The sequence below is a fragment of the Arthrobacter sp. ISL-85 genome, from assembly GCF_018613675.1.
Lineage (GTDB): Bacteria > Actinomycetota > Actinomycetes > Actinomycetales > Micrococcaceae > Arthrobacter.
Genome location: NZ_JAGGPQ010000007.1, coordinates 114,162 through 210,901, shown reverse-complemented (window position 1 = coordinate 210,901; position 96,740 = coordinate 114,162). Strand labels below are relative to the sequence as shown.

87 protein-coding genes and 2 pseudogenes (1 of these 89 only partly in view) are annotated in these 96,740 nt (G+C 65.4%); 36 read left to right on the top strand and 53 right to left on the bottom strand.

Going from position 1 to position 96,740, the window contains the following annotated elements; genetic code table 11:
• Window positions 1-638 precede the first annotated feature (638 nt).
• Window positions 639-1,109 (top strand): hypothetical protein, encoded by a 471-nt coding sequence (locus tag J7I84_RS06680; protein WP_214942324.1) that lies wholly within the window; start codon window positions 639-641, stop codon window positions 1,107-1,109.
• Between the two features lie 89 nt (window positions 1,110-1,198).
• Here J7I84_RS06680 and J7I84_RS06675 read toward each other — a convergent pair whose 3' ends face one another.
• Both J7I84_RS06675 and J7I84_RS06670 read right to left on the bottom strand, forming a co-directional pair.
• Window positions 1,199-1,942: an excalibur calcium-binding domain-containing protein gene (locus tag J7I84_RS06675; protein ID WP_251046200.1), complete on the bottom strand. Its 744-nt coding sequence runs from the start codon at window positions 1,940-1,942 to the stop codon at window positions 1,199-1,201.
• A 66-nt stretch (window positions 1,943-2,008) separates the two neighbouring features.
• Window positions 2,009-3,385, bottom strand: a complete 1,377-nt coding sequence (locus tag J7I84_RS06670; protein WP_214942321.1) for a DUF1524 domain-containing protein — start codon at window positions 3,383-3,385, stop codon at window positions 2,009-2,011.
• A gap of 284 nt (window positions 3,386-3,669) precedes the next feature.
• Between J7I84_RS06670 and J7I84_RS06665 the strand changes: the two genes are divergently transcribed.
• Entirely contained in the window at window positions 3,670-4,062 is a 393-nt protein-coding gene (locus tag J7I84_RS06665; protein WP_214942318.1) for a VOC family protein, read from the top strand.
• Here the strand turns inward: J7I84_RS06665 and J7I84_RS22000 are convergent.
• A pseudogene (locus tag J7I84_RS22000) lies at window positions 4,030-4,440 on the bottom strand (DUF3592 domain-containing protein); the annotation flags it as partial. The gene J7I84_RS06665 and the pseudogene J7I84_RS22000 sit on opposite strands and share 33 nt — an antisense overlap.
• Window positions 4,441-4,584: 144 nt before the next feature.
• Between J7I84_RS22000 and J7I84_RS06660 the strand changes: the two are divergent.
• Complete coding sequence (locus tag J7I84_RS06660; protein WP_214942315.1) at window positions 4,585-5,070, top strand: MarR family winged helix-turn-helix transcriptional regulator; 486 nt, start codon at window positions 4,585-4,587, stop codon at window positions 5,068-5,070.
• Window positions 5,067-6,323, top strand: coding sequence for an MFS transporter (locus J7I84_RS06655; RefSeq protein WP_214942312.1), 1,257 nt, complete (start codon window positions 5,067-5,069; stop codon window positions 6,321-6,323). The genes J7I84_RS06660 and J7I84_RS06655 overlap by 4 nt, the downstream gene beginning before the upstream one ends.
• A gap of 53 nt (window positions 6,324-6,376) precedes the next feature.
• Here the strand turns inward: J7I84_RS06655 and J7I84_RS06650 are convergent, their stop codons facing one another.
• From J7I84_RS06650 to J7I84_RS06625, 6 genes are all read right to left on the bottom strand, one after another.
• Entirely contained in the window at window positions 6,377-6,730 is a 354-nt protein-coding gene (locus tag J7I84_RS06650) for a cupin domain-containing protein (protein WP_214942309.1), read from the bottom strand.
• Between the two features lie 153 nt (window positions 6,731-6,883).
• Entirely contained in the window at window positions 6,884-7,270 is a 387-nt protein-coding gene (locus tag J7I84_RS06645) for a VOC family protein (RefSeq protein WP_214942306.1), read from the bottom strand.
• A 244-nt stretch (window positions 7,271-7,514) separates the two neighbouring features.
• Window positions 7,515-7,838 carry a hypothetical protein gene (locus tag J7I84_RS06640; protein ID WP_214942303.1) on the bottom strand — a complete coding sequence of 108 codons (324 nt, stop codon included), beginning with the start codon at window positions 7,836-7,838 and terminating at the stop codon, window positions 7,515-7,517.
• 65 nt (window positions 7,839-7,903) lie between these two features.
• On the bottom strand, window positions 7,904-8,248 hold the full coding sequence (locus J7I84_RS06635) for an iron chaperone (protein ID WP_214942300.1): 345 nt from the start codon (window positions 8,246-8,248) through the stop codon (window positions 7,904-7,906).
• Between the two features lie 7 nt (window positions 8,249-8,255).
• Complete coding sequence (locus J7I84_RS06630) at window positions 8,256-8,723, bottom strand: SRPBCC family protein (protein WP_214942297.1); 468 nt, start codon at window positions 8,721-8,723, stop codon at window positions 8,256-8,258.
• 44 nt (window positions 8,724-8,767) lie between these two features.
• Window positions 8,768-9,685 (bottom strand): 2-hydroxyacid dehydrogenase, encoded by a 918-nt coding sequence (locus J7I84_RS06625; RefSeq protein WP_214942294.1) that lies wholly within the window; start codon window positions 9,683-9,685, stop codon window positions 8,768-8,770.
• A 269-nt stretch (window positions 9,686-9,954) separates the two neighbouring features.
• Between J7I84_RS06625 and J7I84_RS06620 the strand changes: the two genes are divergently transcribed.
• Window positions 9,955-11,190: an MFS transporter gene (locus tag J7I84_RS06620; RefSeq protein ID WP_214942291.1), complete on the top strand. Its 1,236-nt coding sequence runs from the start codon at window positions 9,955-9,957 to the stop codon at window positions 11,188-11,190.
• A gap of 19 nt (window positions 11,191-11,209) precedes the next feature.
• Here J7I84_RS06620 and J7I84_RS06615 read toward each other — a convergent pair whose 3' ends face one another.
• A complete protein-coding gene (locus J7I84_RS06615; protein WP_214942288.1) occupies window positions 11,210-11,545 on the bottom strand; it encodes a cupin domain-containing protein in 336 nt (111 codons plus the stop codon).
• Window positions 11,546-11,662: 117 nt separating this feature from the next.
• On the opposite strand from J7I84_RS06615, the gene J7I84_RS06610 reads away from it, so the two are divergent.
• On the top strand, window positions 11,663-12,895 hold the full coding sequence (locus J7I84_RS06610; protein ID WP_251046199.1) for a mechanosensitive ion channel family protein: 1,233 nt from the start codon (window positions 11,663-11,665) through the stop codon (window positions 12,893-12,895).
• 46 nt (window positions 12,896-12,941) lie between these two features.
• Complete coding sequence (locus tag J7I84_RS06605; RefSeq protein ID WP_214942285.1) at window positions 12,942-13,694, top strand: metalloregulator ArsR/SmtB family transcription factor; 753 nt, start codon at window positions 12,942-12,944, stop codon at window positions 13,692-13,694.
• Between the two features lie 68 nt (window positions 13,695-13,762).
• Here the strand turns inward: J7I84_RS06605 and J7I84_RS06600 are convergent, their stop codons facing one another.
• The 5 genes from J7I84_RS06600 to J7I84_RS06580 form a co-directional block, all read right to left on the bottom strand.
• On the bottom strand, window positions 13,763-15,109 hold the full coding sequence (locus J7I84_RS06600; protein WP_214942282.1) for an alpha-L-fucosidase: 1,347 nt from the start codon (window positions 15,107-15,109) through the stop codon (window positions 13,763-13,765).
• A gap of 83 nt (window positions 15,110-15,192) precedes the next feature.
• A complete protein-coding gene (locus J7I84_RS06595) occupies window positions 15,193-16,092 on the bottom strand; it encodes a carbohydrate ABC transporter permease (protein WP_214942279.1) in 900 nt (299 codons plus the stop codon).
• Window positions 16,082-17,002, bottom strand: coding sequence for a carbohydrate ABC transporter permease (locus tag J7I84_RS06590; RefSeq protein ID WP_251046198.1), 921 nt, complete (start codon window positions 17,000-17,002; stop codon window positions 16,082-16,084). Before J7I84_RS06590 ends, J7I84_RS06595 begins: the two co-directional genes overlap by 11 nt.
• A 56-nt stretch (window positions 17,003-17,058) precedes the next feature.
• Window positions 17,059-18,312, bottom strand: coding sequence for an extracellular solute-binding protein (locus J7I84_RS06585; protein WP_311381084.1), 1,254 nt, complete (start codon window positions 18,310-18,312; stop codon window positions 17,059-17,061).
• 214 nt (window positions 18,313-18,526) lie between these two features.
• Complete coding sequence (locus tag J7I84_RS06580) at window positions 18,527-19,279, bottom strand: FadR/GntR family transcriptional regulator (protein ID WP_251046197.1); 753 nt, start codon at window positions 19,277-19,279, stop codon at window positions 18,527-18,529.
• 210 nt (window positions 19,280-19,489) lie between these two features.
• On the opposite strand from J7I84_RS06580, the gene J7I84_RS06575 reads away from it, so the two are divergent.
• From J7I84_RS06575 to J7I84_RS06545, 7 genes are read left to right on the top strand one after another with little or no spacing between them, the layout of a single operon-like run.
• Window positions 19,490-20,875: an L-fuconate dehydratase gene (locus J7I84_RS06575; protein WP_214942273.1), complete on the top strand. Its 1,386-nt coding sequence runs from the start codon at window positions 19,490-19,492 to the stop codon at window positions 20,873-20,875.
• Window positions 20,872-21,300, top strand: a complete 429-nt coding sequence (locus J7I84_RS06570) for an RbsD/FucU family protein (RefSeq protein ID WP_214942270.1) — start codon at window positions 20,872-20,874, stop codon at window positions 21,298-21,300. The genes J7I84_RS06575 and J7I84_RS06570 overlap by 4 nt, the downstream gene beginning before the upstream one ends.
• Before the next feature lie 14 nt (window positions 21,301-21,314).
• The gene (locus tag J7I84_RS06565) at window positions 21,315-22,193 is read left to right on the top strand and encodes an amidohydrolase (protein ID WP_214942267.1); all 879 of its coding nucleotides are present in this window, start codon (window positions 21,315-21,317) and stop codon (window positions 22,191-22,193) included.
• A 2-nt stretch (window positions 22,194-22,195) separates the two neighbouring features.
• Window positions 22,196-23,167 carry an aldo/keto reductase gene (locus J7I84_RS06560; RefSeq protein WP_214942264.1) on the top strand — a complete coding sequence of 324 codons (972 nt, stop codon included), beginning with the start codon at window positions 22,196-22,198 and terminating at the stop codon, window positions 23,165-23,167.
• Window positions 23,168-23,204: 37 nt separating this feature from the next.
• Entirely contained in the window at window positions 23,205-24,050 is an 846-nt protein-coding gene (locus J7I84_RS06555) for a fumarylacetoacetate hydrolase family protein (protein ID WP_214942261.1), read from the top strand.
• Between the two features lie 18 nt (window positions 24,051-24,068).
• Window positions 24,069-24,827 (top strand): SDR family NAD(P)-dependent oxidoreductase, encoded by a 759-nt coding sequence (locus J7I84_RS06550; RefSeq protein WP_214942258.1) that lies wholly within the window; start codon window positions 24,069-24,071, stop codon window positions 24,825-24,827.
• A gap of 49 nt (window positions 24,828-24,876) precedes the next feature.
• Entirely contained in the window at window positions 24,877-26,172 is a 1,296-nt protein-coding gene (locus tag J7I84_RS06545) for a hemolysin family protein (RefSeq protein ID WP_214942255.1), read from the top strand.
• Between the two features lie 21 nt (window positions 26,173-26,193).
• Here the strand turns inward: J7I84_RS06545 and J7I84_RS06540 are convergent, their stop codons facing one another.
• The 6 genes from J7I84_RS06540 to fdhA all read right to left on the bottom strand — a co-directional run bounded on the left by J7I84_RS06540 (window position 26,194) and on the right by fdhA (window position 32,157).
• Window positions 26,194-27,021, bottom strand: coding sequence for a sulfurtransferase (locus tag J7I84_RS06540; protein WP_214942252.1), 828 nt, complete (start codon window positions 27,019-27,021; stop codon window positions 26,194-26,196).
• Between the two features lie 25 nt (window positions 27,022-27,046).
• A complete protein-coding gene (locus J7I84_RS06535; protein ID WP_214942249.1) occupies window positions 27,047-27,823 on the bottom strand; it encodes a dienelactone hydrolase family protein in 777 nt (258 codons plus the stop codon).
• 44 nt (window positions 27,824-27,867) lie between these two features.
• Window positions 27,868-29,229: an MFS transporter gene (locus tag J7I84_RS06530; RefSeq protein WP_214942246.1), complete on the bottom strand. Its 1,362-nt coding sequence runs from the start codon at window positions 29,227-29,229 to the stop codon at window positions 27,868-27,870.
• Window positions 29,230-29,297: 68 nt separating this feature from the next.
• Window positions 29,298-30,233 carry a serine hydrolase gene (locus J7I84_RS06525; RefSeq protein WP_214942243.1) on the bottom strand — a complete coding sequence of 312 codons (936 nt, stop codon included), beginning with the start codon at window positions 30,231-30,233 and terminating at the stop codon, window positions 29,298-29,300.
• Window positions 30,234-30,479: 246 nt separating this feature from the next.
• A complete protein-coding gene (locus tag J7I84_RS06520; protein WP_214942240.1) occupies window positions 30,480-30,833 on the bottom strand; it encodes a GNAT family N-acetyltransferase in 354 nt (117 codons plus the stop codon).
• A 112-nt stretch (window positions 30,834-30,945) separates the two neighbouring features.
• Window positions 30,946-32,157, bottom strand: coding sequence for a formaldehyde dehydrogenase, glutathione-independent (gene fdhA / locus J7I84_RS06515; protein WP_214942237.1), 1,212 nt, complete (start codon window positions 32,155-32,157; stop codon window positions 30,946-30,948).
• A gap of 305 nt (window positions 32,158-32,462) precedes the next feature.
• Here fdhA and J7I84_RS06510 point away from each other — a divergent pair, with 305 nt between their 5' ends.
• The 3 genes from J7I84_RS06510 (at window position 32,463) to J7I84_RS06500 (ending at window position 36,556) form a co-directional block, all read left to right on the top strand.
• The gene (locus J7I84_RS06510; protein ID WP_214942235.1) at window positions 32,463-33,437 is read left to right on the top strand and encodes an aldo/keto reductase; all 975 of its coding nucleotides are present in this window, start codon (window positions 32,463-32,465) and stop codon (window positions 33,435-33,437) included.
• Between the two features lie 163 nt (window positions 33,438-33,600).
• On the top strand, window positions 33,601-35,316 hold the full coding sequence (locus tag J7I84_RS06505) for an ATP-dependent DNA helicase RecQ (RefSeq protein WP_214942232.1): 1,716 nt from the start codon (window positions 33,601-33,603) through the stop codon (window positions 35,314-35,316).
• A gap of 37 nt (window positions 35,317-35,353) precedes the next feature.
• Window positions 35,354-36,556, top strand: a complete 1,203-nt coding sequence (locus tag J7I84_RS06500; protein WP_214942230.1) for a TerC family protein — start codon at window positions 35,354-35,356, stop codon at window positions 36,554-36,556.
• Between the two features lie 18 nt (window positions 36,557-36,574).
• On the opposite strand, the gene eda is transcribed toward J7I84_RS06500, so the two are convergent.
• The 6 genes from eda to J7I84_RS06470 all read right to left on the bottom strand — a co-directional run bounded on the left by eda (window position 36,575) and on the right by J7I84_RS06470 (window position 43,317).
• On the bottom strand, window positions 36,575-37,201 hold the full coding sequence (eda, locus tag J7I84_RS06495; RefSeq protein WP_214942226.1) for a bifunctional 4-hydroxy-2-oxoglutarate aldolase/2-dehydro-3-deoxy-phosphogluconate aldolase: 627 nt from the start codon (window positions 37,199-37,201) through the stop codon (window positions 36,575-36,577).
• Window positions 37,194-38,588 carry a mannitol dehydrogenase family protein gene (locus tag J7I84_RS06490; protein ID WP_251046227.1) on the bottom strand — a complete coding sequence of 465 codons (1,395 nt, stop codon included), beginning with the start codon at window positions 38,586-38,588 and terminating at the stop codon, window positions 37,194-37,196. Before J7I84_RS06490 ends, eda begins: the two co-directional genes overlap by 8 nt.
• A gap of 74 nt (window positions 38,589-38,662) precedes the next feature.
• Window positions 38,663-39,601 carry a PfkB family carbohydrate kinase gene (locus tag J7I84_RS06485; RefSeq protein WP_214942372.1) on the bottom strand — a complete coding sequence of 313 codons (939 nt, stop codon included), beginning with the start codon at window positions 39,599-39,601 and terminating at the stop codon, window positions 38,663-38,665.
• Window positions 39,602-39,633: 32 nt separating this feature from the next.
• Window positions 39,634-40,845 (bottom strand): D-mannonate dehydratase ManD, encoded by a 1,212-nt coding sequence (gene manD, locus J7I84_RS06480; protein ID WP_214942223.1) that lies wholly within the window; start codon window positions 40,843-40,845, stop codon window positions 39,634-39,636.
• A 49-nt stretch (window positions 40,846-40,894) separates the two neighbouring features.
• Window positions 40,895-41,923: an L-idonate 5-dehydrogenase gene (locus J7I84_RS06475; RefSeq protein WP_214942220.1), complete on the bottom strand. Its 1,029-nt coding sequence runs from the start codon at window positions 41,921-41,923 to the stop codon at window positions 40,895-40,897.
• Window positions 41,920-43,317, bottom strand: a complete 1,398-nt coding sequence (locus J7I84_RS06470; protein ID WP_214942218.1) for an MFS transporter — start codon at window positions 43,315-43,317, stop codon at window positions 41,920-41,922. The genes J7I84_RS06475 and J7I84_RS06470 overlap by 4 nt, the downstream gene beginning before the upstream one ends.
• Before the next feature lie 175 nt (window positions 43,318-43,492).
• Here J7I84_RS06470 and J7I84_RS06465 point away from each other — a divergent pair, with 175 nt between their 5' ends.
• The gene (locus tag J7I84_RS06465; protein WP_214942215.1) at window positions 43,493-44,218 is read left to right on the top strand and encodes a GntR family transcriptional regulator; all 726 of its coding nucleotides are present in this window, start codon (window positions 43,493-43,495) and stop codon (window positions 44,216-44,218) included.
• 146 nt (window positions 44,219-44,364) lie between these two features.
• Window positions 44,365-48,033 carry a TM0106 family RecB-like putative nuclease gene (locus J7I84_RS06460; RefSeq protein WP_214942212.1) on the top strand — a complete coding sequence of 1,223 codons (3,669 nt, stop codon included), beginning with the start codon at window positions 44,365-44,367 and terminating at the stop codon, window positions 48,031-48,033.
• Window positions 48,034-48,054: 21 nt separating this feature from the next.
• Here J7I84_RS06460 and J7I84_RS06455 read toward each other — a convergent pair whose 3' ends face one another.
• The 3 genes from J7I84_RS06455 to J7I84_RS06445 form a co-directional block, all read right to left on the bottom strand.
• Window positions 48,055-48,366 (bottom strand): acylphosphatase, encoded by a 312-nt coding sequence (locus J7I84_RS06455; protein WP_214942209.1) that lies wholly within the window; start codon window positions 48,364-48,366, stop codon window positions 48,055-48,057.
• Window positions 48,367-48,471: 105 nt separating this feature from the next.
• Entirely contained in the window at window positions 48,472-49,410 is a 939-nt protein-coding gene (locus J7I84_RS06450; protein WP_214942206.1) for a glycosidase, read from the bottom strand.
• A gap of 261 nt (window positions 49,411-49,671) precedes the next feature.
• Complete coding sequence (locus J7I84_RS06445; RefSeq protein WP_251046225.1) at window positions 49,672-50,706, bottom strand: adenosine deaminase; 1,035 nt, start codon at window positions 50,704-50,706, stop codon at window positions 49,672-49,674.
• A gap of 337 nt (window positions 50,707-51,043) precedes the next feature.
• On the opposite strand from J7I84_RS06445, the gene J7I84_RS06440 reads away from it, so the two are divergent.
• The gene (locus J7I84_RS06440; RefSeq protein WP_214942200.1) at window positions 51,044-51,700 is read left to right on the top strand and encodes a transglycosylase family protein; all 657 of its coding nucleotides are present in this window, start codon (window positions 51,044-51,046) and stop codon (window positions 51,698-51,700) included.
• A gap of 182 nt (window positions 51,701-51,882) precedes the next feature.
• Here J7I84_RS06440 and J7I84_RS06435 read toward each other — a convergent pair whose 3' ends face one another.
• Window positions 51,883-52,470 (bottom strand): hypothetical protein, encoded by a 588-nt coding sequence (locus J7I84_RS06435; RefSeq protein ID WP_214942197.1) that lies wholly within the window; start codon window positions 52,468-52,470, stop codon window positions 51,883-51,885.
• Window positions 52,471-52,626: 156 nt separating this feature from the next.
• Between J7I84_RS06435 and J7I84_RS06430 the strand changes: the two genes are divergently transcribed.
• From J7I84_RS06430 to J7I84_RS06410, 5 genes are all read left to right on the top strand, one after another.
• Window positions 52,627-53,547 carry an MSMEG_6728 family protein gene (locus tag J7I84_RS06430; RefSeq protein WP_214942195.1) on the top strand — a complete coding sequence of 307 codons (921 nt, stop codon included), beginning with the start codon at window positions 52,627-52,629 and terminating at the stop codon, window positions 53,545-53,547.
• A 3-nt stretch (window positions 53,548-53,550) separates the two neighbouring features.
• Window positions 53,551-54,411 (top strand): SDR family oxidoreductase, encoded by an 861-nt coding sequence (locus J7I84_RS06425; RefSeq protein ID WP_214942192.1) that lies wholly within the window; start codon window positions 53,551-53,553, stop codon window positions 54,409-54,411.
• Between the two features lie 87 nt (window positions 54,412-54,498).
• Window positions 54,499-54,894, top strand: a complete 396-nt coding sequence (locus J7I84_RS06420) for a DUF1622 domain-containing protein (protein ID WP_214942189.1) — start codon at window positions 54,499-54,501, stop codon at window positions 54,892-54,894.
• A gap of 74 nt (window positions 54,895-54,968) precedes the next feature.
• Window positions 54,969-56,741, top strand: a complete 1,773-nt coding sequence (locus J7I84_RS06415; RefSeq protein WP_214942186.1) for a DUF222 domain-containing protein — start codon at window positions 54,969-54,971, stop codon at window positions 56,739-56,741.
• 353 nt (window positions 56,742-57,094) lie between these two features.
• Window positions 57,095-57,901: a YqjF family protein gene (locus J7I84_RS06410; RefSeq protein WP_214942184.1), complete on the top strand. Its 807-nt coding sequence runs from the start codon at window positions 57,095-57,097 to the stop codon at window positions 57,899-57,901.
• Here the strand turns inward: J7I84_RS06410 and J7I84_RS06405 are convergent.
• On the bottom strand, window positions 57,898-58,251 hold the full coding sequence (locus tag J7I84_RS06405; RefSeq protein ID WP_214942181.1) for a hypothetical protein: 354 nt from the start codon (window positions 58,249-58,251) through the stop codon (window positions 57,898-57,900). The genes J7I84_RS06410 and J7I84_RS06405 overlap by 4 nt on opposite strands.
• A gap of 46 nt (window positions 58,252-58,297) precedes the next feature.
• Window positions 58,298-60,709 (bottom strand): Tex family protein, encoded by a 2,412-nt coding sequence (locus tag J7I84_RS06400; RefSeq protein WP_214942178.1) that lies wholly within the window; start codon window positions 60,707-60,709, stop codon window positions 58,298-58,300.
• Between the two features lie 129 nt (window positions 60,710-60,838).
• Here J7I84_RS06400 and J7I84_RS06395 point away from each other — a divergent pair, with 129 nt between their 5' ends.
• Window positions 60,839-61,156, top strand: a complete 318-nt coding sequence (locus J7I84_RS06395) for a hypothetical protein (RefSeq protein WP_214942370.1) — start codon at window positions 60,839-60,841, stop codon at window positions 61,154-61,156.
• 230 nt (window positions 61,157-61,386) lie between these two features.
• On the opposite strand, the gene J7I84_RS06390 is transcribed toward J7I84_RS06395, so the two are convergent.
• The 4 genes and pseudogenes from J7I84_RS06390 to J7I84_RS06375 form a co-directional block, all read right to left on the bottom strand.
• Window positions 61,387-62,457 carry an alkene reductase gene (locus J7I84_RS06390; RefSeq protein ID WP_214942175.1) on the bottom strand — a complete coding sequence of 357 codons (1,071 nt, stop codon included), beginning with the start codon at window positions 62,455-62,457 and terminating at the stop codon, window positions 61,387-61,389.
• Window positions 62,458-62,576: 119 nt separating this feature from the next.
• Window positions 62,577-63,332 carry a PKD domain-containing protein gene (locus tag J7I84_RS21450; protein ID WP_311381083.1) on the bottom strand — a complete coding sequence of 252 codons (756 nt, stop codon included), beginning with the start codon at window positions 63,330-63,332 and terminating at the stop codon, window positions 62,577-62,579.
• A gap of 188 nt (window positions 63,333-63,520) precedes the next feature.
• A complete protein-coding gene (locus J7I84_RS06380) occupies window positions 63,521-64,195 on the bottom strand; it encodes a DUF6318 family protein (protein WP_214942172.1) in 675 nt (224 codons plus the stop codon).
• A gap of 194 nt (window positions 64,196-64,389) precedes the next feature.
• Window positions 64,390-66,118 (bottom strand): annotated as a pseudogene (locus J7I84_RS06375) (purine-cytosine permease family protein).
• Window positions 66,119-66,304: 186 nt separating this feature from the next.
• On the opposite strand from J7I84_RS06375, the gene J7I84_RS06370 reads away from it, so the two are divergent.
• Both J7I84_RS06370 and J7I84_RS06365 read left to right on the top strand, forming a co-directional pair.
• The gene (locus tag J7I84_RS06370) at window positions 66,305-66,739 is read left to right on the top strand and encodes a pyridoxamine 5'-phosphate oxidase family protein (RefSeq protein ID WP_214942169.1); all 435 of its coding nucleotides are present in this window, start codon (window positions 66,305-66,307) and stop codon (window positions 66,737-66,739) included.
• Window positions 66,740-66,758: 19 nt separating this feature from the next.
• Window positions 66,759-67,238, top strand: coding sequence for a very short patch repair endonuclease (locus J7I84_RS06365; RefSeq protein ID WP_214942166.1), 480 nt, complete (start codon window positions 66,759-66,761; stop codon window positions 67,236-67,238).
• Window positions 67,239-67,368: 130 nt separating this feature from the next.
• Here the strand turns inward: J7I84_RS06365 and J7I84_RS06360 are convergent, their stop codons facing one another.
• Entirely contained in the window at window positions 67,369-68,538 is a 1,170-nt protein-coding gene (locus tag J7I84_RS06360) for a glycosyl hydrolase (RefSeq protein WP_311381082.1), read from the bottom strand.
• 288 nt (window positions 68,539-68,826) lie between these two features.
• Here J7I84_RS06360 and J7I84_RS06355 point away from each other — a divergent pair, with 288 nt between their 5' ends.
• Entirely contained in the window at window positions 68,827-69,237 is a 411-nt protein-coding gene (locus tag J7I84_RS06355) for an Hpt domain-containing protein (protein WP_214942161.1), read from the top strand.
• Here the strand turns inward: J7I84_RS06355 and J7I84_RS06350 are convergent.
• On the bottom strand, window positions 69,210-69,974 hold the full coding sequence (locus J7I84_RS06350) for a response regulator transcription factor (RefSeq protein ID WP_214942158.1): 765 nt from the start codon (window positions 69,972-69,974) through the stop codon (window positions 69,210-69,212). The two genes, J7I84_RS06355 and J7I84_RS06350, sit on opposite strands and share 28 nt — an antisense overlap.
• A gap of 94 nt (window positions 69,975-70,068) precedes the next feature.
• Between J7I84_RS06350 and J7I84_RS06345 the strand changes: the two genes are divergently transcribed.
• A complete protein-coding gene (locus J7I84_RS06345; protein ID WP_214942155.1) occupies window positions 70,069-71,724 on the top strand; it encodes a cell wall metabolism sensor histidine kinase WalK in 1,656 nt (551 codons plus the stop codon).
• Between the two features lie 33 nt (window positions 71,725-71,757).
• Here J7I84_RS06345 and J7I84_RS06340 read toward each other — a convergent pair whose 3' ends face one another.
• From J7I84_RS06340 to speB, 10 genes are all read right to left on the bottom strand, one after another.
• Window positions 71,758-72,993 carry an McrC family protein gene (locus J7I84_RS06340; protein ID WP_214942153.1) on the bottom strand — a complete coding sequence of 412 codons (1,236 nt, stop codon included), beginning with the start codon at window positions 72,991-72,993 and terminating at the stop codon, window positions 71,758-71,760.
• The gene (locus J7I84_RS06335; protein WP_214942151.1) at window positions 72,980-75,211 is read right to left on the bottom strand and encodes an McrB family protein; all 2,232 of its coding nucleotides are present in this window, start codon (window positions 75,209-75,211) and stop codon (window positions 72,980-72,982) included. Before J7I84_RS06335 ends, J7I84_RS06340 begins: the two co-directional genes overlap by 14 nt.
• 70 nt (window positions 75,212-75,281) lie before the next feature.
• Window positions 75,282-75,539 (bottom strand): hypothetical protein, encoded by a 258-nt coding sequence (locus J7I84_RS06330; protein ID WP_214942149.1) that lies wholly within the window; start codon window positions 75,537-75,539, stop codon window positions 75,282-75,284.
• A gap of 85 nt (window positions 75,540-75,624) precedes the next feature.
• Window positions 75,625-76,041 (bottom strand): thioesterase family protein, encoded by a 417-nt coding sequence (locus J7I84_RS06325; RefSeq protein WP_214942147.1) that lies wholly within the window; start codon window positions 76,039-76,041, stop codon window positions 75,625-75,627.
• Window positions 76,042-76,079: 38 nt separating this feature from the next.
• On the bottom strand, window positions 76,080-78,146 hold the full coding sequence (locus J7I84_RS06320) for an ABC transporter ATP-binding protein (protein ID WP_285291185.1): 2,067 nt from the start codon (window positions 78,144-78,146) through the stop codon (window positions 76,080-76,082).
• Window positions 78,143-79,876 (bottom strand): ABC transporter ATP-binding protein, encoded by a 1,734-nt coding sequence (locus tag J7I84_RS06315; protein WP_214942145.1) that lies wholly within the window; start codon window positions 79,874-79,876, stop codon window positions 78,143-78,145. Before J7I84_RS06315 ends, J7I84_RS06320 begins: the two co-directional genes overlap by 4 nt.
• Window positions 79,877-80,097: 221 nt before the next feature.
• Window positions 80,098-82,317: an MDR family MFS transporter gene (locus J7I84_RS06310; RefSeq protein ID WP_214942143.1), complete on the bottom strand. Its 2,220-nt coding sequence runs from the start codon at window positions 82,315-82,317 to the stop codon at window positions 80,098-80,100.
• Entirely contained in the window at window positions 82,310-82,804 is a 495-nt protein-coding gene (locus J7I84_RS06305; RefSeq protein ID WP_214942140.1) for a MarR family winged helix-turn-helix transcriptional regulator, read from the bottom strand. The genes J7I84_RS06310 and J7I84_RS06305 overlap by 8 nt, the downstream gene beginning before the upstream one ends.
• A gap of 157 nt (window positions 82,805-82,961) precedes the next feature.
• Window positions 82,962-84,650 carry a thiamine pyrophosphate-binding protein gene (locus J7I84_RS06300; protein ID WP_214942137.1) on the bottom strand — a complete coding sequence of 563 codons (1,689 nt, stop codon included), beginning with the start codon at window positions 84,648-84,650 and terminating at the stop codon, window positions 82,962-82,964.
• A 4-nt stretch (window positions 84,651-84,654) separates the two neighbouring features.
• Window positions 84,655-85,719, bottom strand: a complete 1,065-nt coding sequence (gene speB / locus J7I84_RS06295) for an agmatinase (protein ID WP_214942135.1) — start codon at window positions 85,717-85,719, stop codon at window positions 84,655-84,657.
• 181 nt (window positions 85,720-85,900) lie between these two features.
• Here speB and J7I84_RS06290 point away from each other — a divergent pair, with 181 nt between their 5' ends.
• Window positions 85,901-86,842, top strand: coding sequence for a DUF559 domain-containing protein (locus J7I84_RS06290; protein ID WP_311381081.1), 942 nt, complete (start codon window positions 85,901-85,903; stop codon window positions 86,840-86,842).
• A gap of 123 nt (window positions 86,843-86,965) precedes the next feature.
• Here J7I84_RS06290 and J7I84_RS06285 read toward each other — a convergent pair whose 3' ends face one another.
• Window positions 86,966-87,541: a cupin domain-containing protein gene (locus tag J7I84_RS06285; protein WP_214942133.1), complete on the bottom strand. Its 576-nt coding sequence runs from the start codon at window positions 87,539-87,541 to the stop codon at window positions 86,966-86,968.
• 260 nt (window positions 87,542-87,801) lie between these two features.
• On the opposite strand from J7I84_RS06285, the gene J7I84_RS06280 reads away from it, so the two are divergent.
• A complete protein-coding gene (locus tag J7I84_RS06280) occupies window positions 87,802-89,322 on the top strand; it encodes a sodium:solute symporter (RefSeq protein WP_214942131.1) in 1,521 nt (506 codons plus the stop codon).
• Between the two features lie 87 nt (window positions 89,323-89,409).
• Here the strand turns inward: J7I84_RS06280 and J7I84_RS06275 are convergent, their stop codons facing one another.
• The gene (locus J7I84_RS06275) at window positions 89,410-89,634 is read right to left on the bottom strand and encodes a hypothetical protein (RefSeq protein ID WP_214942128.1); all 225 of its coding nucleotides are present in this window, start codon (window positions 89,632-89,634) and stop codon (window positions 89,410-89,412) included.
• Window positions 89,635-89,900: 266 nt separating this feature from the next.
• On the opposite strand from J7I84_RS06275, the gene J7I84_RS06270 reads away from it, so the two are divergent.
• Window positions 89,901-91,040 (top strand): VIT1/CCC1 family protein, encoded by a 1,140-nt coding sequence (locus J7I84_RS06270; RefSeq protein ID WP_214942126.1) that lies wholly within the window; start codon window positions 89,901-89,903, stop codon window positions 91,038-91,040.
• Between the two features lie 13 nt (window positions 91,041-91,053).
• Here the strand turns inward: J7I84_RS06270 and J7I84_RS06265 are convergent, their stop codons facing one another.
• Together J7I84_RS06265 and J7I84_RS06260 are read right to left on the bottom strand one after the other, a co-directional pair.
• The gene (locus tag J7I84_RS06265; protein WP_214942123.1) at window positions 91,054-92,187 is read right to left on the bottom strand and encodes an LOG family protein; all 1,134 of its coding nucleotides are present in this window, start codon (window positions 92,185-92,187) and stop codon (window positions 91,054-91,056) included.
• A gap of 155 nt (window positions 92,188-92,342) precedes the next feature.
• Window positions 92,343-93,740 carry a sugar porter family MFS transporter gene (locus J7I84_RS06260; RefSeq protein WP_214942120.1) on the bottom strand — a complete coding sequence of 466 codons (1,398 nt, stop codon included), beginning with the start codon at window positions 93,738-93,740 and terminating at the stop codon, window positions 92,343-92,345.
• A 319-nt stretch (window positions 93,741-94,059) separates the two neighbouring features.
• On the opposite strand from J7I84_RS06260, the gene J7I84_RS06255 reads away from it, so the two are divergent.
• The 3 genes in view from J7I84_RS06255 to J7I84_RS06245 are tightly spaced (at most 50 nt apart) and all read left to right on the top strand, a layout consistent with a single transcriptional unit that may run on beyond the window.
• The gene (locus tag J7I84_RS06255) at window positions 94,060-94,800 is read left to right on the top strand and encodes a GntR family transcriptional regulator (RefSeq protein ID WP_214942116.1); all 741 of its coding nucleotides are present in this window, start codon (window positions 94,060-94,062) and stop codon (window positions 94,798-94,800) included.
• A gap of 17 nt (window positions 94,801-94,817) precedes the next feature.
• Entirely contained in the window at window positions 94,818-95,711 is an 894-nt protein-coding gene (gene iolB / locus J7I84_RS06250; protein WP_214942114.1) for a 5-deoxy-glucuronate isomerase, read from the top strand.
• 50 nt (window positions 95,712-95,761) lie between these two features.
• Window positions 95,762-96,740, top strand: partial view of a LacI family DNA-binding transcriptional regulator gene (locus tag J7I84_RS06245; RefSeq protein ID WP_214942112.1) — the 5' portion only. The gene runs 38 nt beyond the window's last position; only the first 979 of its 1,017 coding nucleotides appear in the window; the start codon lies at window positions 95,762-95,764; the stop codon falls past the right edge of the window.

Below are 96,740 nucleotides of genomic sequence, written 5' to 3'. Positions count from 1 at the left end.
ACACACCCGGCACCACCCAAACCAACGTTCAGGATCGCTCCGGAGCAACTTTTCAAACTTACCCGACCCCGCCCAGCTTTGCAAACCACGTCTCCGCAATCCAAAACCCACCAGAATCAGCCCCCACCCAACAACAACACACGAAACCGCGCGCCATATTCCAGGCCGTTCAAAAAAAGGGGGGTTGGCCGCTATCTTTCCGCATCAGCGGCGGCGACTCAGAAAACAATACCCGCACACCACCCCCACCGCAAATCGGGTCTTCCAGCTGGAGGATCCGCAGGATGTAGGGCCAGGAATGGCCATCCCGCGCTCCGGGCACCACCCGCCGTCGTAATTGGCATGTGTGGTCTCCGGCACAGGCGAACTGCTCAGTTGCCAGCTCGTTGTCCTGCGCACGATGCCAGGAGGCTCGGGACGAAACCGTCCTACACACCCCTGGAGATGGTCACAGCCGCTACCGGTGTCGCAGCCACCGCAAAGTAGCCTGCGCGAACACCTCCACCAACCGCCGCCAGCTCTGTCGGAAGGTGGACGTGACCCTCCCGAAGGTCCGGACGTCCCGATTCCAAAGACCCTTTTTCCGCACCTGGTCCGGCGCTAGTCTGGGCGTCATCCATTACGTCCAGGAGGCAACCATGCGCGCAGCAGAACCAATGACTGAAACCGAGCGGATCCATCGTGTCTCGGAAAACCTCCTAAGCCAGCTGTCGAGAGGCAGGGAATGGGCTACGCCGGGTGTTCAGGTTGCGCTCGAGCGGGCGGTGGCCGGGCTGGATGCAGGCATTGAGACAGCCTCCCCACGCCTCCAGGCCCTTCTTCGGCGGTTGTCTGCTGAACTTGCCGGCGGTGTAGAGACGCTCACGCCCCGGATCCAGGATCAGCTGAAGCGCGTCGCGCCGAAAGCGGCTGCACCTGCCCCGGTCCAGGCTCGCTGGCGCGCACCCAGGGTGTGGTTGTGGATCCTCGGCCTCACGGGCCTCGCGGCCGGGGCCGCAGTTTGGCGCTCCATGAAGACGTCCAAGGAAAAGCCGGCCCCGTCAAGTGAACAAGAGACGGGCCGCACTGATCCCAACGTCGATGCAGACCTCACCGCTGGACGAATGTAGGAGCGTTGAATCTGAAATGAGACGAGCCGCGGAGCCCTCCCCAAGAACGGGGAAGTTTCCGCGGCTCGCCTTAGTATCGCCTCAGTTGGCTACTTTTCGCAGGCAACTCCATCGCCATCACGGTCAAGAGCGGAGCTGTATCCTGCCTGTCCCCTGTACAGGGGCGCGGCGCCGGCATTCTTCGCAGCGGTGCAGTTGGCGTAGTACGCCGCCGCCGGCGCCTTGACGGGCGCTTGGACAGGCGCCTGCGCCGGAGCTTGAGCGGCCTGCCGGGCTGCCGCGTCGCGGGCAGCTTGATCAGCGGCAGCCTGATCAGCGGCAGCCTTTGCAGCCGCCGCCTGGTCTGCGACGGCCTTATCGGCGGCGGCTTTGTCCGCAGCAGCCTTCGCTGCGGCGGCCTGATCGGCCGCCACCTTGGCCGCCGCCGCCTTATCCGCGGCGGCCTTCTCCGCCGCCACGTCATCGAGGCTCTTGACGCCAAGATGCACTGTGGAGCCCTTCGCTGCCTTTGCACCGGCGGCAGGGTCCTGCGAGGTCACCTGCCAGTTCTTCTTGGCCATGATCGTTTTGCCGTGGTCCGTGTCCGCGGCCTCAACGTCGAATCCCAGGCCCTCCAACTGGTCTGTGGCCTTGTCGAGGGCCAGGCCCGTCACACCGGGAACAGCGACAGTTTCGGTTACTTGCGAGACGGCGGTTGCTGTCGCCGTGGCAGCGGCCGACGGCTGCGTTGCTGCCTGCTTAGCGCCGCAGCCCGTCAGCATGAGGCCGGTCAGCACAGCCAGAACCAGGGACGTCTTCATCCTGCCAATTGCAGGAACGCTGGTTTCTTTCATTTTTCCCCCTAGGAATGCAGTGATGGTGGTAAAAATCGTGGGCCGGAAAACCGGACCTGTGCGTGCCTACTCGCAGGCGATGCCGTCGTGGTCGCGGTCCAGTTCCGGTCGGTAGCCGGCCTGCCCCGCATAGAGCGGCGCAGCCCCGGCAGCCCTCGCTGCCGTGCAGTTGGCGTAGTAGGCGGCAGCAGGTGCAGGTGCGGCAGGAACAGGCACCACTGGCGCGGGCGCAACAGGCACCGGGGCGGCCGGAGCAGGAGCAGGCGCGGGCGCCGGGACGGGTGCAGGAACCGGGGCGGGAGCAACCGCTGCAGGTGCAGGCGCGGGCGCAACAGGAGCCGGAGCCTGCTGGTTGGTCGGCGCCAGCTGCCCGGCGCAGTCGCCAAGGATCCCGGCCATGGCGTCGTGTTCGGCCTGGGTGACCCACAGCCCGTAGGTGGCCTTTACGGAAATCTGGCGCGCGACGTACTCGCACCGGAAGCCCTTGTTCGGCGGCAACCAGGTGGCCGCGTCGCCGTCGCCCTTCTTGACGTTCGTGGGCCCATCCGTCGCTTGCAGGTTCAGCGGATCATTGGCGAACGCCGTCCGCTGCTCCGGGGTCAACTGCTGCGCCCCCTTCTGCCAGGCGTCACTGAGCGCCACCACATGGTCGATCTGCACGGCGCTGCTGGTAGCCGAGCCCCGGACAAAGCTGATGGTGGTGCCGGTGTAAGGATCGGCCAGGGTGCCGGACTGCACCTTGCACGGCACACTGTTCGTGTACGCAATGCCGGTGAGGTCGCGCTTGAGGATGTCGTTGCGGGTGTCGCAGCCGTTCTTGTCCACGTCCGCCCACGCCTGGCCAAACCGTGCCCGGTCATACCCCGTCTTTGGCGTCCGGCCCTTGATGGGAAGGGCGGCCAGCAGGTCCAGAGCCTTTGTGGCGTAGGCAGGCTGCGCGTTGGGTGCTGTGGCAGTGGTGCCGGCGGCAAGGACGTACGGGGTCTCCGGATCCAGCGGTTCCCCGGTGTCCTGCGCCGTGGGAGTTGGGGTGGACGACGGCGACGCTTTGGCTGTTGGAGCCGGGCTCGCCTGCGTGGGCACTGCCTTGGCAGTGCTCGCCGAAGATGCCGCGGCCAGGTCCGCGCTGGCAACGTGCGGCAGGGCTACAGCACCACCGATGAAGATCGCCAGCGATGCGGCGATCGCAACGGCGCCGGCCTTCCGCTTTGCAGGCAGCCAGACCCAGGAGCGCCGCCCGGTGAGCAGGACATACAGTCCAGTGAGGCCAAGCGACATGGCGAGGACAACCAAGGCGCCGCCGATTCCTCCGCTCACTGCTGCGAAGACCATAAACAACGCGGTAATAGCGCCAACAATGAAGGTTGAAAAACGTGGTTTCCGCGGCGGCTCCGGCGTCGGCGCGGAAGGAACAAACCCAAAGCGGGTTTCGTAATTAGACATTCTTTCCCCATTTACAGGAGGCCCGGAAAACGGTGCCCCCGCATGTGCCGGGCCTGCTGCTAAGCCCAGCAAAATTCATCGTTGTCGAGCCTATGCTCAATCCCGGACCGTATAACTTGCCCTTCGCGATCCTCGGCCAACATTCAGGCAGTCTTGATGCAATCCTGAGGAAATAACGTCGCACTCGGTTTCAAGGCTTAATAACTTGTGGCGGGGCAGGCCAGTCGGACCGGATTCCTGAGAGCCATTCCTTTGGAAGGATGCCCGAAGATAGAGTGGCGTGCATGCAGATGCGCCTCGAGGTTGTACAGGTCCCCGTTTCCGACGTCGACAAGTCCAAAGCGTTTTACACGGACAAGCTGGGCTTCGTCCTGGACCACGATGTGGAACACATTCCGGGCATGCGCGTGGTCCAGCTGACTCCCCCGGGCTCCGCCACATCGGTGGTAATCGGCACTGGAATGACCACCATGACTCCCGGCAGCCTTGAAGGGCTGCAGCTGGTGGTTCCCGACATCGCCGAAGTTCGAACCGAGCTGGTAAAGCGCGGCGCGGACATAAGCGAGGTCCAGGACCTGGGCGGCGTTTTGTTCGCCTACTTCAGCGATCCTGACGGCAACCGCTGGGTCATGCAGGGCCAGACCTCACAGGAACTCCGGGACTCGCACAGCTCGTAGGAGAACAGCTCGCGTCCCCGGGCGCGGTCTTAGTCCCCTCAGGGAACCGGGGACCGCCCTTATCCGCACCTTGGGATCGGCAGGCACTGGAGCAGTTTCAGCGGTGATACCGGCGGGCAGGACAAAGGCGACAGTCAGGACAACGCCTGCACCACGCAGCCATACGCCGTCGTACTCATAGCCGGACACAACGGCACGCCCGGGGTCGCTTTCGGCATAAACGACCGTGACGCTGGTCCCCACCACAGGATGCTGGTCGTGGTCCACGGCCGCGAAAGTCCGCCGCGCCACCCCGTCCGCCGCCGTGTGCTCGACCCTGATCCTGCGCTCGGAAGCCTTGGTGACGTCGTTTAAGTGAATGATCGTTCCGCTGGTCTGCGCCCAGTCACGGCCCCCATTGTGCCGGAGGTGTCATCAAAGCCACACCTCCATCCATTGCCTGCGGCAACCAAGCGGAGCATAATAGTTAGCAGAACTAATTAGCATTGCTAATAACCGCCGTGAGGAGGCGCACCCGCCTAGATGTCCCCCACCCAGACGAAAAGCCAGAACCAGAACCACGCGAAGAACCAGGCAACCGCAGACCCCGCCGCCCCGGACACCTTGGCCATCGACCTCCGCACCGCCGTGATGCGCACGTCCCGCCGGCTCCGCGTCGAGGCAACCGGCGAAATCATCACCCCCGGCCAGTACACGGTGCTGGCCTTGCTGAACGGCAGCGGCCCCAGCACGCTGCGGGACCTCGCCAAGAGTGAGCACGTCCAGGCGCCGTCCATGACCAGGATCGTCAACGCGCTGGCCGACCAAGGCTTCGTCACCAGGAGCGCAGACCCCGACGACGGCCGCCAGGTCCGCGTGGACATCACCGATGCCGGCCGGACGGTTTTGGCGGAGGCGCGGAGCCAGCGCACCGCTTGGCTCGCCCAACGCGTGGCGGGCCTCAGCGAGGAAGACCGGCGCACCCTTAGCCGCGCGGCCCGCATCATGCAGGAAATGAGCGGCCGATGAGTGCGATGTTCCGGGCCCTCGAAAACCCCAACTACCGCATCTGGGCCAGCGGCGCCATCGTCTCCAACATCGGCACCTGGATGCAGCGCGTGGCCCAGGACTGGCTGGTCCTCACCGTTCTCACCGATCACTCAGGTGCCGCGGTCGGCCTCACCACCGGCCTGCAGTTCCTGCCCATGCTGCTGTTCGGCCCCTACGGCGGAGTACTGGCGGACCGTTACCGCAAGCGCATCATCCTCATGTGGACGCAGCTTGCCATGGGGCTCACGGGCCTTGCCATCGGGCTCCTGGTGGTCACCGGATCCGCCCAGCTGTGGCATGCATATGTGGCCGCGTTCTGCCTGGGGATGGCAAGCGCTGTTGACGCGCCCGCGCGCCAGGCCTTTGTTTCCGAGCTGGTGGGCCAGGAGAACATTTCCAACGCGGTGGCACTGAACTCTGCATCCTTCAACACCGCCCGGCTCACCGGCCCCGCCATCGCCGGCGTACTCATCGCGTGGGTAGGTACCGGCCCGGTATTCCTCCTCAACGCCGCGAGCTTCGCTGCCGTCCTGGTCTCACTCTTCCGCATCCGCACCACCCAGCCTGCCCCCGCGCGGAAGGGAGAGCGGAACAAGCACCAGGTGGCCGAGGGCATCCGGTATGTGCGGCGCCGGCCGGACCTGATGCTGATCATGGTCCTGGTGGGCATCCTCGGCGCGTTCGGCATGAACTTCCCCGTCATCAATTCGCTGATGGCCACCACCGAATTCAGCATGGGACCCAGCGAATTCGGACTCCTCGGCTCGATCATGGCCGTTGGCACCCTGGCAGGCGCACTCCTGGCGGCGCGCCGTTCGGGCCCCCGGTTGCGGTTCCTGCTGGGCGGGGCGCTGGGACTGGGAATCTTCACCATCCTGGGCAGCGTCGCGCCAACCTTCTGGGTGTACGCGGCCGTCCTGGTTCCCGTAGGCCTGGCGTCCATCACCTTCCTGAACAGCTGCAACACCAGCATCCAGCTCTCCGTGGAGCCGCAGTTCCGCGGCCGCGTACTGGCCCTGTACCTGGCCATCCTCCAGGGCGGCACCGCCATAGGTTCGCCGCTGGTCGGCTGGATCGGCAGCGAGTTCGGCGCCCGGTGGTCGGTCGCAGTGGGCGGCTTCGTGGTGCTGCTCGCAGGTATCGTCGCCGTGGTTGCCGTCACCAGGCGGAACCGGCTCACCCTCCGCGGCGCGGTCCGCCTGGCCCTGGACAGGCGCGAACCCGCCGTCTGAGACGGCTCTGCCGGAAACAGCCGACGGCGGCGCGAAAGCAGGTGCCACCGGCTTTACGGCCGCGGCGCCTGGTTCACGATGTCCACCGAGATTTCCAGCACGGGTATTGTTCCCCGGTTCTCCAGCCAGTGCGTGGTGTGCCGGTCCTCCTGCCAGCCCACACCGGGCCCGTACTCGCTGACGGCGCCATCCCGATGCTCGGTGATTGTCCCCTGCAGGACGTAAACGGTCCCGGGCCGGCCTTTATGGTCATGGAGTGGGCCGAAGACACCACCGGGATCGATGGTGATCATCCGCATCCGCAGCTGCCGGCCGTCCATGCCGTCAATCTCGCCGGAAAGGTCAACCGTTGCCAGTAACTCCACTGAGACGCCCTTCGTCTCCGGCACCGCTTCTTCCCCGCCCATGGCCTTCCTTTCTTGTGGGGCACCTATAGAGGACCGCTGACGACGGCGGCGCCGGCCTGCCGCTGCCACGCACCCGGGTGCGGGTGCCTGGAGGCGGCGGGTACCGGCGTCGCGCTTTGGATGATGCGCCCTGCAGGAGCAGGTGGTGTCCGGTCAGCGCGGCAGGGAGGAGATGTTGAGGATGTTCCCTTCGCTGTCGAGGAACCATGCCGCTTGGCCCATACCCTCCATCGACGCGATGCCGTTCTCAGTCTTCAGGCCAGGCATGTCGTAGTCTTCGAAAACGACGCCCCGGGCACGGAGTTCGTCCACATCCCGCTGCACGTCATCGGTTCCCCAACCTATCTGCGTGTTCCTGGCCGAACCTGCGTTGTCCGTCTGGTAAATCAGGAACGCGGTTCCCTTCCCGCACCGGTAGACCAAACCGCCGTCGGCCATATTTGGCTCAGGCTCAAGCCCGAGCTTGTCCCGGTAAAACTCCCTCGCCCGGTCGATGTCCTTCGCAGGCAATACAGCCATGACTTCCAGGTCTTTAAGCATGACAACAATTCTCCTTGCGCAATCGATGATGGCGACGCTCTCCCCCTAAAGGGTCCGGCCGTCCCCCGCCGGGCCTCGTGGCCGTCCTTCCCGCCGACTGCCGGGGCGGCCGCCTGGACCCCCTCATCCGCGGTGGCAGCAGCCATCGGCGCGGGGTTTCCCGAAGTCTACGAGGCCATTATGGAACTGATCTTTCGCGCATGGAATAGGGGTATTTAAACAGGGTAGGCCCCGTAAGTCCGGCTCATTTACGGGCCACCGACACAGCCCGGCGCAGGGCCCTGCCCGCCACCGCCACCAGCGGCACCAGGCAGACCAGCATCACTACCGTGTTGGGGCGGAAGGCTGGCTTGCCGTTCACGGTGTGGTAGATGCCGAGCGGGACAACGAAGCCGCCGCCTCCTCCGCCCGAAGCCCCGTCCTCCGATTCCGTGCCGCCGCCGAAGCCGAAGGACACCAGCGCGACGGGCACGATTTCCTCCCCGCCCAGGTTTACCGGGGTTCCGTAGGCGCGGGTGACGCCCATGTTCTTAAAGGAGTCCGCAAGGGACGCGAGAGTGTCAGCCATGGCTTTACCTTAGGGACTGGGCAGTCCGGGGAGAAGGCCCATAAGTCCCGCCGTCGGCCATTCCCCTACTTGCGGATCTCGGCGATCCGCAGCCGGACAATGTCCTCCACCACGTCATCAGGAACAGGGTGGCCGGCGGTGAAGCGGATGGTCCCCTTGGACAGCGAGTACCCCTCCAGCCGGTCCGCCACCGCCTCAACCACGGCGCCCGAGAACGGAAAGATGGAAAGGTGCTTGGCCGCGGCCACGGCCGCCACCACGGGCTTTCCATCCAATTTTAAAGCGGGCATGCCGTAGCTCATACCCTCTGTGGCGTCGGGAACCAAGGACCGGGCAATGTCCACCACATGCTGCAGGCAGCCGCGGTCCGGTTCACCTAACTTGGCCAAAGCATCGTCGACGATGCCCATGGGAGCCTCAGCTCTTCCGGGCCGCCACAGCGGAGGCCAGTGAAGAGAGCCCCCGCTCGAAGTCGCCGCCCACCATTTTGTCCATATTCATGAACAGGGCGAACACCCTGCCGATGCCTTTATTTTCTCCGGTCATGCGCCAGGTCACCTCCGTGCCGGTGTCCACCGGGGTGAAGCTGAACGTGGTGGGGTTCAGCGCTTTGAAGGGTTTGGTGAACTGCAGGCGGATCCGGATCAGGCTGGCCGGTATGGATTCGGTGATCTCCATGGTGCCGCTGCCGGCCTTCCGGTTCCCGCTCCACTCATAACCCGCGCCTGCCCCGGATTCGCTGCCGGAGTAATGGCGGCTCATGCCTGGATCGATCGTCTCCCATGGGGACCACGCGGTCCACTCATGGAAGTTGTTGACCAGCGGAAAGATCTCTTCTGCGGGGGCGGGGATGACGGCGCTGCGGCGGACTTCAAAAGTGGACATGGCCCCAGCATAGGGGCGGATGCCCGCTCGGTTAAGGGCTGCCGTCAGGGCAGGACCACATTCACCGGCTCCTTGCCCTCGAGCAGCAGCCCAATCTGCTTCCTGACCAGCCGGACCATCCGCGGGAACATGGCCGAACTGGCACCGCCCACGTGCGGGGTGATGAGCACGCCGGGGGTGGTCCACAGCGGGTGGCCTGCCGGGAGTGGTTCCGGATCCGTCACATCCAGGGCGGCCCGGAGCCGTCCCGTTGAGGTTTCGGCCAGCAAAGCGTCCGTGTCCGCCACGGGGCCGCGGGCCACATTGACCAGGAGGGCGCCGTCGGGCATGGCCGCCAGGAATTTTGCGTCCACCAGCTGCTGGGTCTTCTCGCTCAGCGGAACACTGACCACAACGATCTCGTGCAGCGGCAACTGCTCGTAGAGCGAGTCGATTCCGTAGATGGTTCCACGGTCATCCTGCCGGGCACGGCTGGCCATCCGGGTGACCCCGGTTTCGAAGGGCAGGAGCCGGGCCTCGATGGCCTTGCCCACTCCCCCATAGCCCACCAGCAGCACGCGCCGGTCGGCCAGGCTGGGGCGCGGGGTGTTGTCCCATGTTCCCGTTTCCTGGTTTTGGACGAAATCAGGGATGCCGCGCTGGGACGCCACCATCATGCCCACGGCGAGCTCCGCCGTCGACGTTTCATGGACTCCGGCCGCGTTTGCGAAGGTGACCCCTGCGGGCAGAACTTCGGCGACGCCGTCGTACCCGATGGACTGGCTCTGCACCAGGCCCACATCAACGCCCTCCAGTGCGCCGAGCGCCGTGGGTTTGCCCATGTAGCCGGGCACCAGGAGGTCCAACCGGCCCTCCGGTGCGGGGCCGGTCAGGTCCCACAGGACAAAGTCGACGCCGTCAATGGGCGCGAGTGCGTCCAGCAGGTTTTGGGCGGGCAGGCAGACGCGCAGCGGGGCGTTCACGCAGCGACCATCAGCTTCACGTTGGCGGGACAGCAGGTGCTCATGGGTGTCTCCAGTATTCCGGGTCCGGCATATTCACAGCGGGCGTTGAAGTTCCGTAAACCAACTTACCCTTCAACGCTTGCCGTACAGATTTTTCGACCCGCAACACGGCACAAGAGGCGGCCTGTCACGTCTGTGACAGGTCCTTCAATCCTGTAAATTTAAGGGAGGAATTGTCCGGCCAGCGAGCCGCTTTCCAACCCCACCCTTTGAATGGACGCTCCCCCATGTCTTCCGCGATTTCCGCGCCGTCCCGTTTTCCTTATGCCGCGATGGTGGTCCTGGCCACCATCGCGTTTACCGCCATCACCACCGAACTCCTCCCGTCCGGGCTGCTGCCGCAGATCAGTACCGGCCTTGGGGTCTCCGAGCCGGTGGCCGGTTACCTTGCCGCGGCCTACGCCGCCGTCATTGTGGTCACGGTGGTCCCGGCGGCACGGCTGCTGGGGAAGATCCCGCGGCATGCCCTGCTGGTGGGGCTGGTGCTGACCTTTGCGCTCAGCAACGCGCTGGTGGGACTGGCACCGGATTTCACCTCAGCGATGATCGCCCGGCTGGTGGGCGGGCTGGCGCACGGACTCCTCTGGACCACCATGGCGCCGTTCGTATCCCGCGTGGTCCCGGCGGACAAAGTGGGCAAGGCCCTGGCCATCGTGTTCAGCGGCAACAGCCTGGGCCTGGCCATTGGCGCCCCGGTGGGGACGGCCCTGGGCGGATTCCTGGGCTGGCGGGCCGCGTTCCTGGTGCTCGCCGGGTTCGGTGTGCTCCTGACCGTGCTCGCGTTTTGGCTGCTCCCCCGTGTCCGGCGCATTACCGACGCCGCCCGGCCGTCCCTCCGCAAGGCGATCCGCCAGCCGGGTGTGAAATCCGTGGCCGTCGCCTGGCCGCTGCTGGTCCTGGCCCATTTCGCCCTGTTCACCTACATTGCACCCTTCATCCGTGAGGCGGACCTCCCGGACTACGCCACCAGCCTCTCCCTCACCGTGCTCGGCGGGTCTGGCCTGCTGGGCATTTGGATTGCGGGACTCACCGTGGATTCGCGCCCCCGCCGTTCGCTGCTGATCACGACGGCGGCCATCGCCGCATCGATGTTCCTCCTGCCACTCGCAGTGGGGAGCCTGCCCATGGCCCTGGTGCTGATGACCATTTGGGGAGCCGGCCTGGGCGCCATCGGAATCTACAACCAGTCCGCGATCCTCCGGGCGGGCGGGGAGTACAGCGAGGCCGCGAACGGGCTCACGGTCCTGACCATCCAGCTGGGCATCACCATCGGCGCGCTCTACGGCTCGGCGGCCCTGGTGGTAGGCGGCCCGCTGCTGGTGCCGGCCGCAGCAGCGGTCCCCGTGGTTGCCGCGTTCGTGATCACCCTCGCGGGCAAGAGGTATGCCTACCCGCCCGGCCGGCGGGAACGTATCTGGCTGGAACCCCGCCCCGTGACGGACAAAGTCCAGGACCCCGCCTAACCTGAGGTCCGGCAGGATTTCAGTTCCGGTACTTGGCCACCGTGAACAGGAACGTGGAGTCCTCGTCGGCATGAAGGCTGTGCAGGCCGGGCGGGACGATCAGCAGGTCGCCGGCCTTGCCCTGCCAGGACTCGCCGCCGGCCTTGAGGCTGACGCAGCCCTGGATTACGAAGACCGTCGCATCGCCGGGGTTCTGGTGCTCGCTCAATTGGGTTCCGGCCTTCATGGCCATCACGGACTGCCGGAGGATCTTTTCGTGGCCGCCGTACACCGTGTCCGCAGCGCGGCCGTTAGTGGAGGCCACCGCCGCCTCGAGCTGCTGCCGGGCCAGCGCGTCGATCGATATCTTCTGCATGCGCCCAAGGCTACCCATCGGTTGACATCCTGGCGACCAATTCCGCCGCGACCGCGGACGTTCCACGGCAGTACACCGATTTTCGGACCCCGGCAGAAGCTTGATAGAGGTTAACAGATGCTAGACGTCCTGAATCCTGCCCTGCCCTTCATCGCCATGGCCCTGGCGGTGGTGGCCGGCCTTGCCCTGTCCTGGCTGCTCCGCAAGACCGTCCTGAGGCTCAACCGGAAACGGCCCGAGCTGCAGGCCACCTCCCGGGTGGCCCGCCAGCCGCTGCGGCTGGCACTGTGCCTGGTGGGCGTCCGGGCCGCGCTGGCACTGACTGCCGGCGGGGAAAGCTGGCACGCCGGCGTCGACCATCTCCTGCTGCTTGCCATGATCGGCGCGTTGGCATGGCTGGCCATCGCGGTCCTGCTGATCGTCGAGGCGGTGGTGCTGACCCGGCACAGCGTGGACGTGGCGGACAACCGGAGGGCGCGGAGGCTGCGCACGCAGATGATCCTGGCCCGCCGGATCGCCGTGGCGCTGGTGGTGGTGCTCGCCGTCGGCACGGCAATGCTGACCTTCCCCGCCATCCAGGCACTGGGGGCCGGGCTGCTGGCGTCCGCGGGCGTGATCTCCATCGTGGCAGGCCTTGCCGCGCAGACGTCCCTGGTCAATGTCTTTGCAGGCATGCAGCTGGCGTTCACCGACGCCATCCGCGTGGATGACGTGGTGGTTGTCCTGAAGGAATGGGGCAGGATCGAGGAGATCACCCTGACCTACGTGGTGGTCCATCTTTGGGACGACCGCCGGCTGATCCTGCCCTCCACCTACTTCACCACCACCCCCTTCGAGAACTGGACGCGCCGCCAGTCAGAAGTGATGGGCACAGTGGAGTTCGACCTCGACTGGCGTGCCCCGGTGGAGGACATGCGCGCCGAGCTCCGGCGGGCCCTGGCCGGTACCGAGTTGTGGGATGAGCGCGTCGGCGTCCTGCAGATTACGGATGCCACCGGAGGCTTTGTCCGCGTCCGCATCCTGGTCAGCGCGGCGGACAGCGCCGCACTCTTCGACCTGCGCTGCCTGGTCCGCGAAACCATGGTCACGTTCCTCCAGCAGAACCATCCGCAGGCGTTGCCGCACCAGCGCTGGGCCCAGGCAGCGGACGACGGCGGCACGGCCACCCGGCGCAAGGCACCACTGCGGGGGATGGGTTCGCCCGGGCCGGCGGCTGCTTCCCTGGCGGACCCGCACGAATCCCAGCTGTTCACCGGCTCCATCGAGGCCGTGGAACGTTCTCGCGCCTTCACCGGGCCGGGCGATGAGGTGTTTGAGGAGCGGGACCGGAACCTGGCCTCCAGGAACTGACCGGAAACCCTTGATAGGTGACCATTTAGTCACCTATCATTAAGGCATGGACGACGTGTTCAAAGCACTCTCCGACCCCACCCGCAGGGACCTGCTCGATGAGCTGTTCCGCGAGGACGGTCAGAGCCTGAGTGCGCTTGAAGCACGGTTCAGCATGTCCCGGTTCGGGATCGCCAAGCACCTCCGCATCCTGGAGGACGCAGGACTCGTGGTGAGCCGCCGTCGGGGACGGGAAAAGCTGCACTTCCTGAATCCGGTCCCCATCCGCCTGGTCCACGACCGCTGGGTCAGCAAATACGCACAGCCATGGGCCGCTGCCCTCAGCGACCTCAAATCCAGATTGGAAAGTCCCATGGAAAAGATCTTCGAGATTTACATCAAGACCACGCCCGAACGGCTCTGGGAAGCCATCACGGACAGCGATATCCGCAGCAAGTACCAGTTCGGCAATACGCTCGAGGCAGACTGGACGCCCGGCGGCCGCTTCGAAATGGGCAATCCGAAGGCAGGGCAGATCCTCGGCGAAGGCGAGAACCTGGAAGTGGACCCGCCGCGACGGCTGGTCCAGACCATGCGCGCCTTGTGGGGCGAGGACGTCAAGGCCGAGGGCACGTCCAGGATCACCTGGGAAATCGAACCCGTGGGCGATTCCTGCCACCTCACCGTCACCCATAGCGACCTGCGCGAGGGCGCCAACGAACAGCTCTACGGCGGCTGGCCGATGATCCTCTCCGGCCTGAAGACCTGGCTGGAAACCGGCGAAAAGCTCACCACGCCGGGGTCCCTGATGTACACATAACACCAGGGGCACGACGGCGGCCGCCCCCTTTGGTGGGACGGCCGCGGTCGCGTGAGGTCCTTCGGGTCCTACGGCTTGGGGATGCGGACGATGACCGGGCCGGGACGGTCCGGCGACAGCGTCACCTTGAGTGCACCGTCGCGCGCCTCGACGGTTCCGCCGGCACCTTCCATCGAGGCCTGCGCCAAGGAGAGCTTGTCCGCGTCCAGCTTCAAAGTGGCCTCGGCACCCCCGGCAAGCGCATCAACGAAGGCTACGATTTCCGAGCCCCGGTCCACCCATCGGACCCAGCTGTCCTCGTCGTTGCCTGCCGGGGCGTCTTCAAGCGGACGGGCCCCCACCAGGTACTGCTTGGCCGTGGTCATCCAGCGGCCGAGGTCGGTCAGGGCCTGGCGCTGGATTTCCGGGATGGTGCCGTCCGCCCGCGGGCCGACGTTCAACAGGAAGTGGCCGCCGCGGGAGACCACGTCTGTCAGGTGGCGGGCCAACTGCTGGCCGGTCAACGATTGCTCCGGACCTTCCACCTGGTTGTAGCCGAAGGAGAATCCGATGCCCCTGCAGTTCTCCCACTCGGATTCGGACTCGTGCTCCCGGGCGGCTTCATACTCGCTGGTGGCATAGTCCTTGTGGGTGTCGCCCCAACGGTCGTTCACCACACCCTGTGGGTTGATCGAATAGAAGTGCTCGAACAACTTTCCGAGCCCGTGCTCGCCAAAGTGCTTGCCGGCGTCGGGCCATTCAATGTCGTTCCACAGGACATCTGGCCGGTATTTGTCCACCAGGTCCACCACATGGTTGTAGGCGTATTCGGCGTAGCCGGCGTCCTTGGGGCGGGAAGTGTCGTGGACACTTTCGCTGGTGACGTGCGGCGGGAAGGGGCGCACATGCCAGTCCAATCCGCCGGAATAGTACAGGCCCAGCTTCAGGCCCTTGTCATCCACGGCCCGGGCGATTTCGCCGATCAGGTCCCTGCGCGGTCCGCGGTGGACCGTGTTCCGCTCCCCTGTTCCCGGAGCGTCCCAGAGCGCAATGCCGTCATGGTGCTTCGTGGTCGGAACCACGTAATCGGCACCGGCAAATTTGAACAGCTCCACCCAGTCCGCCGGATCAAACTGTTCTGCCTTCCATTGGTCCAGGAAGGCGTCGTAGTCCTCGCCTCCGAAGACATCCTGGTGGTGCTGCTGCGCGGGGCTGCCGTCAATGCGGATGGTGTTGTAGTACCACTCCGCGTAGGGGTTGTGCGTAAACCACTCCCGGTCCTCGATGGTGCCCAGGGCGCCGATGGGTTCCGCCCAGGCGGGGACCGAGTACGCACCCCAGTGGATGAAGATGCCGAAGGGCGCGTTCTGGAACCACTCAGGGACGGGCCGGGACAGCTGGTTCCATTCTTCAGGGGTGGCCGTAGCGTCGCTCATGCTGCACTGCTCCAATTCTTGTGATCTGTCGTTCTTGGATTTGGGATTGCTCGGGGGTATGGGGAGATCTGGGCACGGGACCGTCAGCGGCCGCCGAAGCCGCCCATGCTGACACCCTTGACCAGCTGGCGCTGCAGGAGGATTACCACCAACAGGCTGGGGATCACAGCTACGGTGGCGGCGGCCATCAGTGGCCCCCAGTCAGTTCCGCGTTCGCCGGAGAACATGGACAGGCCGAGCGGAATCGTGGCCTGCGAGACGTCATTGATGACGATCAGGGGCCACAGGAAGCTGCTCCAGTAATCGATGAAGCTAAAGACAGCCACCACCGCGAGCGGTGCGCGGACCAGCGGCAGGATGACGCTCCACAGGATCCGGATGGAGCCGGCGCCGTCGATCCGGGCGGCTTCTTCGAATTCGACCGGGAGGGAGAGCAGGAACTGCCGGATCAGGAAGGCCCCGAAAGCCCCGAAAGCGAACGGAACGATGAGCGCCGGAAGCGAATTTATCAATTCCAGCTTGTTCATCATGATGTAGAGCGGGATGACCAGGACTTCCTGCGGCAGCACCAGCGTGCCAAGGAAAACAAGGAACAGCTTGTCGCGATGCTTGAACTGCAGCCGTGCGAAGGCATACGCGGACAGCAGTGACACCACGGTGGTCAGGGCCGCGCCGGCAATGGACACCAGGAAGCTGTTGGCGATGACCTGCGCGAAGGGAATGGCAGTCCATGCAGCAACATAGTTGGACCATTCGATGCGGGAAGCCAGGAAGCTTGCACCGGTGGAGAAGACCTCGGATGTCGGCTTCAGGGAGGTGGCGACCATCCAGAGGAACGGAAAGAAGAAGACAAGGCCCGCAAGGATTATGGCAAGCCTGCTGACGTAGGTGCCCGGCCGCATCTTCCTGCGGCGTGCCGGGGGTTGGCGTTTCAGGGCGCTGGCGTTCGGAGCGGCGCCCTTGGCCATGGTCTCAGTTGTCATAGTTGACCAACCTCTTCTGCTGGGAGAACTGCAGTGCGGTGATAAGCATGACGATCACAAAGAGCGCCCACGCCAGGGCCGATGCGTAGCCGAGCTTGTCGAAGGAAAAACCGTTGCGGTACAGGTAGAGCACGATGGTATTGGTGGATTCACCAGGGCCGCCCAGAGTGAGCAGGTATGGCTGGGTGAAGACCTTGAAGGATCCAATGATGGTCATCACCGTGCAGAAGAAGAGCGACGGCGACAGCATCGGCAATACCACCCGGAAGAAACGTTGCCACGCTCCCGCACCGTCAATGCGGGCTGCTTCCAGCAGGTTGGGCGAGATCCCGTTGAGCCCCGCGCCGAGGACGATGATGTTGTAGCCGACGCCCTGCCACACGGACATGGCAATCAGCGAGCCCATGGCCAACTGGCTGTCACTGAGCCAGGACGGGCCGGCAATGCCGAAGTTGGCCAGGAAGCTGTTCACGACGCCGTCATCGGTAAGCATCAGCCGCCACACCAGCGCGTTTGCCACCATCGGCGTCACAACCGGGACGAAGAAGAGGACGCGGAAGAATGGGCCCCAGCTCCCCAGGCTGTGCAGCCAGGTTGACAAACCCAGCGCCAGGACGAGGTTGAGCACCGTGTAGCAGACCGCGAAGAACAGCGTGTTGCCCAGGACTGTCCAGAACACGGGATCGCCGCTGAGCATCCGGATGTAGTTGTCCAGCCCCACGAATTTCGGCGTGCCGAACAGTGGCCAGTCGAACAGGCTGATCACCAGGGAGGCAATGAGCGGCACCACGATAAAGATGAAGAACCCAAGCATCCCTGGGGCGAGATACAGCGCGGCGAGCTTTCCGTGGCCGGTAACTCCGGCGGGCTTCTTTGCGTTCTTTACGGCTAGCGTCGGTAAGGCAGTCATCGTTGACCTATTCCATGAGCGGGGCGGCTCCGGGCGGGGAACGTGCCCCGGGAGGATTACTTGGCTGAGTTCGTGATGGTGGAGAGAATGTCCTGGGCGGACTTGCTGCCCCGGAAACCCTCACTGGAGTACTGGCTGAAGGTTGTTTCCACCTGGTTCCAGCTCGGGGTGGTGACCAACGGCCGGCCGCTCGCCAGGAGGGCCTTCACTACCTCAACGTCGGCCGCGGGCTTGGTTCCGGCCCAGTCCTTCAGGGCGGATTCCACGGAAGGCACGGTCCCGCGCGCTGCCCCGACCGCCCCGACTACCTCGGGAGTGGTGATCTTCATGATGTTCTTGAATGCCGCCTCCTTATCCTTGCAGGACGCGGCAATGGCGAAAGCGGAACCCTGGATCATGCCGATGCTGTCCCCCGATTTTGAGGGGACGACGGCGATGCCGACCTTGCCCTGTGTCTTGGTGGTCAGCGTGTCGTACATCCAGGGGCCGTCGATGATCATTGCGGCCTTGCCGCTCATGAACTGCTGTTCCGGAACGTCGGTGCCGTCGGACGATTGCGGAGCTGTGCCCACTTTCTCCTTCGCGGCCAAGTCAAAGGCGAACTGCTGATCCGCTACAAGGCCGCTGTTCGTTAGATCCAGCTTCCCGTCCTTGACGGGCTCATTGCCGTCGGCGAAGGCCATGGGAAGCCCGGGGCCGGAACCAAAGCCCGGCGGAATCGCCAGGCCGGAAACGCCGTCCTTGGTCAGGGCCTTCAAATCCGAGGCAAACTGGCTGGTGGTGTACTTGGTGCCGGGCTCTTTCACACCTGCCGCCGCCAGCAGGTCCTTGTTGTAATAGAGCACCACGGGCTCGGCGTCGTAGGGGATGCCACGGAGGGTGCCGTCCACGGTCAGGCCGTCAATCATTGCCTTGTTGTACATGGATATGTCGATGTTGTTGCTCTTGGCGAGGTCGTCCAGCGGAACCGTGAGGTCCTTGAGCTCCTGCGCCCGGGCCGCCTGCGTGGTGATGATGCACGGCGCCCCGGAACTGGACAGCCTGGTCTTCACCTTGGTCCAGTAATCATTGAAGCTCGGGCCTTCCAGCGTGAGGTTGAACGCCGGATCCTTTTTCTTGGCCGCGTCCACGAACGCCTGCCATTGGGCGCGGTCATTCTCATTGGTGATCCACGTGTACATCGAGGAGGCTTCCTTGCCCCCGTCCGATGACGAACCTGCGCTTGACCCGCAAGCGCTCAAGGTTCCGGCAGCGAGGGCTGCCACAGCTGCCGCTGTCAGCAGTCGGTGAGTAACGCGGTTGTTCGACACGATCAACGTCCTTTCATGGCTGGGGACGAGGGTTGCCGGCGACGTACTCGTGGCCTGACGGTTGTGATGTGCGCAACCCTCGCCCCAACAGAATGAACCCGGAGATCTCGGTAAGTCAAGGAATCATCAGATCTTTATTCGAAAATCTGAACCAAAAGGCCTTTTTAGTCGAGCTGTTAAGGCTTTTTCAGCAACAAGATCAGACGAATCGCGGCTAAATCGCGCTTTCCCCACGACCGGGTACAGCCGCCGGGCTCCCCACCTGCCCGTCAAGGTCCGGTTCAGGGATGGCCGTCACGTAGTCCTCCACCGCGTACAGGTGGTTGGCCATCCGCGTCCTGGCCCGGTCCACGTCATGGCGGCGCAGCGCCTCCAGAATGCCGAGGTGTTCGCGATGCGTAGCCAGCAGGCCCTCGTTGTCATGGATGGACCGCCACATGCGCCCCCTGACGGTGTTCGTGGATACGGTCTCGATCAACGCGGACAGCACGTGGTTGGCGGACGCCTCGGCGATTAACCGGTGAAACTCCAAGTCGCACTGCATCGCCGCTTCATGCTGGACAGGGGCCGCATGGATCGCCGAATGGGCGCGCTCGAGGATGAGTTCAGCCTGGTCCAGCTGGTCTTTCCCAATGCAGATGGCCGCCGCGGCAGCCGCCTCAGTCTCCAACGCCCTGCGGACCGTATGGACCTGGTTCGCCCGTTCGCCGTCCTGCAGGCCCACCCAGAATTCCATGGCGGACAGGAGGGCTGCCGGTTCCAGCCTGGTCACGAAAGTTCCGGCCCCTTGCCTGGTTTCCAGGATGCCCATGGTGGAGAGGGCGCGCACACCCTCCCGGAGTGAGCCCCGTGATACCTGCAGCTCTGCGGCCAGGTCCTTCTCGATCGGCAGGCGGTCCCCGGGCCGGAGCCGGCGGGAGGACAGCATCCGCTTCACGCCCGTGATCACCACATCGGTCTGGGACATAGAACCATTGGGTGCGCCGTTGACCATCGCTACTGCCCTTCATTGTGTTCGTCAGCGGGTTCCCGCCACGAAAATCCACTTTCATCTGATGTATTGCTTGGAAAAAGCATGCGTTTCCTATATTCTCATCAAATACTTCCAAATACATCAGATGATGCTCGCATCGTTGCTGGAGCGTCGTCTTCATAGCCTGAACCTGGAGGGCTCACCTTGCCACACATCACCGGATTTGACGTATTTGACGTGCGGTTTCCCACCTCGCTGTCCGCAGACGGCTCAGATGCCATGAACCAGGACGCCGACTACTCAGCTGCGTACATTGTGCTCAGGACGGACGACCCGGCCGTGTATGGTTGCGGGTTCACCTTCACCATTGGCCGCGGCAATGAAGTGTGCGCGGCGGCCATGGAGCTGCGGGCCCGCCCCCTTATTGGACAGGACGCCGACCGTATTGCCGGGAACCTCGGGGAAACTTACCGGGATCTGAAGCGCGACTCCCAGCTCCGCTGGCTCGGGCCGGACAAGGGGGTGGAGCACCTCGCCCTCGGAGCCGTGATGAACGCTGTCTGGGACCTCGCCGCACGAAGGGCGGGTAAACCCTTGTGGCGGTTCCTCGTGGACATGACACCGGAGCAAATCGTCGACGCCGCTGACCTGACCTATCTCTCCGACGCCCTGACGCGGGAAGAGGCACTGGGCCTGTTGGCCCGTCTTGCGCCGAGCCGGGAGGAGCGCATCCGGCAGCTGACCCACACCGGCTACCCGTGCTACACCACATCCGCGGGGTGGCTGGGGTACTCCGACGAAAAGCTCCGGCGGCTTTGCCAGGAGGCAGTGGACCAGGGCTACCGCCACATCAAGCTCAAAGTTGGTGCATCCTTGGAGGACGACATCCGCCGCCTCGGTATCGCCCGGGACGTCATCGGCCCGGACGGCAAACTTATGATCGACGCGAACCAGGTATGGGATGTCCCGCAGGCCATCGACTGGATCAAGCAACTTTCCGAGTTCAATCCGCTGTGGATTGAGGAACCCACCAGCCCGGACGATATCCTGGGTCACGCCGAAATCCGCAGGGCAGTCCAGCCAATCGGGGTGGCCACCGGCGAACACGGCATGAACCGCGTGCTCTTCAAGCAGCTCTTCCAGGCCGGCGCTATCGACTACTGCCAGCTGGACGCCTGCCGGCTTGCCAGCGTCAACGAAGCACTCGCTGTCCAGCTGATGGCCGCCAAGTTCAACATCCCGGTGTGCCCCCACGCCGGCGGCGTGGGGCTGTGCGAGCTGGTCCAGCACCTGTCCATCTTCGACTTCATTGCCATCTCGGGTGACCTTACGGGTCGGGTGACGGAGTATGTGGACCACTTGCACGAGCATTTCGTCGACCCATGCATCATCAGGGACGGCGCCTACGTAGTGCCGTCAAATCCCGGATACTCCGCCGAACTCAAGGAGCAGACTCTGCAGGAGTTCGCCTTCCCCTGGGGCAGTTACTGGGCGGGAACGGATTCCGGCAGGGCGGAACAGACCTGGCGGGCCGGCAACGTGCCGGGCCGGATCGCCTTTGCGAGCGCACGGCAGGAGGCCGAGGCATGATCAACTACACCCTCACCCACCCGGGCCTGCTGGCTGCACTTGCCGAATCCGGCCACGGCTCCCAAATCCTCATTGCTGATGCCAACTACCCGCACAACACGGGAGCACCTGCATCCGCCCGGCGCATCGCGCTGAACTTGCGGCCCGGCCTGCTGACCATCGACCAGATCCTCGAAGTACTGGTCGATGCCGTGCCTCTGGAAGCAGCAGCGGTCATGACTCCTCCGGACGGGAACTGGACGGAGGCCGTCAAGGGCTACGAAGGCACCCTTGGCCCGAAGGTCCCGATTACCTCCCACCAGCGCTTCGAGTTCTACGACGCCGCGCGCTCGCTGAATGTCGCCGTCGTCATTGCCAGCGGGGACACCCGGCACTATGCAAACCTGCTGCTGACCATCGGCGTCCGGCCCGACGGCACGGCGTGAGGGGGGCGCCTTCATTGCAAGTCATCGACTCCCATGTCCACGTCTGGGACCCTGCAGTGCTCGACTACGCCTGGCTGGCTGATGCGCCCGTACTGAACAGGGCCTTCCTGCCCGCGGACCTTCCCCATACGGCGGGCAATACCCGGGCAGCCGTATTCGTCCAGGCTGACTGCCGGGACGACCAAGCCTTGAAGGAAGTGGACTGGGTGTCGGGCCTCGGCAGGAGCTGGCCCCAGCTGGCAGGGATTGTGGCTTTCGCGCCCATCAGCCGCGGGGATGCAGTCTCCCAGGACCTTGGCCAGTTGCTGGAGCGGCCGTTGGTCCGCGGCGTGCGGCAGCTCTTCCAGGACCGGGACGCATCTTTCCTGCTTGCCCCGGCGACGCTGGCCGGGGCCCGGCAGGTGGCCATGGCCGGGCTGGTTTTCGACGCCTGCGTTCGGGCCGGGCAACTTGCCATCCTGGCGGAATTCGCGGACAGGACGCCGGAGCTGATGATCGTGCTGGACCACATGGCCAAGCCACCCATCGCCAGTGGAGAGGTCACGGCTTGGAGCAGCGGCATGCGGGAACTTGCCCGGCGCCCCAACGTCGTCGTCAAAATTTCCGGGGCCGGCGCGGAAGCGGACCGCAACCGGCCGCTGGCGCCGCAGGCAGCGCCGTACATTCAGGAAACACTGCACCTTTTCGGGGCTGACCGCTGCATGATCGGCAGCGACTGCCCCGTCTCCCTCACAACCCCGGCTGCTTACCAGGACTGGATCGCCACCGTGGAACAGGCGATGACCGGCGCGTCCGACGGCGAGCGCCGCGCAGTTGCACACGGAACCGCGGCCCGCATCTACAGGCTGCAGGTGACCCCGGGACAGACAGCCACGAACCAGGAGACTGATTAAACATGCAAGCAGAAACCCGCACCATCCCCGGCACCGATGTCCAGCTGCCGGTGCTCGGCTTCGGCGGAGCACCCCTCGGCAACCTGTACCGTCAGGTGCCGGAGCAGGAAGCGCTCGATGCCGTCACGGCGGCCTGGGAGGGTGGCATCCGGTACTTCGACACGGCGCCACACTACGGACTGGGCCTCTCTGAACGCCGTCTTGGGGCCGCGCTGGCAGGGAAAGACCGCGACAGCTATGTGCTCAGCACGAAGATTGGACGGCTGCTGCGGCCCAACCCGTCGCCCCAGGGCAAGGACGCTGAGGGCTTCGACGTACCCGACGACCTGCACCGGGTTCGCGACTACTCACGAGACGGGGTACTGCGCTCCATCGAGGAGAGCCTGCAGCGGCTGCGTACCGACCGGATCGACATTGTCTATATCCACGACCCTGACGACTACTGGACCGAGGCCGTTGAAGACGCCGCCCCCACGCTGTCCGCGCTGCGCGACGAAGGCGTGATCGGAGCCTGGGGAGCGGGCATGAACCAATCGGAGATGCTCCACCGGTTTGTCACCGAGACGGACATCGACGTGGTCATGCTCGCCGGCAGGTACACACTGCTCGAGCAAGACGCGGCTGAGGACCTGCTCCCGGCATGCCTGGCACGCGGAGTCGGCGTGGTGAATGTGGGCGTCTTCAATTCCGGGTTGCTGTCAAAGGAGCGGCCCGCCGCAAACGCCACGTACAACTACGCACCCGCGCCGCAGGAACTGCTGGACAGGGCAAACCTGCTGGCGGATATTTGCGAATCGCACGGGACCACCCTTCCGGCTGCAGCGCTTCACTACCCCTACCAAAACCCGGCCGTGACGAGCGTTGTCCTCGGCATGCGGACGCCTGCCCAGGTGAAGCAAAACCTGGACCTGGCCTCGCAGACCGTCCCTGACCAGCTGTGGGCTGACCTCCGGGACCGTGGACTGATCAGCTGACAGACGACCCACCTCCGACCAAGAAAAGAAGACACGAATGCAATTCGCACGCATAGGTGCCGCAGGCAAGGAAATCCCCGCCCTGCTGCACGAAAAGAAGTACTACTCCCTGGAGCGGGTGGCGCCGGACATCGACGCCGACTTCTGGGAATCCGACGGGCCAGGACGGGCGGCAGCAGCACTCGCCGCAGGCGAACTGGCCGAAGTCGGCGTCGACGGTACCCGGATTGGGGCGCCGATCGCCAGGCCCTCCTCCGTCATCTGCGTGGGCATGAACTATGCCGCCCACGCCGCAGAATCCGGCTCTGCGCCCCCATCCGTGCCCATCATCTTCCATAAGGCCCCCAACACTGTGGCCGGGCCGTTCGACGCGGTGGCAATTCCGCGTGGTTCCACGAAGACCGACTGGGAAGTGGAACTGGGCGTGGTCATCGGCCGGCGTGCCTCATACCTGGAATCCCCCGCCCAGGCCCTGGACCACGTCGCCGGTTTCGTCACGGTGAATGACCTCTCCGAGCGCACGTTCCAGCTGGAGGTATCCGGCGGCCAGTGGTCCAAGGGAAAGAGCTGCGCAGGGTTTTGTCCTACCGGCCCGTACCTCGTGACTCCGGACGAGGTGGATGCAGCGAACCTGCAACTGCGCAGCTGGGTGAACGGTGAAATCCGCCAGGACTCCTCCACACGTGACCTGATCTTCGGTGTAGAGCAAGTGATTTATGACCTGAGCCAGTTCCTGGTCCTTGAGCCGGGAGACTTGATCTGCACGGGCACGCCGGAGGGAGTAGCCCTGTCCGGACGTTTCCCTTACCTGAAGGCCGGGGACGTCGTCGAACTTGAAGTGGCGGGACTGGGCCGCCAGCGCCAGGAATTCTTCCAGGGCTAACAACGAAAGGACCAAACAATGGAGTTTGCAGGAATCAAGGCAATTATCACCGGCGGAGCCTCGGGGATCGGGGCCGCGACGGCGGAACTGCTCCAGGAGCGCGGGGCTGACGTCGCCGTCCTGGACCTCAACCCCGACCAGGCGCCGGCGGGAGTGAAAGCCATCCACTGCGACGTCTCCGACGACGCCTCCGTCCGCCAGGCCGTAGAAGAGGCTGCGGAGCAGCTCGGCGGGCTCGACGTCGTGGTCAACAATGCCGGGGTAGGTGCGCAGGGCACCATCGAGGTAAATGACGACGACGAGTGGCACCGGGTGTTCGAGATCAACGTGCTGGGCATGGTCCGCGTCTCAAGGGCTGCCCTGCCGTACCTGCGCCGGTCCAGCCACGCGGCCATCGTCAACACGTGCTCCATTGCAGCCACCGCCGGACTCCCCCAGCGCGCACTGTACAGCGCAACCAAGGGTGCGGTGTTGTCGCTCACCCTGGCCATGGCCGCCGACCACCTGCAGGAGGGAATCAGGGTCAACTGCGTGAACCCGGGGACTGCTGACACTCCCTGGATCGGCCGGCTCCTTGCCACCGCACCGGATCCCGCAGCGGAACGGGCGGCGCTGGAGGCACGCCAGCCGCACGGCCGGCTGGTCTCCCCGGAGGAAGTTGCGGCAGCTGTCCTTTACCTTGCCAGCCCACTGTCCGGGTCAACCACCGGGGTGGACCTGGCAGTGGACGGCGGCATGCAGGCTCTTCGGGTCCGGCCGCGTTCTGCCGGCTCCTGACGCTGCGCCGACACGCGCCAATCGATCCGCGGATCGGTAAAGTCGTGTCATGGACAGCGGCGCCCTGCTCAATATCGCGTTGGTTCTCGGTTTCGTACTGCTGGGCGGGGTGTTCGCGGCGGCGGAGATGGCCCTGGTGTCCCTGCGCGAGAGCCAGGTGCGCCGCATCGAGAAGTCCGGCGAAACGGGCGCCCGGACTGCAGCCCTGGCGCGCAACCCCAACCGGTTCCTCTCCACTGTCCAGATCGGGGTGACCCTGTCCGGGTTTTTCTCTGCGGCGTATGGCGCCTCGGCGATCGCCCCCGACGTCGTCCCCCTCCTCGAAACCCTCGGGCTGGGTGCGGCGGCCGGGCCTGTGTCCTTCATCGGGATGACCCTGCTGGTGGCCTACCTGTCCCTGGTCCTGGCTGAGCTTGCCCCCAAGCGGCTGGCGCTGCAACGTCCCGTCCCGTTCACCAAGGTGCTTGCCCCGCCGCTGATCACCTTCTCGCACGTCATGCGGCCCGTCATCTGGATCCTCTCCGTATCCACCGATGCCGTGGTCAGGCTCCTTGGTGGCGACCCGCACGCCCGGCGGGAGGCCATCAGTTCGGAGGAGCTCTGGGACATGGTGGCGGAAAGCGAGCTGCTCGAAGAGAGCAGCCGGAACATTGTCTCCGACGTCTTCGGAGCCGGTGACCGGACGCTGCAGGAGGTGATGCGTCCCCGGACGGATGTGACCTTCATTGACGGCGCCATGAGCATTGCCGACGCCCGCAGGATGGTCAGGGACGGCCCGTATTCCCGGTTCCCGGTGATTGGCAGGTCCCCGGACGACGTCCTGGGCTTCGTGCACATCCGGGACCTGATGCCCCGGGACGAGGTGCAGGACCGGACGCCGGTCAGGGACATTGCCCGGGAAATCCTTGCCATGCCCGGAACCAACCGTGTGCTGCCGTCGCTTTCCCGTATGCGCAAGACCAGCCAGCACATCGTCCTGGTGGTGGACGAATACGGCGGCACCGACGGCCTGGTCACGCTCGAGGACCTCGTGGAGGAACTGGTGGGCGAGATTTACGACGAGTACGACACGGGTGCGGAGCACGAGGACCGGGTCAACGTGGCCGACGGGTTCATCGATGTGGACGGCGGCCTGATCCTGCAGGAGTTCGATGCGGCCACCGGAATTGCCCTCCCGGAGGGCCACTACGAGACCGTGGCCGGGTTCATGATGGACCGCCTGGGCCGCCTGCCCCGCACCGGTGACCGGGTGCAGGTCCCCGGGTATGTCCTGGCGGTACTCAGCATGGACAGGCTCCGGATCGCGCGCGTCCGGGTCACACCCGTCACCGGCGGTCCTGGCTAGCAGGGTGGGCGCCTCGCGTCGCTAGGCCCCAACCTCCACTGGCAGGTGGGACGCGAGGCCGTACTGGGACCAGCCGCCAACGAACAGCCGGCCATGCCCCAACCCCAGGTGCTCCATGACCAGCAGATTGTGGCAGGCGGTCACGCCTGAACCGCAATAGGTGATGGTGCCTTCGGCTGAAGTGATGCCGGCAAGGGCAAAGTTCTTTCTGAGCTCCTGCCCGGGCAACAGCTGGCCGGCAGGATCGAGGTTTGCCCGGCATGGGACGTTCACGGCATCCGGGATATGCCCGGGACGCGGGTCCACGGGGTCCTGTTTGCCCTCAAACCGGTCCCGGTTCCGGGCGTCCACCACCACGGAACCGCCGCCGCAGGTTTCCATGATGTCTGCCAGGAGCCCAGGCGGCCAGGGTTTTGCCAGGAAGTCTCCGGGCAGCCTGTCCGGAAGGTCTGTTTCGCAGGTGCCCGGGTACGCGGCCATCCCGCCGTCGAGGATGGCCGCGGCATGGCCGGTGGCGCGCAGCATCCACACGAGCCTCGCGGCGATCACCCCGCCAGCGTCGTCATACACCACTACGGTGTCCGCATTGTTGATACCCGCGTTGCGCATCCCGTCTTCGAATGTGGCCGGATCCGGCAGTGGGTGCCTGCCTGACCCAGGGGACGCTGGGCCAGACAGCCAACGGTCCAGGTCGATGAAGACGGCGCCGGGCAGGTGGCCGCGGCGGTACGCCTCCCAACCGGACCTGCCGTCGAGATACCAGCGCGAGTCAACCAGGACTATGCCTTCCGCCCGTCCCCTGCACCAGTCCCAGTCAACGAAAGGGGGAATCGTGTGTGCCCTGTCCATGCCGCCAATCTACGCGGCCATCTCACTATGCAGGACTACCATCTCGCATAGTGGACAGCTTGGCAGTGAGGCCGCGCTCCAGGAAGGCGAGCGTACGGGTCCAGGCGTCGGTGGCTGCTTCAGCGTTATAGGTGTACCTGTTGGTGTCGTTGAAAAAGGCATGGCCGGTGCTTGGATACACGACGGCCTCGAAGTCCACGCCTGCTGCGCGCATCCGTGACTTCAACCCGGGCAGCTCCTCCATGAGGGCTGCGTCCTGCTCCCCGTAGAACGCCAGGACCGGGCAGTTGATGGCCTGAAGCTCCGCGTCACGGAACTCGGCATGCCCGTAGAACGGGACGGCGGCGCGCAGCCGGGGCTCGGCAACGGCCAACGAGAAAGTGTACGTCCCGCCCAGGCAGAAGCCTGTGGCGGCTACGCGCCCGGCCAGTCCGGGCACGCCTTCCAAATGGTCAAAACACGCGCGTAGGACGGCGACGGCATGCTTGGCGTATTCGGGTGAACGCATCGGGGCCATGTGCTTGCGCAACCGCGGCTGGGCATTGCTGCGCTGTTGGGGATCGAAGGCCGCCTCCTGCAACTCTCCGGTGAGGTCCGCGGTGCCCCCGGCTCCGGACAGCAGGTCCGGGGCGACCACAAGGTATCCCTCCGCCGCGAAGCGGTCTGCCACGTTCTTGGTGTGCTCCACCAGCCCCCACACTTCATGGACCACAACCAGCCCGCCCCTTGGAGTTCCGGCTGGGTCACTGACGTACGCATGGACGGACGTTTCAGCGTTACCCACAGTCATCATGTTTCCCATCTGGCCAGCATGGCACGCTCCCCCGGACCCTTCCAGGGGTGCGGCTACGCCTGCTGCGGCCGCCAGAACACGGAAATCCCGAACGTCACCACACAGAGGATCAGCATGGCCACGACCATCCGCACCCAGCTGTCCTGGTGCACGCCGCCGGACGCGAAAACACCGATCATGACGGTGGCGGTAATCGCGCCCACGTAGCGGCAGGTCTGGTAGATGCCGGCAGCGACGCCCCGGTCCTGCGGCCGGGTGGACACGAACATGCCCTGGTTGGAGGCGATGCTCACGGTTCCGTAGGGGATGCCCATCAGGGCTGTCAGGACCACCACGAAAGGGATGGCCAGTGTGCCGGTCAGCAGCCACATGAGGGCCGCCACCACCGTCAAGAGGACGACGCCGGCAAGCAGCACCCGCCGGACGCCGAACCTTCCCATGGCGGAGACTGCCCATGGGGTGGCTACCACGGACATGCCGGCCAGCGGCAGCATCAGCAGGCCCACCACGCCGGGATCGTAGCCGCCCGCTTCCTGCAGCAGCTGCGGCAGGCCGAAGAAGACGAAGTAGTAAACGCTGCTGAACACGGCGAAGGCCAGGTACACCAGCATCAGCGGCCTGTTCCGGCCCAGCAGCCGCAGGTCCAGGAACGGCTTGGCGAAGCGCAGCTCGCGCCAGGCAAACAGCGCTGCGATCACGGTTCCACCGGCAAGCATCAGCCAGCGGTAGTCCGGCGCCACGTTCAGTGCGGCCATCATGACCAGCAGCAGTGCACCGATGAACGCGGCGATGCCCGGGACGTCGGAGTCCCGCACCAGTTCCGCCACATTGCCATGCTCCCGGACCTTGTCCGGCGGCGCGGCCTTCCGCACGATCAGCAGGGCCGCCAGCGACAGCGGGACGTTGATCAGGAACAGCCACTGCCAGCCAGCAAGGCCCACCAGCAAGCCGCCGACGACGGGACCCACCGCCGCTGCGGACGTGTTGGCCATTTGCAGCCGGCCCAGGGGACGCGCCGTGTCCACCTTGGCCTGGTGCGCGAGCGCCCCCACCATCACCACGGCGCTGGGATACGCGGTGGCTGTGCCCAGGGCCATGACGGCCCGTGCCACGCAGAGCAGCGCGAAGTTCGGGGCCAGCGGAGCCAACGCGCAGGTAACGGCCACCAGCCCCATGCCCAGGAGGAACATTCGCCGTGGCCCAAACCTGTCGGCCAGCCTGCCCATGACGGGCTGCCCCGCGGCGGAGGCCAGGTAGAAGGAGGTAACCACCCAGGTGACGGCCGCAACGTCGAGCCCGAAGTCCGCGCGCAGCACCACCAGGGCCACGGCGATCATTGAGGAGTTAAGCGGGTTCAGTGCCGTGCCCAGGCTGAGGCCGGCGACGGCCAAGGCAGTCCGGGGGTTGTTGCTCACGGTAACAGTGTGGCCCACAGCGGCCACCGGGGACGACTTGTCGGACTCTCAGCGTGGTGTGGTGTTCGCTACTTGCCCGTCAGTCCCACCGGGAACAGTGCGTCCTCGACTGCCCGGGTAAGGTCCCGGATCACCTCGGCCTGCCTGTCGTCCGGTACGCCCTCCGGGTTCTCCGTGTAGATCACCAGCGCGAACGTCGAACCGCGGTAACTCAGGAGCGCGGCGTCGTGCAGCTCGCCGGACACCTCCCCGTACTTGTGGTGCACGTCCACTCCGGAGCGCGACCCGGCGGGGATGAGCTCCTCGTTGTTGGTGTCCTGCATGTAGCTCAGCAGCTGCTCCGTGTTCTCCTTGTCCAGGAGCTCCCCCGCGTACAACTTCTTCAGGATCAGCGCCATGTCCGCGGCGGTCAGGAGGTTTTGTTCGGGGTCGTACGTGATGCCAATGGACGCCGCATAGGCAGTCAGCTGCGGGTAGCCCACGGCGTCCATCAGGAGCAGCCAGGAATCGTTATTGCTGTCGTTGACCATGGCTTTGAGCTGGAAAGCTGCGTCGTAGTCGCCCATGGGATCGTCCAGGCTCGCCTTGCCGCTTTCCACCAGGTGGTAGTAGGCGGCTGCAGTCAGGATTTTCGCCGTGCTGGCTGCAGTGAAGGTTTTTTCATCGCCAAATGTCCGCTCGGCACCGCCGGACACGTCGGCGAGCGCCAGCCCGATCCGGTATTCGCCCGCTCCGCTGAGGATGTTGTCCACGCTGTCCTGCAAGGACGCCGGGGCTGCCGCCACAGGCGACGCCGGCACTCCCGGCTGCGTGGGAACAGCGGCGCCCGACGGCGGCTCGGACCGGACCACGGCCAGGGTGATGGTGCCAACGATGACCAGCACCACGGCAAGGGCCAGGATCAGCAGACTTCTGTTGCCCTGCATCCCGCCGGAAGACGGCTTGGGCGGTGCTGGCGACGGAGCATCCCGGCCTGGTTTGGGCACCATGGGGTGCACGGACATACAAGGGCTCCTGTCCCGCCTGGGCGATCACAAACAAACGTCAGCGCGACGTTGAGCCGCACTGACAGATGCTGATTAAATCACCGGAGGTTGGGAGCTTCCTGAAGGCTCGCGGGGTGTTCCGCCGGGCCGTCTCGTGCGACGCACAAAACCGTTATCGAGGCGCAAAATACATTGCGCGCCCCGAATTTCAGTCGCGAAAAGTAGCCCGCGCCTCGTGAATCGATTTTCGCGTCGAAAACAGGCTTAGGCGCGCGTGCCCGCGGCCAGCGCAGTCTCCAAAAACTCGAGGTGGGCCGGTGCAACAGCCACCACGCTGCCCAGGTATTCCGGGTGCTTGGCCAGGAACTTCTTGATGAACGGACACACCGGGACGATGCCGACGCCGTCCTCCACCGTGCTGTCCAGGGCCGCCGTGGCGAGCTGCCCGGCCAGGCCCTGACCGCCATATTCCTCGTTGATCACGGTGTGGTAAAAAATCCGCTGCGGCGACTCCCCGCCGTCGTACTCCTTGTACGCCGCCTTGCCGATCACGTTGCCGGCATCGAGAATCTCGAAGCGTCCCCGCCCAGGGGTATGGCGGACGGTGATGTCGCTCAAGGGAACTCCTTCAGTTGCGATTGGTGCTGACCGTGCAAAGCCTAACCCGGCCCGGGCACCACTTATTTCCGCAAGCGAAGGGCCCTTGGCAGCATCCCCGCCCGCCGCCGCCTCAGCTCAGGTAGCCGTTCGGGTTCAGGACGTACTTGGTGGCTGCGCCTGCGTCGAACTCCGCGTAGCCCTTCGGTGCCTCCTCAAGCGGGATTGCCTTGGCGTTGACGTTCTTGGCGATGTTGACCCTGTCATTCAGGATCGCCATCATCAGCTGCCGGTTGTACTTCATGACCGGGCACTGCCCCGTGGTGAAACTGAGTGACTTTGCCCAGCCGGTGCCGAGGCTCAGGCTCAGGGACCCCTTCTTGGCGGCTTCGTCGATACCGCCCGGATCACCGGTGACGTACAGGCCGGGGATGCCCAGGGCTCCGCCTGCCGCGGTGATGTCCATTAGGGTGTTCAGCACGGTTGCGGGTGCTTCCTGCGCTCCCTTGCCGTGGCCGCGGGCTTCAAAACCCACCGCGTCGACAGCGCAGTCGACCTCCGGCACGCCGAGGATCTGCTCGATCTGGTCCTTCGGCTCGCCCTGGGTCAGGTCCACCGTTTCGCAGCCGAAGCTGCGCGCCTGCGCCAGCCGGCCCTCGTTCATGTCGCCCACAATCACGACGGCGGCCCCCAGCAGATGCGCACTGGTGGCCGCTGCGAGGCCCACCGGCCCGGCCCCGGCAATGTACACGGTGGAGCCCACGCCCACGCCTGCCGTGGTGGCACCGTGGAACCCTGTGGGGAAGATGTCCGAGAGCATGGCCAGGTCCAGGATCTTCTCCATGGCCCGGTCCTTGTCCGGGAACTTCAGCAGGTTCCAGTCTGCGTACGGCACCAGCACATAGTTGGCCTGGCCGCCCACCCAGCCGCCCATGTCCACGTAGCCGTACGCGCTGCCGGGACGGTCCGGATTCACGTTCAGGCAAATGCCGGTCTTGCGCTCCTTGCAGTTCCGGCAGCGGCCGCAGGCGATGTTGAACGGCACCGAGCAGAGGTCGCCCACCTTGATGAATTCGACGTCGCGGCCCACTTCCACCACTTCGCCGGTAATTTCGTGGCCAAGCACCAGGTCCGGCGGCGCTGTGGTGCGTCCCCGGACCATGTGCTGGTCCGAGCCGCAAATGTTGGTGGCCACCGTCTTGAGGATCACCCCGTGGTTAACCGGGCGTCCCACGTTTGCGGGGTTGACCCCGGGCCCGTCCTTGAGTTCGAACGTGGGGTAGTCAATGTCAATTATTTCGACCTTGCCCGCTTCTTTGTAGGCAACGGCTTTGTTCCCTGTCATCTATCGCTCCTGTAGTCAGGCGTCCGGTGGGACGGCCGTGATCTGGGTAGGTGAGACATCCCGCGCGGGGGAACAGTCCTGGCCAGATGGTGCGTCCTGATGTTTGGCATGGTCAGGTACCGGTTTCCCGGGTGGGGATTCGCCCAGTCTAGGCACGGCCCCCTAAGCGGTCTAGGGGTAGTAAGCCCCTTGTTTACCGGAGTGCTCACAGGGGAAGCGCCTATAGTGGCGAACGCTGCACCACCCGGCTCCAGGCATGCAGGCCGGCCGGTTCCCAGGCAAGTTCTACCGTTGAGGAGAACGGCATGAAAACGCGCACTATTGGAAAACTGACAGTCTCCGCCCTTGGCCTTGGCTGCATGGGCATGAGCGAGTTCTACGGCGACGGCGATGAGCAGGAGTCCATTGCCACCATCCACGAGTTCCTGGACGCCGGCGGATCCCTGCTGGATACCGCCGACATGTATGGCCCCTTCACGAACGAAAAGCTGGTGGGCCGTGCCATTGCCGGCCGCCGCGGGGACGTTGTGCTCGCCACCAAGTTCGGCAACGAACGCCGCGAGGACGGTTCCTGGGTGGGCATCAACGGCCGCCCGGAATACGTCCGGTCCGCCTGCGACGCCAGCCTCCAGCGGCTGGGGGTGGACCACATCGACCTGTATTACCAGCACCGGGTGGATAAGACGGTGCCCATCGAGGACACAGTCGGAGCCATGGCGGAACTGGTCCAGGCAGGGAAGGTCCGGCACCTGGGCCTGTCCGAAGCCTCCGCAGACACCATCCGCCGGGCCCACGCCGTGCATCCCATCACCGCGCTGCAGACGGAGTACTCGCTGTGGGAGCGGGAACCCGAGACCAAGGTGTTTCCCGTGCTCGCGGAGCTGGGCATCGGCTTCGTGCCTTACAGCCCGCTGGGCCGCGGCTTCCTCACCGGGCAGATCCGCAGCGTGGACGACTTCGCAGAGGACGACTTCCGCAGGCACTCCCCCCGGTTCCAGGGCGAGAACTTTACCCGGAACCTGGAACTTGTGGATCGGGTCAAGGAGCTGGCCGACCGGAAACAGTGCACTCCCGGCCAGCTGGCCCTCGCCTGGCTTCTGGCGCAGGGGGAACATATTGCCCCGATCCCGGGCACCAAGAAGCGCGAACGGCTGCGCGAGAACCTGGGTGCCGTGGAGTTGGAGCTGACCCAGGACGAGCTCCGGCTGCTGGACCAGCTGGCACCAGCGGGTTCCACTGCGGGCGCCCGCTACCCCAATATGTCCACCATCGACACGTAACCCAGCACTCACGGGCGGGAGCGCCGGTGCCGGCACAGCGCGCTCCCGCCCGGCGCTTTTCCACATAGGGGGCTGTTTACGACGGCGGGGCGGGGCTGGCGTAGGGTGGTTCCTACGGCTCAAGCAAGCGGCTGCTTTTTTCTTCTGTGCGGAGCCCCGATCCATGTCCGACGAACCAGCCCTTCGGGCCCTTGCTGCTTCATCCTTCAACCTGCCGGACCTTCGGGATGGGCAACTGGCCGGCATGGCAGCCCTTGCTGCCGGCCGCGACGTCCTGGCCGTCATGCCCACCGGCTACGGCAAATCCGCCATCTACCAGGTGGCAGCCATGCACCTGCACAAGGCAACGGGACGTCCCGCCGTCGTGGTTTCACCGCTGATTGCCCTGCAGGAGGACCAGCTGGACGGGCTTTCCCAGGTTCTCGGACCGGACGCCGCCGTGGCCATCAACTCCTCCCACAACGACGCCGACGTCGAAGCTTCCTGGCAGGCTGCTGAGGACGGCAGGGCCGTGTTCATTTTCCTTGCCCCGGAACAGCTGGCCAAGCAGTCCACCGTGGACCGGATCAAAGCCTTGAACATCACGCTCTTCGTAGTGGACGAGGCTCACTGTGTTTCTTCCTGGGGCCATGACTTCCGCCCCGACTACCTCGCGCTGGGGACCATCCGCGACCAGCTGGGCAACCCGCCCGTGGCAGCCTTGACCGCTACCGCCTCCCCGCCGGTGCGGGACGAGATCGTGGAGCGGCTCGGCATGAAAAAGCCCCTGGTGCTGGTGCGCGGTTTCGACCGGCCCAACATCAGCCTTGACGTGGTCCGGCACCACGAAGACAAAGGCAAGCGCAAAGCCGTGCTCGAGCAGGTAGCCGATCTGGCCCGTAAGGGGCAGGGACTTCTCTACGCTGCCACCCGCAAGGACACGGAGAAATACGCCGCCAAGCTGGCCAAGGAGGGGCTCCGCGCCGAAGCCTACCACGCTGGCCGTTCCGCCGGGGACCGGGAACACATCCACGAGCTGTTTCTGGACGACAAGCTGGACGTGGTGGTGGCCACGACTGCCTTCGGGATGGGCATCGACAAGCCCAATGTCCGCTTCGTGGTGCATGCTGACATCCCGGAGTCGCTGGACGCCTACTACCAGGAAATCGGGCGGGCAGGCAGGGACGGCGAACCCGCCTCCGCCGTGCTGCATTACCGCTCGGAGGATCTGGGGCTGCGCAAATTCTTCGGTACCCACTCTCCTGATCCGGATTCCCTCCTTGCCATGCTGAAGGCTCTCAAGGCGGCCCACGCCGCCACCCCAAAGTCATCCCTTGCGGAGTTGACCGGTTTCAAGCCCCGGCGCGTCACGGGGTTGGTGAACCAGTTGGAGGAAATCGGTGCTGTCGCCGTTGGCAAGCGGGGAGTCCGGCTGGCGTCCAAAGCCAGGCTGACCACGCTGGTGGGCGACGCCGTCGAACTCGCCGAGGCCCGCCAGCGGGTGGACCAGTCCAGGCTCACCATGATGCGCGCCTACGCCGAGACGGACGGCTGCCGCCGGCAGTTCCTGCTGGGCTATTTTGCCGAAGACCTCCCGGAGCCCTGCGGCAACTGTGACGGGTGCAGTGCCTCTGCCGTTTTGCAGCAGGACGGGGCGCAGCAGGACGGAGCGCAGCAGGGGAAGGCACACGGGGGCAAGAAGACGTCCGACGGCGGGGTGCCGGCTTCCGCAGCGGACGAGCCATTCCCGCTGCAGTCCACGGTGGTCCACAAGGAGTGGGGCCCCGGCTTGGTGATGCGGCACGAGGACGACGTCATCACGGTGCTCTTTGAGCAGGAAGGGTACAAGACGCTGTCCCGGTCAGCCGTCGTGGAGCATGAACTCCTGAAACCCGCTTAGGTAGGCTGGGAGGACCCTCAGACGAAAGGCCCGCCGCGTGGAAGTACCTGCTTATGCCTGGACCCTGACCATCGCGGGAATCATCGGGCTGCTGGCCTTCGACTTCTTCTTCCATGTCCGCAAAGCCCACACCCCTTCCCTCAAGGAATCCGCCACCTGGTCCGCCATCTATGTGACCATCGCGGTGGTGTTTGGGCTGGTCGTGCTGCTGTTCGGCGGCCCCGACATGGGCACCGAGTACTTCGCCGGCTATGTCACGGAGAAGGCGTTGTCAGTGGACAACCTTTTCGTCTTCCTGATCATCATGGCCAGCTTCAAGGTGCCCCGCGCGGACCAGCAGAAGGTCCTGCTGTTCGGCATCGTGTTCTCGCTGATCGCGCGCACAGCGTTCATCTTCCTGGGCGCGGCGCTGATCAACAGTTTCGCCTGGGTGTTCTACATCTTCGGGCTCATCCTGCTGGTCACGGCGGGTAACCTGCTCAAGCCGGACAACCACGACGACGACTCCGACGGCCTGGTGGTCCGGCTTGCCAGGAAACTCCTGCCGGCCTCCCAACATTACGACGGCGACAAGCTCTTCACGATCGAGAACGGCAAGCGGGTCCTCACGCCGATGCTGCTGGTCATGGTGGCCATTGGCGGCACGGACATCCTGTTTGCCCTGGACTCCATCCCGGCGATCTTCGGCCTGACCCAGAACGTCTTCGTCGTTTTCACGGCCACCGCGTTCTCGCTGATGGGCCTGCGGCAGCTGTTCTTCCTGATCGACGGCCTGCTGGACAGGCTGATCTTCCTGTCCTACGGACTGGCGGTCATCCTGGGCTTCATCGGTGTGAAACTCATCCTTCACGCCCTGCACGAGAACACCCTGCCGTTCATCAACGACGGCGGGCACGTCAACGTGGTGGAGGTCAGCACTGGCCTGTCGCTCAGTGTGATCCTCGGCGTGCTGGTCCTTACCATCCTGGCGTCCGTATTCAGCCCCAAGGGCAAGGCCAAGAACGCCGTCTCGGGGGCACGGCGGCATGCTTCCGAGTACGTTGACCTCAACTACGAGACCGACATGGCGGAGCGGGACAAGATCTTCGCGAAGATGGTCCGGGAGGAGGACCAGATCCGGAAGCTTCCGGAGAAGTACAAGCGGCTGGTCCGGAACGAAACCGAGTTCATGGACCTGATCCGTCAGGCCCACGACGAGCATGACAAGGCCCAGGTGCGGGCTGCCGCCGCGGAGGGCTGACTGCCGCCTGCTTTGCTGTTACCGGGCGAGGACCGCCGCCCCGCTGGCCAGGCTTGTGATGCGGGCCCAGTCCTTGGCCGCGACGGCGTCAGCCGGGGTGAGCCAGCTGCCGCCGACGCATGCCACGTTGGGCAGTTTGAGGTAGTCGGGCGCTGTGGCAAGGCTGATGCCGCCGGTAGGGCAGAACTGTACGTTCGGGATGGGTGCACCGATCGCAGCCAGGTAGGACGGGCCGCCGGCAGGCCCAGCCGGGAAGAACTTCATGGAGTCAAGACCTTCTTCAAGGACGGCCATGACTTCCCCTACGGTGGCGACGCCGGGGAGCACCGGGACGTCCAGGGACAGCATGTGCCTGAGCAGCGCTGGAGTAACCCCCGGGCTGACCAGGAATTTGGCACCCGCCTGGACGGCGGCGTCGGCCTGTCCGGGGCTGAGGATGGTGCCGGCGCCCACCAGGATGTCCGGCACTTCCTCCGCGATGAGCTTCAGGGAGGTCAGCGCGGAGTCCGTCCGGAGCGTGAGCTCGATGATCTTAACGCCACCGTCCACCAGTGCGCCGGCCAAGGGGACGGCGTCCTGGGGATCGTCGATGGTGACCACCGGTATGACCGGTGAAACGCGGAGGACGCCGGATGCGTCAGCCATGGTTAACCTCATTTCCCAGGCCAGTCAGCCTGTTGTCGATAGTCCCGTTGTTGTCGATGATGCGGTACCAGCGCAGGAGCAGGTTCCGGAACCCTTCGTCCCCGGCCAGGTGCGGGTCGACGACGGCACGGAACCCGAGCAGTCCCGGCACCACGGTCTCTGCCGTGCGGGTTCCGGGAAGTGCCGCCTGCAGCTCCTTCGCCAGAGGATCGCTAAGCCCCGTTTCCGGGGTGGTGGCCACGTGGTGCATCCACGCGGCGACGGCGAGCGCAGCCCACTTTGGTTCGCGGCCGGCGTCGAGCGTTCCCCGCACAGTGGTGAGCAGCCGGAGCCCCACCTTCTGCGAACCGTCGCTGCCTACTTTCGCGGTGGTGTGGCCGAGCGCGGGGTTGGCGAAACGGCGAAGCACCTCTTCGCAGTACTGGTGCCCGTCGAGTTCGGCCGGAAGGGTGATGCTGGGCAGCGCTTCCTCCAGCATCATGCGGCGGCACGCGGTGCGGAACGCTTCCACGCCAACAGCGTCGCTGATGGTTGCCTTGCCCGCGGCCAGGCCCAGATAGGCCAGCATCGAATGGCTGGCGTTCAGCAGCCGCAGCTTGGCGGATTCCCAGGCGGCGACGTCGGTGCTGAACAGGGCGTCGGCATCCTCCCATCGCGGCCGGCCGGCGGCGAAGTCATCCTCGATGACCCATTGCTTGAACGGCTCGGCCACCACGGCGGCCTCGTCGCGCAGTCCCAACTCATGTTCGACGGCGGTGAGGTCGCCTTCGGTGGGGGCGGGCACCATCCGGTCCACCATGGTGGACGGGAACGTGGCGTTGCTGTCGATCCAGGCCAGCAGGTCCTCTCGTTCCCCGGCGGGAAGGGCTCCGGCGAAGTCCCTCACCAGGGTGCTGGTCAGTTCGCCGTTGGCGGGCAGGTTGTCACAGGACAGCACCGTGATGGCTCCGGCGCCGGTCCGGGCGCGTTGCTGCAGGCCCCGGACGATCTGTCCCACCGCGGTACGCGGCGCCCCGCCCGCGACGTCCGCCTGGATCTCGGGGTCGGCCAGGTCCAGGGTGCGGGTTTGCGGGTCGAACCGGTAGCCCTTTTCGGTGATGGTGAGGGTGATAATCTTCGTGGCCGCGGCGCCGATGCGTTCCACCACCAGTTCCGGATTGTCCCGCCCCGAGATGGTTTCCACGATGCTGGCGACGACGCGTGCCGGGGCTGCGCCTTCGCCGCGTTCAGCCACCGTGAAGAGCCCGTCCTGTGGGGCGAGCTGCCGTGCCACGGTGTCGGAGCGCTGGGTGACGCCGACAATCCCCCATTGCTGGTCGCCGGTGGCGAGCATGGCGTCCTCGGTGAAGACGGCCGTGTGGGCGCGCGCGAAAGCGCCGAGGCCCAGATGGACGATCCCGGGCGTGATCTTCTCCCGCTGCAGCGCAGATTCCTGGCCGCTGGCAGCCAGCGACGCGTTGCTCAGGCGTTTGATGGCACGGCCCCCTCGGTGACATCGGCGGAGCCAGCGGCGGCGTGCGCGCGGGTCTGCTGGAACGTGGGAATCAGCCCCGTGCCGCCCTTGCCGCCGACCACGAGGGAGGACGCTGCGACGCCGTACCGGGCCGCGGTCGGGAAGTCGTCACCCAGCACCAGCCGTGCGGTGAGCGTTCCGACGAACGCGTCGCCGGCGCCGGTCTGGTCCACCACGGCGGGCGCGGGGATGGCGGGAATCCAGGCCGATACCCCATCCGATTCGAGCTGGACGCCCTTCGCACCGCAGGTGACTGCCACATGCGCCGTGCCCAGCGAGCGCAGCTTTGCCGCCGCCTCTCCAGCCGAAGAAACGCCCAGCAGCGCACTCGTTTCACCGGGGAAGGACGGGGTCACCAGGAAGGCGTGCGGGGCCAGTTCGGTAAGGGCCGCTGTCGCCGCTTCCGCCGTGGTGAGGCGGGGACGGTAGTTCGGGTCATACACGAAGCGCTTGGCAAGGGAAGCGGCTTTGACGACGGCGGCGCGGGACGTCGCCGAAATGGCGCAGGCGATGCCGCCGGCCACCACGGCGCCTGCCGCGGCAAACACTTCGGAGTCGACGTCGTCCGGGCCAAGTGTTGACCCCACGCTGCCGTTGCGGGCATAGGAGAACTCGCGTTCGCCGTCCGGGTCGCTGTGCACCAGGTAGACGCCCTGCTGGCCACGGCGGAACTTCAGGAGGTCGGTGGAGATGCCCAGCTCCGCGATGCGGGCGGCGATGGCGGAGCCCAATTCGTCATCGGTGAGCACGGACAGCAGTCCCACGCTGGCGCCCGCCGCCGCTGCGGCCGCGGCCACGTTGAGGGCGTCGCCGGAGATGCCGAGCCGGGCCGGGACGCCGTGGGCGAAGGGCAGGTCGGTGGCGACTTCGACGAGGATCTCCCCCATCACCACCACGTCCAAGGGCTGTTGGATATCGTTCACCAGTCGTGCACCGATCCGTCCAGGCGCCGGTTCACCGGCAGGTACTTGGGGTCGAAGGGAAAGCGCGCAGCGGCTTCTTCGTCGAACTCTACGCCGAGGCCGGGTGCGTCCCCGGGGTGCATGTAGCCGTCGGTAAAGGTGTACGAGCTCTTGAAGACTTCACCGGCCGGGTCGCGGTGGCCCATGTACTCCTGGATGCCGAAGTTGGGGATGCTCATGTCCACATGCAGTGCCGCTGCGAAGGACACCGGGGACAGGTCGCCGGCGCCGTGCGAGCCGGAGCGGACACCGTACAGATCAGCGAGGGAGAAAATCCGGCGCAGGTGCGTGATGCCACCGGCATGCGACACGGAGGTGCGGATGTAGTCGATCAGGCGTTCGGTGATGAGCTGCTGGCAATCCCAGATCGAGTTGAACACCTCCCCCACCGCGACAGGCGTGGTGGTGTGCTGGCGGATCAGGCGGAACGCCGACTGGTCCTCGGCCGGCGTCGGATCCTCGATCCAGAACGGCCGGTACTGCTCCAGCGAGGTGCCAAGCCGCCCTGCCTCGATGGGGGTCAGGCGGTGGTGCACGTCGTGCAGGACATGCACGCCGTAGCCGAACTCCTCCCGGATGTGGGCCATCATCTTTGGGGCGAAGTCCAGGTACGCGGTGGTCTCCCACGTGTCTTCCTGGGGCACGTTGCCGCTGGCCGGCTCGTACAGCTTCCCGTCCACCGGGGCAATGCCATAGGTCTTGTCCAGCCCCGGGACTGCAGCCTGCGCCCGGATGGCCTTATAGCCCAGGTCCAGGTGGTGCTGGAAGTCGGCGCTGAGGTCCGCCAGCGTGGTGCCGCTGGCGTGGCCGTACACCATCACGCCTTCGCGCGCCGCGCCGCCCAGGAGCTCGTACACGGGCATGCCGGCGGCCTTGCCCTTGATGTCCCAGAGCGCGACGTCGATTGCGGCGATGGCGGTCATGGTCACCGGGCCGCGCCGCCAGTAGGCGCCTTTGTAGAAGTACTGCCAGGCGTCCTCGATGCGGCGGGCGTCGCGGCCGATCAGCAGGGGGCAGAGGTGCTCGGAAAGGTAGGACGCCACGGCCAGCTCGCGACCGTTCAGGGTGGCGTCGCCGATGCCGGTGATGCCGTCCTCGGTTTCAATTACGAGCGTCACGTAGTTCCGTCCGGGAGACGAAACCACTACCCGCGCGTCGGTGATCTTCACTGGGAGTCCTTCAAATGGTGGATGTGCAATGCAGGCTGGGATGGGGATGTCAGTCCGCGCTGAGGCGAAGCATGACCTTGCTGCTGTTGGCGGCGGGATCCACGGCGGTCCGCATCGCTTCCTCGGCATGGTCGATGTCGAACTTGTGGGTGATGACGGGCGAGACGTCCAGGCCGTTGGCCATCGCGTGGAGCGCGTCGGTGATCTCGTCGACGAACCGGTAGGACCCGATCCACGTGATCTCACGGGTGACCAGGTCCCCCAGCGCCGACGCGGCCGGTGCCCCCGGCAGGTTGCCGACCTGAACGATGGTGCCGCCGCGGGCCGTGGCGTGCAGGACCCCGCCCAGCACCGCAGGGATGCCGGTGGCCTCGAAAACCAGTTCCACGTCTGCAGGCAGTGGGTTGGTGGACACGTTGCGCACTTCATCGGCGCCCATCGCCCGGGCGATCCGCAGCGAGGCGTCGCTGATGTCCGTGGCGATGACGGTCCTGGCACCGGCATACTTGGCGGCGGCGGTGACCAGCGACCCGATGGGGCCGGCGCCGTTGACCAGCACATCGCGGCCTTTAAGGTTTCCAGCGCGGGTCACCGCATGCATGGCGACGGCAAGCGGTTCTGCCAGCGCCCCGCGGAGGGTGTCCACGCCGTCCGGTAGGGGGCGGACCTGGAATGCCTTGGCAAGCTTCCGTTCGCTGAACCCTCCGTCCGTGTGGGGATCGAACGCCGCAGAGCCGAAGTAGCGGATCTCCTGGTAGAGGTTGGTCCGGCCGCGCAGGCGTTCGGGCATCGTGCCGTTCCCAACGAGTTCGGCCGGGTGCACCGTGACCGGCTGGCCCACTTCCAGGTGCTCGACGCCGGCGCCCAGCCTGGCGATCCGGCCCGCCACCTCGTGCCCCAGGACGAGCGGCGACTTCAGCGCCGCCGTCCCTGACGCTCCGTGGCGCCAGTACGAAAGGTCGCTTCCGCAGATGCCGCCCCATTCGACGTCGAGCACTACTTCGCCGGGCCCGGCAACCGGTTCCGGCCGGTCATCAATGCGGAGGTCGTTGGCGCCGTGGACTACAACGGCTTTCATACGGCGTCCTCAAGGCGGACAAGGTCGCGGCCACGGACCTCGGGGCCAACAGCGGCCGAAACCAGGGTGATCAGCGAGTAGCCAATGAGCATTGCGGCGAGCGGCCACCAGTGTCCGGTAACTGCCGTGAGGGTGGCTGCCAGCAGCGGCCCGATCGCGGTGGCAAGGATGCCGCCGATTTCCTTGGCGAGGGCAAGCTGGGTGAAGCGGGTACGGGCTCCGAAGAACTCTGCCATGGTGACGCTTTCCATTGCGAACAGGCTGAGGACGCCGAGGTTCAGGCCGATGACCATGGCGATGGTGATGACGGTGGAGTTGCCGCTGGTGATCATCAGCATCATCGGAATGGCGAATACGGCAGTCAGGGCGCTGAGTACCAGGTACAGGGGGCGGCGGCCGAAGCGGTCACCGAGGAGGCCGATTACGGGAATCGTGACGAAGCCGAGCAGGGAGCCGTACATGATGGCATTGGTGCCCACCGTCTTGTCCGCGAGCAGGACCGTGGCGAGGTAACCCACCAGGAAGGTCTGGACGAGCCCGGAGTTGCCGGCCTGCCCAAAGCGCAGGCCCAGTGCGATCAGGAACGCCTTGCCCTTCTTCTGGTGCAGGGCCGCCTCGATGGTGCTGGTTCCGGCGGCCTCGGGAGCCTGTGCGGCAGCGGTCTTGATCTTTTCCTTGGGCAGGGCCACGCCATCCACCACGTCTGCGCGCTGTTCGAAGACCGGGCTTTCCTTGATGGAGCGTCGGATCCAGATGGCGAACAGCATAATCACGAAGCTGGCCAGGAACGGAATGCGCCAGCCCCAGCTCAGGAGCTGGTCCTGGGAGAGCGAGGCCACCAGGATGGCCCACAGTGCGGAGGCGCCCAGCGTTCCGGAGTTGGTGCCCAGGCAGACCAGGGACGAGATGATGCCGCGGCGGCGGGCCGACGCGAATTCCGCAAGCATCACGGTTGCTCCGGCGATTTCCGCACCGGCACCGAAACCCTGGATGAGTCGCAGAGCCACCAGCAGGATGGGTGCCCAGATACCAACCATCGCGTACGTGGGGAGGACACCGATCAGGGTAGTGGAGGCTCCCATGAGGGCGATGGTGATGTAGAGGACCTTCTTGCGGCCGATCCGGTCACCCATGCGGCCGAAGTAGACGGCGCCAAACAGGCGGGCAACGTAACCCACGCCGTAGGTAGCCATAGCGGCGATCAGGCCGATGACGGGGCTGACGTCCGGGAAGAAGATCTTGTTGAAGACGATGGCTGCGGCCAGGGAGTACAGCTGGAAGTCCATGAATTCCATGGCGGTGCCAAGCCAGCCTGAGACGGCAACCTTGGCGAGGTCGCGGGTGCTTCGGGCCTGGGCCTGCCCGGTGGTGGGCGGCGCAATGCTTTCGGTCATCAGTTGCTCCTTTGCAGGTGATGCTGTCGAAGGGGATGAAGAGCGTTAGGGAGGTTCACAGCTGTGGGCTGACCCGTATGGATCCGTAGTTGGGCGTCAGTGACCGGCTGCACGTCAATTTCTACTACCATACAAGCACTACCATTCTAGTGTGTCAACAGGCTAGACTGAGGCCATGCCAACGGACAAAAGAGGGGCTGCCCCCCGGCTCTCGGTGCGGGACCAAACGCTTGAAACGCTTCGTCGCCGGATTATTTCGCTGCAACTTCCCCCCGGTGAGCCGCTGTCCGAGAATGAATTGGCCCAGGAGCTCGGGGTCAGTCGGACGCCGGTGCGCGAGAGCCTGATCCTGCTCCGCGAGGAGGGCCTGGTCCAGGTCTTCCCCCAGATCGGTTCGTTCGTCTCCCTGGTCGACCTGGGGCGCGTTTCCGAAGCACAGTTCGTCCGCGAGGCCATTGAATGCGCCTCGCTTCATGACCTGGCGGTAGACAGCGCCGGCATCGCCGGGCTGCGGGAGATCCTGCAGGCACAGTCGGATGCGGATGCGCGCGGTGACGTCGAGGAATTCTTCCGGCTGGATGAGGATTTCCACCGGGAGTTGCTGCGGCTGGCAGGCCACGAATCCGCCTGGGCCGCCGTCAACTCGGCGAAGGCGCATCTGGACCGGGCGCGCCGGATGAGCCTTTTGGATACCCGGCCGGTGTCCACCCTGATCCAGCAGCACACCGCAGTGGTGGACGCGCTTGAAGCCGACAACCTTTCCGATGCGGACAGCAGCCTTCGCCTGCATCTGCGCGCCGTCTTCGAAGACGTCCAGCGGATCCAGGAAGCAACGCCGGAGCTGTTTTCCGATGGTACCGCCCGGCGTCCGTCCCGGCGGAGCGTCGCGCGCCTCACGTAGCAGCCTCGCGCTTTCCCTGGGGCAGCTTCATCCACCCTGGACGAGGCCCTTCCGGTAGCCGGGACCCTGTTTGTCGGCCCCTCTTGCTACGTTTGATTCCAAGCCAGGGGAACCGTCCTCCGGCCCGCAAAAGTTGGGGAGGCCCCGTGTTTCTGCTCGACGCTGCCGGTGTTGATGCCGGACCCGGCACCCGGCCGGACCTGGTCTTTTCCGCCAGCGACCTGGTGGCAGCCAGCGAGTGTGAGTACCGCACGCTCCGCGTCCTGGACGAAAAGCTCGGCCGCACCCCCAAGGCAGAGTTTCCGGCGGACGAGATGCAAAAGCGCGCCGGCGAATTGGGCGACCAGCATGAGCAGACCGTGCTCGCCAGCCTGGTGGCCAGGTATGGCGAATGGGACGCCAGCCGCGGCGCCGGGGTCTACTCCCTCGAACGTGGCCAGAACCTGCGCGGCGAACTGCAGGCAAAACATGCGGAAACCGAACTCGCGCTCCGTTCCGGGGCAGATGTGGTTTTCCAGGCCACATTCTTCGACGGCGAATTCCTGGGCTACGCCGACTTCCTGGTCAACGAGGCCGCGGGGACCGGCAACCCGGGCCGCTACGAGGTATGGGACACCAAGCTTGCCCGCCATGCCAAAGTGGGGGCGCTGCTCCAGCTTGCAGCCTACGGCGACCAGCTCGTTGGGATGGGGCTTGAGCCATCCCCAGTCGTCACGCTGGTCCTTGGAACGCGGGTGGGCGACGACTGGCTGCGGAGCAGCCAATCGCTGCCGGACCTCCTGCCCGTCTTCAGGGAACGACGCCGGCGCTTCCGCCAACTCACAGCCAGCCACCGCTTAGGTGACGGCCCTGTCCAATGGCAACAGCCCGACGTCGTGCATTGCGGACGCTGCGACTACTGTGCGGAGCAGGTGCAGCTCCACAGGGATCTGCTGATGGTCGCGGGCATGTCCGTGGTCCAGCGGCGGAAGCTGCACACGCCCGGCATCACCACCATCGATGAACTGGCAGCCATGCCCGCGGGCGAGGCCAGGAACTCGGTGGTCAGGCTCCGCGCCCAGGCGCGGATGCAGCTGGGCCTTGACCGGGCTGCGGGTTCCCGGACGTTCATCAGGGATGGACAACCGCATACCGTGTCGTTCAGCGTGCTTCCCGGCAATACGATCGGCTCGCTTCCTGCCCCCAGCGCCGGTGACATCTTCTTCGACTTCGAGGGCGATCCGCTCTGGCAGGACCCTGCTACCGGCGCCTGGGGCATCGAATACCTCTTTGGTGTCGTCGAGGCCCCGGTTCCGGGTGCCACCGGCGATCCGGTGTTCCGGCCGTTCTGGGCCCACTCCCGCTCCGGGGAGCGCCGCGCCTTCCTCGAATTCCTTCAGTACGTCGAGCAGCGCCGGGCCTTGCACCCGGACATGCACGTCTACCACTATGCCCCTTACGAAAAGACAGCGCTGCGGAACCTGTCCCTCGCCCACCAGGCCGGCGAGGACACCGTGGATGACTGGCTCCGGCACGGGCTGCTGGTGGACCTGTACGCCACGGTGCGGCACTCCATCCGCATTTCGGAAGCATCGTATTCCATCAAGAAGCTGGAACCCCTCTACATGGGAGACAACCTCCGGTCCGGGGATGTCAAGGACGCCGGCGCCTCCGTGGTGGCTTACGCCGCCTACTGCGCTGCCCGTGACGCCGGCCGGAAGGACGAGGCCGCCACAATTCTGGCCTCCATCTCGGACTACAACCAGTACGACTGCCTCTCCACCCTGCGGCTGCGGGACTGGCTGCTTCAGCTGGGTCAGGAAGCCGGGGAGCGCGGCCATGGAGCAGTCGGAGCGCCTCTCGCTGCAGGCGGGCAGGACGCGGTGCCCGGCCACATCCAGGCACCAGCCAAAGCAGGAGCTGCCGGGGATCAGGCAGCCAGCGCAGATGAATCGCCTGAGGAAGCCCGGCTGGGCGAGTATCTGGCCGGCTTGCCGGATGACCGCCCCTGGACCGATGACCAGCGCGCCATCGCCATGGTTGCGGCCGCCGTCGGATACCACCGCCGCGAGCGCAAGCAGTTCTGGTGGCAACACTTCGACCGGGTCGAGGCACCGTTGGATAGCTGGTCCGACCAACGGAACGTGTTCGTTGTGTCGTCGGCGGAAGTCGTATCCGATTGGGCACTGGCCAAACCAAGGGAACGGATGCGCACGCGTGTCCTGAAGCTCCGCGGCACCATGACGGAAGGCTCCGACTTCCGCCCCGACTCCAACTGGTGCCGGCTCTACGACGCGCCCGGTCCCGATGGAATGACCGATCCGCAGACCGCACCCGGGACGAGGGCTTTCACGTTCGGGACCAGGATCAGCGCGCTGGAAGAGGCTCAGGACGGCCCTGAACACCTGATCACCATCGCGGAGCGTGAGACCGGAAAGGTCCAGGCCTACCCCCACCTGCCAGTCGCCCTGACCGAGGACCAGCCCCTGGCTACCGCCAGTATCGAGGCCGCCATTAAGGAGATCGCCCGGGCCGTCGGCTCGTCCGTGCCGTCACTCCCCGCGCAGCCGGGCCTGGACATCCTGCGGAAGCTGCCGCCACGGTTCCGCTCGCGGCAAGGGCCAGCGGAAGTGCGGCACGGCGAAGACGACGCGGCTGACTATGCAGAAGCCATTACGGAATCGCTGAAGGACCTGGACCATTCCTACCTTGCTGTCCAGGGGCCTCCGGGAACGGGCAAGACCTTTGTGGGCGCCCATGTGATCGGCAGGCTTGTGTCCGAGGGATGGAAGATTGGAGTGGTTGCCCAGTCGCACAACGTGGTGGAAAACCTGTTGTGCCGGGCCATTGAAACCGGCGGAGTAGACCCGCAGGTGGTTGGCAAGAAATTGGCTGCTCCTCACCAGGTTCCCTGGAGCCACACAGCGGAAGGCGATGTGGCACGGCTGTTGTCGACTCCTGGCGGCTGCCTGGTCGGTGGCACGGCGTGGACCATGACCGGCAAGGAGGTCCCGGCAGGGTCACTTGATCTCCTGGTGATCGACGAGGCCGGCCAGTTCTCGTTGGCCAACACGCTGGCGGTCAGCCGCGCCGGGACGCGGCTGCTCCTGCTCGGCGACCCGCAGCAGCTTCCGCAGGTTACGCAGGGCGCGCACCCCGAACCCGTGGATGAGTCAGCGCTCGGCTGGCTTGCCGCCGGCCACGCCACCCTGCCCGCCAACCTGGGGTATTTCCTGGCAGACACGTGGCGGATGCATCCTGAGCTGTGCCGGGCAGTGTCCAACCTCAGCTACGAGGGAAAGCTGAAGTCCGCTCCGGCGGCGTCCCGCCGCGAACTGGAGGGGCTGGCGCCCGGTGTGGAGACCGTGTTCGTCCAGCACAGCGGCAACACCACAGCGTCCCGGGAAGAAGCCGAGGAAGTGGTTCGACAGGCCCGCCGCCATCTCGGCCTGAAGTGGAAACCGGGTCCGGATTGTGAGTCGCGCCCGCTGGAGCAGCAGGACCTGCTGGTGGTTGCTGCCTACAACGCCCAGGTCCATCTGATCCGTAGGCATTTGGCAGAGGCCGGGCTGCCTGAGGTCCGGGTGGGTACCGTGGACAAGTTCCAAGGCCAGGAAGCTCCGGTGGTGCTGGTCTCCATGGCGTGTTCGGCGGTGGCCGAGGCCCCTCGCGGGGCCGAGTTCCTGCTGAACCGGAACCGCATCAACGTGGCCGTGTCCCGCGGACAATGGCGCGCCGTGATCGTCCGCTCCCCCGAGCTCACCAGCTACATGCCGCACAAGCCCGCGGCGCTGGAGGAACTCGGAGCCTTCATCGGACTCAGCCTCCGGCTGTAGCCGCGCAGCATGGAGACGCTGTCAGTGTGCCCGGAACCCGCCGAAGGTCCCCTGGGCAGCTGAAAAGCCAGACTCCACCCGCTCCACCCGGCCAGGAGTCCGGTCCGAATTGAGCCAATCCAGCAGTTTACGAACCTGTGGTTCGGCGCCTTCGGCAATCACCGAAACCGAACCGTCGTCGAGGTTGCTCACCTCGCCGGACAAGCCAAGCTCCTCCGCTGTGCCCATAGTCCAGTAGCGGAAGCCCACACCTTGGACCACGCCGAACACCCGGGCGTCCAGCCGCACCGTTTCCTGCATAGGGCCGTTCTGCGCGCGTTCATGCCTGCCCATGCCGGGCCTCCTAAGGGAACATCGGCCTGCCCAACCAGGTAGCGCCAGGTGCCGTCATGAATGTCAAAAACGACACTAACTGCTACCCGGTTGGGAACCCAACGCTTAGTCGATGGTGATGTCGCGGGTGGCGTGGTTGTAGCGGATGGTCACCGTGCCGCCGGCGTGGTGCAGCTCGTGGTTGGGACCATCGAACGCACCGAAAGCGCCGTAGTTCTCAGTCCAGGAGCGGTTCAGCGCGATCTTGAACGTGTAGTAGCCGGCGGGAAGCTCGGCACTCTTCTTCCACAGCTGGTCCAGGAAGTCGAACTCCATCTGTGCTTCGTCGTACTGCGGCGCCCAGTTCTCCGGGGCACCGAGGATGGTGTTGAAGTCGCCGGCCACGGCCACGGCCTCGGGCTGCGGCAGGGTTTCGACGTCCGGGCCCTCCAACGGTTCCGCGGCAGCATCAGCAGAGGCCGGCGCAGCTGCGGCCTTGTCCTTCGCCGGCGCCTTGCCCTTGCGGACGGCTGCCACCACGGGCTCGACGGCGTCTTCGATCGCCTTGGCTGCCTTGCCCACAACGGAGGCGGCCTTCTTCGCCGGGGCCTTCCTGGCGGTTTTCTTCGGGGCTTCCTCCTTGGCCGGAACTTCCAGCGTTGCCGCGGCGGCGGAAACAGGGCGGACAAAGCCTGCGGGAGCCGTAGGAACGGGAGTGCCGGCGGGGACCGGAGTGCCGGCGTCGAGCGCTGCGCCGAAGGAATCGGCATCAGGGAACGCGGCCGTGGCACGCATGCCGTCTTCCGTGATGGTCCAGCCCGAGCGTCCCTTGACCAGCCATCCAGCCTTGACCAACTTGGCCGTGGCCGAGGTCAGGGTCTTGTGGCCGCGCGGGATGCCGCCGCTGAGGAGTTCGGCTTCATGCTCGTTGAACGGCACGCGGGCCGTTGCCTCCGCCAGGACCTGGCCTGCATTCAGTGCATCGCCGGACCACACGCCTTCAGTCAGGACATCCAGGACGGTCTTGAGTCGAAGGTACGTGTTTTCTGCGGTGGACTTGGCCATGATTCCCCTTATATAAAAGCGATCGGTCTTAGGCATCTTGCCAACTGCCCATTAAATCGCGCGACTTTAATTGGTTAACTCTGCGTGTCGTGACCGACTGTGAAGCGGATGGTACCTCAAGTGAGGCGGAGGTCTCGGGTAAGGGCTGTCTGCATAACCCTCAAGCGCTGACATGGGTGCTGCCTTGCACTCCCCAGACACGCCTGCGGCACTAAGTTTACCGGGCAGGAAGCCCAGCTGTTGCGCCCGACACTAGCGCGGTCAGTCCGCCACTTCCCTGCCGTTCAATTCCGCGAGCAGCTCCGCCTTCCGCTCCTCAGACGCGAAGGAGGAGTGGATGGAGTTCGCTGCCAGCCGCGCCTTGTCGAAATCGGAGAGCTCAAACACCGAGGTGAGCTGCGCAAAGTTGTCATCCACGTAGCCGCCAAAGTACGCAGGATCGTCCGAGCTCACCGAAACGTTCAACCCGGCAGCCAGCATGGCGGGCAATGGGTGGTCCGCCAGGGTGTCAACGGCACGGAGCCGGACGTTGGAAAGCGGGCACACTGTCAGGGGAATGCGGGCGTCCACGAGGCGCTCCACAAGGTCGGGATCGTCCATGCAGCGGATGCCGTGGTCGATCCGCTCCACACCCAGGATGTCCAGGGCTTCGGTGATGTACGACGCCGGGCCCTCCTCCCCCGCGTGCGCCGTCAGCCGCAGTCCTGCTTCGCGCGCCTTCGCGTACAGCCGCTCGAACTTGGAAGGCGGGTTTCCCACCTCGGCCGAGTCCAGCCCAATGGCGTCGATGGGTGCGTTCATGGCCAACAACAGGCCCAGGACCTCCAGCGCCGAGTCCTCCGGCAGGTCACGCAGGAACGCGGCGATCAGGATGGTGGAGATGCCAAACTCCTCCTCCGAGGTTGCCAGCACCGAGGCCACTCCCTTGACGCATGCCTCCAGGGGAATGCCGCGCGAGAGGTGCGCTTGAGGGTCCAACATGATTTCGGCGTGCCGGACTCCGGCAGCGGCGGCGCGCTCCAGGTACGCCCGGGTCATGTCCGCGAAGTCCTGCTCGGTGCGCAGCACCGCCATGTTGGCGTAATAGAGGTTCAGGAAGGACTGCAGGTCTGTGAATTCGTACTTTGCCCGGAGTTCGTCCAGTCCGGAGTACGGCAGTGCAATGCCGTTGCGTTCGGCCAGGGCAAAGATGAGCTCGGGCTGCAGCGTGCCTTCGATGTGCAGGTGCAGTTCGGCCACCGGGAGGGGCTTTTCAGGGACCGCGGGTTCCACGGTGTCCGTTTCGGTTTCGGGCATGGTGCTGCCGCCGGGAAAGTTGTCCATCCGGTCAGGATAGTGCCCCTCCCGGTTTCGCGTCTGCCGGCGCCCCTTGAGGCGGACAGGTCCGCACCGTTGCCGTGCCACCGCCCACACTCAACACGGCCGCCGGAATCTCGATTTGATAACGGCCAAGCGATGTCTTAGCGTGAAATGCAGGCCCGTTCGGCGGGCTTCTTGATTGCCCGGTGCTGCCTTCACCAGAACTGCCCAGCGGCAGCCACCGACAGTGACCTCTATTCGTCAGGGGCGGGCAGTGGCGCGACGATCTCCGGGGACGGAACCAGCGCTGGTGGCCTTCAGGAGCATCACCATCATGAAAAACACCAAATTCCGTACTGCCGCACGCCGCGGAGTCACCTTGGCCGCCGTCTCCGCGGCAGGTTTGGCGCTTTCAGCCACGGCGGCCAACGCAGCCACCCCGACGTCCACCTGGGACGCACTCGCGCAGTGCGAGAGCGGCGGCAACTGGTCCACCAACACCGGCAACGGCTTCTCCGGCGGCCTGCAGTTCACCTCCAGCACCTGGTCCGCCTACGGCGGAACCGGCTCGCCGCAGAACGCCAGCCGTGAGCAGCAGATCGCTGTAGCCGAGCGCGTCCAGGCCTCCCAGGGTTGGGGCGCCTGGCCCTCCTGCTCGTCCCAGCTCGGGCTGAGCGGCGGTGGTGGAGCGCCGGTTCAGAGCGCCCCGGTCCAGGGCGCACCTGTACAAAGCGCACCAGTCCAGAACACCCAGCTCCAGAGCGCGCCGGTCAAGCAGGCACCGGTCAAGCAGGCACCTGCACCGCGGCACGCAACCTCGGTTCCGCTCAGCGGCGAAACCTATACCCTGCAGGCCGGGGACACTTTGAGCATCGTGGCGCAGAAACTGGGTATTCAGGGCGGCTGGCAGCACCTCGCCGACGCCAACCTGGACACCATCTCAGATCCGAACCTCGTGTTCGCGGGACAGGTCATCCAGCTCCCCGCCTAACACCAGCGGGCGATTTCCCAGCGGCTTTGGCCGAACCGCCTTTCCAAGGCGACAGAGACAGGTCGGCGATAGACAAATTCCGTTGACCAAAGAACGACGCCGGCACGCCCTCATAAGGGACGTGCCGGCGTCGTACTTTAATCAGTAAGCCCCTGCCGCAGTGGGCGGCAGGCCAAAGACGGTCAGTTCCCGGGGAACTCGCGGACGATCCGTACCTTCCAGGCGGACTCGTCGCTGGTGTCAAGCAATGCGACGGTGCCATGCGCAAGATTCAGGGCAACCCGCTTGACGGCGAGCAGCTCCAGGTAGAGTTGCTCGTTCATCCGGCTGGGGGTGTCGATCACGTACTTCACCGCGTCGCGCAATTTGCGGTAGTTGGCGCTTCGTTCGCGGTGCATGTGCAGTTCCAGCGCCGACCGTTGCTTGAGCCGCGGCTCGTGCCGGTTGAGCAGGGTCACGGCGGCGTGCACTGCAACCACGAGGGTCAGCGAGACGCCGTAGATCCACCAGCCGCTGGAGAGCAGGAACAGCGGCAGGTTTCCGATGGCCACGAGCGCGATGACCGCCCGAAGGGCAGCGATGCGGCGGACCGTCCTGGCAACGGCAGCCATGCCATCGCGGAAACGGTGCTGATCCTTGCGTGCGGCGGCGGGATCGATAATGAACTCGTCGAGAACCAGGATGCCCTGGGCTTCCGGGCCCAGCAGCTGTCCATAGCGGGGCAGCGCGGTGCGGGCGGGGTCGACGGCTTTGTCAGGTGTGAATGTCATGAGAGGGCTTCCAAAACGCGGGGGTGGATGCGGTGATCTTAGTGGTTTAACCTGAAGGCCGTATGCAGGCGTCCATTATTTGGACATCTGGTGATGCCTCAAGTGGTGCCGGGCACTGTAATTGGAACATCCGCCGCATGCCGTCAAACTGAATAGATGCAAACCTTCCTCCCGTACCCTGACTTCCGCCAAAGCGCCAAAACCCTGGACACTGCACGGCTGGGCAAGCAGCGGGTTGAAGCGCTCCAGACCCTGCGCGCCCTGGTGATTCCGGGGTACGGATGGCAAACCCATCCGGCAATCCGGATGTGGATGGGGCACGTGCCCGCCCTTACCATGTATGGCCTGGCGATGGTGGACGAATGGATTGAACGGGGCCACCCGGACAACACCCGCGCCAACATTGCCGAGTTCGCGCCGCAGGCAGCCCACCCCGATTACGCTGCCAAAATTGTGATGCCGCCTTGGCTCGGGGACCCCGACTTCCACCTGAGCCACCGTTCCAAGCTGGTGCACAAGGAACCCAAGTTCTACACCCCCGTTTTCCCGGACGCGATTCCGGAAATGGACTACGTCTGGCCTGAGCCCCGGCACGAGTTCCTGCCGCAGGAGCCGGAGCGGGACATTTTGTGGATCCTGCGGGAGCCGCATGATGAGGTTGACCCCCAATCCCTGACCACCGTGGCGCTTCCGCCGGTAAACCGGAGCGCTGCTTCCGCGGCCGCGATGTCCGCCGGGGATGACGGCTACTCCCCCGTCTACGTGGACGACGGCTCCCGCCGGCCGTCCCGGACGCCTAAGAAGGCGCCGCCCAGGCCGCAGGCGAAGAAGCCCACCCGTAAGCGACTTGCACAGGAGGAGGCCTTCCGCACCCTTCCGGGAAAGACGCCGGTTGCTGTTCCGTTCGAGAATGGGGCCAGGTTTGCCGTGGGACAGGTGGTGGGCCGACCCCTTACCCTCGCTGACGGCCGTTTTGGCAGGAACTTCGAAGTTACAGAGGTCATCGACCGCTCAGCATTCGCGTACCCTGCACTGCTGCAGGACCCCCGCGTGTTCTTCCCGGTCGAGGCACCCTAGGCCATGACGGTACTTTTGGCCGGTTGCGGGGACCTGGGCACTGAAGCAGGGCTCCGGTTCGCTGGCCTGGGCCACCGGGTGGTGGGCTGGCGCCGCTCCCCCTCAAAACTGCCTGCAGCCATCGAAGGTGCCGTGGCGGACCTGGGATCGGCAGACCTGCCGCGCGTCCCCGCGGACACCACCGCCGTCGTCATTGCTGTTGCCGCGGACTCCCCCACCGAGGAGGCATACCGGAAAGCGTATGTACGCGGAGTGGCACACGTCCTGGATGCGCTGGCGCGTGATGCAGTGACCCCCGAGCGGATCATCTATGTGTCCTCCACTGCCGTCTATGGCGATGCAGGCGGCGGTTGGGTGGATGAAAACACGGCGCCGGGCCCAGCCGGCTTTTCCGGCCGCGTGTTGTTGGAAGCGGAGGAGCTCTTGCATTCCCGGCTGGCAGGAACCACCACAGCCGGTGTCTCGCTCAGGCTGGGCGGGATTTACGGACCGGGCCGGACGCGGCTGATTGATCAGGTAAAAACCGGCTCTGCCGTGATCCCGGAGGACGTGCGCTACACCAACCGGATCCACCGGGACGACGCCGCAGCTGCCATCGTGCACCTCGCCACGATGGCAGCTGTGCCTGAACCTGCATATATCGGCGTGGACAACGAGCCAGCCGATCTGGGCTCCGTGTTGCGCTTCCTGGCAGTGCAGCTGGGACAGCCATCACCGGCCGTTGCCGACGCCGGGCCTGCCCGCGGGGGCAATAAGCGCTGCAGCAACGACTTGCTCCGCAGCACCGGGTTTACCTTCGCGTTTCCTACGTTCCGGGAAGGGTACAGGGACGTTATGGCAGGGAACGGCGTCCGCCACCCCTGAGCGGGGCCGTCGCCCCGTGGTGGTTGCCAGGTTCAGTCCCGGCGTTGAGTTGGGCGCGGGGACGCTTGGCCCGGAGTGAGGCAGGGCATGGAATTTCGGCAGATCATTGAGACGGTCGGGCAACTGGTTGACTTCGCTGGCGTTGCGGTCATGGTGATCGGAGCGGTGGTGTCCCTCCCGATGGCGCTACGGGGCCATCAGCCGCGGGAGCTTCCACCGGGCGCGGACAAATTGAGTTTCTACCGCTCCTACCGGCAACTACTGGGAAGATCCATCCTGCTGGGCCTCGAACTGCTTGTCGCCGCAGACATCATCCGTACCGTTGCCGTCACGCCCACGTTCGTCAGCGTCGGGGTACTGGCCATCATCGTGCTGATCAGGACGTTCCTCAGTTTCTCCCTGGAATTGGAAATCACCGGGCGCTGGCCGTGGCAAAAGGAACCGTCAGCAGCCCGTTCCGGTTCAACCGCGGCGGCTGGCTGAGCTGCTGGTGCGGGTTTTCCACATAGGGGGTTTAGGGACTCTCGATTGTTGGTGGTGACTGGCAGGGTTGGGCTATGGAGGCCATTGGGGAGCATCTCGGGAAGGCGTACGACGCCGGCCGTTGGCTGCCGCGCCCGGCCCACCTTCACGCCGTCCCGGCTGAGCCGTTGCAGCAACCTCCAACTGCCGCCGCGTCTGCGGCAGCTGGCCTATTCGACGGGCTGCAGGAGCAACTCGCCGCCGCTTCCCTGGCCGCCCCTGAGGTACTTGCGTCCGCCACCTATGAAGAGGCCGCCGGCTTTGCCGCCCGGGCCGAGGAACTCGCCCGCACCGTGGAGTACCTGCAACTCTTCGGCGCAGGAGCCGTGGACCGGACCCGCACCCAAGCCATAAACGACGCCACCGCGGCAAAGACCCGCCAAGGCCGGGCTACCCTTTCAGCCCTGCGAAACCCGGGCTGGATCACCGGGTGGGACACCAACGGCATCGAAACCCTGAACCCCAGCCCGGCAGCTCTCAACGAGACCGACGCCAACTGGCCCGGCCCGCCCTCCCAACCCGGCGACCCCATCGTGGCATCCCCGGCCGATGACGGGTGCCGGAACACCGCAGAATTCCTCCGCCTGCGCCTGCAGATCCCCATCCGCGAAGCCCGCCGCCGACTCACCCTCGCCCAGCACGTCCTGCCCGCCATCACCCTCACCGGCGAACCACTCCCACCAACCCGGCCCCACCTCGCCGCCGCCCTCACCCCAACCGAGGCGAACAACACTGACGGCAACAACACCGAGCCAGGGACCACCAGCGTGCATGTTCAGGGCCCGGCCGTGTCCTCGCACGCCGCGACCATCATCACCGCCACCCTGGACCGGCTCCAGCACCACACCACCGAAGAGACCCTGGACCGGATCGAGCACCACCTCACCACCGCCGCCACCACATGCGACCCAGACTTCCTCACCCGCCTGGCCCAACGCTGGACCGACACCATTGACGCCGACGGCACCGAACCCACCGAAGAAGCCCTCCGCCACACCCAAGGCGCCTTCATCCGCAAACCCCGCCACGGCCTGCACCACGTTGAAATCTTCGCCACCACCGACCAATACGAACACCTCCTCACGGTTATGAACACCGCCACCAACCCCCGCACCACCACCCCCAACACAAGCGAGCAGGCCGCGGCCGAGTACACCGCACTGCCGGATTTGGACCGGCGCACCCGCGCCCAGAAACAACTCGACGGCATCATCACCGCCGCAAAAACCGCCCTCGCGACCAACGCCCTGCCCACCACCGGCGGCAACCGACCCCAAATCATCGCCGTCATCCACCACCAGGACCTCTTCCCCCACACCCCCACCGGGAGCCCGAAACCAGACACCCGGGCAGGGACACGCACAGGGACCGGGACCTTCGCCTTCACCGGGCCCGTCGCCGCCGTCACCCTGCGCAAAATCGCCTGCGACGCCGACATCATCCCCGCCCTCCTCGGCACCCACGGCGAAATCCTCGACCTCGGCCGCAAAACCCGGCTCTTCACCCCAGCCCAACGCACCGCCCTCACCGCCCGCGACCAAGGCTGCGCCTTCCCCAACTGCACCATCCCAGCACCCTGGTGCGAAGCCCACCACATCACTTACTGGTCACACGGCGGACCCGCCACCACCAACAACGGCGTCCTGCTCTGCAGCCACCACCACCACCTCATCCACAAAGAACAATGGAAAATCAACACCACCCACGAAACACCAACCTTCATACCCCCACCCCACGTCGACCCCACCCAAACACCCCAACAAAACCACTACTTCAAACCACCCCCGCCGCCCCACCCACGAGAGTGACTTGAGGCTGCTGCGGCGGGCGCGGCCTGACCTCCCGTGGCCAGGCAAAGAAGCTGAAACTGAATTAAGGAGCTCGGGTCCGAATATAGAAACCTGCAAGAGCCACGCCGCCGCGGGAAGCCCGCACCCAGGCGCCCGAGAATCATGGTTCCAGCCAGGTCGTCCGAACGGACTGTCCGCACGGCTGACCCGGCCCCGGGGAGGATTTGCGGATACTGTTTGCCCAGGAAGATGCAGGTGCCAGGCCTCCTGTGGATGGTCAGCTTCCTGAGAACACGCCTGTTGACTTACAACTGCCGCAGCTAATAATCAGGAACACCTGCAGCTGGGCCGAGCGAAGGACTGTGAGGACCTTGACGCCAAACTTGAGTGCTGCACAACTGTGGCCGCAACCGCCGAAGCTTCCCAAACCGGTATTCTCCGACCAGCGGTGGCTTGATGCCGTCTTCCTCCACTGGCGCGTTCCGGAGGCAGTGGCCGCCGCATTCATGCCTGAAGGAGTCCAACCGGATGTGTTCGACGGCAGTTCCTGGGTAGGCCTGATCGGCTTTCGCATGGAGAAGGCGGGACTTGGAACCGGACCCGGCATCCCCTACTTGGGAAGCTTCAACGAGGTGAATGTCCGGCTTTACTCCCGCGAGCCGGACGGGACCCGTGGAGTGGTGTTCTTGAGCCTGGATGCAAACCGGCTCCCAGTTGTTTTGGCCACGCGGGCTGCGGGAATCCCCTACGTGTGGTCGCGGATCCGGCAATGGCCGCCCTTTCCGGGCAGGGATAGCAGACAACAGTATGGCAACCGCTGGACCCCTGCGGGCAGCATGGGTGAACTTCCGGTCGGCTATTCTGTCCGCCGGTTTGGCGGCGGCTCTGCCCGAAGCCACTTCGGCGTCGTCCCCAAGCTGCATACCGCGGTCAGCGATCCACTATCGATCTTCCTGACTGCGAGATTCGGCATGCACGGCAGCTTCCGTGGCAGAACCATGTACGTTCCGAACACCCACCACGACTGGCCACTCTTTGGGGCAGACGTCCACCGGCTCACCGATGAATTGATCGGAGCCTCAGGCATCAGCGTCAGCGGTCCGCCAGAGTCGGTCCTCTACTCCCCTGGAGTCCGGACACGCTTCGGAATGCCCCGTCTCCTGGGGACTGGAGGCTAGAACGTTGCGTCCTGCACGTCCGGCGCGCCCTGGGCATCCTGCCAGCCCCCGCCCTCGGTGAAGGTGCTCACCAGGGTACCCACCCCTGCCTTCAGGGAGTTGGACGGGTCGAAGTACAGCGACGCTTCAGAGGCACGGCTGTGGGTGATCAACTGCTCAGCCTCGAGTTTCGCCTCCGGCACGGTTGCGCCGATGATTCCCGTGCGGGCTGGAAGAACCGGCGTGTGCACCACGTCGGCGTCCGTCCGGGTCAGCGGGACCGTGGTGCCGGAGTTGATCTCATCGTTGGGGAACTCGAACTCGGCATCGCCGGGGGCAACAGGAACGGTGTACTCCAGGAAAAAAGTCATACCCCACCCTTGCAGAAAAGCCGGCACCGCCAAAAGCCCCGGCGCACTACTTGCCGAGCCCGGCCTTCCGAAGTGCCTCGGCCATGGCCGTGTTGACGGGCTGGGGTTTGGGGCTCGACCTGAGGCTCCCTCCGGATGTGCCTGATCCCTGCTTCCCCGGCTGTTGGCGGTCCGGCCGCCCGGTACGCTCAGCCTTTCGGCTGCCGGAATCGCGCCGGCCGGAGCCTGCGCCGCCGGCGGCTGGTTCGTCGTCGAGCCTCAACGTCAGTGAAATCCGCTTACGCTCCGGGTCAGCTTCCAGTACCTTGACCCGGACCACCTGGCCGGACTTCACCACCTCGCGCGGATCGGACACAAAACGGTCCGATAGGGCAGAGACGTGCACCAGGCCGTCCTGGTGCACTCCGACGTCCACGAACGCCCCAAATGCCGCAACGTTGGTTACCGTTCCTTCGAGAATCATGCCCGGCAACAAGTCCGAGATCTTCTCAACGCCTTCCGAGAACGTGGCGGCAGCAAAGGCGGGCCGGGGGTCGCGGCCTGGTTTGTCCAACTCCGCGAGGATGTCCTTGACCGTGGGAAGGCCGAACGTACCGTCGACGAACTTCTGCGGGTCCAAGGAGGACGCCGGGGCCGACCCGGCCGCCACGAGGATCTTCCTCGCCACTGCGTACGATTCGGGATGCACACTCGATGCATCCAGCGGCTCGGCTCCGCCGGTGATCCTCAGGAAGCCCGCGCACTGTTCGAACGCCTTGGCGCCCAACCGCGGCACTTTCTTGAGGTCGGTCCGCTTACTGAAGGGTCCGTGCTCGTTCCGGTAGGCCACAATGTTTTCACTCAGCAAGGGCCCGACGCCCGCCACCCGGCTCAGCAGCGCGGGCGAGGCAGTGTTGACGTCAACACCCACGGCGTTCACGCAGTCCTCCACCACCGCGTCCAGGCTCCCGTCCAGTTTCGACGCCGTCACGTCATGCTGGTACTGGCCTACGCCGATGGACTTGGGATCGATCTTGACGAGTTCGGCGAGCGGATCCTGCAGACGGCGGGCAATGGACACGGCGCCGCGAAGCGAAACGTCCATCCCCGGCAGTTCAGCGGCAGCGAGCGCGGATGCTGAGTAGACGGATGCCCCGGCCTCGGACACCACAATCTTTTGCGGTTTGCGGTCCACCTCCGGCAGCAGCTTGATGAGCTCGGCAGCCAGCTTGTCCGTCTCGCGCGACGCCGTCCCGTTGCCGATAGCCACAAGTTCGACGGCGTGCTGCCGCGCCAAACGCACCAGGGTGGCCAGGGCTTCGTCCCATTTCCGCGCCGGAGCGTGGGGGTACACCGTGTCGGTGGCCACTACCTTTCCTGTGCCATCCACCACGGCGACTTTCACCCCCGTCCGCAATCCAGGGTCCAGGCCAAGCGTGGCAAGGTTTCCAGCAGGGGCCGCCAGCAGGACGTCCCTCAGGTTGGCGGCAAACACCCGGACCGCTTCGTCCTCCGCTGCCGCGAACAGCCTGGCACGGAGATCAGAGGTGAGCCGGGCCAGCACGCGCGAGCGCCAAGCCACCTGCGCCGTCTGCATTAACCACGCGTCGGCGGGACGGCCCCGGTCGGCGACCCCGAGGAACCTGGCCACTGCGGACTCATAGCGTGCGCGGGCGGCGGCGAGGGCGGCGGCGTCCGATGGATCGGCTTCGGCGAGGTCCAACTCAAGGACGCCGTCCTTCTCCCCGCGGAACAGCGCGAGCACCCGGTGGGACGGCATCCGGTCCGGTGCCTGCGCGAACTCGAAGTAGTCCGAGAACTTCTGGCCTTCGGCCTCCTTGCCCTTCTTGACGCGGGACACCATCCGGCCCTGGGTCCACATCCTGTCCCGGAGGTTCGCGACGAGGTCAGGGTCCTGGGCCACGCGTTCCACCAGGATGGCCCGGGCGCCGGCGAGCGCGTCAGCGGGGTCACCTATGGCGTGGTCGCTGCTGAGGTATTTCCCGGCCTCGCGTTCGGGATCCAGGTCCGGCCGCTTCAGCAGCGTATCGGCGAGCGGCTCAAGGCCCGCTTCCCGGGCGATCTGGGCCTTGGTCCGGCGCTTGGACTTGAACGGCAGGTAGATGTCTTCGAGCCGTGACTTGGTGTCCGCCGCCAGGATCGCCTTGCGCAGTTCAGGGGTCAGCTGGCCCTGCGACTGAATCGCGTCGAGGACCGCACGACGGCGGTCTGCCAGTTCCCGGAGGTAGCGCAGCCGTTCGTCGAGGTCGCGAAGTTGAGTGTCGTCCAGCGTGCCGGTGGCTTCCTTGCGGTACCGGGCGATGAACGGCACTGTCGCCCCGCCGTCGAGCAATCCAACTGCAGCCTTGACCTGCCAGGCCTTGACGCTCAGCTCGGCAGCGACCTGGGCGAAGATCGCATCGTCCTCAGACTCGCGGGAGGGGGCGGAAACGGCTGAAGGTGCAGGCAGTTGAGTCACCAGAACATCTTGCCTTACGGGGCCGCCGGGCTCCACCGGAAGCGGGCCGATGGGGAGGCAGCGGGGGACGAAAGGGTATTCCGCTGGGCCTTGCAAAGTGCTGTAGTGGACATGCCGTTAATGGCGCCGATGCTCGAGGAAGAGGCCATCATGCGGGAACTGCTTGTGGTGTTTCAGGAGGGGTTCGACGAGGCCAACATCACCGTGACCGTCAACGGCAAGGAGGTGCGCAGGGACTTGGGCGTCTCCACCAATCCGTTGCTCGGCATCGCGTCCGAGGTGTCCGTGGAACTCCCCGCGAAGGGCGCACAGGTGGGAGTCGAAGTCACAAATCGGGGGCTGAAGGCCATTACCAAGGTCAGCGGGCGGCCCAAGAGCGTGTTGGTATCGATCGAGGACGGCCGCCTGCTGATGAAGGAAGGGACCGGCCGCGAGGCTGTCCTGTAGCCACTTTCAGGTTCGCAAAAGTGGCTCTGGTAAGAGTCCATTCGTTGGAGTAGCATCTGATCACCGCCGGCTTCCAGTGGGGTCCGGCGGGCCACATAAGTCTTCAGCCGGAGGTCGTCGGATGGCCTCCGGCGCCGCTGCCCGGGACCAGCACCCCTGACAGCCAACGACGGCGGCACCCGGGTTGGGTGCCGCCGTCGTAGCCTTATTCAGGTTGGCCGGTGGGCCGCTTAGCCCTGGTACAGCGGGTAATCCGTGTAGCCGGTGGCGCCATCCGCGTAGAACGTGGACGCGTCGGGCTCGTTGAGCGGGAGGCTTTCCTTCCAGCGCCGGGCAAGGTCCGGGTTGGCGATCACGGGGCGGCCAACTACGACGGCGTCAGCGTGGCCTTCGGCCACCAGGTTCACGGCTTCTTCCCGCGTGGTGATCACGCCGAAGCCGGTGTTGACCAGGAAGGTGCCGCCGAAGCGTTCACGGAGATCCTGGACAAGTTCACCGGTGGGCTCGTGGTGCAGGATGCTCAGGTATGCCAGATTGAGCGGTGCGATGCTGTCCATGAGGACCTCGTAGGTGGCGCGGACGTCTGCTGGGTTCGTCTCCGCGATGCCCTGCACATTGTGCTCAGGGGAAATGCGCACTCCCACACGGTTCGCTCCGAGGGCTGCCACGACGGCGTTGATGGTTTCGATGACAAAGCGGGCGCGGTTTTCCGGCGATCCGCCGTAGCTGTCCGTCCGGACGTTGGAGTTCGGCGCCAGGAATTCGTGCAGGAGGTAGCCGTTGGCAGCGTGCAGCTCCACGCCGTCGAATCCTGCCTCGATGGCGTTCAGCGAAGCATTGACGAATTCCTGGATGACCATGGGGAGTTCGTCGGTGGTGAGTGCATGCGGCACGGGATACGGCTGCTTGCCGGCCTGCGTCCGGACCACGCCGTCGATGGCTACTGCACTGGGACCGACGATGGGCAGGCCACCGGTGATGTCCGAGTGGGAAACCCGGCCGCCGTGCATGATCTGTGCGAACATGCGGCCGCCTTCGGCGTGGACGGCGTCCGTAACCGTCTTCCACCCGGCAACCTGCTCCGGGGTGACGATGCCGGGCTGGCCCGGGTACGCCTGGCCGGCCGGAGTGGGGTATGTGCCCTCGCTGACGATCAGGCCCAAGGAAGCGCGCTGGCGGTAGTGCTCGGCGAGAAGCGGGCCGGGGATGCCCTTCTCACCCGCGCGGAGGCGGGTCAGGGGTGCCATTACCAGCCGGTTGGGAAGTTCCAGTTCACCGAGGGTGAGCGGGGAAAACAGCATGTGCAGTTCCTTTCGAAGGCTAAAGACGTACTGCCTATGCCAACTGTGGGGCGCGTGCAACTATTCCGGACTTTCGCCGGTGCGACGGGTATCACACCTACTCCTGCGGTCCTCTGGCCCTAGCCTCCGGCGCCCGGGCAGCCCTGTCCCTTTGGATTGGCATTGCAGTCGTCGGCGTAGTTGCGGGTGAGCGATCGCCACACGCTGATGCCTTGGGGAGGTGCACCGAACTGGCCTTGGCCGGGGATCGGAAGCGGCGGCCCGAAATTGACCGAGTAGGTGCCTTGGAACGAGGTGGTCAAGACAACCTGGAAGTCTCCCGTGGAGGCATATGCGTGGCTGGTCCGGGTCTTCTCGCCCCACCGGTCCTGCGGCAGCGGGCCGCCCATGGAAGGTTGCGGGCCGAAGACCGTGCCGTCACCGTAGTTCCACGTGTACTGCACGGGCGTCCCCACCACGTGAACCTTCTGGCCGAACATGGTGATGTCGAACTGCTGTTCAACGGTTTCCGCGTAGAAGTTTGTCTCGGCGCCGCGGAGGGTATTGGGGCTGGGCTGGGCCACGACCACCCCAGCGCTGATCGGCAGGTTCTGGAACTGCCGCTGGATTTCAGCGGCTATCCGGGGCAAGAGGTCCTCGGGTTTGGGGTCGTAGAGGCAAGTGGGGCCGGAGTGGTGTGCCCAAACCGCTCCCGGCACGCCCCGCGGCCGCGACAGCCACATGACGGGGATGCCCTTGGCACCGTCCTCCCGATCCTTGCAGTCGAGCTGACGGGCAAGGCAGGGAGTGTCAAAATCGCCTCCACCAAGATGGCATTGAAGTTCGTATTTGTACTCGTTGGGGTCCGTGGCCGTCGTACCTGCAGGGACCGGCACTACGTCTCCAGTCGAGGGATCCGATTTCAGATCATCAGCACCTACCTGAAGGCCAGTGTCCACGAAGCCCACATCTACGGGCGGCTTCGGCGCAGGGTGTTCGTCCGCATACACCTGACTGCCAAGAGTAATTAGCGCTAAAGCGGACAATATCGACGTGAACATCCCCCTGTATCCCGCACGCATGGCTAACGAATCAGGCTCAGCTTGCTCATGGTCCAACCGTCGCCCTCAAATGTGGCTGTCGCCCGGCTCCCTGAGTTCGTGGCCGCTGTTGGCTTTTGATATGGGCTTCCGTCCGGGTTATGAATTACCAATTCCTTTTGAATCACCTGCAAAGTAACGTCCACAGGCTCTTCCGTGAGGGCCCCAGCCGTTACTGCCGGTGTTTCAATATGGCCTCCTGATATCCACTTTCCGTCGCTCCATGCTGCTTCAATATTGTCGACAAGCCCCTTGCAGAAGACGCAATCCGGTCCAGACAGCGCCAAAAGGCGTTGGGTGTCCCCCGTCTCATACGCATAGCTCAGAACTGAAAACCAGTGCTTAGTGAAGGCTTCCGCCCCCTCCTTCGTCTCCGTCTTTGCAATCTCGGGAAGCACAGGCACCGGGACGTTTTGGGCGGGTCCGGAGGCGTCGGCCGGTTTATAGACAGCGCTTGGCGTGGGGGTGGGAGTGGCCGTGGCACTGGGAATGGGCGTTTCGGCAGCCACCTGGGACGACGTGCCGCCCGGCCCGGGCGAGCCTCCGGAATTGCAGCCAGACAAAGTGAGCGCACAACCAGCAACAAGGGCTGCCGCACCGGACCGGGCAGCCCAGGACGAAAAGAAAGCGCGGGACGTGAATAGGTTCTGCGATGTCATGGGCCGCTATTCCCCCAGTAGTTTCAAGACGGCTTGCTCCGAACAGTGCCTTAAGGGTAGCCCACGTCACAATTCAACAATCAAACTTATCCACAGGCTCCGCCCACGGTTCTGCACCAAGCTCCAAAAGCACAAGAAGCGCAAAGGAAGCCGGCGCCAAAAATAGCGCCGGCTTCCTAACACAGGGAGAAACTCTACTTCTGGGGCGAGAGCACCAACTCCGCTGTCTTGTCCGTGGACAAAGCGAGGGACGAAACATACTGCGGGCCGCCGTCGGGCGCGTCCTGCGCGGACCGCACCATGTCGGGCCGTTCAAACTCCAAGCCCGTCACGTGGCAAAGGAGCTTGGCGTCGCTGGGGTTCCCGTCGGCGTCGAACATGGGCAGGTCAATGCCGTCGTCGGAACGCCGGAGGTAGTAGCGCCCGCGGGTCAGTACCGCCAGCACCGGCGGCAGCACGAGCGCCAGGCCCACCGCGAAAATTGGCGAATACGGCTGGATCGCGGCACCAAAGGCCCCGAAGAACACTGCGATGGACACCCCCGCGGAGACCACCATGGACACGAACCCAACGGGGTTCACGGCATACAGCATGCCGCGGCGGAACTCGGGCACTTTGGGCGAGATCTTGAGCAGGTACTTGTTGATGGCAATATCGGATGCCACCGTAACCACCCAGGCCATGGCGCAGTTGGCGTAGAACCCAAGGATGGTGTTGAGGAAGTCGAACATGTTGGCTTCCATCAGCACCAGCGCGATGAGCAGGTTCACCACCACGAACACCATCCGGCCCGGGTAGGTCTTGGTGATGCGCGTGAAGGAGTTGGTCCAGGCCAGCGACCCGGAATAGGCGTTGGTGACGTTGATCTTGATCTGGGAGATGACCACCAGCACCACGGCCAGCGTCATCGCCAGCCAGGCCGGCATCATCTCCTGGTACACGCCCAGGAACTGGTGCACCGGTTCGTTGGCCGTAGCCGAGGCGGCGGGATCCAGCGTTGCAATCAGGTAGATGGCGATGAACATGCCCACGATCTGCTTGGTGGCCCCGAAAATCACCCAGCCCGGGCCGGCCAGGATGACTGCCCGCCACCAGGCGCTCCGGTTGGCATCGGTGCGCGGCGGCATGAACCGGAGGTAGTCGATCTGCTCCGCGATCTGCGCCATCAGGGAAAGGCATACACCGGCAGCCAGCATTACCGACGCCAGGTTCGGACCCCCATCGCCGGACGCGCCTGTGTAGCCGAAGAAGCTGTCGATGCTCTCCGGGTGTGAGATCAGCAGGTAGCCCACCGGAACCACCATGAGGAGGAGCCAGAGCGGAGTGGTCCACACCTGCAACTTGGCCAGGGTGTTCATCCCGTAGATCACCAGCGGAATGATGATCACCGTGGACGCCGCGTAGCCCAGCCACTGCGGAATGCCGAGCCCCAACTCCAGCCCCTGCGCCATGATGGAGCCCTCCAGCGCAAAGAAGATAAAGGTGAAGGTGGCAAAGATGACGTTGGTAACCACCGAGCCGTAGTAGCCAAAGCCGGACCCGCGCGTGATCAGGTCCAGGTCGATGTTGTAGCGGGCGGCGTAAGTACGCCAGGGGAAAGCCGGTGGCGAAGATGACCACGGCCGCCACCAGGATGCCCAACAGCGCATTGACCGTGCCGTACGAGATGCCGATGTTCGCGCCGATGGAGAAGTCGGCCAGGTAGGCGATGCCGCCCAGAGCGCTGGTGGCCACCACTCCCGCGCTCCACTTGCGGTAGGAGCGCGGGGCGAACCGCAGCGTGTAGTCCTCCAGGCTTTCCTTGGTGGCGTTGAGTGCGGACGTGTTGCCCGCCGTCGGGGTTTCCGGAGAACGTCCGACGACGGCGGCACCAGAGGGCGGCGCCGGTTCCAGCAGTTGCGTTGTGTCTGTGTCATTGCCCATTGGGTGCGTCGCTTTCTTTTGCTATTAGCCGTCATGGCCCTGCGTGCGACGCTACCCAGCGGGAAATACAGCCCCGTCACGCGCCTGTTTCCGAACTGTTAAGCCTTGACCGGGCTGTCACAAAGAGGAAGAAATGGGGGCACAAAGCCTCTGGCGTATTTCTACCCCAGGTAGAAGAATGACGGCATGATGTTTGAACACGCGGACGGCAACCCTGTCCTGGAACTCGATGACGAGCAGTCCTGGCGGCTCCTGGCAGCAACTCAGCACGGCCGGCTGGTGGTGTCAGTGGCCGGGGAACCGGACATTTTCCCCGTCAATTATGTGACCTCAAACCGCAAGGTCTACCTGCGCACCGCTCCAGGGAATAAGCTCGCGCAACTGACCATCAATTCGCATGTACTGTTCGAAACCGACGGCATCCTGTCGCAGGAGGCGTGGTCCGTCGTGCTGCGGGGGACGGCACGGGTCCTCAGCAACTCGGCCGAGCTCGCGGCCATCGAGGAACTTGGATTGAAGACCTGGGTTCCCACACTCAAGGACTTCTACGTGGAGATCGAGCCGAAGTCCGTCAGCGGCCGGCACTTCGTGTTCGGCGAACAGCCGGAACGGGAGATCTAGCCACTCCTAGACTGGAGGGATGCGGGACGATTCCAGCGCAGACAAGCCCACCGCGGACAAGCTCACCCCTGAGCAGCGCAGCTGGAACATGTCCCGCATCCGCGGCAAGAACACCAAACCCGAACTGACGGTTCGCCGTCTCCTGCACGCCAAGGGCTACAGGTACCGGCTCCATGGCAAATCCGGCGGCACCAGGCTGCCAGGCAACCCGGACCTTGTCTTTGCTGCCCGGCACAAGGTGATCTTCGTAAATGGCTGCTTCTGGCATTTCCACGACTGCAGGGTGGGCCTGCATGCCCCGAAAGCCAACGCGGAGTTTTGGGCGGCAAAGCGCACCCGTACCCGTGAGCGTGACGCCGGCCAGCGCCGGCAGCTTGAGGACGCCGGCTGGGAAGTGCTGACCGTCTGGGAATGCGAACTGAAGGACCACTCAGCCCTCGAAGCCCAATTGGTGCATTTCCTTGACGACAGGGGCCCTACCGGACCTGGGGGTGCTTGAACCCGGAGATCTTGAGGCAATCTTTAGCTGCTGGCACCACTGTCCTTGATCCCGGCGGGGCAGGATCAAGGGGTTGCCGGGCGTCAGGCAACACGCCACTGACAGTTCCGGAGCAGCTATCCCCCATCCCCTAGCTTCTCCGAGCCAACAGGGCAGACTTGAAGGCCGAAGCCGACGAGTCACTGCTGTTGATACGCCAGTCTGTTTCCTTTTGCATGTGGAACCAGACGAAGCCCATCACGTCCGGTTGCGCGGCCAGGTAGGACACCAGGTCGGTGTTCCAGGCCGCCTTGGAGCCACCCAGCTCGCTGGACGCCGTCTCCGCGATCAGGACCGGCTTGCCGGGCGCCAGGGTCCGGAGCTGGGAGATGCCGGGGCCGAGGAGGTCGGCCGGGGCAACCCAGCTGCTCCAGGTTTGCGACGTTCCCCAGTTGTAGCCGTCCAGGGCCACGGTGTCCACGTAGCTCTGGCCGGGATACAACCCTCCAAGGTCAGTGGAGCCCGGGTAAGGCACGTTGGGCGACCAGACCCACTGGACATTGCCGGCACCCGTGGCGGCAACGACGTCGTGCACATGCCGCCAGGCGGCAACGTAGTCTCCGGCCTGGTTGCCGTTGACGCTTTCAGCCCACGGATACCAGTTGCCGTTCATTTCGTGGGCAAAGCGCAGCATCACCGGCTTGCCCCATGCCGCGAGGGACTGGCCCCATTGGCTGATGTACCCGTCGAAGTCCCCGGCTGTGATCCGGGCCAGGGAATACGCCGGCTGGTCCACGCCCCCTCCCCATGCCCAGGGTTCCCAAGTGATCAGGGGCGTGGCTCCGCGGGAGCGGACAGCGTCCAGTTCTGTTATCGGCGGGGATTGCAGGAAATCCTTGTAACTCATCACGATGGAAGGGACTTCCCCTGCCGCTGTGGCCACCTCGTCCAATTCGGCACTGGCCAGGGGTCCCCCAGGGTTTGCCACCCCAAAGCGCAAGGGGGCAGAACTGATAGCTGGCGCAGGTACCGGCGCTGGAACGGGGGCCGCCTGGACCACGAACGTGGCGGATGCCTTGATGGACGACGTCTTGGCAGTGATGGTGAGGTTTCCGGAGGACGCCGCCGGAATAGTGATGCCGGTGCTGAAAGCACCCGTGGATGTGGTCTGGAATGCGAAAGTACTGGACCCCACAATCACAGTGCCTGTAGTGGTGGCTTTGAACCCCGTTCCGTTGACGGTAACGGCGGAACCGGCCGGACCGGAACCGGGATTGAGCGTTATTTGCGGTGACGTGGCTGCGCTGGCCGGCTGAATCACGGATACCGCCAATCCAAACACGATTCCGAGCGCGACAAATAAGGACCCAAGTTTTCGGAACACGGCAATCCATCCCCAGATTGAGAGGCGGCAACGGCCGCAGGTGGCATCAATGCAGAAAGCACTGCCTCGATCTTATGGGCAAGAAACCGCACTCCGATCAAGAAAACCACAATTCTTGCCGAGTCTTCTGCTAGTTCAGGGGAACGGTCCTAACCTGAAAAAGAGCAAGCGCCCCGGCGTTACCGCACCGTTTCCCGAGCCGCAAATCCAGCAGAAAGGAGTGTCATGAGCACGTCAGATGATGCGCCCAGGCCGCTGGTGGACCAGTCCGTCCTGGACCGGCTGCGGGACGAACTCGAAGAGGAGGAAGGCTACAGCCGGGTCTTCGTAGGGAACTTTATCGATTACCTGCCACAGCGCCTGGGCAGGTTGCGGCTGGCCCTGACCACTGGGGACCTGGACGGCTCCATGGACGCCGTGCTGAGCCTGACGACGTCAAGCCAGATGGTGGGAGCCGAGCGGCTGGCCGGCCTGGCTTTGGAGCTGGAGAACGAGATCCGCGCCGAGGCCCGCCACGCCGACATGGCGGTGGCGTTGCCCAGGCTGGCCGCTACGTACCTGCGGCCCATCACCCAGTGCAGCAGGCAGACCATGCACCGGTTGCAGGCTCAGTGTTGCCCCGGCGCCAAGCGGTAACCCACCCCGCGAACGGTCTGCAGCCACCGTGGCTGCTGCGGTGAGTCGCCCAGCTTCTTGCGCAGGTTCCCCATGTGGACTTCCACGGAACGTTCGTCTGCCTCGCTGATGTAACTGCCGACGTCGTAATCCTCGTCGCGGAGCCGCCGCACCAGGTCCGATTTGGTCCGGACCGTCCGGCCGGCTTCCAGGAGCGCGTACAGGAGTTCGAACTCCGTACGGGTCAGGTTCATCTCCTTGCCGTTCACAGTGACGGTGCGCGAGGCGTAGCTGAGCTCCAGGCCATTGTGGCTGAAGTTTCCCCGCTCCGGGTGCGCAGCACTGTCCGCGGAGGCGTCCACCGACACCTCGTGCGGGTCAGGAACGGTCCGTGGCCGGCGCATCATGGCTGCAACCCGCGCGCGCAGCTCCCGCGGGCGGAACGGCTTGGTGAGGTAGTCATCGGCCCCCGATTCGAGGCCGATCAGGGTATCCAGTTCCTCGGTGCGGGCCGTCAGCATCACGATGTAGGCATCGGAAAACTCGCGGATCTGCCGGGAGACCTCAAAGCCGTCAATGTCCGGCAACCCCAGGTCAAGGGTAATGACATCAGGATTCAGGCTCTTGGCCATCAGGACGCCCTCGGCGCCGCCGCTGGCGACAGTGACGTCAAATCCAGCCTGGGTCAGCACAGTGCGAACCAGTTCCCGAATGTCGTGGTCATCCTCGATGACCAGACCCACACGTGCCTCACTCATAGAGCCCCCTCAGTGCCAACGTCAGAAGTATAGCTGGCTGCGGATATCCTGCTGGTATGGTCCCGTATACCCGCACGCCCGCGTCCTCCGCACCATGAGCAATCCCACTGCCTTGTCCTCGGGACGGCTGCGGTTTTTTAAACGGCCCTTCCATGAATACCGGCTGACGGACCGGGTGGTATTGAGCCAGATGCCGTTGTTCGTGACCACCATTTTGACGGCCCTGCTGATGTGGGCGTTCTTCCCGGAAACGATGGATAATCCATTGTTCGTCACCTTCCTGTTGTCCCAACTCGGCCTCATGGCACTCTGCTACACCATCCCTTGGGAGCGGCTGCCCTACACCAGTTTCCTGGCCATCCCGCTGCTGGATTTCGTCTCCATCTCAGCGGGCAGGGAAGGCGGCCAGGAAAGCCTGACGGGAATCAGCCTGCTGGCCGTGTTCCCTGTGATTTGGCTCTGCGCGTCAGGGTACTACCCGCGGGCTGCGCTGTGGTTCTCCTTCCTTGGGCCGCTGGCCATCATTTGGGTGCCGCTGTTCCTGAAGGGCAATTACACGCCACAGGACTTCGCCCGTTCCCTGCTGCTGCCCGTCATGATGCTGGGCATCGGCGTGTCCGTGAGCGTCCTGACCTTGAGCATGATGCGCCAGCAGAAGCAGCTGGAAGAAAAGGACGAGCAGCTGCGGGCCAACCTGCGTACCAGCAAGCGCCAGGAATCGCTGCTGAACACCGTGCTGGAGACCGTGCATCTGGGGGTCCTGGCCGTTGATGCCGACGGCCACGACATCCTGATGAACCGGAAGCAGCGGGCCAACCACGAACTGGCCCGGCCTAAGAACATGACGGACCCCAACGAATCGCAGCTGCTGGTCTACGGGCCGGACCGGAAGACCCTGATCCCCGTCCAGGAGCGCCCGGTGCGCCGCGCCGTCCTGGGGGAGACCTTCACCGATTACCTGGTCTGGCTGGGTGATGGGACGGACCAACGGGCGCTCGTGACAACGGCGCGGGCCATGAAGGACTCCGACGGCAACTTCACCGGTTCGGTGATCGTTTTCAGCGACGTCACTGACCTGGTGAACGCACTCACGGCAAAGGACGACTTCGTCGCCAGCGTCTCCCACGAATTCCGCACCCCGCTGACGTCCATCCTGGGCTACGTGGAGATCCTGCTCGCCGATGAACCCGACAAGCCGCAAGCCGAGATGCTGGAGATCATCCGCCGGAATTCCGAGCGGCTCCTGACCCTGGTGTCGGACCTGCTGGCCAGCCGGAACGGCCAGCTGATTGTCTCGCCGGACGCCGTGGACGTTGCCGAACTGGTGCGCAGCAGCGTGTCCTCCGCACAGCCCCGCGCAGCTGCCGCCGGCGTTGAACTGCGGGCGGACGCCCCGGAGCAGATGGAGGCCCGCGTGGACAGCGCCAGGATCTCCCAGGTCCTTGACAACCTTGTGTCGAATGCCATCAAATACTCCCCTGACGGCGGCGAGGTGGTGGTGTCGCTGGCCCAGGAGGACGGGCACGTAGCCTGCCGGGTCACTGATACCGGCATGGGCATGAGCCCGGAGGACGCCTCCGAAGTATTCGCGAAGTTCTTTCGGACCAGCAACGTCCGGCGTACCGCCATTCCGGGCGTTGGCCTGGGACTGCCCATCAGCAAGGCAATCGTGGAGGCACACGGCGGCACTATCGACCTGGAGAGCACCCTGGGCAAGGGAACGACATTCACCTTCCGCGTGCCGGTGTGAAAGGAACGACGGCGGTGCGCGGCCGGGGTGACGTCAGCCGTTCCGGGCTTGCCTGGCCACCTCGCCCCACGACTGGCGGGCGAGGTCCTGGATGGACGCCAGGATGGCCGACGGCGGCTGGCTGAGGTCCACCGGGAACTCCACGACGTCGATGTCCGTGTTCAGGATGCGGCGGAGTTTCACCTCGCCTTTCCCGGCGTAGACCAGCCAGGCGGTGGGCACGGCGAGCGCGGTGCAGTGCGCCAGCATCTGGTAATGGTCGGCGGTCAGCGACGCTCCCGCATCCGATGCCGCCCGGTACTTGGCGTTGTAGGCCACCACCGGGCGTCCGCCGAGCATGTGGACGGCATCCGGGCGCACGGACAGCCGGTCGGAGTCGCGCACCGCTTCGCTGAGGAGGGCGTTGTACCGCAGCCGCAGCTCCCCCGGATATGCTGCCATCGCGCTCCGCAGTGCTTTTCCCACGAAGTCCTCGAATACCTGGGCCATGTCCACCACAAACGACGCCGTCTGCTGTTTGCCCTCACCGGCTTCGGCGGACGCGTTGCGCAGGACCAGCCCAGCCAGGCGCAGCACGGCGTGATAGCGCAGGTTCATCCTGGTGGGCTTCCACGGCGGCACTGGGGCGCCGGCTGGAAGGCGCGTGACGGCGTCGAGCTTTCCCTTTAGCTGGCGCAGCCGGCCCAGCACCTCGGGCCGGACGCCGGGCACCTGCCCCATCCGTTCCAGGGCGGCGCGCAGGATCCGGTTTTCGGCGATGTCCTCGGTGAACTCGTCGTAGGAGACCTCCAGCGGGACCAGCATGCCGGGGCGGCGGGAGATCTGGTCCGATATCCGGATCCGTCCCTTGACGGTGCGCAGGGACTCGTCCATGGTGAGGTAGCCCTGCAGCACGCCGCGGCCCAGGGCGCGTTCGGCGAGCTGCGCCAGGGACTCGGCCAGCGCACTCCACAGGTCCCGGTCCTCGTCCGCCGCCACCAGCTCAGGCCGGAACCCCTGCTCCCCGGCATAGCTGAGCAGGAACAGGAGCCGGCTGAGCCCCAGCCGGTCCTTGGGCCGGACGTCCAGCTGGAGTGTGGAGGTGCGAACCGAGCCCACCTTGCCCACCGGCTCGATCCGGTAAAGCCCCATACCCATGGGCGAGGCCTTCGCCAGCCCGCTGGAATTCAGGAAGGAAGCCGTTGGCGCGTCCAGCCGCTCCACCAACCCTCCGGACAGCTCGTCCAGGACCAGGTGCCGCACGGACGCCCGGGGGTCAGCGCGCTGCAATGCGTCCCAGCAGCTGGTCCAGCCCGAACCGCTCCTCCAGCTGCGCCCGCGTCAGCTGGCCGTGGTAATGCTCCTCCAGCAGCGGCATCAACTCGTACTTCCAGATCCGGCGCAGTCCGGCAGGAGTTTGGGCCGCCGGCTTCATGAAGTAGGACGGCCCGATCATCAGGTCCCGGTCCCACTCATCGATGGCCCCGTTCAGCGCGTCCAGCAGCAGCGCCGGGGTTGAATCAAGCTGCCTGGCCTGCAGGAACCGGAGCAGCGAGCCCTTGACCGGCTCCGTCTGGGGGTGCAGCTCGATGAAGGAGAAACGACGGCGGATGGCCGCGTCCATCATGGCGATGGACCGGTCCGCGGTGTTCATGGTGCCAATGATGTAGAGGTTGTCCGGCAGCGTGAACGGCTCGTTGGGGCTGTACTGCAGGTAGATCCGGTCATCGCGGTACTCCAGCAGGAAGTACAGTTCGCCGAACACCTTGGCCAGGTTGGCGCGGTTCATCTCATCGATGATCAGGAAGTACGGCTTCTTCTCGTTCCCGGGCTTGGCCGCCTCTTCCGCGAGGCGGCGGAGAGGACCGGCCACGAGCTTGAAGGACACCTGGCCCTCATCCGTCTTGTCCGGCCGGTAGCCCTCGAAGAAGTCCTCGTAGGCGTAGGACGGGTGGAACTGGACCAGTTTGACCCGTTCGTCCGTGGTGTCATCCGCCAATTCCGCGGCGAGATGCTTGGCCAGGTAGGTCTTCCCCGTGCCGGGAGGACCGTAAAGGACCAGCTGCCGGTTTTCCTCCAGCAGGTCGGCGATCTCCTGGAGGGGTTCCAGCTCCATGTGCAGCGAGGCTGCGAATTCCTGGGTCAGCGGGCGGAAGCCCTCCTGCACAGGGGGAACGACGGCGGCGCCGTCAGTATCGGCGTCGGGCTCGGTTTCCGCCTCGGCCGGCAGCAGCGCCTGCAGCGCCTGGACCACCCGTGTCACGTCCACCACGATGCCGGGGGTGGCGAGCTGGCGCTGGACGTGGCGGGGAAGGCTGGTGGTGGTGTGGCCGTCGTCGAACCAGCGCACCTTGCGGCGGAGGCGCCGGTTGTCGTCGTTGTACTCGGGCTCCCCCAGCACACCACCCAGGCGTACCGTTCCGGCGTGCTGGTACAGCACCAGGTCGCCCGGCTTCATGACGGTCAGGAAGGCGAAGACCGCCGTCTTGGTGTCCTCGCGCTCCACATAGCCAAGGTGTTTGTAGTCCTCGTCCACTGCGTGCTGGACCAGGCCGGCGGTCACACCGGGGTCCAGGGTGCGGAGATGTTCGACGTCGAGGGTCACTTTTTCCTCGCCGTGCCACGCCGTGAGCAGCTCGGCATGGTCGCTGTGCGTCCGCAGCAGCCACGCCCGCCGGCCTGGATCGCCCACTTTGCGCCATTGGCTGACCAGCTGGCGGGAGTACCAGTCGATGCGCTGGCCGGCCTGCTCGTCCAGGTGCAGCCGGATGCGGTGGATGTCCGCGGTGATGTCCTCTTCGCCGTCGCCTTTCGCCCCGCCCACCAGCGAAGCGAAGGCGTCCCGGATCTCCTGCCGCTCCACGTCCGCCACGACCGGCTCGAAGTAGCTGGGCCAGGCCAGGAACTCGATGCTCCGGCGGATGGCGGGCTGGTCATCGGGGGTGGATGCGGCGAGGCGGTGGAACTGCAAGGGGTCCTTGATGGCCGCCTGCACCACAGCCGCCGGCCGCTGGGCGACGTTCCGGACGAAGCGGCACAGCCATTTCAGGTGGTCCCAGATGGTCCAGTTGAATTCGGCGGTCCGGTCCCGGATCACGCCGTGGTCGGTCATGCCCGCGTACAGCTCCTCGGGAAGCTCCAGCGGCGGCTCCAGCCAGCCGGCGGCTTCGGCCACGCGCGCACGCTTGACCTTCAAGGACTTCACTTCGTGGGCCAGCGGAAGGGACTGCAGGAAGAGCAGCTCCACGGCCAACTGCTTCGCCCCACGGGTGGCACCGTCCAGGTTTTCGCGGAGGTTGGTCATCATTGGGGCTTTGGGGTCCGCGATGCCGCGATCCAGCCGGTCAAGGAGTTCCACCGCCGCCGGAACAGACCACGTCCTGGTGCGGCCGTCCAGGGGCGAGGCCTTGCCTTGGAGGCCGGGACCCAACACAAACCACGCCGCGTCCTCAATCTCCTTGGAGATGCCGAGGGCGCGAGTCATGGCAACAGTGGCAGTGGGGGTCATGCCCTCAAATTTACAGGGTCAAGCTGGGCGGCCGCTCCACGTTGCCGGTCCGCCCTCCCGCATGGCAGGGCTACTTGCCGGTGGCGGAGTGCTTCCGGCCGAAGATGAAGTACCCCGTGGGCCCGATGAAATTAACGAAGGACGCCGCCCGCCATAGAGCCTTGGGCCCGTTGATGAGCTCTGCCGGCCGCCGGGAAATGTCCCGCTGCGCGGCCACAAGCAGGGACACCTGCACGAACGCCGTCACAATGGTGCCCACCTTGGCGGAAGGTGACATTTCCTTCCAGGTCTTCTTCTTCCGGGTGGTGCGGTTCTTGTTGCTGGCCATGAGGGCTTCCTTTCGCTGTACGACGTGGTTCCAGTCCAGTGGGTCCGGTGCAGTCCTGTCCAGAGTCTTAGTGCCTGTACGGGTTTTAGTGCCGGTACGGGGCCATCCGGTCCTTTTGTTCCTGGCTGAGCCTCTGCACGCGGCCGGTGGCCTGGTCCACGAATGCCAGATGGCTGCTTGCCTTAACGCAGTCCTCCCGGGTGACAGGGTCCTGGAGCAGGTAGTGGATGTCGAAGCTGGCACCCTTGACCGCACCGATCCATACCTGGACCACCGCCGGAACGTTGCGGTACTCCAGTGTGCGGACGTAGCGGATCTTGTGGTCCACCACCAAGGCAAGGGTCCCGTCCGGGAGGTCGTTGAACAGGGATACCGGAGGCTGGATGCCGGGAAGGCCGGCGCCCCGCGGCGGTCCGAAGGCCGCGATCCTGGCCTCCTCCAGCATTCTTACGATCTGGACGTTGTTGATGTGGCCATAGGCGTCCATGTCGCCCCAGCGCATGGGCACCAGCACCTCGATCCGCTGGCCGCCGTGCGCGCTCAGCTGCGCACCGCCGTCGAATCATCTACCGGCACCTCACCGGCGTCCGCACCGGCAAACTGCGACATGTAGAGGCGGTGGTAGGCCCCGCCGGCGGCGAGCAGCACCTGGTGGTTGCCTTGTTCCACGATTCGTCCGTTCTCCATCACCAGGATGGTATCGGCATCACGGATGGTGGAGAGCCGGTGCGCAATGACGAAGCTGGTCCGGTCAGAGCGCAGCGCCGCCATGGCCTTCTGCACCAGGAGTTCCGTGCGGGTATCCACGGAACTGGTGGCCTCGTCCAGGATCAGCAGCGACGGGTTGGCCACAAACGCGCGGGCAATGGTGATCAGTTGCTTCTCGCCTGCACTGACGTTGTTGCCCTCTTCGTCGATCACGGTGTTGTAGCCCTCAGGCAGGGCCCGGACGAAGCGGTCCACGAAGGTGGCCTTGGCGGCTGCCATGATCTGCGCGTCCGTTGCTTCAAGGTTGCCGTAGCGGATGTTGTCGTAGATGGAGCCGCCGAACAGCCAGGCGTCCTGCAGCACCATGCCTACCTTGGAGCGCAGTTCGGAGCGGCTGAGGTGGGTGATGTCCACGCCGTCCAGCATGATGGACCCCGAGGTGAGCTCGTAGAAGCGCATCACCAGGTTCACCAGGGTGGTCTTGCCGGCTCCCGTGGGCCCGACGATGGCCACTGTGTTGCCCGGCTCAGCGGTGAAGGACAGGTTCTCGATGAGCGGCTTGTCCGGGGTGTAGCTGAAGGTGACATTCCTGAAGTCGACGTGCCCGTCGGTCTTGGCCGGCAGGTGTTCGGTGGCGGTTTCGGCATCCTGTTCGTCGGCGTCCAGGAATTCGAAGACACGTTCCGAGGATGCCACGCCGGACTGGAGCATGTTGGCCATGCCCGCCATCTGCCCCAGCGGCTGGGTGAACTCGCGGGAATACTGGATGAACGCGGTGGCATCGCCCAGTGACATGGCGCCTGAGGCCACCCGGAGTCCACCCACAACCGCGATGCCCACGTAGCTGAGGTAGGAGACGAACTGCATGACCGGGAAGATGATTCCGGAGACGAACTGCGCTCCGAAGCTTGCCTTGTACAGTGCCTCGTTGCGTTCTTCGAAGCGGGCCAGCATGTCCGCGTCCCGGCCGAAGACGCGGACCAGGTCGTGGCCGGAAAAGGATTCCTCGATCTGGCCGTTCAATGACCCGGTGTTCTTCCACTGGGCGGCGAAGAGCTTCTGGCTCCGGGCGCCGATCAGGCCGGCCGCCACCCCGGACAGCGGGAGTGCCACCAGGGCGATCAAGGCCAGCTGCCAGGAAACGATGAACATCATGATGACGATGCCCACCACGCTCAGCAGGGAGTTCACCAGCTGCGCGAACGCCTGCTGGAGCGCCTGCTGGATGTTGTCCACGTCGTTGGTCACGCGGGACAGCACGTCGCCGCGCTGCCGGGTGTCGAAGTAGTTCATTGGCAGGCGGTTCAGCTTGTTTTCGGTATCGTCGCGCAGCCGCCGGATCACCTTCATGACAATGCGGTTCAGCACGTACCCCTGGAGCCACATAAAGATGTTCGCCACAAAGTACATCAACAGGACGATGGCGATGAGCATGCTGAGCTTGCCGAAGTTGATGCCCGTGCCGGGCACCAGTTCCATCCTGGAGACCATGTCCGCGAAGTTGTCCTGGCCCTGCTGGCGGAGGCCTGCGACGAACTGCTCCTTGCTGGCGCCGGCGGGCAACTGCCGGCCCACGACTCCTGCGAAAATGACGTCCATGGCCTGGCCCAGGATCTTGGGGGCGATAACGTTCAGGACCACGGAAATGACCACCAGGCCCACCACCGCGTAAATGCCCAGGGCTTCGGGCTTCAGCAGGCCCATGAGGCGCTTGGCGGAAGGCCAGAAGTGCTGGGCTTTCTTGGCGGGCATGCCGCCGAACATGTCCCCGTCCGCTTCAGAGGGCGTGAATTCCTCCTCGAAGTAGTCGTCGTCCTCCGGCTGTGAGGCAGCGGTTGCGGGCTGGGCAGACTGCGCGGCCTCTTCCGCGGATGTGACGTCCTTCTTGCGGGGGCTCATGCCGCTTCCTCCACGCTCAGCTGGGATTCGACGATTTCCTGGTAGGTGGGTGAGGTTTCCAGGAGTTCCTCGTGCGTGCCGCGGTCCACGATGCGTCCGTTGTCCAGCACCAGGATCTGGTCGGCCCCGGTGATGGTGGAAATCCGCTGGGCCACGATGATCACGGTGGCGTCCGCGGTGGTGCGCTTGAGGGCGGCGCGGAGCCGGGCATCAGTGGCGACGTCCAGGGCGGAGAAGGAGTCGTCAAACAGGTAGACCCGCGGTTTGGTCACCAGGGCGCGGGCGATGCACAGGCGCTGGCGCTGGCCACCGGAGACGTTGGTGCCGCCCTGGGAGATCCGGGAGTCCAGGCCGTTCTTCTTCTCCCGGACAAAGGACTCCCCCTGGGCTATTCGGAGGGCGTCCCACAGTTCCTGGTCGGTTGCCTCGGTCTTGCCGAACCGGAGGTTGTGCTCAATGGTGCCGGAGAACAGGTAGGGACGCTGCGGCACCAGGGCCACGCGTTTGGTGATCTCGGCACGGTCCAGCCTGTCCACGGGGACACCGTCCAGCAGCACCTGGCCTTCCGCGGCGTCATACAGCCGCGGCAGGAGGGACAGGAGGGAGGTCTTGCCGGCGCCGGTGGAGCCGATGATGGCGATGGTCTGGCCCGGCCGTGCCGTGAAGCTGATGTTGCTGAGCACCGGCGACTCGGCTCCGGGGTAGGCGAAGGTAACGTTGCGGTATTCCACCAGCCCTGTGAGGGAGGCCGGGGCCTCGGGGCGTTGGGGGTCGTGGATGGAGGGCTCGACGTCGAGCACCTCGCCGATGCGGTCAGCGCAGACGGAGGCGCGCGGGATCATCATGGCCATGAAGGTGCCCATCATGACGGCCATCAGGATCTGCAGCAGGTACTGCAGGAACGCGGTCAGCGATCCTACCTGCATGGCGCCGGCGTCCACCCGCTGCCCGCCGAACCAGAGCACGGCGGCGGTGGACAGGTGCAGGATCATGCTGATGGCCGGGAACATCAGGACGAACAGGGCGCCGATGCGGAGCGAGACGTCCGTCAGTTCCTTGTTGGCGCCGCCAAAGCGGTCCGTTTCATACGGTTCACGCACGAAGGCACGGACCACGCGGATGCCAATGATCTGTTCGCGCAGCACGGCGTTGATCTGGTCGATCTTTCGTTGCATTGAGCGGAACAGCGGCATGAGCCGGACCACCAGGTATCCCACCACCACGCCCAGCAGCGGGACCGACACCCAAACCAGCCAGGACAAGCTGAGGTCCTCCCGCAGCGCCATGATGATGCCGCCGATGCACATGATGGGTGTGGCCACCATGAAGTTCAGCCCCATCAGGAGCAGCATCTGCACCTGCTGGACATCATTGGTGCCCCGGGTGATCAGCGTGGGGGCGCCAAACGCGTTGACGTCCTTGGCGGAGAAGCTGGTGACCTGGCGGAACACGGCCCGGCGCAGGTCACGGCCCACCGCCATGGCCGTCCTGGAGCCGAAGTAGACGCCAGCGATGGCCGCGGCTACCTGGGCGAAGGCCACCAGAAGCATCACGGCACCGGTGCGCCAGATGAAATCGGTGTCTCCCCGCGCCACGCCTTCGTCGATGATTTGGGCGTTCAGGCTGGGCAGGTACAGCGCGGCGATGGTGGAGGCGAGCTGGAAAACGATGACAGCCGCAATGTACGGCGAATACGGTTTGGAGTAGCGCCGTATAAGGGTGAGGAGCATGGACCCAACTCTAGTAATGGCCACCGACAATTGGGGCCTCCGGGAGCATATTTCCGTCCCGGGGGCGCGTGCGTACTCTTGCCGGGTGGCGTAACCGGGGCGCCCCAGCATGCGGGAAAGCCGCAGCCCCCACCCGGAAGTTTCCCCGGGTGGGGGCTGCGGCTTTCATGCTTTTCCGTCCAGGGTTGGGCTGGCCCCGGCTGGGACGGCCTACTGACGGCCTACTGTCCCGTTGCCTGCTCCGAACCGGCACCGGCAGACGGTGCGGCAGAATCAGGTGCGGCGGCACTGTGCTTGCCGTGCCCGGCGAGGTACAGCGCGGCTGCTGCCTGGATCTTGCGTTCCTTCAGGAGCTTGCGCTGCAGGCGGCTAAGCTCTGCCGCCGTGGCGGCCTGCCTGGCAGCAACGTCGCGCTGGGAGCGCAGCTGTTCCTGGATGTCCAGTACCAGGCCGCCCAGTTCCGCCTGCTGGCGGGCCAGCAGGTGCTGGGTTTCCTGCAGTTTCTGCAGGGTGGCGGCGGCGCTGGCGACGGCGTCGGCAGCCCTCCCTACGTTCTCTGCGGACCGCAGGTCCAGCCCTTCGGAGCTGAAGCTCCGGGCGAAGACTTCCTCGAAGTCCTCGGTGGCTACCCTGCCGGATGCTGCCGCCGCAGCGGCAGCACCGCCGTCGTACATTTTTGCCGGTGCCGCTCCCGAACGGGCATGTGCAGCACCTCGGCCGGTCATTCCGGCCCCGGCGGGGATGTCACCACCCGCGTCAGCGCCGGAGACCATGGGCAACTGGCCGGTCATGGCCGTCATGCCAGCTTCACCCGCGGCGTTGGCCTGGAGGGTGGCTTCGGAGGTGATGTCAACGGTCTTGCGCAGCGGTACTTCCTTGATGAAGATCACGGCGATGAGGGCCACAACGCTCACGACGGCGGCGATCATGAAGATGCCAGCCGTAGCGTCACCGTACGCGGCGCGCATGATGTCTGCGATCGGCGCAGGGAGATCCTTGAGGTCCATGGAGGCGCCGCCGCCTCCCGAGGCCTGGATCCCGATCTTCGCCAGCCCGTCGGTGGCGAGGTCCTTCACGTGGTTGCCCAGCACCGCGCCCAGGACGGACACGCCAATGGCGCCGCCGACGGAGCGGAAAAAGGCAACGGAGGCACTGGCCGAGCCGATGTCCGCCGCCCGGACAGTGTTCTGGACGGCGAGCACCAGGTTCTGCATCAGCATGCCCAGCCCAACACCGAAGATCGCGGTATAGAGCCCAGTGAGCCAGAGTTCGGTGGTGTGGTTCATGGTTCCAGCGAGCGCGAGGCCGGCGATAAGCATCACGGTGCCGGCGATCAGGAAGCGCTTCCACTTTCCGTAACGGCTGATCAGCTGGCCTGAGACCACGGAGCCGGCCAGGTTGCCGGCGATCATGGGCAGGGTCAGCAGGCCGGCCTCGGTGGGCGTGGCCCCGCGGGCCACCTGGTAGTACTGGCCGAGGAAGGTGGAGGAACCGAACATGGCAACGCCAACGGCCACGGAGGCCACGATGGCCAGGGCGGTGGTGCGCTCGGAGATGATCTTCAGCGGGATGATTGGCTGCGACACCTTCGATTCCACCAGCACCAGCAGCGCCAGCAGGAGGACGCCGCCGCCCACCATCACCGCACTCTGCCAGGACCACCAGTCGTAGTAGTCCGGGTTGCCGGCAAACGACACCCAAATGAGGAGCAGGCTCACGCCGGAGGTGAGCAGGATGGCACCAAGCCAGTCAATCTTGGCGGGGCGCTTGACGTGCGGAATCTTAAGGGTGATCTGGAGCAGGATCAGGGCCACGACGGCGAGCGGCACGCAGACAAAGAAGGTCCAGCGCCAGCCGAGCGAGCTGTCCACGATGAAGCCGCCGAGCAGCGGACCGCCGGCAGTACCGACGGCCATGACGCCGCCCATGTAGCCGGAGTACTTGCCGCGTTCGCGCGGCGGGATGATGGAGCCGATGATGGCCTGCGCCAACGCGGTGAGGCCACCCATGGCGATGCCCTGGATCACGCGGGCGGTAAGCAGGAACGGGATGCTTTCTGAGAAGCCTGCCATGACCGAGCCGGCAACGAAGATCACGATGCTGAGCTGGACCAGGACCTTCTTGTCGAAGAGGTCCGCGAGCTTGCCCCAGATGGGCGTGGTGGCTGCGTTGGCCAGCAGCGCTGCCGTGATGACCCATGCGAAGTCGGTCTGGGTGCCCTTGAGCTCGGACATGATGGTGGGCAGCGCGTTGGCAACGATGGTGCTGCTGAGGATGGCGGTGAAGAAAGCAGCGAGGAGGCCGGTCAAAGCCTCCATGATCTGCCGGTGGTTCATGGGCGCACCAGGCTCGTGGCGCTTGGATTGCCGCGACTCCTGTTTAACGGTGCGTTCGCGCTGGCGCTGCTGCTCCTGGTCGGCGGCGGCGGTGACGTTAGCCATTAATGGACTCCTGGGTTTTCTGTTCGGTAACGGTTCCGGCCGCCCTTGCCCGGATGGAATTCTTTAGTGAAGCTGTCAGCTTGTTCAGCATTGCGGCCGTGGCAGCGGCGTCATCCTCGTTCCAGTCGGAGAGGTAGCCCTGCAGCGTCTCCGCCCGGTGCCGGATGAGCTCGGCAAGTTTTTCCTTGCCGCGCGCCGAGAGGGCCAGCAGCTGCGCCCTGCCATCGTCCGGATCCGGAGTCCTGACCACCAGGCCAGCGTCGGCGAGTTCCGCGATGTGCCGGCTGAGCACCGGCGGGCTGACCCCCAGGCGCTCGGCCAGGTGCGCGGCCCGGGTCTCCCCTTCGCCGATGAACTTGAGCACACCCTGGAGGGCGATGCCGGTGTCCTGGCCCTTGACGTTGACCATGGTCACGCAGCGCAGTGCGCGTTGAAGGTCAAAGATATGGCCGACGAGATCGGCTGCGGTGGCCGGTGCGACAGACATGATGCTCCCTAAAGAATTAGTTGCTGCAAGCAACTGTATCAGAAAAAGGTTGCTTAGGGAAACGAAGTTGTTGCGGGCCCACCCTTAAACGACGAACTCCCCCACTTCTGCCGGACGGTGTCCGGCAAGTGAGGGAGCGCATGCGGTGATGCTGCAGTCAGGGGGCCAAATGTGTGGGGCCGAACATTTTCAGCAGCGTTTCAACCACGACGACGTTGGGGCCGTCCGCGGCGAACCCCGCCTTGAGCGCGTCCCCCACTTCCTCCGGGGCCACCCGGACAGCGGGTACACCGAAGGATTCCGCGAGCCTGACGAAGTCCGGCCGGGCCAACTCGGTGGCGGTGGCCTTACCGAACGCGTCCACCATATATTCGCGCAGGATGCCGTAGCCGCCGTCGTCCACAATCAACCAGGTGACCGGCACATTATGCTGCCTTGCCGTGGCCAACTCGGCAATGGAGTACATGGACGACCCATCGCCGGAAACGGCAAGCACCCGGCCCGGCCTGCCCAGCGTTTCCAGACCCACGGCCGCACCGATGGCCCCGGGAAATGCGTACCCCAGGCCGCCCGCGCCTTGGGCCGAGTGGAACTGCCCCTGGCGGGCGTCCCAGCAGGACCAGCCCCAGTAGGCGGCAATCGTCATGTCCCAGAACGTCTGCATGTCCGCCGGCACGGCGTCCCGGATGTCTGACATGAACGCCAGTTCCTTGGCCAGGTCCTGCGATTCGAGCCGGGCACGGACCTTGGCGAGTGACTCCTTGACCAGCTCTTCAGGGGTAGTGCCTTGCCAGTCCGGCGCTGTTGTCCTGCCGGAATCAAGGGCCCCGTCCAGCGCTGCCAGTGCCTGGCCGGCGTCGGCACGGATCCCCAGGCCGGGCCGGTTGGACTCCAGGACGCGCGGCTCGGCGTCGATCTGGATGATCCGGCCGCGCGGTTCAAAGGTGAAGTAGTTGGAGGTGACCTCGCCCAGCGACGAACCGATAACCACCAGGACATCGGCGTCCTCGAGGACATCGGTCATGTACCGGTCCTCGACCCAGGACTGCAGGGACAACTCGTGGTTCCAGGGGAACGCGCCGTTGCCGCCCGGGGTGCAGATCACCGGGGCCCGCAGCTTTTCCGCAATCGAGAGCAGTGACTTCTCCGCCCTGCCGCGCCGGGTTCCGCCGCCGGCAATGATGGCGGGGCGCTCGGCTGCTTCCAGCCACTTGACCGCCTCACGCACCAGTTCGATGCGCGGCGGGTTGTCCGCGGCCTCGGCCAGGGCATCCTCCACGGGCGGGACCATGATCGGATCCAGCAGAACGTTCTGCGGGATCTCGAGCCACACCGGGCCCTGCGGCGACGAAATGGCCTCGGTCCAGGCGTCCTGGATGGCCGACGGGATTCCGGAGGCGTGCTGGATCAGCCGCTGGCTCTTGGTGACGTTGGCGGCGGACGCCTTCTGGTCATCGAGCTGGTGCAGCATGCCCTTCCGCCGTGCGCCAAGGCCTTCCAGTGGGATCTGGCTGGCCACCACGACCATCGGAACGCCCGTGGCGTAGGCCTCCTGCAGGCCGGCGAGCGAGGTCAGCGCGCCGGGGCCGGTGGACAGGAAAAGCACGCCCACCTCGCCGGTGGCGCGGGAGTACCCGTCTGCCGCAAAGGCGCTGTTGTTCTCCACCCGGGACGAGACAAAGTGCAGGTTGCCGCGGCCCATGGCGTCAAAGAGTCCCAGTGCGTGCTGGCCCGGGATGCCGAAGACAGTCTTCGCGCCCAGCGCTTCGAGGGTTTCGACGACGAGGTCCCCGCCGTTGCGGGCACCACCGCCCTGCGCGGCGTCCAGTTCGCCCGGTTCGGTCATGGCCCTACTCCTTGGTGGCAGCGGCGAAGCCGGCGGGGCGGCGGGCTTCCTGGCCGAGGGCCTGGGCGGCGTACCCATTTCCGGCTCCGAAGCGGCTTCCGGGCACGGCGTTGTCTGCCATGAGGGTCACCAGCTCGTATGCGACGTGGCTGGCGGCAACGCCTGTGATCTCGGCATGGTCGTAGGCGGGCGATACCTCAACGACGTCGGCACCCACCAGGTTCATGCCGCGGAACCCCCGGATGATCTCCAGGAGTTCGCGGCTGGTGATGCCGCCGGCTTCGGGGGTTCCCGTGCCGGGCGCGTGGGCCGGATCCAGGACGTCGATGTCCACCGAGATGTACAGCGGACGGTTGCCGATGCGGTCGCGGACCTTGGCCACGGTTTCCAGGACGCCCTGGTAGTAGACGTCCGCGGAGGTGACGATGCCGAACCCAAAGCGGTGGTCGTCGTCGAGGTCCTTCTTGCCATACAAGGGGCCGCGGGTGCCGATGTGGCTGATGGCGTCGGTGTCCAGGATGCCCTCCTCCACTGCGCGGCGGAAGGGCGTGCCGTGGGTGTATTCGGCACCGAAGTAGGTATCCCAGGTGTCCAGGTGGGCATCGAAGTGCAGCATGGCGATGGGCCCGCCCGCGCGCTCGGCGGCGGCGCGAAGCAGCGGCAGGGCGATGGTGTGGTCGCCGCCGAGCGTCAGCAACTTGCTCCCGGCAGCCGTGAGGTCCAGCGCGTTCTGCTGGATGGTCTCGATGGCATCGTTGATGTTGAACGGGTTGACCGCCATGTCTCCGGCGTCGGCCACCTGGATGTTCTCGAACGGGCTGACATCCCAAGCGGGGTTGTAGGGGCGCAGCAGCCGGCTGGCCTCGCGGACGTGGTTGGCGCCGAAGCGGGCACCCGGGCGGTAGGAAACACCCGAATCGAAAGGTACGCCCACCACTGTGACATCAGCTTTATCGACTTGGTCCAGCCGCGGAAGGCGTGCATACGTGGCGGCTCCGGCGTAGCGGGGAATCCGGGATGAATCGATGGGGCCAAGGTTGCCGTTGGCTTCAATGCGCAGCTCTTCCAATGGAGGCCTCTCCTTCGAGGAGTTGAGGGACTGGTGTGACTGCCATCATACACCGCTGTTTCCTGCTGAGCATCAGTTGTTTACCGATGCGCTGCCCGTGCGTTCCCGCCCACTTACTCGCCCCGGCCCGGAGGTGTGCCGACTACCTCGCGGGGGTTCCAGCATTTCGCCTCAGCCCTCGGTGAGCGCCTTGGAGCAACTGGGCAGGAACGCACAAGAGCGGCCGCCGGGTTATGCACATAGGGCCGGCATCCTGTTCCAGACGTTGCCCTACGCGGCCTCCAATGACGTGGTGGACATCCTCGATTACCTGCACAAGTGCGGCGGCGTGGCCCGCTCCGCCCAACTCCTGGACGCAGGGTTCCCGCGACGGGAACTCTTACGGCTCACCGGGCTGGGGACCAGCCAACCCCGACGCGGCATCTTCGTCCTGCCGGAATGCGACAAGGGGCTCCTCGCCGCAGTCCTGAGCAACGGCCGACTGACCTGCGCCAGCGCCGCCGGCCACTACGGGCTCTGGCTTCGCAAACCTCCCCCGCAGCCGCACCTGGCCTGCGGCCACGGCCACGGCAGCGGCTTTATCCGGCACCGCACCGTGAGGTTCCCCGGTCATCCGTCCCTGCCCGTGGCCGCCGTGGAAGACGTGGCACTTCATGCCCTGGGCTGCCTGCCACCGCCGGCATCCACCGCTTTGGCAACCTCGGCGATCAGGCTTCACGGTGTGCCACGCGAACTGCTGGCCTCCCAGCTTCAGGCAGACCGCTCCGGCTCCGCACTCCGCGTCCTGCGGGAACTTGACGTGCGTGCAGAATCCATCGTGGAGGTTGATGCGCAGCACCTGTTCCGCGCCAACGGAATCGCCTACGACACCCAAGTCTTCCTGCCGGGAATCGGCCGCGTGGACTTCCTGCTGAGTGGCTTTTTGATCGTGGAGATTGACGGTTTTGCATTCCACTCCAAGCGCGCCGACATGCTCCGCGACCGGGAGCGCAACAACGCCGCGGCAACCGGCGGATACGCCGTCCTTCGCTACATGCCGGAGCACATCTGGTTTGACCCCAGTTCGGTCGTAAGGGAGATCAGGACCGTACTGGCGGGCGACCGGCGGAACCTGGGCCGGTAAGCGTGCACTCCAGCCCAGTTACACCCATACCAGAGCGCTCCGCGGACGTGCATCCCGCGCAAACCGGCGGCTCCCATAAGGACCACCAGAGGTAACTGGGCAGGGATGCGCAGCAGAGAGGGGTCAGCGGCTCGCGGCGGGCACCAGAACCCAGAGCACCTCAACCGGCTTGTCCGTGGGATTGACCCAGGTGTGGGGTTCCCGGCCCGGGAAAGTCACCGTGTCGCCCGTATCGAGGTGGTATTCCTCGTTGGTGAGGATCAGTTTGATGGACCCCTTGACCACGTGCAGGACGTCCACGTCGCAGTCCACCGCATAGAGCTCGGATTCACCCCGGCCGTGCGGCTCGATCACTGCCTGGATGATCTGGACCCGGCGTTCCGAGCGGGCTGTCAAAAGCCGCTCCACGATGCCCTCGCCGCCGAGTGAAATCCGCGGACCGTCGTTCCTTTTCGTCAGGTGGGTTTCCGGCGCCACGAAAAGGTCGCCGATGGAGATGGAGAGCACCTGGCAGAGTGTCACCAGGGACGCGACCGACGGCGAGGTCAGATCCCGCTCCACCCGGCTCAGGAACCCTTTGGTCAGCCCGGTGGCGTCCGCCACCTGCTCGATGGTGAGCCGCTGGGACTGCCGGGCGGCCCGGATCCTGGACCCGATGGCAACAGGGACATTGCTCGGCTCAACTGGCAGTGCCTTCATCTACGAACCTTTCATGGCCGGCAGTCCGGCTCCACTCTCGAGCCATCCTAATGGGCACGGCATTTGTGACGCGCGCATGCCACACGGGACCGAAGCAGCACGACAAGTCCTTGACCGTCGCCCACGTCACACCCTAGTCTTTGGAAACTCCTGTTGCCTCTGGGGCAATACCAGGAGCCGTCCCCGTTCGTCCGCGGCGGTTCCGGGCGCCGTCGGCCCCGGTTCCACACCCGGCGCCCAACAGCTCCAAGGAGCCATCTATGGATGCACGTGCCATCAACATCGCCATTGTGGTGGTGTACCTTCTCACAATGCTGGCCTTCGGCTGGTGGGGCAAGTCCCGCACCAGGAACAACAGCGACTTCCTGGTGGCCGGCCGCCGCCTGGGCCCGTTCCTTTACACCGGAACCATGGCCGCCGTGGTCCTGGGCGGGGCCTCAACCGTGGGTGGCGTGGGGCTTGGATACAAGTTCGGCATTTCGGGAATGTGGCTCGTGGTGGCCATCGGCTCCGGCGTCCTGCTCCTGAGCCTGCTCTTTGCCGGGACCATCCAGAAGCTGAAGATCTACACGGTGTCCCAGATGCTCACGCTCCGCTACGGCAGCAGGGCCACCGAAGCGTCCGGCATCGTCATGCTCGCGTACACGCTGATGCTGTGCGCCACCTCCACCGGCGCCTACGCCACGATCTTCGTCGTTCTTTTCGGCCTTGACCGTGCGCTGGCCATCGCCATTGGCGGCGCCATCGTGCTGGTGTACTCCACCATCGGCGGCATGTGGTCCATCACGCTGGCGGACCAGGTCCAGTTCGTCATCAAAACCGTGGGCATCTTCTTCCTCATGCTCCCGTTCACCCTGAACGCCGCCGGCGGCCTGGACGGGATCCGCAGCAGGGTGGACGCCAGCTTCTTCCAGATCGACGGCATCGGTGTGCAGACCATCATCACCTACTTCGTGGTTTACACCCTGGGCCTGCTGATCGGCCAGGACATCTGGCAGCGCGTGTTTACCGCCAAGACGCCCAAGGTTGCACGCTGGGGCGGCGCCACCGCCGGCATCTACTGCATCCTTTACGGTGTCACCGGCTCCCTGATCGGCATGGCCGCGAACGTTGCACTGTCCAACATCAAGATCGCCGCGAAAGACGACGTCTATGCCGAGGTCGCCCAGAACATCCTGCCCGTAGGCATCGGTGGCCTGGTGCTGGCGGCCGCCGTCGCGGCCATGATGTCCACCGCGTCCGGCGCACTGATCGCCGCCGCCACCGTTGCCCGCGCCGACGTCCTGCCGTTCGTGGCCGGCTGGTTCGGCAAGCGGGTGGACACCGGAGACACCGAAAACCCGGAGCATGATGTCAAGGCCAACCGGATCTGGGTCCTGGCGCTGGGCATCGTGGCCATTGTCATCGCCATCGTTACCAAGGACGTTGTTGCGGCGCTGACCATCGCGTACGACATCCTGGTGGGCGGCCTCCTGGTGGCCATCCTTGGCGGTCTGCTGTGGAAGCGGGGCACCGGTCCGGCGGCGGCAACATCCATGGCGGTTGGCTCCGTGGTGACCCTGGGGACCATGATCATCCTGGAAATCAATGCCGCGGTCCCGCTGGACGGCATCTACGCCAATGAACCCATCTACAACGGCCTGCTCAGCTCGGCTGCGGTCTACGTTGCCGCCTCACTGCTCACCCGCCCCACGGACCCCGCGGTCATGCGCGCCTGGCGGCTTCGCGTTGCCGGGCAGGAGCCGGAAGGCACTCCTGAGGAAATCCTCGCCGGCCGCTGACCCTGCAACGGCGCGGCAAAGGTTTGAAGCACGACGGCGGCACCTCCTTTCGCATTCCAGCGAAAGGAGGTGCCGCCGTCGTTCGTCCTACTCCCCCGTGTCGCGCTCGTCGTCATCCAGCGGAACTTCGCGGTCCTCGGCGTCGATGACCACCGGCGCCGGCTGGACCACCGGTTCTTCCTCGTCGATCAACGCGTCCTCGGCGTCCCAGTCCGCATCGTCTACCGGTGCATCCTCGGCGTAATCGTAGGCGGGGTCCGCTTCGACGGCGTCCAGGTGCGGCATGTCCGGGTGCTGTCCGGTGGTGCTCATAATCCAACCTCCGTATGTTCGCCTGACGTGCTCTTTCAGGTAGGGCGCAGCCTGCGCCACACCTTCATCACAACACCGGCCGGGCAGACCGGTCAATAGCCCCCGCTGCCCTCCGATAACGCCTGAAACGCAGGCCCGGGATACCCCTAATTTAAGGCTCACCGAAACTTTCCAAAGAGGTTTGCCAGCCAAAAAACCCCTTAAATCCGCAGTAGGCTGGCAGGGCAAAGGCGCGAGTACATGCCCTTTCCAGCCCAGGAGTTACAGTGTCGCAGCACGCCCGGTCCGAATCCCACGCCACGCCCCAGGGGGCCGCCAGCCCCACCCAGCCCTCGGCGTCGAACATCAAGCGGTGGCGCCAGTACCTGGCCGACGAGCGCGCGGAAGCCGCCGTCTACCGGGACCTGGCCCAGAACCGCGACGGCGAGGAACGGGCCATCCTCCTTGCCCTGGCGGAGGCCGAAGGCCGGCACGAGGCCCACTGGCTGGCCCTGCTTGGGGACCACGCGGACAAGCCGAAAAGGGCGTCCGCGCGAAGCCAATTCCTCGGGTTCCTGGCCCGGCACTTCGGCTCCGTGTTCGTGCTGGCCCTGGCCCAGCGTGCCGAGGGCCGCTCCCCCTACGCCAAGGATCCCAACGCCACCCCCGCAATGGCCGCCGATGAGCAGATCCACGAGGAAGTGGTCCGCGGCCTGGCAACCCGCGGCCGCAACCGCCTTGCCGGCACCTTCCGCGCCGCAGTGTTCGGCGCTAATGACGGCCTGGTCAGCAACCTCTCCCTGGTCATGGGCATGGCCGCGTCCGGCGTGGCCAGCAGCGTGGTTCTGCTCAGCGGCATCGCCGGGCTCCTGGCCGGCGCCATGTCCATGGGCGCCGGCGAATTCATTTCCGTCCGCTCCCAGCGCGAATTGCTCGCCGCTACCCGCCCCACGCAGATCACCCTGGCGGCGGCACCGCAGCTGGACCTCGAAAACAACGAACTGCTCCTGGTGTACCTGGCCCGTGGGATGTCCCGGGAGGCGGCCGAACACCGGGTGGCCGAGCGCACGGGCCAGCTGTCCTGCGACTGCGATCCCAGCCTGTCCCTGCAGCCGGAACTCGCGGACGAAGAGGACCAGCATGAGGCAGTGGGCACGGCCTGGGGAGCGGCGCTGTCCAGCTTCTGTTTCTTCGCGTCCGGCGCCATCGTCCCCATCCTGCCGTTCCTGTTCGGCCTGACCGGCGTCACCGCGCTGATGGTGGCCGGGGCCCTGGTGGGCCTCGCCCTCCTGGCCACCGGTGCCGCGGTGGGGCTGCTGTCCGGCACTTCCCCGCTGACCCGTGGCCTGCGCCAGCTTGCCATCGGCCTGGGCGCGGCTGCCATCACCTACCTGCTGGGCCTGCTCTTCGGCACAGTGATGGGCTAGCCGCGGGACCGGGTCAGCCGCGGAGGACCTCCACGGCTTCATCCACGGTGTCCACCAGGTGGATGTAGTCCGCCATGGCCCGGCCGGCGGCAAGGCTGCGGAGCATGGGCCAGGCCGGGTACTCCTGCTCCCAGTGGCGCCGCCCCACCAGCACCATCGGTGCCACCTTTTCGCGGGCGCCGTAATAGTTCTCGCAGGCGTCCTGGAAGATCTCCTGGACGGTGCCCGCCGCTCCCGGCAGGAAGACGATTCCACCGTGGCACAGTTCCAGCAGGATGGCCTCGCGGATGGCGTTGGCGAAGTATTTTGCGACGTGCGTGGCGAAATAGTTGGGCGGTTCGTGCCCGTAGAACCAGGTGGGGATGCCCAGCGAAGGTGTCCCGCCTGGATGGCGTTCGACGACGGCGGCGGCCGCACGTGCCCACGCCGACACCGAGGGACGGAACCCGGGAACAGCGGCGAGCGCGGCAAGCTCTGCCTGCACGTCGCCGTCGGACGCCTGGCTCAGGTAGGCCCCGAGATTCGCTGCCTCCATGGCGCCCGGCCCGCCGCCCGTGGCCACCGAATGCCCCTCGAGGGCCAGCAGCCTGCCCAGCCGTGCCGCCTCGGCGAACTCCAGACTGCCGCGGGGCGCTGCGTGGCCGCCCATGACGCCGACAATCGACCGGCGAGCCCAGGCCTTGGACCGCGTCAGCTCATCCAGCGCGTCCCCGATCGCGTGGTCGTGCAGGGCGGAGGCCAGGGTCGCGTCCACGCGGTGCCGCTGGCCAGGCTGGATGCTCCAGTGGTAGATCCGGGCATCCGGCAGCTCCTCGTAGGGGGACGTTGCCAGTCCGGCGTACAGTTCGGCCGGGGAATACAGTGCGGCCCGGTAGGGGTCGAATGGGACGCCTTCAAGCCGCGGAAAAATGAGGGCACCGCGGCCGCGGAGATTGGCCTCCATGCCGTCGTCGAAGAGGCAGCCCAGGAACATGGCGCCCTCCACGCTGACGCTCTTGAGCGCCGCCGACCGCCCCCGCAGGTCAAGCGACTGCGCATGCCAGCCGTGCAGGTTGACGGCGCCCCCGGCCACCAGGCGGTCGAAGCTGGCCAGGTCCTGGACTTCGAGGTTGCGGGGACGGGGGCCAAGGCTTCCGGCGAAATTCACGGCTGCCTTGCGGTGGAGGTCAGCGCAGTCCGGGTCATGGAGCCAGCCTAGGCCACCCAACGCGGATGCGGGGCCCGGTCCCGGCCTGTCCAGTGACTACCGCAGGGGCTGGGGCCGACCCCGCATTACTTCATGGGGCGACGCGGAGGGGGTGGCTAGGCAGAGAGCTTTGCCGGCACCTCACCGTCGCGGAAGTGCGCTTCGAGGTCCTCGAGTGAATGGCCCTTGGTCTCCGGAACGAACTTGATGACGAAGGCCAGGGATGCGAGGTTGACCACCACGAACAGGCCGAAGGTGCCCCTGGAGCCAAGGGCGTTGACCACGATGGGAAACAGGAAGGAGATGGCCGCGTTCACGGTCCACAGTGCGAAGACCGCAATTCCCATCGCGAAGCCGCGGATGGCCAGCGGGAACATTTCCGAGAGCAGGAGCCACACGCAGGTGCCGATGAAGCACTGGACGAAGGCCACGAACAGCATCATGGCGGCCAGGATGGTGTAGCTGGCAAGGTCGGACTGCGGCAGGAGGAAGACGATGGCCAACAGGGCCTGGGAAGCCACCACTCCTGAGAAGCCGATCACCAGCATGCGCCGGCGGCCAACAAAGCCAAGCAGCCAGATGCCCAGGATAGTCATCAGCACGGAGGTGACACCCACGCCGATGGTTGCCACGAGCGACGCACTGACGCCGAGTCCGCTCTTTTCCAGGATGGTGGGGGCGTAGTAGTTCACGGTGTTGATGCCTGTTGCCTGCTGGACCGCTGCCAGGCCGATGCCGATCCAGAGCAGCCGGCGCATCCAGGGGTTGTTGCGGAGGTCGCGGAGGGCGTGGCCGCGCTCCTCCTTGGCCGTGCGTGCCGCCAGGGCAATCTCCTCGAATTCGGCAGCGGCCTCTTCCGGGCTGCGGCTCAGGTTGAGGACGCGGCGGCTATCTTCCAGGCGGCCGCGGATGGCGTACCAGCGCGGGGATTCGGGGAGCATCAGCATGCCGACGAGCAGTGCGAGGGCAGGGATGGAAGCGATGCCCAGCATGGTACGCCAAACCTCGTTGTCGCGGATCAGGGCGTCCAGGAGGGCGTTGATGGCGAAGGCCAGCATCTGGCCGGTCACGATCATGAGCTCGTTGATGGTGACCATCCGGCCGCGGAGGTGGGCGGGGGCCATCTCCGCGAGGTACAGCGGGCAGGTTACGGCGGCGGCGCCCACACCCAGGCCCAGCACGATGCGCGCAGCGATCATGAAGGTCACGTTCGGTGCGAGCGCGCAGCCGATGGCGCCCAGCAGGAAGAGCAGCGCACAGACCAGCAGCGAGCCACGGCGGCCCAGCTTGTCAGACATCCGCCCGCCGGTTAGGGCGCCGACGGCGGCACCCGGGAACAGCAGTGCGCTCACTACGGTCGCTTCCTCCACCGCCGTCATGTTGAGGGAGTCGTTCATGTACAGCAGTGCGCCGGAGATCACGCCGGTGTCGTACCCAAACAGCAGGCCGCCCAGGGTGGAGATGACGGTGAGCCGGGCGAGGTATCCGCGGCGCTTGCGGCCGGTGGCGCCCATGGTTTGTTTTTGCAACAGCATTGTTGCCTCTCAGATTCTCTTAGGGACCGGAAGATCCGGTCAGAATGTGATGCGTGCCACTTACGTTAGAGCGCTCTAATGGTCCATGTCAATACAAAGTCCTAATGTCAGAACATATTAATTCGGCACATCCCGGCGTTCCCCGGCGGCGCCTACCCTTGACCCCACAAGTCCGCCTGCTACGATCGAGGAAGAAAGTATGTCCTATCAAGCGAACATATAGCGGCAAAGCGTCCACTGGGCGCCCCCTTTCGGATTCGAGGACCGCGCACACATACCGAAGACAAGGGAACGCATCGTGGCGAACAACCTGGGACTCAATATCGACCGTTCCTCCCCCGTGCCCCTGTACCACCAGGTGGTCCAGGGCATCGAGGCGGCGATCTACAGCGGGGTACTGGAGCCAGGCAGCCGGCTGGACAACGAGATCGACCTCGCGGCCCAGCTCAACCTCTCCCGGCCCACCATGCGCAAGGCCATGGATGAACTGGTCCGCTCCGGCCTGCTGGTCCGCAAGCGGGGCGTGGGAACCCAGGTGGTCTCAAGCCAGGTGCGCCGCCCGCTGGAGCTTTCCAGCCTCTACGACGACCTCACCAATAACGGCAAGAAGCCCACCACCGAGGTCCTGAGCTTCTCGCACCTGGAGGCAGACGACGCCACGATCACCACGCTGCAGCTTCCCGCTGGCTCGAAGGTGTACCACTTCACCCGGCTCCGGAAGGTAGGCGGAAAACCCCTGGCGCTCATGGAGAACTGGGTGCGCGACGACATTGCCGAGATGGATGAGGCAATGCTGCGCGCTGAAGGCCTGTATTCGATCCTCCGCCGCGGGGGCGTGAACTTCCGGCTGGCTACGCAGCGAATCGGCGCCAGGACCGCCGATGACTACCAGGCTTCCATGCTGGATACCCCGGCAGGATCGGCCCTGGTCACGATGGAAAGGACCGCCGTGGATGACACCGGCCGCCGGGTTGAAACCGGCCACCACGTGTACCGCGCCGATTCCTACAGCTTTGAAATGACACTCGTACAGCGATAATCCAAGGAGCCAACTCCATGACCAATTGGGTCTACCCCCTGGGCACAGCCGCCGACGGCACATGGGACGTCTCGATCGGAACCTCCGATTCCTCCCTCACCGTGGACGGCTGGGCCCACACCGGACTGAAGGTGGCCACCCTGGCCGCGGGCGCCGCAGTCGAACTTCCTGCCGCAGGCGAGGAACGCATTGTGGTTCCCCTCAACGGGTCATTTACCGTGACCGTGGACGGCACGGATTACCAGCTCGCGGGCCGCGCTTCGGTGTTCTCCGGCACTACCGACGTCCTCTACTCAGGCACCGGGCGCGCCGTGACGATCAGCTCATCCGGCGGCGGCCGGGTGGCCGTGGCAACCGCGCCGGCGAACGCGTCCTACCCCACCCGCCTGGTGTCCGCTGCCGAAACGCCGGTGGAACTGCGCGGCGCGGGCAACTGCTCACGCCAGGTCCACAACTTTGGCACCCCGGCCGCCCTGGAAGCAGACCGCTTTATCGTTTGCGAGGTCCTCACCCCCGCCGGGAACTGGTCCTCCTATCCTCCGCACAAGCACGACGAGGAGAAGGACGGCGAGACCTCCCTTGAGGAGATCTACTACTTCGAGACCCAGGTGGCTTCCGGCTCCGGCGCGCCCGCCGAGGCCGATGCCATCGGCTACCAGCGGGTCTACGCCTCCGACGAACGCCCCATCGACGTTGCGGCTGAGGTGCGCACTGGTGACGTCGTCCTGGTCCCCTATGGCTGGCACGGCCCGGCGATGGCGGCGCCGGGTTACGACCTCTACTACCTGAACGTCATGGCCGGCCCCGGCCCGGTACGCGAGTGGCTGATCAGCGACGACCCGCACCACGGCTGGGTACGCCAGACCTGGGAAAGCCAGAACATCGACCCCCGGCTGCCCTTCCGCGCCTGAGGCACCGGTTTGGGCCGACACGCGGCAGCGGGCTGGCATAGTGGGGTTTTGTGAAACACACTTCCCCTTCCCCGCGGTCGGTGACCATGGAGGACGTGGCACGCGACGCCGGCGTGAGCCGCGCCCTGGTGTCCCTGGTGATGCGCGAGTCCCCCAAGGTTTCGCCCGCCAAGCGGAGGGCAGTGCTGGAAAGCGCTGCTGCCCTGGGCTACTCCCCCAACAGGTTGGCCAGCCGTCTGGCAAGCCACCGGACCAAGACCCTGGGCGTCCTGTTCCTCGACCTGCACAATTCCGTCTTCGCTGACATCTATGACGGCATCACCGAAGGCCTGGCGGGCAGCGGCAACCAGGTGATGGTCGCCGTCGGCTCCGCCGATCCCGGAACCGAGCTGGAGGCCGTGCGGTCCTTCGTGGACCTGCGCGTCGACGGCGTGCTGCTGGCCGGCTACACCGGCACCTCGGCGGAACTGGCCGCGGCACTCCGCGGGACTCCCGCCGTCGTAATCACCCGTGAGATGGAGGTCGACGGCGTTGATTCCGTTTTGACCGACGACTTCCGTTCCGGCGCACTCGCCGTGGAGCACCTGTACAACCTGGGGCACCGCCGGATCGCGCACTTCGACATCTCCGACTGGCTCCCCTACGCGGACCGCCGCAACGGGTACCTGCAGGCCATGCAGGAGTTCGGCCTGGAACCGCAACTGGTCCACAGTGACATGACCGAACGCGGTGGCAGGGCTGTTATGGAGCAGTTCCTGGAATCTGGCGCCACCCTTCCCACGGCAGTCTTTGCGCACAACGACCTGACCGCCATCGGCATCATGGAAGCGCTGGTATCCCGGGGGCTGTCCGTCCCCGGCGACATGGCTGTGGTGGGCTGCGACAACATCGAGGCGGGAGCCTCGCCGCTGGTTGGCCTGACGTCCATTGACCAGCACGCCGGGGAGCTGGGCCGGGTGGCGGCCCAAACCATGCTGGACCGGATTGCCGGTGCTGCAGGGCCAACGGCCGTCCGCAAGCTCGAGCCGG

Coding starts and splice junctions, on each gene's coding strand:
- J7I84_RS06635 (WP_214942300.1), bottom strand. CDS start 8,248: ATGGGCATCGTCGACGATGCTTTGGCCAAGTTAGGTGAACCGGACCGC.
- J7I84_RS06310 (WP_214942143.1), bottom strand. CDS start 82,317: ATGGCTAACGTCACCGCCGCCGCCGACCAGGAGCAGCAGCGCCAGCGC.
- J7I84_RS06335 (WP_214942151.1), bottom strand. CDS start 75,211: ATGACCCCCACTGCCACTGTTGCCATGACTCGCGCCCTCGGCATCTCC.
- J7I84_RS06660 (WP_214942315.1), top strand. CDS start 4,585: ATGTCCCCCACCCAGACGAAAAGCCAGAACCAGAACCACGCGAAGAAC.
- J7I84_RS06595 (WP_214942279.1), bottom strand. CDS start 16,092: ATGACAACTGAGACCATGGCCAAGGGCGCCGCTCCGAACGCCAGCGCC.
- J7I84_RS06320 (WP_285291185.1), bottom strand. CDS start 78,146: ATGAGCCCCCGCAAGAAGGACGTCACATCCGCGGAAGAGGCCGCGCAG.
- J7I84_RS06260 (WP_214942120.1), bottom strand. CDS start 93,740: ATGGGCGCCACCGGCCGCAAGCGCCGCGGATACCTCGCCCGGCTCACC.
- J7I84_RS06330 (WP_214942149.1), bottom strand. CDS start 75,539: ATGGCCAGCAACAAGAACCGCACCACCCGGAAGAAGAAGACCTGGAAG.
- J7I84_RS06275 (WP_214942128.1), bottom strand. CDS start 89,634: ATGAGCACCACCGGACAGCACCCGGACATGCCGCACCTGGACGCCGTC.
- J7I84_RS06450 (WP_214942206.1), bottom strand. CDS start 49,410: ATGGCCAAGTCCACCGCAGAAAACACGTACCTTCGACTCAAGACCGTC.
- J7I84_RS06315 (WP_214942145.1), bottom strand. CDS start 79,876: ATGCTCCTCACCCTTATACGGCGCTACTCCAAACCGTATTCGCCGTAC.
- J7I84_RS06305 (WP_214942140.1), bottom strand. CDS start 82,804: ATGTCTGTCGCACCGGCCACCGCAGCCGATCTCGTCGGCCATATCTTT.
- fdhA (WP_214942237.1), bottom strand. CDS start 32,157: ATGACAGGGAACAAAGCCGTTGCCTACAAAGAAGCGGGCAAGGTCGAA.
- J7I84_RS06325 (WP_214942147.1), bottom strand. CDS start 76,041: ATGCGCTGGGGCGACATGGACGCCTATGGCCACATCAACAACGTCCAG.
- J7I84_RS06540 (WP_214942252.1), bottom strand. CDS start 27,021: ATGGACAGGGCACACACGATTCCCCCTTTCGTTGACTGGGACTGGTGC.
- J7I84_RS06545 (WP_214942255.1), top strand. CDS start 24,877: ATGGACAGCGGCGCCCTGCTCAATATCGCGTTGGTTCTCGGTTTCGTA.
- J7I84_RS06485 (WP_214942372.1), bottom strand. CDS start 39,601: ATGGGGGAGATCCTCGTCGAAGTCGCCACCGACCTGCCCTTCGCCCAC.
- J7I84_RS06440 (WP_214942200.1), top strand. CDS start 51,044: ATGAAAAACACCAAATTCCGTACTGCCGCACGCCGCGGAGTCACCTTG.
- J7I84_RS06285 (WP_214942133.1), bottom strand. CDS start 87,541: ATGAAGGCACTGCCAGTTGAGCCGAGCAATGTCCCTGTTGCCATCGGG.
- J7I84_RS06535 (WP_214942249.1), bottom strand. CDS start 27,823: ATGGGAAACATGATGACTGTGGGTAACGCTGAAACGTCCGTCCATGCG.
- J7I84_RS06570 (WP_214942270.1), top strand. CDS start 20,872: ATGATCAACTACACCCTCACCCACCCGGGCCTGCTGGCTGCACTTGCC.
- J7I84_RS06425 (WP_214942192.1), top strand. CDS start 53,551: ATGACGGTACTTTTGGCCGGTTGCGGGGACCTGGGCACTGAAGCAGGG.
- J7I84_RS06550 (WP_214942258.1), top strand. CDS start 24,069: ATGGAGTTTGCAGGAATCAAGGCAATTATCACCGGCGGAGCCTCGGGG.
- J7I84_RS06455 (WP_214942209.1), bottom strand. CDS start 48,366: ATGGGCAGGCATGAACGCGCGCAGAACGGCCCTATGCAGGAAACGGTG.
- J7I84_RS06395 (WP_214942370.1), top strand. CDS start 60,839: ATGCTCGAGGAAGAGGCCATCATGCGGGAACTGCTTGTGGTGTTTCAG.
- J7I84_RS06430 (WP_214942195.1), top strand. CDS start 52,627: ATGCAAACCTTCCTCCCGTACCCTGACTTCCGCCAAAGCGCCAAAACC.
- J7I84_RS06640 (WP_214942303.1), bottom strand. CDS start 7,838: ATGGCTGACACTCTCGCGTCCCTTGCGGACTCCTTTAAGAACATGGGC.
- iolB (WP_214942114.1), top strand. CDS start 94,818: ATGACCAATTGGGTCTACCCCCTGGGCACAGCCGCCGACGGCACATGG.
- eda (WP_214942226.1), bottom strand. CDS start 37,201: ATGGCTGACGCATCCGGCGTCCTCCGCGTTTCACCGGTCATACCGGTG.
- J7I84_RS06470 (WP_214942218.1), bottom strand. CDS start 43,317: ATGACCGAAAGCATTGCGCCGCCCACCACCGGGCAGGCCCAGGCCCGA.
- J7I84_RS06365 (WP_214942166.1), top strand. CDS start 66,759: ATGCGGGACGATTCCAGCGCAGACAAGCCCACCGCGGACAAGCTCACC.
- J7I84_RS06405 (WP_214942181.1), bottom strand. CDS start 58,251: ATGACTTTTTTCCTGGAGTACACCGTTCCTGTTGCCCCCGGCGATGCC.
- J7I84_RS06280 (WP_214942131.1), top strand. CDS start 87,802: ATGGATGCACGTGCCATCAACATCGCCATTGTGGTGGTGTACCTTCTC.
- J7I84_RS06420 (WP_214942189.1), top strand. CDS start 54,499: ATGGAATTTCGGCAGATCATTGAGACGGTCGGGCAACTGGTTGACTTC.
- J7I84_RS06680 (WP_214942324.1), top strand. CDS start 639: ATGCGCGCAGCAGAACCAATGACTGAAACCGAGCGGATCCATCGTGTC.
- J7I84_RS06645 (WP_214942306.1), bottom strand. CDS start 7,270: ATGCTTAAAGACCTGGAAGTCATGGCTGTATTGCCTGCGAAGGACATC.
- J7I84_RS06560 (WP_214942264.1), top strand. CDS start 22,196: ATGCAAGCAGAAACCCGCACCATCCCCGGCACCGATGTCCAGCTGCCG.
- J7I84_RS06630 (WP_214942297.1), bottom strand. CDS start 8,723: ATGTCCACTTTTGAAGTCCGCCGCAGCGCCGTCATCCCCGCCCCCGCA.
- J7I84_RS06465 (WP_214942215.1), top strand. CDS start 43,493: ATGCCAACGGACAAAAGAGGGGCTGCCCCCCGGCTCTCGGTGCGGGAC.
- J7I84_RS06355 (WP_214942161.1), top strand. CDS start 68,827: ATGAGCACGTCAGATGATGCGCCCAGGCCGCTGGTGGACCAGTCCGTC.
- J7I84_RS06605 (WP_214942285.1), top strand. CDS start 12,942: ATGGACGACGTGTTCAAAGCACTCTCCGACCCCACCCGCAGGGACCTG.
- J7I84_RS06510 (WP_214942235.1), top strand. CDS start 32,463: ATGAAAACGCGCACTATTGGAAAACTGACAGTCTCCGCCCTTGGCCTT.
- J7I84_RS06525 (WP_214942243.1), bottom strand. CDS start 30,233: ATGTCCGTGCACCCCATGGTGCCCAAACCAGGCCGGGATGCTCCGTCG.
- J7I84_RS06415 (WP_214942186.1), top strand. CDS start 54,969: ATGGAGGCCATTGGGGAGCATCTCGGGAAGGCGTACGACGCCGGCCGT.
- J7I84_RS06665 (WP_214942318.1), top strand. CDS start 3,670: ATGCAGATGCGCCTCGAGGTTGTACAGGTCCCCGTTTCCGACGTCGAC.
- J7I84_RS06345 (WP_214942155.1), top strand. CDS start 70,069: ATGAGCAATCCCACTGCCTTGTCCTCGGGACGGCTGCGGTTTTTTAAA.
- J7I84_RS06580 (WP_251046197.1), bottom strand. CDS start 19,279: ATGTCCCAGACCGATGTGGTGATCACGGGCGTGAAGCGGATGCTGTCC.
- J7I84_RS06615 (WP_214942288.1), bottom strand. CDS start 11,545: ATGCAGAAGATATCGATCGACGCGCTGGCCCGGCAGCAGCTCGAGGCG.
- J7I84_RS06650 (WP_214942309.1), bottom strand. CDS start 6,730: ATGGGCGGGGAAGAAGCGGTGCCGGAGACGAAGGGCGTCTCAGTGGAG.
- J7I84_RS06590 (WP_251046198.1), bottom strand. CDS start 17,002: ATGACTGCCTTACCGACGCTAGCCGTAAAGAACGCAAAGAAGCCCGCC.
- J7I84_RS06445 (WP_251046225.1), bottom strand. CDS start 50,706: ATGCCCGAAACCGAAACGGACACCGTGGAACCCGCGGTCCCTGAAAAG.
- J7I84_RS06435 (WP_214942197.1), bottom strand. CDS start 52,470: ATGACATTCACACCTGACAAAGCCGTCGACCCCGCCCGCACCGCGCTG.
- J7I84_RS06475 (WP_214942220.1), bottom strand. CDS start 41,923: ATGAAAGCCGTTGTAGTCCACGGCGCCAACGACCTCCGCATTGATGAC.
- J7I84_RS06390 (WP_214942175.1), bottom strand. CDS start 62,457: ATGCTGTTTTCCCCGCTCACCCTCGGTGAACTGGAACTTCCCAACCGG.
- J7I84_RS06300 (WP_214942137.1), bottom strand. CDS start 84,650: ATGACCGAACCGGGCGAACTGGACGCCGCGCAGGGCGGTGGTGCCCGC.
- J7I84_RS06675 (WP_251046200.1), bottom strand. CDS start 1,942: ATGAAAGAAACCAGCGTTCCTGCAATTGGCAGGATGAAGACGTCCCTG.
- J7I84_RS06610 (WP_251046199.1), top strand. CDS start 11,663: ATGCTAGACGTCCTGAATCCTGCCCTGCCCTTCATCGCCATGGCCCTG.
- J7I84_RS06620 (WP_214942291.1), top strand. CDS start 9,955: ATGTCTTCCGCGATTTCCGCGCCGTCCCGTTTTCCTTATGCCGCGATG.
- J7I84_RS06380 (WP_214942172.1), bottom strand. CDS start 64,195: ATGACATCGCAGAACCTATTCACGTCCCGCGCTTTCTTTTCGTCCTGG.
- J7I84_RS06655 (WP_214942312.1), top strand. CDS start 5,067: ATGAGTGCGATGTTCCGGGCCCTCGAAAACCCCAACTACCGCATCTGG.
- J7I84_RS06600 (WP_214942282.1), bottom strand. CDS start 15,109: ATGAGCGACGCTACGGCCACCCCTGAAGAATGGAACCAGCTGTCCCGG.
- J7I84_RS06350 (WP_214942158.1), bottom strand. CDS start 69,974: ATGAGTGAGGCACGTGTGGGTCTGGTCATCGAGGATGACCACGACATT.
- J7I84_RS06670 (WP_214942321.1), bottom strand. CDS start 3,385: ATGTCTAATTACGAAACCCGCTTTGGGTTTGTTCCTTCCGCGCCGACG.
- J7I84_RS06370 (WP_214942169.1), top strand. CDS start 66,305: ATGATGTTTGAACACGCGGACGGCAACCCTGTCCTGGAACTCGATGAC.
- J7I84_RS06505 (WP_214942232.1), top strand. CDS start 33,601: ATGTCCGACGAACCAGCCCTTCGGGCCCTTGCTGCTTCATCCTTCAAC.
- J7I84_RS06555 (WP_214942261.1), top strand. CDS start 23,205: ATGCAATTCGCACGCATAGGTGCCGCAGGCAAGGAAATCCCCGCCCTG.